We start from the raw sequence: 103,963 nt of genomic DNA, 5'->3' as shown, positions 1-103,963 counted from the left end.
TGTCGTTGGTCTTCGAAGCAACTTCGCGGACCATCTGCGCGCCCATGTTCTCGAACTTGTCTTCAAGCTCGATTTCCTTGGCGACGGTGACGCCGTCCTTGGTAATGCGCGGTGCGCCGAACGACTTGTCGATGACGACGTTGCGGCCCTTGGGGCCGAGCGTGACCTTCACCGCGTCGGCGAGGATGTTGACGCCGCGCAGCATGCGCTCACGAGCGTCGCGGGAGAATTTTACGTCTTTGGCAGCCATTTTTAGCTCCTGGCAGGGGCTTGGATTGAGCCCGAAGATTTAAACGAGGGTGAGGCCGATATTCAGCCGATGATGCCCATAATGTCGGATTCCTTCATGATCAGAAGGTCTTCGCCATTGAGCTTGACTTCGGTGCCCGACCACTTGCCGAACAGGATGCGGTCGCCGGCCTTGACGTCCAGCGGGACGAGCTTGCCGGCTTCGTCGCGGGCGCCGGAACCGACGGCGATGATCTCGCCTTCCTGCGGCTTTTCCTTAGCCGTATCGGGGATGATGATCCCGCCCGCGGTCTTGGATTCGGATTCGACCCGACGAACGACCACGCGGTCATGAAGCGGGCGGAACTTCGACTTTGCCATTTTTTATTCCTCGATGAGAATGGTGAGAACAGTTCCTCCGTCCGGCGGCGCCGGACATGTGGTTAGCACTCATCTTGGGGGAGTGCTAACGTGGCGCTGAAATAGGCTGGCAACTCGCGCGAGTCAAGGCGCCCGGTGAGCATCATCAGGAACAATTGCTTCAAACGGATACTTGACTAAGTCAACTAAATCGCTGATCTTGCCGGGAGGAGGATGCCATGACCATTCATGATCACCCAGGCAAGGAGCTGATCGACGCGGTGCGGGCCTTCAACCGCTTCTACACCCGCCAGATCGGGCTGCTCGACGAAGGGCTGCTGAAAAGCACCTTCTCGCTGACCGAGGCGCGGGTGCTCTATGAGCTGGCCCATCGCGATGGCCTGACCGCCACCGACCTTGCACGCGATCTCGGCCTCGATGCCGGTTATCTCAGCCGGCTGCTGAAGAAGTTCGAGGAGCGTGATCTGGTCGAGCGCGCCACGATGGAAGCGGATGCGCGGCGCTCGTCGATCGCGCTGACCAAGGCCGGGCGGCAGGCCTTCGCGCCGCTGAACCAGGGTTCGCACGACCAGGTCGCGGCTTTGCTCGAACGGCTTTCGGTTGCCGAACAGGACAGGCTGGTCAAGGCCATGCAGACGGTGCAGCTTCTGCTGGGCGGAAGCGCCGAACCCAAAATTCCCTATATGCTGCGGTCCCTGCAAGTCGGCGACATCGGCTGGATCATCCATCGGCAGGGCCTGCTCTACGCGCAGGAATATGGCTGGGACGAAACCTATGAAGCGCTGGTCGCCGAAATCCTCGGTGTCTTCGTCAAATCCTTCGATCCGAAATGGCAACGCAGCTGGATCGCCGAGCGGGAAGGGGAGGTCGTCGGCTCGGTCTTCGTCGTGCGCCAGTCGGACGCGGTGGCGAAATTGCGCCTGCTCTATGTCGAGCCGTCGGCGCGCGGCCTCGGTATCGGCAAGCGGCTGGTCGAGGAATGTATCGGCTTTTGCCGCGCCACGGGTTACACGACACTGACGCTGTGGACCAACGACGTGCTCGCCGCCGCCCGCCACATCTATGAGGCTGCGGGTTTTAAATTGGCCAACGAGGAGCGCCACCATTCCTTCGGCAAGGATCTGGTCGGCCAGAACTGGAATTTGGAGCTGTAGCAGCGCCGCAGAATTTCGAGCATCGGCCTGGGGCGGTCGCTCAGGTCGCAGGCTTGATGTTTTGGTTCAAGCGAAAGAAATTGGTGGGATCATACTTGTTCTTTAGTGCGGCCAACCTCGGATAATTCTCGCCGTAAGCCGCCAGAACCCGATCAGTGCCCTCTTCGCCGAGATTATTCGCATAGACGCCGCCGGTCGAGAACGGTCTCATTGCATCCCACAGGTCGCGCGCCCATCGGATGTGCGTTTCGTCGTCAGACGGATTGTCCCAGATCGATATCGGGAAGCAATCGTAAAGTGCATCTCTGTTGGCGTAGGGCGTTCCGTCCATCGGTACTCGCGAGATGGCGCCGCCAACCTGCTGCAGGACCAGAAGCGATTCGCTGGGTGCAGTCATGTAAGCCGCAAGCATGGTATCGATCGCCTGATCTGTGATTTCGCGCATGAACTGCGCCTTCCAGTAGTAGCGCCGCCCGCGCGGAAAGAGGCTGTCCCCGGCCGATTGGATTTGAAGATAGGGGACAGGAGCAATCCGGCGCTCAACTGGCGTGCCATACTCTCTCAGAGGTTGAATGATTTGCTGGCCTTCGTCGAGTGGGCCGATGTAGCACGCCGATATGCTGAAGAAGCGTTCGCCCGAGGGCGCCGTCACAAGTGCTGCATCCAGGCTCAGCTCATCCGGGGCGCCGCTCGAGAACGCACGATAGAACCGCATCGCTTCGCGTGCCTCTTCGTAGCGGTATAGCATCGATCCCGCGATGAGGAGCGGACCCACGGGATGGAGCTTGTATTCGAAGGTGGTGACTATTCCGAAATTGCCGCCGCCGCCCCGAATGCCCCAGAACAAATCTGCATTTTCGGCCGCGTTTGCCGTGAGCAAGCGGCCGTCCGCTGTCACGATTTCGACAGCAACAAGGTTGTCGCAGCTCAGTCCATGTTTGCGGCCAAGCTTGCCGAACCCGCCGCCGAGTGTCAGTCCGGCTATGCCGGTATCCGCGTTGACACCCATGGTCGTCGCAAGACCATGGACCTGTGTGGCTGCGTCGAACTCGCCCAGGTTCAGGCCGGCTTCTGCGCGCGCAACACGGCGGATCGGGTCGACTTCGATCCGCTTCATGCGTGACACATCGATCACCAAGCCGCCGTCGCATACCGAACTGCCGGCGACGTTATGACCACCGCCGCGGACGGCGACGAGGAAGCCTTGCGATCGGGCGAAGTTGACGGCCGTGACGACATCGCTGGATTCGACGCAATAGAAGACAGCCGCCGGCCTCTTATCGACCATGCCATTCCAAACTCTGCGCGCCTGGTCATAGCCAGGGTCGTCCGGAAGGATCAGATCGCCGCTAATCGCCTGCCTGAGCCGGGCGATATCTGGCGCCTGCAACGTCGGCTCGGAACCGTCTATAAGCTTGAACATGCTCATCGAGGGATACCCTTCGTGATCCAGCACGGTTGGACAGGCCGCTGTCGTTCACCGGATCACAATGATCTCATGCGGCGCCATTCGCTGCAAAATCGAATATCTCAGTCGCTGGATGAGCTAAATTCATCTAAACTGCCTGGATGAGAAAACTTCCGCCGCTCGGGTCGCTTCGCGCCTTCGAAGCCGCTGCCAGGCTGATGAGCTTCAGGAAGGCCGCGACGGAACTCGGAGTGACGCCAACGGCCATCAGCCACCAGATTCGATTGCTGGAGGAGGTCTGTGGGCAACTGCTGTTCCGGCGGCGCCCACGACCGCTCGTGCTCACAGGCGTGGGCGAACGGCTATTCCCGGTAATTTGCAGCGGCTTCGACGCTTTCGCTGCGGCAATAGCATCGGCCTCGGCCGGAGTTGGCCAACGCCCGTTGCGCGTGACGAGCCCAAATGCATTTGCCAGCCGATGGCTGGTTCCGCGCCTGTCGAAGTGGCGCGAACAGCATCCGAACATTCCACTGGAGATCATCGGGACAGACGCCGTTCTGGACCTGCGAGCCGGTGACGCCGACGTCGCGATCCGCTATGCGCGCAGGATGCCGCGGGATGTTCCCGCGCAGGAAATTTTTCGGGACGCATTCTTTCCGGTATGCAGCCCGGAGTTGTTCGCAGGAGGCGACCGACAGATCGAGCGCGCCGCCGATCTGCTGCAATACCCGCTCATCCATTTCAATTGGACGAACCGCGACCCGGAAGCGCCGACTTGGCAACGATGGCTGGCGATCGCACGCTCGATCGATCCCAGCATCCCCAATGCCAACCAGGCATGGGACCTAAGCTTCCGCGAAGAGCTGCACGCGATTGACGCGGTAGCGGCAGGCCAAGGTATCGCTATCTGCAGCGATGTGGTCGTCAGTGGCGAACTCGAGGCTGGCAGGCTAGTCAAGGCACATGATCTCTGTCTGCCAGGCTATGGCTTTTACCTTGCCTGCGTAGCCAATCACCCCCGACAAGCGCATATCGAAGCGTTTTCCGCCTGGATGAGATCGATAGTCTGAGCATCTGAACGCCGATCTTCTGCATGCTCGTCACAAGCGCCCGGCGTAATAAATTGCTAACCACGATCGCCCTGCACCGACTGCCATGCACACTTGCCGGCTTCTGGCACAATCCGGCTCCTTGAATTATGAGCACGCTTATTATATATGTCGCTCATGGTTTCCGACGGCATCGACAGATTGGGCTTTTTGATCCACGACGTGCAGCGCCTGATGCGCAAGCGCTTCGAGGCGCGCGCCAGTGGTTTCGGCCTTTCTTCGGCGCAATGGCGGCTTCTGGTACGTGTCGCCAAGGAGGCGGGTGTCGCGCAGGCGCGGCTTGCCGAGCTTCTCGAAATCGAGCCGATCAGCGTCTCGCGTCTTGTCGATCGCATGGAGGAGGGCGGCTGGATCGAGCGCCGTCCCGACGCAACCGACAGGCGAGTGCGCATGATTTTCCCGACCGCCAAGGCCAACGCGGCCTACACCCACGTCAAGAGCCTTGCCGGCGAGGTTTATGAGGAATCGCTCGTTGGCGTTTCGCCGGAAGATCGCCACGTCCTGGTCAGGGCGCTGGAGACAATGGTGCAGAATCTTGCAGATGGTGAGACGCCGCCCTCGGAAAAAGTGAAGAATACGGAAGGCGCAGCAGCATGAACGCGGTAGCCAAACTAGATGAGAATGCGGCCAAGCTGGAGATGGAAGCTCCCGCGAAGCCGGCGGCAGCTCCGGTAACGGTCGCTCCGCAGATAGCTCCGGCGCCGGTGGCGCCGAAGAAGAAGCGCCGTGCCGGCCGCTTCCTTTTGATGTTTGTGCTGCCCGCTGCGTTGATCGCCGGCGGCAGCTATGTCTGGGTGACCGGCGGCCGCTATCAGGAGACCGAGAACGCCAATCTGCAGCAGGCCAAGGTGTCGATAGCCGCCGATACGGCGGGCCGCATCGTTCAGGTCGACATTTTCGACAACCAGTCTGTCAAGCAGGGCGACGTGTTGTTCGCTATCGATCCCGAGCCCTACCGGATCGCATTGGCCCAGGCCGACGCGGCGGTGGCTGGCGCCCGGCTCAATGTCGAGCAGCTGCGTGCGGCCTACAGCCAGGCGCTGGCGCAGGAGAAGTCCGACGAAAGCCAGGTCCAGTACGCGCAGTCGCAATATGACCGCGCCGCCGACCTTGCCCGCAAGGGCATCAACGCCAAGTCGTCTCTGGACGAAGCCAAGAACGACCTCGACAAGGCGAAGCAGCAGCTGGCCGTGGCCCAGCAAGGGATCGCCAGCGCCAAGGCGGCACTTGGCGGCAATCCCGACATCGAGACCGACAAGCATCCAACGGTAATGGCGGCGCTCGCCGCACGCGACAAGGCGGCCTACGATCTGGTCCAGACCACGGTCAAGGCACCTGCCGACGGCATCATCAGCCAGGCCGCTTCGTTCAAGGTCGGCCAGTATGTCGGTTCGGGCACGCCGCTGTTTTCGCTGGTCGAGACCGGCGACACCTGGGTCGACGCCAATTTCAAGGAAACCCAGCTCACCAACATGAAGCCGGGCCAGAAGGCCGAAATCGTGGTCGATACCTATCCGGGCAAGACGTTCGAAGCCACCGTCAAGGCGATCGGCGCCGGCACCGGGGCCGAGTTCTCGCTGCTGCCCGCGCAGAACGCCACCGGCAACTGGGTCAAGGTCACGCAGCGCATTCCGGTCCGCCTGGAATTGGCCGATGCCGACGCCAAGACGGCGCTGCGCACCGGCATGAGCGCGACGGTCACGGTGGACACCGGCGTTTCCCGCGGGCTGCCGAGCATTTTCGGCCGCGCCACGGCAGGCGAGGCCAGGTAAAGAGGCCTGGTAGCGGCCGCATAGCAAACAGCGAGATGGATGCAGGATTGGTCCGAGGGAGGCGCAGGAAAAGTTGAATGCGTGGACGGGCTGCGCTGTAGCCTGCCTGAGCAGACAACGCCGCGCAGGATCTTCGGTCCTCAGGTTTCCGGGCGGCAGGCGCCCGCTTGTCGAGACGCTCAGTCGATGTAACCCCCACATCGATGCTCGCGTCCCACCGCGATGAGGGTCTCTCTACAGCGAGGGCCTCGCCGTCCGGAAACCTAATGTACACGTTTTTGTTACCTGCTGGAAGTTTTAGGTCATGAGCAGCCCAGAACCCTTTCGCGAAGTACCGCACCGCGGCCTGATCACAGTTGCGCTCATGCTTGCGACGATCATGCAGGCGCTCGACACGACGATCGCCAACGTTGCGCTGCCGACCATGACCGGCGATCTCGGCGCCTCCCCCGACAACATCAACTGGGTGCTGACCTCCTACATCGTTGCCGCGGCGATCATGACGCCGGTGACCGGCTGGCTTGCCGACCGCTTCGGCCGCAAGGAGCTGTTCCTGACGGCCGTGGTCGGTTTCACCGTCTTTTCAATGCTGTGCGGCATCGCCTGGAGCCTTGAGACCATCGTTTTGTTCCGGCTCATGCAAGGCGTGTTCGGCGCGGCCATCGTGCCGCTGTCGCAGACCTTCCTGCTCGACATCAACCCTAGGGAACGCCACGGCCAGGCCATGGCCATCTGGGGCGCCGGCATCATGCTGGGACCAATCCTTGGCCCGACGCTGGGTGGCTGGCTGACCGAGAATTTCAACTGGCGCTGGGTGTTCTTCATCAACCTGCCGGTCGGCATCATCGCCTTCCTTGGCATGGCCGCATATCTTCCCAGCGTCGCCCGTCGCGTGCGCAGCTTCGATTTCTTCGGCTTCACCATGCTCTCGCTCGGTGTCGGCGCGCTGCAGCTGATGCTCGATCGCGGCGGCGAGGTCGACTGGTTTTCCTCGATCGAGATATGGATCGAGCTTGGTCTTTCCATCACCGGTTTCTGGGTATTCACCATCCACACGTTGACGGCGGAGCACCCCTTTATCGACCCGAAGATCTTCCTCGATCGCAATTTCGTCACCGGGCTTGCGTTCATCTTTGTCATGGGCGTGCTCATCCTGGCGAGCATGTCGCTGCTGCCGCCAATGCTGTCGACCATCTTCGGTTATCCGACCCTCACCATAGGCATCGTCTTGGGCCCGCGCGGTGTCGGCACGATGATCGCGATGCTGTTCGTCGGGCGGATCATGCACAGGATCGATGCCAGGATCCTCGTCGTCATCGGCTTCCTGCTGACCGCGCAATCGCTCTACACGATGTCGAGCTTTTCGCCGCAGATGGACAACTGGCTTATCCTCAGCTCCGGCGTCATCCAGGGCCTTGGAATGGGAATGGTGTTCGTGCCGCTGTCCACCGTGGCTTTCGCCACGCTCGACGCACGCTTCCGCACCGATGCAACGGCGCTGTTCAGCCTGGTGCGCAATCTTGGCTCGTCGATCGGCGTATCGGTGGTGACGGTTCTGCTGGTACGCAACACGCAGATCAACCACGCCGAGCTCTCGGCCTATATCAATCCGTTCAATCCCAACCTCTGGGCGGCATCGCCGGCAGCGGCGGGCGGCGATCCGACGGCGCTGTCGCTGATGGATCGCATGGTCAATGTCCAGGCGATGATGATCTCCTACGTCAATGACTTCAAGCTGCTGATGATGATGACACTGCTTGCTGTCCCGTTTGTTTTCCTGCTGCGCAAGCCAAAGGCTGCGCCGCCCGCCGGTGGCGCGCCTGCCGCGCATATGGACTAAGTCTCACGGCTCCGGCACCGCGACCGGCTCACGGCTTCCGTTGCCTGTGCCGGTAGCGTCGGCGTTGAGCCAGGTTCACCTGCCATTAGTATATCCGGACCAATATGCAGTCGCTTTTGGGTTGAAGGCGAACCTCCTTTGCTTGCCTCAAGCATCAGCGGGAGGAATTGTGTTTGGCCACGAAGTCATCCAGGCAAACCGCCGACGCGCCCGAATCCGCAAATTTGACGACGCTGGCACAACTGGCGACTGCCTCATATGAGGCCCTCGAGCGCGAGCTTCGCGCCACGATTGCGGCACTTCAGGACCAGGCACTGCGGTTCCAGACCGCGATAGAGAACATCTCGCAAGGCATCTGTTTCTTTGATGCCGATGAACGGCTGATCCTGTGCAATCGACGCTATGCGGAAATCTATCGCCTTGCACCGGAGCAATTGCAGCCGGGTGCGGCGCTGCGCGAAATCGTCGAGCGGCGCGTCGCTGTCGGAACCTCGGCAATGAATGCGGACGCTTATCTGGCGTTGGCCCGGGCAGTCAATTCGGGCACGGCTTCGGGGAACTGGACAGCCGAGCTCGCCGATGGCCGGACAATTCAGGTCTGCCATCAGCCGATGCCTGACGGCGGCTGGGTGGCCACGCATGAGGACATCAGCGAGCTCAGCGCCAACCGCTTGGTCGTCGACGAGCGTATCTCCTTGCAGACGCTGATCGACCTGGTGCCTGACTACATGTGGGTGAAGGACACCGAAAGCCGCTTCGTCGTCGCCAACCGAGCCATTGCGTCCGACAGCGGTCGAGACAGCACGAGCGACATGATCGGTCTGAGCGACTTCGACCTTCACGCGCCGGATCTTGCGCAGAAATTTCGCCTCATCGAGCAGCAACTGATGCGCGACGGACAACCGATGATCGACGAGGAGGAGTTCGTCGTCGATGCGTCAGGCACCGGCAAATGGTTCCTGTCTACGAAACTGCCGTTGCGCAACGTTCAGAACAACATTTTCGGCCTCGTCGGCATTGCCCGCGACATCACTGCGCGCAAGCAGGCCGAAATCCTTCGCGACGGGCAGGCGCATATCCTCGAGATGATCGCAAAGAGCGCTCCCCTCGAAGACGTGCTCGAGCGGCTCATGCGTCTGGTCGAGTCCCAACTGGCGGGGATATTCGGTTCGGTCTTGCTGCTCGACAAGGATGGCAGCCACTTGCGCCACGCCGCCGCGCCGAGCCTGGCGAGAGACTACACCGACGCCGTCGACGGCGCCGCGGTAGGCCCAAGGGCAGGGTCTTGCGGTACCGCAGTCTATCGGCGCGAGCCGGTGATTGTCGCTGACATCATGCAGGATCCGCTTTGGCAGGACTATCGCGAACTCGCGCGGCCACACGGTTTGCGTTCATGCTGGTCGACGCCGATCCTGTCGCATCAGGGCGCCGTGCTCGGCGTTTTTGCGATGTATTCTATGACGGTGCGCGAACCGATCGAGGCCGAGACTCGCCTCATCGATTTCACCACGCGCATCGCCGGGATCGCCATCGAACGCAAACAGGCCGAAGACCGGATCCACTTCATGGCCAATCATGACGTGCTGACCGGGCTTCCCAATCGCGCCTTGTTGGAGGACCGGCTTTCACAGGCGCTCTTGTACGCCCAGCGATACGATCGCTGGGTGACAGTGGTGTTCATCGATCTGGACAATTTCAAATTCGTCAACGACACGCTCGGCCACAATGCCGGCGACGAGCTCCTGAAGATCGTCGCAAGTCGCATGGTCGACTGCGTCCGGGCGACCGATACCGTCGTGCGACTTGGCGGCGACGAATTCGTCGTCGTGCTTTTCGACCAGCCGGCGAACGTCGATCTCGTTTCCGAGACCTTGCAAAAGCTCAGGGCTGCACTCGCCGAGCCGGTTCAGCTCGGAGCGCATCTTGTGCGGGCGACGGCCAGTATCGGCATTGCCAACTATCCCAAGGATGGAATGGATCCCGATACGCTGCTGGCAAATGCCGATGCGGCCATGTATCGCGCCAAGGAGTTCGGCCGCGATAATTTCCAGTTTTACGCTCCCGAGTTCAACACCAGGGCGCATGAAAAATTCGTGCTTCAGGAAGAGTTGCGAAACGCCTTGGCGCGTTCGGAATTCACGCTGCTCTACCAACCGCAGGTGGACCTTCGGTCAGGTCGGGTTTTTGCGGTCGAGGCGCTGATACGCTGGAACCACCCAACGCTTGGCACGGTAATGCCGACGATGTTCATCCCGACCGCCGAGGAGACAGGTCTGATCGTACCGATCGGCGACTGGGTCCTGCATGAGGCGTGCCGGCAGAACAAAGCCTGGCAAGACGCAGGACTGCCGCCCTTGACCGTTTGCGTGAATGTGTCGGCGCGGCAATTCAGGGAGCGCAACCTGATCGATCGCATCGTCAGCGCGCTGAAGGACAGCGGCCTGGAGGCCAGGTATCTCGAGCTGGAGTTGACCGAGAGCCTTATCATGCAGGATATCGAGCTGGCGGTCGCCACCATGAACGCCCTGCAAAGCCTGGGTGTCCAGATCTCGATCGATGATTTCGGCACCGGCTATTCCAGCCTCAGCGCACTCAAGACCTTTCCCGTGGCGCGGCTGAAGATCGACAAGTCCTTCATCAAGGATCTCGCCGCCGACGAGAACGATCAGGCTGTGGCCAGCGCGGTGATTTCATTGGGGCAAAATCTCAACCTGAGGGTCATCGCCGAGGGCGTTGAGACAGATGATCAGGTGGCTTTCCTGCGCAGAAACAATTGCGACGAAATGCAGGGCTATCATTTCAGCAGGCCGATTTGTGCGCAGGACGTCGAGGAATTGCTCGGCGGCGGCCGCAAAGACTGACGGATCGGTCGCCAGCAGGCTTCTGCCGACCAAATGGCGGAAGTTATCTGCCGAGCACAAGGCACCAATAGCGAAGCGTGCTGTCGCGGCCGTCGCGCACATAAGCGAGGCCGAAGCGGGTGAAGCGCGGGTCGAGCATGTTGCGGCGGTGGCCTGGCGAATGCACCCAGATATCAAACAGCTTCTGCTGGTCGAAGCGGCCTTCGGCGATGTTTTCGGCGGCAGCGCCGGCAATGCCATTGTCTTTGACGCGCGAGGCAAAGTCCTTGCCCCAGCCGGTGGTGTGGTTCATTCGGCCGCCGCGCGCCATATAGCCGGCCTGCTGCAGCGCCGCCTGCTCGAGCGGCGCATCGGGGACAAGCGGCCTGAGACCCGCCGAAGCGCGGATGCCGGCCAGCGTGCCAGCGGCGGAGGCAGAGACACCGGCGCCTTCGCCGTTGGGCAGCACGGTGGCGCAGGCGACGAGCCCGGCAAGGGCGCCAAGGCCGGCAGCTCTGAGCAGCACGCGCCTGCTTAGGCTAGGTTGGGCCTCATAATTTTCGATTTTCGTAACGGTCATGCCCGCCTGACATAACCGCGATCATGGCTTTTGCCGGGCAGGGCGGTGAAAATGCGTGATGATGGTTTCGACGTGATGGCACTGTGTCAGATTGATTTCACTGCTCAATCGAAACAGGCTTGCTCGGATGGCGGCATTCGCCCAGGCGGCTGTTCGGGCTCGATACGCCCAGGGGCTCGATACCCAGTCAGGCATTCACGGACAGAGAGTTTCTTTTGCCCCATCTTTGCGGCTTCACGAGCGCTGGCGAGGTATCCTCGGTTGCAAATTTTCTCTGGGGGATATCGCTTGCAGTGACGACCGGAGCGATTCGTACGCCTGAGCACCAAGCAGCCTCCGGTATTGGTCTTCGAGACGCTGATTGAAATCGTGGACGGTCCGGATCACTGCAAGCGCCGCGTTAGTTGCAACGATTAATTTGGCCCGTCGGTCGTTCGGATCATGCGAGCGCCGAACATAACCGAGGCGCTCCAGTTCATCGATCAACTCACCCATCGATGCTTTGCCGATGCCCGCACGCTCTGCGAGGACGCTGGGTCGGGTTCCCTCCGCGTCGATGTTGGCGAATACAGCGCCGTGTTTGGGCTTGATTGCCGAATGGCCGCTCTCCCGGAGAACCTGGACCAAAGCGCTCGCCGACGATTGATAAGCATAGAGAAGCAGAGACTGCGTGTATGGCTGATTATCCATCTTTCCAAACTTATATGGTGCCCATATAGTATGGCAACCGAACTATATGGCAGGAGGTCAGCATGGCTACCGGCAACGTCCGAACTGAAGGGGTGGAAAGTGTCGCGCACAGGCTGATCGAAGCTTGGAATCGTCACGATGCTCGCGCCTTTGCCGCCGTATTCGCGGCAGATGCCGAATTTACAAACGTCTTCGGCATGCAGGCGACTGGACGTGACAAGATCGAGCAGTTCCATGCCCCAATTTTTGAGAAGATGTTCAAGCACAGCCACCTATCCGCCGAAAGCGTGCGGAACAGGCTTGTTCGCCCTGATGTTGCCACGCTCGACCTGCGGTGGTCCATGACTGGCGCGCTCGATCCGATGGGAAACGAATGGCCGCGTCGGCGCGGATTAATCAGCGTAGTGGCGACGCGGGATCATGATGAATGGTTGATTGCAACGATGCACAATATGGAACTTGGGGACGATCAAATGGCAAAGTCTCAGGAGAAACTTCAAGAGCATAAGTAGGCTCTTCATTCACACAGAATCAAAAGCGACAGCCAGCCAGCATGGTCAAGCCGATCTGATCGGGCAACGAGATCGAACGGCGGGTCAGGTGATCGGGATTGGCGAGCTATGCTACAGGAGTTGGTGCCGGATGGCGGTGCCTTGTCCCGGTTTGGCTGGCACAATGGCGCGCCCCATAGCCGGTCGCCTTGGTCTTGCGGAATCTAATGTATGAACGGCTTGGAGCGCGCTGGGCTCTCGCCGGCAGTTCTTTGCGGCGCGGTGATCGCCGGGCGGCTATTCCGCCGCCACGAGTTTGGTTTCCGGCGTCGATGTAGCCCGGCTGGCCCGATCGTCCTCGGTATCTTCCCACCAATCGCCCAGGGCGTCGATGAGCGGCACAAGCTTGAGACCGGGCTCCGTCAGGTCGTAATCCACGTGTAGCGGATAGCCGGCATGCGCTGTTCGCCGCACAATCCCGGCTTCCTCCAGCTTGCGTAGTTCGAGCGCCAGGATGCGGTGCGACACTGTCGGATTGTCACGCCTTAGGTCGCTGAAGCGCTTGGTACCGTCCTTGAGATAATAGAGCAGCAAGGTGGGCCAGCGACCGCTGAGCACACGCATGGTCTCCTCGATCGGGCAGCGTGAGACGACATCTTTCATGGCGGGGACCTGGTTACAGAATAGTGCGTAATTTACATGGGGCGACCAGCGTTTAGGGTCAAGTTTCGCTGCGCAGCGTGATCCCTAAATCATGGAAGAGACAAAGAAATGGAACCTATTCTCCTTTACGGCTTCCCGCTGGGAAGTTCGATGGGGCTTGTCGCTGCTTTTGAACGCCTCGAACAACGCTACCGCCTGTGTCGTGTCGACATGCTCGCTGAGATGAAGAACGATGCCTATGCCAGCATCAACGGCCGTCAGGAAACGCCGGTGTTGATCACCGACGAAGGCAGGGTGCTCACCGAGACCATGGCGATTGCCGCCTGGCTCGAAGCCCGCGATACGCAACGCCGTATCAGCTTCGAGCCTCGCTCGCCGGAGGCCGACCGGATGCACCAGCTAATGGCTTTCGTGAACACCGGTTTCACCGCCGCCTTCACCCCGCTCTGGGCTGCTTATGAAATGGAGCCGGCCGAACCGGTGCTGCTGGCGACCTTGCGTGACTTTGGCCGCAAGGTCGTTACCAACCGCCATGACCAGCTCGAGGCGATGATCCTCGACACGGATTTCCTGGTCGGCGACCGGCTGACGCTTGCCGATACCACGCTGATCGGCGTGGCGCGCTGGGCGGAGTTCCACCAGGCGGTCGACGGCGCCGCTTATCCCAGGGTGGCGGCGCTACGTCGCCGCATCGAAGCCGATCCGGCCGTGCGATACGCGCTTGCTGTCGAGGCTGGCGAAAAGCCCGCCGGGTCAGGCGCTTGCCTCGGTCACGTGCCGCTGGCCGAGGTGATCGATCGCTTCGCGGCCTAATCCGTTCGTTCAGCCGCCCGGCGCCCCGGCGCCGGGCGGTGGCGACAAGCACGCCGCGATCCGCTATCATACGGGCGTTCTTGAAGTGGCAGCTGCGGGCGGCCATCCTGGCGGTGACCGCCCCGACACACGGGAGAAAGGTTATGGCCGGCTTTCATGTCATGGCGGACGCACGTGGAATGCATGTACAGCCCACGGTGCGCCGCATCAGCACCGAGGATCTGATCGATGCGCTCCGTCTCGGCGTAGAGGATTTCTGGGCCAAGCCGTCGCATTATGTGTTCCTGTGCCTGATCTATCCGGTGGTCGGCCTGATCCTGACGCAGTGGACCTCGGGCTCGAACGCCATCCAACTCATCTATCCGCTGATGTCCGGCTTCGCTTTGGTCGGTCCGTTCGCCGCTATCGGCCTTTACGAAATCAGCCGCCGGCGCGAGTTCGGCATGGATACATCCTGGTGGCATGCGCTCGACGTGCGCCACTCGCCGGCGCTGCCCGCGATTGCAGTCATCGGTATCATGCTGGTGGTACTGTTCCTGCTCTGGCTGTTCACCGCGCAATCGATCTACACCAGCCTGTACGGCAATCAGCCTCCGGCCTCTATCGTCGGCTTTATTCGCGAAGTGCTGACGACCAGCAAGGGCTGGACGCTGATCCTGCTCGGCAACCTGGCCGGGTTCGCCTTCGCCGCGATCGTGCTGGCGACGACTGTCGTCGCCTTTCCGCTGCTGCTCGACCGCGATGTCGGCGCGGTCTCGGCAGTCGAGACGTCGGCGCGCGCAGTTATGACAAACCCGCTGCAGATGGCGCTGTGGGGCCTGATGGTCGCCGTGCTCCTGGTCATCGGCTCGATCCCGCTATTTGCCGGGCTTGCCGTCGTCATGCCCATCCTTGGCCACGCGACCTGGCATCTCTACCGCAGGGTGGTCGAACCGGAGCGGGCACAGCAGGTCAGGCGGCCGATGTAGGACCGATCAGCGTTGCGCGTCGGTTGCCATCTTGACGGCCAGCGCGGTCAGCACCGTGCCCATCATCCAGCGCTGGATCACCAGCCATAGCGGCCGCCCGGCGAGGAAGATGGCGATCGAGCCGGCCGTCACCGCGATGATGGCGTTGACGGTCAGGCTGATCGCGACCTGCGTGGCACCGAGCACCAGAAGCTGCGACAGCACGTGGCCCTTGCCGGGGCTGATGAATTGCGGCAGCAGCGACAGATAGAGCACTGCCACCTTTGGGTTGAGCAGGTTGGTCATCAGGCCCATGGCGAACAGCTTGCGCGGTCTGTCTTTCGGCAGTTCGCGGATCTGGAAGGGCGAGCGCCCGCCGGGCTTCACCGCTTGCCAGGCGAGCCACAGCAAATAGAGCGCGCCGGCAAGGCGCAGCACATCATAGGCAAAGGGCACGGCGAGCAGCAGCGCGGTGATGCCGAACGCCGCCGACAGCACGTAGAACAAAAAACCGAGCGCCACGCCGCCCAGCGAGATCAGCCCGGCCTTCGGCCCTTGCGACAGCGAGCGCGAGATCAGATAGATCATGTTCGGGCCGGGCGTCAGCACCATGCCGAGGCAGACCAGCGCAAAGGCAAGGTGGTTGGCGGGTTCAGGCAAGAGCGCATCTCCGGATGAGGACACTCACCACATGCTTCCATCACCCGCAAGGGCATGAGGGCAGGAGCCTTTGCGCCAGTGCGCCGGGGCCCCTGCCTTAGTCGCCAATCCCATCGCCTTCAGCCGACGATGCGCAGGTTCGACAATTCGTTGGCGATTTCCTTGAAATTGTCCGACAGAGTCGCGCCCGTCGCATTCCAGAACAGCTTGGCCGGCTTGCTCGGGTCGGCCGAATCCTTGCGGAAGCGCGAATCCGACGAACACGCCTTCAGCGCATCGATTGCCTTCTTGTCGCTGGCATCTGTGGGCGACAGGTCGAGCGCCACCGTCATCACCAGAATGTTCGAATTCTTTGCATTGGCGCAGAGCGTTTTCATCTGCTCGTCGAGTGCTGCCGTGTAGTTGGCACCGGTATAGGTGGTCTTGCCGATATCGGTGCTGGTATTCATGAACAGGCGGGTTACGCTTCCAGATCCCGGATAGGTCAGCCCAGTGTAGCCGTAGGCGGCGTAGGTCGACCTGTTGTTGGCGTAGCTGCCGTCGCTGACGGCACTATAAGTATTGGCTCCGTCGGTCAGCACCACGACCACCTTGTCGTTGCCCCTCTCGCTGTTCGGCCGACCATCGGTGAACGGTGGGTTGCTCCATACAGTTCGCCAGCCCCAGGCAAGGCCCTCCGGCACGTTGGTGTTGCCGTTCGGCGCCATGGCGTCGATGGCGTCCTTGATTTCCTGCTTCTCTGCGTCCTGGCTGACGTCCTTCAACGGCGTGATCGGGTTGGTGGTGCAGGAGGAATTCGGCCCATCGCCCGCGGCTGCGGATTGCGAACCGTATGGTTTTACCAGGAAATATTTGCGCATGTCAGACTGGCGCTGGGAAGCCGTAGGACCGGCGACATAGGGCCAATCGGCCCACCAGTTGTTACCGTAATTGTAGGACGTGCTGATGACGTCGTTGATGCCGTCACGGTTGAAATCGAGCCACAGAGTGCCAGCCTCATCCGGGGCGAACATCGGCACGAAAAGCGTGGCCGGCGCGGCTGTATCGGGCGTGGTGTCGTCGACATTGTGGGGATATGGCCGTGCTTCGACGCAACCTTGCCAGCTCGCATAGCGGCTTGTGGTGTAGATATATTCCGGTGCGCTCCAGTGGCCGTACTGGCAGGTGCCGTTCTTCTTATATGTGTCGCAGACATATTGCTTCGAATTGGGTACCTCTTCGCGGCCCGATTCGACCGTCATGTCGGCGTAGAGGCTGAAACGCGTCAGCGGCTGGTCCTTGGTCTCGCCCCAGCCGGTGCCGCGCTTGTACCAGACGCCGTTGAGCTTCTCGGCATATTTGTCCGGATTGTTGGCGGCACTCATCGTCGTCCAGTCGAAATCCTCGTGCTGGATCGGGGAGATGCCGTCCTGATCCATCCAGCCGTCCTGGTCGTGGGTAGGGCCGACATTGACCGAGGCCGCAAACGGCACGAGAGAAAACTGCACCGGTTTGGTGATCTGCTTCATCTGCTGCGCCTGAAGCGCCAGCGTATCGACAAGCTGCTTGGCGGCCGACTTCAGCAGGTCTATTCGCTTCTCGCCGGTGCCGGAGCCGAGATCGCTCATCGAGCCGGAATTATCCAGCACAAGCGCGACTTCGAGGGTGTTCTTGAGGCGGAGTTCCGAACATTCGGTGAAGGTCGTGTCGCTTGCCGTGCCGCCGATCAGCAGGCTGGCGGCTGGTAGAAAATAGGGGTGGAAGGTGAGGCCGGCGCAGAGCTTCAAGGTGCCGCCGCCGGCATTGTTGTTGGGCAGTGTGACGGTCAGCGCTGTGTTCGCCGGATCGACACGTGCGAGATTGGTTTCGAAAAATGTCTTGGCGTAGGCCTTGACGTCGTCGTCGCTGGCGCCGGCGACGATCTGCTGGGCGGCGGCGAGGCCGGCCGCGTCAAGGGCATTCAGCGTTTCGTGCTTCTGGCGCAACAACTCCCCGTAATCGACGCTGAGCGCCAACCCGCCCATCAGCGGTACAATGGTGATTGCGGTCATTAAGGAGTAGTTGCCACGTCTGTCGCGTCGGAAATTTCCGATCATTGCCTTCAGCATTCCCGCCCGCCCCGTTTTTTTTCCGGACGATGCCACGCATTTTTAAATTTCCGATTGCTAAAATACGTTCAAGGTCGGCACGGTTTTTCAATGCCCGTTAACCACACGTCCGCAATCGGCAATGCTGCTCCGCGGCAAAGCCCGATAAGACTCTGAAAAAGAAGGCTTTCGCCATCACGTCCTCGCCGGCGTCCCCGGGCGGCAATCTTGCGGGCACAACGAAAGCTGGTGACAGAGCGAAGCGCTTCGGTTAATCCGTGCCGGCCGCTACGGACCGTCGGTCGCGGCGCTTGCAAGCATCATGGTACAGGGACAACGGCATGGCGGATTCGCCCGACATCATCGGTTCGCTCGCAGACTTGTCGGGAGCCTATTCAGCCATCCTGTGCGACGTCTGGGGCGTGGTGCACAATGGCGAATGGCATTTCCCGGCGGCGGCTGCCGCGCTGATCGCTGCTCGCGCGGCGAAAATACCTGTCGTGCTGATCACCAATTCGCCGCGTCGCAGCGCCGACGTGGTGGCACAGATGAACGCCATCGGCGTTCCGCCCGCCGCCTACGACCGTGTCGTGACGTCCGGCGACGTTACCCGCGACCTGATCGCCGAAGGGCCGCGAAAGATCTTCCATATAGGCGCCGATCGGGATTTCACGCTCTATGAGGGCCTCGACGTCGAACTCGTCGAGGAGTTCGAAGCATCCGGCGTGGTCTGCACCGGCCTGTTCGATGACGAGGTGGAGAAGCCGGAAGATTATGCCGATCTTCTGCAGAGGCTGCGTACCAGGAACCTGCCCTTCATTTGCGCCAATCCCGACATCGTCGTCGAGCGCGGCGAACGCATGATCTGGTGCGCAGGCGCTTTGGCCCGCGAATACGCACAGCTTGGCGGACGCACGCTGATCGCCGGCAAACCCTACGCGCCGGTCTATGACGTCGCCATGAAGGAGATCGCCGTCATTCTCGGGCGCCCGGTCGAGCGTTCGCAAGTTCTGGCCATCGGCGACGGCATGATGACCGACATCAAGGGCGCGGCCGACAATGGCTTCGACGTGCTCTACGTATCGGGCGGCATCCATGCCCGCGATTACGGTGAGACGCTGCAGCCGGATCCGGCCAGGCTCGCGGCCTTCCTGGAAAAATATGGCTACAGGCCGGTCGCGGTGATTCCCAGGCTGCAATAGGTTCAAGCCATGACGGCCATGTTCGAACGCATTTCCGCAACCGCACCGCTGCCGGCCCATCTGCGCGGCGGCGTGGTGGCTATCGGCAATTTCGACGGCGTCCACCGCGGCCACCAGGCGGTGCTCGAACGCGCGCGCGCCGAAGCGGAGCGTCGCGGCGTACCCGCCCTGGTGCTGACCTTCGTACCGCATCCGCGAAAGGTGTTTAGGCCGGACATGCCGTTGTTCGTGCTGACGCCGCCGCCGATGAAGGCGCGGCTGTTGTCGCATCTGGGCTTTGCGGCGCTGGTCGAGCAGCCGTTCACACGCGAGTTCGCCTCCTTGTCGGCGGAGGCTTTCGTCACCGGCGTGCTCGAGCGCAACCTCGGCATAAGCCACGCCGTCACCGGCTTCGATTTCCATTTCGGCAAGGACCGCCAGGGCGGTCCGGCCTATCTGATGGCTGCCGGCGAGCGCCACGGCTTCGGCGTCACGCTGGTGGATGCGTTTCGCGACGAAAGCGCCGAGGTGGTGTCGTCGAGCCGCATACGCACGCTGCTGTGCGAGGGCAATGTGGCCGAGGCCGCCGGCTTGCTCGGCTACCGTTTCACCGTCGAGGCGGAGGTGATCGGCGGCCAGCAGCTCGGCCGGACACTTGGCTTTCCGACCGCAAACATGAGGCTTTCGCCGGAAGCCACCCTCAAGGAAGGGATTTATGCCGTCCGCTTCCGACGCGCCGACGGTTCGCTTCATGATGGCGTCGCCAGCTTCGGCCGCCGGCCGACGGTCGACGACAGTGGCGCGCCGCTGCTGGAGACCTTCGTCTTCGACTTTTCCGGCGACCTCTATGGAGAGATTTGTGCCGTGTCCTTCTTCGGCTACCTGCGCTCGGAGGTGAAGTTCGATGGGCTTGACGCGCTGGTCGCCCAGATGAAGCGTGACGAGGCCGAGGCGAAGGCACTGCTCGCCGGCGTCAGGCCGCTTTCCGGGCTGGACGCGGCCATAGCTTTTTAGAGCATGGTCCCGAACTGAAGGTCAGCGAAGCAAAAACTGGGAACCGGTTTTCCGATTAAGATCATGCTCAACCAGAATTTATCTCTTCAGTGCCAAGCCAAGGGCGATGAAGGTCCAGCCCTGGAAGATCAGGTCGACGGCCAGGAACAGGCCGAGCACCCACACGCTGTTGACCGGCCAGCCCATGGCGATGACCAGTCCCGCCAGTGCGCTGATGATGCCGGCCGCGACCACCCAGCCCCAGCCCGGCTGCGGCCGGTGGCTGTAGCCTACCCAGGCCCTGAGCACGCCTGAAGCAAGCAGCGCGACCGCCAGGAGGAAGGTCAGCACCGTCGAGGCGAGGACCGGATTGTCGAAGGCGAAGAAGCCGGCGACGGCGTAGAGGAGGCCGCTGAGCAGCCAATAGAAGAAGCGGCCCCATGTCTTCACGCCGAAGGCATGGATGATTTCGACAATGCCGGCCATCAGCATCAGCCAGCCCACGACAAAGACCGAGGCGACGGTTGCGATGAACAGATTGCCGAAGGCAATGCCGCCGAAGACAAGCAGCAGCACCCCGAGCGCGACGAACCATCCCCATTTCGCCCGCGTCTGGCTGATCGCATCTTTCAAGGCATCGCCGTGCAGTGTCATCGCCCTCTCCCTCAAGGCTACTTGGCCTTTTTGTCGGCTTTGAAGGTAACGCCGATAGGCCTTCTCGTAAAGCGAGCAGGCTGTGAGGGTCACACCCATGCTCGGGCGGTACGCCTGCGAGACGTCTGCTTTTGGCAAGAGCAGCCGCTGCGAGTTCATTTCCGTGAAACGTGGGCTTGCGCCCTCAGGCCAAACCGTGGTCACGCCGAGGTTTAGTTGGAGAATAGCTCCTGTCCGTAAAGCGGCCGCAACGTCGAGCTATGATACAGAGCCAAACCTCCAAACGCCGCGCAACGCCGGTCGCATCAGCATCCGCATGTCACAACCTTGCGTCGAGGTCTCAGTAATCGCCGCCCTCGCGATGCAGCGTCGCGAGGATTAGCCCGAGCGCGTTGGGCAAGAAGTAGATTATTCCGCCGAGCTGGTTCGAGAGCGGCATGGTCTTGGCTTCCCATGACAGGAAATAGTCGCCGGCGATCACCGTGAAGCCGATGCCCCACACCAGGATTGCGCACAGGCAGCCCAACATCATCCATGCCTTGCCATGAGCGAAATCGGCGCTGCTGCCAACCACCTTGCGCAGCATAAGCACAACCCCGATCAGTCCGAATATCCCCGCCAGGGTCTCGACGGCCATGATGCCGACGAGTGCCACAGGGGCAGCCCATGGCATGGTGATGGCACGCCATTGCTGCCATGGGTTGCCGTAGGTGTTGGTCATTTCGATCGTCGGCTTCACGGCATTCACCAGAGTGTCTTTGAAGTCGGTTGCATCGTTCAACAGACCGAGAAAACCCCACAGGGTGGGGAACAGCGCCATCACGATCAGCCCCAATCGTCCTACGCTGCGCGGATTGACAAGCCGCTCGGCAGTGGTTCCGGCATACGAATTGTCCGGCATCGGAATTCCCCCTCTTTTGAACCTTGCACCGTCGAGCAAATCGAAAATTGGCTGACACGGCAGCGCACCGCCAAATATGGCACGGACGTCGGGCGATTTCTCGCTGATGCTGATCGGGCTGATCGCAAGATGATCGTGGCGCTGGTTCGTCGCTGTATTTGCAAGCGGGCAATCGTTATCTTGTCGATGACGTTTGGCTGTTCGCCTTTCTCGGCGCTTGGCAAGACTGGGGGAGCAAATGGGCGATGTGGACGAACACCTCGATCTGACAGAGATCAACGCCGTCCGCAGGCTGTTGACGTCAAAACCACGAACGGTCCGCTGGGACGAACGCCGGGCGCGGCTCGACGAAGTCGGTTCGGTCTGGCCGGTCGCGGAGGACATCCGATGCGAGCGCGTGGTTTTCGATGGCCTTGAGGGAGAGTGGTCTCTGGCGCCTGGGAGTGACAGGGATAAGGTTCTGCTCTTTTCCACGGTGGTGGCTACTGCTCCGGCTCCCTTAAAAGTCATCGTCGAATGGTTACCGAGGCAGGTCGGGCAATGGGAATGCGCACCCTTGCGATCGACTATCGCCGCGCACCGGAACATCCTTTCCCTGCGCAACATGAAGACGCACTCACCGCATGGCGCTTTCTGAGCCGGCAAGGCATCGCGTCGGATCGCATCGTGGTTGGCGGAGACAGTGCGGGCGGCAACCTCACTCTGTGCCTGGTCAGTATATTGCGCACGGCAGGCGAGCCGTTGCCGCGATGTCTTTGGCTGGTTTCGCCCTGGACGGACCTTTCGATGTCCGGCGCGACATTATCAACCAAGGACGCAATCGACCCTATCATCCACCGGGCGTATTTGGAGGAACTGGCAACGGCCTATGTTCCCAATGGCGTTGGTCGGCGCGATCCGCTGATCTCGCCTTTGTTCGCCGATCTGAGCGGATTTCCCCCAATGCTGATACAAGCCGGTTCGGCCGAGACGCTGTTGTCGGACGCAACTCGGCTCGCCGAAGCCGCTGGCGCGGCTGACGTTAAAGTAGGTCTCGAAATTTGGCCGCATATGATTCACGCTTGGCCGGTTTGGAATGCGGGGTTGAGCGCCGGTCGCCGCGCTCTTCACAGCGCAGGCATGTTTGTCCGCGAATGTTTGTAACCCCTGCCGAGGCAACTGCTATCGTATTCCAAGCACTTGATCTGGAATCTTGGTGCGCCAAGCAATCGACTGCAACGCGGAACAGGCCGGCCAACGCGGCCAATGTTGCGGATATTAAGTCAAATTTTACCGAACTGGCGCCATGGCTTCAGTCAAGGCTGGTTGTATCGGCCAATGCGTTCGACGTATGGAGTAACGATGCGGTCTGTCCCGACGATCTTGGCCGCATTCATGCTCGGCACCTGCGGCGTTGCCAAGGCCGGCGAGGGCACCTTCGGCTGGCTGTCCGGAGACTGGTACCTGACGGTCGGCGCCACCGGCATGGTTGCCCCGAATTTCGAGGGCGGCAAGAAGTACCTGCTCAGTGCCTCGCCGATCATCTCGCTCGACAAGGCTGGTCCCGCGGCGCGCTTCACCTCGCGCAACGACAATATTTCATTGGCATTGATCGACGATGGCGGCGTCCGCGCCGGCCTGACAGGCAAGTTCCTGTTTTCCCGCGACGGTGGTGACGCCGACGAATTGAAGGGTCTCGACCCGGTGCGCTGGGGCGGCGAGGCTGGCGGCTTCTTCGAATTCTATCCTTTGGATTGGCTGCGTGCCCGCGCCGAATTGCGGCACGGCATTCGCGCCCATAACGGTTTTGTCGCCGACATCGCCGCCGACGCCTTTTACGATGTGACGCCCGACGTCAGGATTTCGGCCGGACCGCGCGTTTCGTTCGCCTCATCGGACTATTTCGACGCCAATTACGGCGTTGATGCCGAGGAGTCCCTGGCCTCGGGGCTCAGCGAATATCATCCCGATGGCGGGGTGAAGTCGGCGGGCCTGGGCGGCGCGGTGACCTGGAAGGTGACCGAGCCGATGACGGCCAGTCTGTTCGGCGAATATTCCCGCCTGATGGGCCCGGCCGCCGATTCCAGCCTGGTCAAGGAGCGCGGCTCCAGGGATCAGTTCATGATCGGCATGTCGACGACCTATCGCTTCGATTTCTCGATGTGATGTCGCAGGTTATATACTGCGCGCAGCCGCATGGCTCAGGCGACTATGCCGTAGGCGATGCGGTTGAGTTCCTCTTCCACAAGCATCGCACTTGTTTCGGATTGTAGGAGATTGATGGGCGCCTCGTTGAGCACCCGACTTCGCTTGCGCAGCCAGCGCTGCGCCCTTTCATGGTTGCCGAAAACACGATCCGCCATCGTTGAAATACGAAGTCGCAGGGCGCGTTCGGACTCGGTAATCGTCAGAGTCACATTTCGTTCCTTCCGGCGCGCTAACTGTGAAATGTAAACCGCAGTTGGTACATGCTCCTAGGAGGAAGCATCAGAGTTCGGGCTTTTCAATAGGGCCGGCCTCGTTTAAAAGCCCGGTCATGACGCACTTTATCAGCGCATTCGCGATTGCGATACGAATTACAGGCCCGGTGTTCCGGGCGGCCTGACCGCCGCCGGAGCCGCCGGGAATTTTGCGCGCGGCCTCTCGCGCTTTTTCCAGATCATGATAGTTCAACGCCCGGGCTCTTTGCCGCCGGGCAACGCATATGGCAGACCAATGACTGATACCCCGATGACCGACACCGTTGAGACGATCGACTATTCCAAAACGCTTTATCTGCCGCAGACGGATTTCCCGATGCGCGCCGGTTTGCCGGAAAAGGAGCCGCTGCTGGTCAAGCGCTGGCAGGACATGGATCTTTACCGCAAGTTGCGCGAAGACGCAGTCGGCCGCGAAAAATACGTGCTGCACGACGGCCCGCCCTACGCCAATGGCAACATCCATATCGGCCACGCGCTGAACAAGATCCTCAAGGACGTCATCACCCGCTCGTTCCAGATGCGCGGCTATGACTCGAACTATGTACCAGGCTGGGATTGCCACGGCCTGCCGATCGAATGGAAGATCGAGGAGCAGTACCGCGCCAAGGGCAAGAACAAGGACGAGGTGCCGGTCAACGAGTTCCGGCAGGAATGCCGCGAGTTTGCGGCGCACTGGATCAAGGTGCAGGGTTCCGAATTCCAGCGCCTCGGCGTTATCGGCGACTTCGACAATCCCTATACGACAATGGCTTTCCATGCCGAGGCGCGGATCGCCGGCGAGCTGCTGAAATTCGCAATGTCCGGCCAGCTCTATCGCGGCTCCAAGCCGGTGATGTGGAGCGTGGTCGAGCGCACCGCGCTGGCCGAGGCGGAGGTCGAATACCAGGACTATGAGTCGGACACGATCTGGGCGAAGTTTCCGGTTGTCAGCCTCGCTCGCCAGGTCATCAACATCGAGGATGGGCAGCCAGCCCTGGATCCCAAGCTGACGCAGACGTCGCTCGATCTGCTTGATGCCAACGTCGTCATCTGGACGACGACGCCGTGGACAATCCCCGGCAACCGCGCCGTCAACTACTCGCCGCGCATCAACTATGGTCTCTACGAGGTTACGGCGGCCGAGAACGCCTTTGGTCCTCAGCCCGGCGAAAAGCTGATCTTTGCCGAGAAACTTGCGGACGACGCTGCCGCGAAGGCCAAGGTCACTCTGAATCGGCTTCGCAGCGTTGGCGCCGAAGAGCTTGAAAACCTTACGCTTGCCCATCCCCTCAAAGCTCTGGGCGGCGGCTACGATTTTCCCGTGCCGATGCTCGCCGGCGATCACGTCACCGACGATGCCGGCACCGGTTTCGTCCACACCGCGCCGGGACATGGCCGCGAAGACTTCGACGCCTGGATGGATGCTGCCTCTGATCTTCGCCAGCGTGGCATCGACACCGCGATCCCCTTCACCGTCGACGATGCCGGCTTCTTCACCAAGGACGCGCCGGGCTTCGGCCCGGACCGCGAGGGTGGAGCGGCGCGCGTCATCGACGACAATGGCAAGAAGGGCAACGCCAACCAGGCTGTCATCGACGAGCTGATCAAGCGCAACGCGCTGTTCGCGCGCGGCCGCCTGAAGCACTCCTATCCGCATTCCTGGCGCTCGAAGAAGCCGATCATCTTCCGCAACACGCCGCAATGGTTCGTCTATATGGACAAGGAGCTTGGCGACGGCACGACGCTGCGCAGCCGCGCCCTGAAAGCCATCGACGATACCCGCTTCGTGCCCGCCGCCGGCCAGAACCGCATCCGCGCCATGATCGAGGAGCGCCCTGACTGGGTGCTGTCGCGCCAGCGCGCCTGGGGCGTTCCGATCGCCGTCTTTGCCGATGCCGACGGCAATGTGCTGCGCGACGAGGCAGTCAACCAGCGCATCATGGACGCCTTCGCGAAAGAAGGCGCCGACGCCTGGTTCGCCGCCGGCGCCAAGGAGCGGTTCCTCGGCAATCACGATGCCTCGAAATGGCAGCAGGTCATGGACATCCTCGATGTCTGGTTCGATTCAGGCTCGACGCATGCCTTCACGCTTGAGGACCGGCCCGACCTGAAATGGCCGGCCGACGTCTATCTCGAAGGCTCCGATCAGCATCGCGGCTGGTTCCACTCCTCGCTGCTCGAAAGCTGCGGCACCAGGGGCAGGGCGCCCTACGACACCGTCGTCACCCATGGCTTCACCATGGATGAGGAGGGGCGGAAAATGTCGAAGTCGCTCGGCAACACCGTCGTGCCGCAGGACGTCATCAGGCAGTCCGGCGCCGACATCTTGCGGCTGTGGGTGGTGACGACCGATTATTGGGAAGACCAGCGGCTCGGCAAGAACGTGCTGCAGACCAATATCGACGCCTACCGCAAGCTGCGCAACACCATCCGCTGGATGCTGGGCACGCTCGCCCACGACGATGGCGAGGAGGTGCCGCTGGATAAGATGCCTGAACTGGAGCGGCTGATGCTGCACCGGCTCGCTGAGCTCGATGAGGTCGTACGCTCGGGCTACGACGCGTTCGAATTCAAGCGCATCACCCGCGCGCTGCTCGACTTCATGGTGGTAGAGCTGTCGGCCTTCTATTTCGACATCCGCAAGGATGCGCTTTACTGCGAAGCGCCTTCCAGCGTGAAGCGCAAGGCTTCCGTGCAGGTGGTGCGCCATCTCTTCGACTGCCTGGTGAAATGGCTGGCGCCGATGCTGCCCTTCACCATGGAAGAGGCTTGGCTCGACCGTCATCCGGATGCGGTCTCCCTGCATCTCGACCAGTTCCGGGAGATCCCGGCGGACTGGAAGAACGAGGCGCTGGCGGAGAAGTGGCGCAAGGTGCGGCAGGTTCGCCGTGTCGTCACCGGCGCGCTGGAAATCGCCCGCGCGCAGAAGGTCATCGGCTCTTCGCTGGAGGCGGTGGCGGTCGTCACCCTCGACGACGCCGCGCTCGAAGCGGCGATCGCCGATGTCGATATGGCCGAGATGGCGATCACCAGCGATCTGGTAATCGTACACGGCAAGGCGTCGGCGGGCAGCTTTACCCTCGACGACGTCAAAGGCGTCGCCGTGGTCGTCGAGAAGGCGGAGGACCGTGGTCTGGTGAAGTGCGCGCGCTCCTGGCGCTACACCGCCGATGTCGGCTCAGATCCGGAATTCCCGGATGTTTCGGCCCGTGACGCCGCTGTTCTGCATGAGCTGAAGGCTTTGAGCCGTCTTTAAGGCGGTGCACAATTGCCACGGCGGGCGGCCGATCGGCCCCCGCGCGTTGCCCTTAACGAGTGGTTGAGGTAAACACGCGAAACTCCGGACGACAAATTGTCGCCGGAATTCCGTCGGAAGAGCGTAGGCGATGGGGACCGGACCTTTCTTTGGCCGGCGGCAATCGAGAGGCTGTCTACAGTGGGACTTTTTGGCATGACCGAGAGAACTTACGCGCGCGTTGCGCTGCTGGCGCCGCTTGTCGTATCGGGCCTCGCTTTGTCCGGCTGCATGGGCTCGCCCACTTACGGGACCGACAAGACCGCGGGCGCGCAGCTTGCCGGCGACCTCACCGGAGCTTTTTCCTTCGCACCCAAGCGCAAGGATAGTATCGACTACAAGCCGCGCCCCACGCTGGTGAAGCCAGGGCCGGGGCAGAAGGAAGTCTTGCCGCCGCCGCAGGAAAGCATCGAGACGGCAAGCGCCGAATGGCCCGAATCGCCGGAGCAGCGCCGTGCCCGCCTGCGCGCCGATGCCACCCTGCATCAGGACGACCCGGCCTACCAGGCGCAGGTCATCGATGACGTGCAGACGGATCCGGCGTCGGTCAAGGCCGCGCTGAAGCAGTCGGGCTCGAGCCACCCGCCAGCCTGGACTCCGGCCGATTCGGACAAGAGCCGCGCCGCGGAAATCATGCGCCGCCGGGCTGAAGGCAAACAGGGCGACCCGACCACCCGCAGATATCTGAGCGAGCCGCCGGTGCAATACCGCGCTGCCGCCGCCACCGCGCCGCAGGGTGACCTCGGCGAGGACGAGTACAAGAAGGAACGCCGCCTCAAGAGGGAGGCGGCCGCCAAGAGTAAGAGCGGCGGCATGTTCGACTGGCTGCCCTGGTAGGCTGACGGCGCCAGAGACTTTCTGGCCTGGATTGGTTGACTTGGATTGGGACCGTCTGCCGGACCAGAAAATCAGGGTCCGCGTCGCTCGCGAAAAAAGTCCTTCAGCAATGCAGCTGCAGCGTTCTCGGCAATGCCCGGATAGATGTCGGGCACATGGTGGCAGGTCGGTGACGTGAAGAAGCGAACGCCGTTGACCACTGCGCCGCCCTTCTCGTCGGCAGCGCCGAAATAGAGCCGGCGCAGCCTGGCGAAGGAGATGGCGCCGGCGCACATGGCGCACGGCTCCAGCGTCACATAGAGATCGTGGCCGCTGAGCCGCTCGCTGGAAAGCTTGCGGCAGGCCTCGCGGATCGCCAGCATCTCGGCATGGGCGGTGGGATCGGCGAACTCACGGGTGCGGTTGCCGGCACTGGCAACGACCGTATCGCCACCGACAACGACCGCGCCAACCGGCACCTCGCCGCGCTGAGCGGCGGCTTCGGCTTCTTTCAGCGCCAGGGCCATGAAATCCTGCCGCTTCACGCGGTTTCCATTCCGATTATCTCCTCGCCACTAGAGCGCGATCCTGTTACTACCCGCGCAAACGAGCAAAGGCCACATGGACGACAAAAACAAAAAGTTCCCGCGCAAGGCCGGCCCGAAACCGGCGGGGCCGCGCGGTCGCGATGGCGCTCCAGGCAAGGGCGGCAAGCCGTCCTTCGGCGCCAAAAAACCCTACACTCCGCGCGGCGACCGGCCGGCGGCGGCCGAAGGCGAACGGCCGAAGCGCGACTTCAAAGGCGGCGACCGGCCATTCAGCAAAGGGCCGCGTCCGGAAGGCAAGCCTTATGAAAAGCGCGAGGGTCCACGCAAGCCTTATGCACCGCGCGGCGACCGGCCGGCAGCTGCCGAAGGCGACCGGCCATTCAGCAAGCGCCCACGACCCGAAGGCAAGCCTTATGAAAAGCGCGAAGGTCCGCGCAAGCCTTACGCACCGCGCGGCGACCGGCCGGCAGCTCCCGAAGGCGAGCGCGGCGAGAGGCGCTTCGACCGTCCTAAGCGGGACTTCGGCGATCGTCCCAAGCGTGATTTTGGCGGCGATCGACCGCAAGGGGCACAAAGGGCACAGGCGGCATCGGAAGGCGGCTTCAAGCCGCGCCCGCGTCGCGTCGAGGCAACGGAAGAAGCCGGCGAACGCATTGCCAAGCGGCTGGCGCGTGCCGGCCTGGCCTCGCGCCGCGACGCCGAGGAACTGATTGCGGCCGGCCGCGTCAAGGTCAATGGCAAGGTGTTGTCCTCGCCGGCCTTCAACGTCATGCCCGGCGACATCATCCATCTCGACGGCATGGAGATCCCGCCGATCGAGCGCACCAGGCTGTTCCTGTTCCACAAGCCGGCCGGCGTGGTCACGACAAACCGCGATCCCGAAGGCCGCAAGACCGTCTTCGACGTGCTGCCGCCCGGGCTGCCGCGGCTGATGACCATCGGCCGGCTCGACATCAACACCGAAGGCCTACTGCTGCTCACCAATGATGGCGGCCTGTCGCGCGTGCTCGAACTGCCGGCGACCGGCTGGTTGCGACGCTACCGCGTGCGCGTCCACGGCAAGGTCGAGGAAAGCGCGCTTGCCGGCCTGCGCGAAGGCATTGCCGTCGACGGCGTCTTCTATGGCGCCATCGAAGCGACGCTCGACCGCGAGCAGGGCTCGAACGCCTGGCTGACAATCGGCCTGCGCGAAGGCAAGAACCGCGAGGTCAGGAACATCCTGGGCGCGCTCGGTCTCGACGTGACGCGGCTGATCCGCATTTCCTACGGGCCGTTCCAGCTCGACGATTTGCCGGAAGGCCATGTGCTGGAGATCAAGGGCCGCGTGCTGCGCGACCAGCTCGGCGAGCGCCTGGTCGAAGAGTCCGGCGCCAATTTCGATGCCGATATCGCCAAGCCGTTTTCCAACAAACCGGTCAGGCGTGAGCGCGAGGAGGAGCCCGAGCGGCCGAAATTCACCCGCGACGGCGAACGCCGGCCGATCGGCGAGGGCGGCCTGATCAAGAACCGCAAGCGGCGCGAGGGCAGCCGCGACGAAGCGCTCGGCAAGCTGTCGACAAGCCCTGACAGGAGCTTTGGGCCAAAAAAGAGCTTTGGCGAGCGTGGCCCCAGACCTGAACGCAGCGACTTCGGGGACAAACCCCGTGGCGACAAGCCTCGTGGTGGCTTCGGCGGGAAAAAATCCGAACGCGAGCAGCGGCCGATCGAGCCGCCGGGCCAGCGCAAGGCCAATGTCTGGATGGCGCCCGGCGCACGGCCGATCGGCAAGGGCAGGGCGGAGGCAGACGCCGCCAAGGCGGCAGAAAACAAGGCGCGCAAGGCATCGTTCAAGCCGTCTTACGGCAAGCCCGGCGGCAAGCCGCAAGGCGGCGGTGCAAAGCCGTTCGGCAAACCGCGCGGCGAGCGCCCGGATGGCGGTGGCGACCGGCCGCGCGGCGGCCCGAAAGGAAGCAATGCGGATCGTCGGCGGTGAGTTTCGCGGGCGTCCGCTGGCGACGCCCCGCACCTTTGCCCTCCGCCCGACCACCGACCGCACGCGTGAGGCGGTCTTCAACGTGCTGGCGCATCGCTTTCCTGAAAAACTGGACGGCGCGCGCGTGCTCGACCTGTTCGCCGGCACCGGCGCGCTCGGCCTCGAAGCGCTGTCGCGCGGCGCCTCCTACGCTGTCTTCATCGAAGAATCCGCCGAAGGGCGCGGCCTGATCCGCACCAATGTCGAGGCCTTCGGCCTCACCGGCCGCACCAAGATATTCCGCCGCGACGCGACGGGCTTGGGCGAGGCGGGCACCATCGCCGCATTCGGCCTTGTCTTTGCCGATCCGCCCTATGGCAAAGGCCTTGGCGAACGCGCCTTGCGCTCGGCCAAGGCAGGCGGCTGGCTCGCCCCCGGCGCGCTCTGCGTCATCGAGGAAGCGGCGGTGGCGCCGTTCGAGGCAGGGCCGGGCTTTTCGGTTGTCGACGAGCGCAACTATGGCGAGACGGTCATCCGGTTCATCGAGGCCGCCTGAGTTCGGCTTCCACGATGGCGCCTTCAAAATGACGAACAATTCGCTTTGCCTCGACCAGCAACCCCGCCTATCGTCCCACCACAACCGGAGCCATCTATGACATTTCAGGCTGAATGGCTGCGCGGAACGCTCTTGGGACTGGCTCTGGTGATGGCCGCGCCGGCTCTGGCGGATAACAATCCTGACGATGGCGTCGTGACCGATTTCCTGCTCGACAACGGCATGGAGGTCGTCGTCATCCCCGATCACCGCGCCCCCATCGTCACCCATATGGTCTGGTACAAGATCGGCAGCGCCGACGAGCCGCCGGGCAAGTCCGGCATTGCCCATTTCTTCGAGCATCTGATGTTCAAGGCGACCACCAACCATGCGGCGGGCGAGCTCGACCGTGCCGTCGCCGCCATCGGCGGCTCGGACAACGCCTTCACCTCCTACGACTACACCGCCTTTCACGAGACGGTGGTGCCGCAGGCGCTCGGTGAGATGATGGGCTTCGAGGCCGACCGCATGCGCAATCTCATCCTCAACGACGATGTCATCAAGACCGAGCGCGACGTCATCCTCGAGGAGCGCCGCTCGCGCATCGATAGCAATCCGCAGGCGGTGCTCGACGAGGAGATCGACGCCACGCTGTGGCAGAACCAGCCGTACCGCATTCCGGTCATCGGCTGGATGCAGGAGATGGAGAGGCTGAACCGCACCGACGCGATGGCCTTCTACAACAAATATTATACACCCAATAACGCCGTGCTGGTGGTGGCCGGCGATGTCGAGCCGGAAACGGTCAAGGCGCTGGCCGAAAAGACCTATGGCAAGGTCGCGCGCGGCCCGGATCTGCCGCCGCGCATCCGCCCGGTCGAGCCGGAGCAGAACACCAGGCGCACGGTGACGCTGACCGACGGGCGCGTCAGCGTGCCGAGCTTTACCACGCAATGGGTGGTCCCGTCCTATCACACGGCAAAGCCCGGCGAAGCCGAAGCGCTCGACGTGCTGTCCGAAATCCTCGGCGGCGGCAACCGCAGCCGGCTCTACCAGGAGCTTGTCGTCAGGCAAGGCATCGCCGCCGAGGCCGGCGCCTTCTTCCAGGGCACCATGCTCGACGACACCAATTTCACCGTCTACGGCGCGCCGCGCGGCGATGCCAAGCTTGCCGACATCGAGGCCGCGGTGAACGCCGAGATCGCCCGCATCGCGAAAGACGGCGTCACCAGCGACGAGCTGGAAAAATCCAAGGACCGTTTCGTACGCTCGATGATCTTTGCCCGCGACAAGCAGGAGGACATGGCCAACATCTACGGCTCGACGCTCGCCACAGGCGGTAACGTCCAGAACGTCCAGCAATGGCCGGACCGCATCCGCAAGGTCACCGCCGACCAGGTCAAGGAAGTCGCTGCCCGCTATCTCAATCTCGACCACGCAACGACCGGCTATCTTCTGCCGCAAACCCAAGCTGGGAATTGATTTGATGATGAGCCAGCATGGTCCCGCTCTGCCTTCCCCCCTCGTGGGCTCCTCACCTTCTCCCACAAGGGGAGAAGGGAAGCGCCAGCACGCCGGCGCTCTTCTAGCAACCCTGTTCCTCTCCCTTCTCTTTCTCCTCCTGCCGGCGCTTTCCGCTCGCGCCGCCGTGAACATCCAGGAGGTGACCTCGTCGAAGGGCATCACCGCCTGGCTGGTGGAGGACTATTCGGTGCCGATCGTCGCTATCCGCTTCGTCTTCGATGGCGGCGCGACGCAGGATCCGCCCGGCAAGGAAGGGCTTGCCAATCTGATGAGCGGCCTGTTCGACGAAGGTGCCGGCAACCTCGACAGCGAGGCCTTCCAGATCAAGCTTGACGATGTCGGCGCCGAGATGAGCTTCGATGCGCAGCGCGACGGCATCTACGGCTCGATGCGCATGCTGGCCGAGCAGCGCGACGGCGCCTTCGACCTGTTGCGGGTGGCGGTCAACCAGCCGCGCTTCGACCAGGTGCCGATCGACCGCATCCGCTCGCAAATCCTGTCCGGCATCACCGCCAACGAGCGCGATCCCGATACGCTCGCCCAACGCAAATGGCTGGACGCGATCTACGGCAGGCATCCCTATGCGCGGCCCGACCAGGGCACCAGGCAAAGCATCGCGACGATTACGCCGGCCGATCTCAGCGCCTTCCACAAGGCAAGTTTCGCCCGCGACGGCTTGCATATCGCGGTGGTCGGCGCCATCGACGCCGAGACGCTGAAGCAGAAGCTCGACCTGGTGTTCGGCAGCCTGCCGGAAAAGCAGGCGCTCACGCCCGTTCCCGACATCGACCTGAAGCTCGGCCAGCGGCTCGAGGTCGTTTACGACCAGCCGCAGGCCTCGCTGCAACTCGCCTATCCCGGCGTGAAGCGGAATGCGCCGGATTTCTTCGCCGCGGTGCTGATGAACGAGATCCTCGGCGGCGGCACCTTCACCTCACGGCTGTTCGACGAGGTGCGCGAGAAGCGCGGCCTGGCCTACAGCGTCAGCTCCGACCTCGTCGACCACCAGCATTCCGAGGCGCTGTCCATCACCACCTCGACCCGCGCCGACAGGGCGGCCGAGACGCTGGCCGTGGTGCGCGACGTGGTCAAGCGCATGGCCGAGGAGGGGCCGACCGAAGCCGAGCTGGCGGCGACCAAGAAATACATCATCGGCGCCTATGCCATCAACAATCTGAATTCCTCCGGCGCGATCGCCTCAACGCTGCTCGAGATTCAGCTCGGCAAGCTCGGCATCGACTACATGCAGCGCCGCGCCGCCCTGATAAACGCGGTGACGCTGGACCAGGTGAAAGCGGTGGCGAAAAAGCTGCTCTCCGCCGAGCCGGCCGTCATGGTGGTCGGGCCGAAGCTCGGCGCGGCCAACAAGGGATGAGCCCTAGCTTCGGCATCGCCTTTGGCGGCGGCGGGGCGCGTGGGCTGGCGCATATCCATGTCATCGAGGCGCTGGACGAGCTGGGCATAAGGCCGGCAGCAATCGCCGGCTCGTCGATCGGCGCCATCATGGGCGCCGGCATGGCCGCGGGCATGACCGGCAAGGACATCCACGACTATACGCGCTCGATCCTCGGCCGCCGCGCCGAAGTGGCGACGCGCATGTGGCGGGCGCGGCCCGGCACTTTTGCCGAGGCGGTGCAGGGCGGCTTGCGGGTCAGCCAGTTCAATGTCGAGCGCATCCTCAAGGCGTTCCTGCCCGACGCCATTCCCGAAACCTTCGCCGAATTGAAGATACCGCTGAAGGTGACGGCAACGGACTTTTATGGCCACAAGCTCGCCGTGTTCGACGAAGGCGAGCTGCATTCGGCGCTGGCCGCTTCGGCGGCGATCCCGGCGGTGTTCCGTCCGGTGATGCGCGACGGCAGGCTGCTGATCGACGGCGGCATCTACAATCCCGTGCCGTTCGACCTGATCGAGCTCGACGCCGACATCATCATCGCCGTCGACGTGGTCGGCGCGCCGACCGAGGCGGGCCGCAAATTCCCGACCTCCGTCGACCTGATGTTCGGCGCCACGCAGCTGATGATGCAGTCGATCATCGCCAGCAAGCTGAACCAGAGCCGGCCCGACATATTGATCAGGCCGGCGGTGTCGAAATACCGGGTGCTCGATTTCATGAAGGTCGAGGCGCTGATGGCCGAGACGGTGGCGATCAAGGACGAGCTGAAGCGCGAGATCGAGAAGGCGGTCGAGGCCCGCGCCAAGGCCGAAGCCAGCAAGCGCACGAACCGTCTCGGCGGATGACAGCCATCAGTCGTCGAGCGTCAGCGCCCGCTGGACCATGAGCGTAATCCTTCGTAAGTGGCGCGGATCAGCTCGCGATTGGCGGCCATCTCAGCCCCACTTCATCTCGCCGGTGGCAACCTTGGAGCCGATGTCGAGCGCCACGCCCATGCCGAGGCCGGGGAAGCGGGCTTCCATGGCGCTCTTCAGTGCGGCCGCGTCCTTGGCCTTGGCCAGTTCTTCCTCGAAGGCGACGAGATAGGTTTTGGTGTGCTCGACGCCTGAAGGGTCCGTAGCGGCCTCAGGCGTCATGTGCCCGGGCACGACGATTGCCGGCTTGCGCGCCGCGATCTTTTCGAGATTGGCGAGCCAGGCGGCGCGCAGTTCCCTGGTCGGCGTGTCGGCGGTCCAGACATGCACGCCGGCAAAGATCATCACCCCGCCGAACACCGCATTCAGCGACGGCACGAAGAGATAGCGCCGGTTGGCGAGGCCTTCCGCGGCGACGATCTCGATGGTCTCGCCATCGACGCTGAGCGTCTTGCCGTCGAATGCTTCGGGGATGACGACGTCGGCTAGCGCCTGCGGGCCGTTCTCCTTGAGCTGCGGCCCCCAGACGGCGAGCTTCTTTTCGACATTGCCGTTGATGGCGGCCACCGTCTCGGCTGCGGCGATCACCCGTACCTGCGGGAACGCCTGCTTGATCGGCTTGAGGCCGAAATAATAGTCCGGGTCGGACTGGCTGACATAGATGGTGGTGAGCGTCTTGCCGGTCGCCTTGATCGCCTCGGCCACGGCCCGGCCGTCGGGGTAAGTGAAACCGCCATCGATCAGCACGGCTTCGGTGGCGCCGGAGACCAGCACCGGGGCGCGGAAGAAGCCGTTTTGCCCGGCGGGGAAATGTTTCCAGGAAAGCCCGCCGGCCGCATGGCCAAGCCCGGCGGGAGCAAAGACCGCGGCAGCGCCGGCGGCGAGGGTGGTTTTCATGATGCTTCTCCGTGTGAACATGGATGTCTCCTGGGATCCGGAATTCGGCGGCCTCGATGCCCGCAAGATGGCAAAAGCGGAATGCGTATTGAAGGCCGACAAAATAGACATAATGTATGCCATTGCCTGACAATGAGACTGCCTCTGCCATGAGCGAAGCATGAACCTGAACCGGCTGGCCTATTTCGCGGCGGTGGTCGATGCCGGCTCGTTCACGCGGGCCGCCGAGCGGCTGGGCATCACCAAGGCGGTGGTCAGCCAGCAGGTGGCGCGGCTGGAGCGCGATGTCGGAACGACGCTGCTGATCCGCACGACGCGGCGCGTCCATCCAACCGAGGCCGGCCGAACGTTCCATGCCCGCTGCCTGCAGGTCCTGCAGCAGGCCGAGGATGCATTCGACGAGCTCGCGCAGGCCGCCGCCGAGCCGACTGGCACGCTGCGCATCGCCGCGTCCAACGACTACGGCACATCGGCGGTGGTGCCGGTGGTCGCCGCCTTCAGCGCGCGCTATCCTGCCTGCCGGGTGGAGCTGACGCTGGGCGACGAGACGATCGACCTGGTTTCCGGCCACATCGACGTGGCCATCCGCGTCGGCTGGCTGGCCGATTCCAGCCTGCAGGCCCGGCGCATCGGCATCTTCCAACAATTCATGGTATGCGGCGCCGGCTTTGCAGGCCGGTTCACCGCCGGCGAACCGCAAGACCTCGCCGGGCTGCCCTTCGTCGCCAACATGGCGCTGCGCGAACCGCTGCTATGGCAATTTTCGCGCGGCGATGACGAGCAGGCCGTGCGCATGCAGGCAACGATTTCGATCGACGCAACGTCGGCAGTGCTGGCAGCGGTCCGCGCCGGCGCCGGCCTGTCGGTGCTGCCGGACTTTTTGGTGCGGGACGAACTGGCCGCCGGACGGCTGGTGCAGATCCTGCCCGAGTGGCGGCTGCCCTCCGGCGGCATCAACACAGTCTACCCCGCCGCCCGCTTTCGCCCGCCCAAGGTGACGAGGTTTGTCGAGATGCTGATCGCGGCCGAGCAGAAGCTGGAGGCAGGCGGGCGGGGGCGGTAGCTTGGGTGAGGCGCTGATGGCCGAAGCTGCGATCTCCCCCCTTGAGGGGGAGATGGCCGGCAGGCCAGAGGGGGTCGGTTCGACCGGGCGCGGCCTGCCTCTTGCGTCGGTAGGGGTTGGCGCATTACGCGAGACGACCCCCTCTGCCCTGCCGGGCATCTCCCCCTCGAGGGGGGAGATTGGCCGTCATCACGGCTTGCCTATCCCAGCCGCATACTCCAGCGCCACCACGCCGTTGCCGAATTGCGTGGCCGAGATCAGCTCGAGCGGCAATTGCGCGCCGGGCGGGAACAGCAGCTTGCCCTGGCCGACGGCACCGGGGTAGCTGAGCAGCCTGATGCGGTCGACCAGGCCATGGCGCAGCAATTCCTGCGCGACGCTGAGGCTGCCATGCACATAGATGTTGCCGCCGCTGCCTTGCTTCAGCCCTCTGACCGCGTCCGGCAATGCGCCCTGCAGCAGCTCGGCCGGCTGCCAGTCGAGCGCCTGCAAGCTGGTCGAGGCGACATATTTCGGCAGCGCATTGAACCGGTCGGCGAAATCTCCGGTCTCCTTGGGCCACGAGCCGGCAAAAATCTCATAGGTCGTGCGCCCCAACAGCATGGCGCCACTGTCGGCAAGCTCGTCGTCCTTGAACTTTTGCATCTCATCGTTCCAGGCCACGCTCGGCAGCTTTTCAACCTCGGCAATGCCATCGACGCTGATGAATTCGGTGATGATGAGTTTTCTCATGGCGGGTTCCTTTCTGGCAGGGCCGAATGGCGCGGGCCTTATGCGACATGCGCCGTCAACTAGCGCGGCGCTTTTTCAGGGGGAGGGTTTTCCCTGTTCGCTTCCAAAGACCGATACCGTGGGAAAAGCTTCTCCGACCTGCCCGTCGTTCGGTCATGCCACAAGGTCCCCATCGGGTGGGGGCCGGTCTTTTTTGCCTGTCCCAGATTGGATCTGGGTCGTAGTCACGGGCTGGCTACAGGTGGGCAATTCCGGCTTTCAGCAGTCCTTCGCGGACGTGCTGCACGTCAGACTCCTGGGCAAAGTGCAGGGTGGCGATAAATGAATCGAGGTCGAATTGGGGATCGAGCGTTCTGATCTTGCCTAGATGCGCCGCGGCCGCGATTTCGTCGCCGAGCCAGCCGTAGCAGGCAGCGGCGAAAGCGTGCTGAGCCGAGTCCATGGTTGACAGATGCATGAAAGCTTCGATCGCCTCGCCATACTGGCGCGCGGCGAAATGCGCCTTTCCCAGATGGCTCCAGAACCTCTCCGGGTGGTGCGGGTTCAACTGCATTGCCTTGCGGATCCATTCAACTCCCTCTTCCGGCCTCCCGAGCCACGTCAATAACTCGCCTTGCTGCACCACCACGAGGTCGTAATTGGGATTGAGGGCCAGCGCCCGCTCTTGATGGTAGCGCGCAGTGGTCAGCTCATTGTTGTTCACGTTCACTGCCGCGAGGATGCGGTGGACATCGGCATCGTTGTTGTCCAGCGCCAGCGCCCTGTCCAGCGCCGCCATAATGTTGTTCCAGACGGCATCCCTGTCTTCGCACCAGTTATGGACCCAGGCCTGGCCAAGAATGCAGGCCCGCCAGGCATGGGCATGGGCATAATTGGGGTCGAGCGCGACGGCCCTTTCTATCAAGGTTTGCGCGCGTTCATTATCCGCAACCGTGCTTCGGTGATGCAGCACCTTGGCAGCAAGCACACATTCATACGCGGCCATGTTTGCAGGTTTCGCCCGCGCGAGCTGGTCCCGCTGAGCCGCCTCGACACGACCGGGCAGCGTGGCTGCGATCGCCGCGGTCACCTCATCCTGAATCGCGAATATGTCGTCCAGCTTCCGGTCATATTTGTCTGCCCAAATATGAGCGTCATTCGCCGTGTCGATGAGCTGAACCGTCACGCGCACCCTGTCGCCGATCTTGCGGACGCTTCCCTCCACCAGATATTGGACGGTGAGTTTCTCGGCCACCTCGCGCACATTCACGGCGCGGTTCTTGTAGACGAAGCTGGAATTGCGCGAGATGACGAACAGCTCATGGTGGCGGGACAGTTCGGTGATGATGTCCTCGGTCAGTCCGTCCGCGAAAAATTCCTGCTCGGGGTCGCCGCTCATGTTGGTGAATGGCAGCACCACTATCGAAGGTTTCGAGATGGATCGCTTTGCCTCGACTTCCGGCAGGACAGAACTATCAAACCCGACGCGATAGAGGCGAACCGGGCGGCTGATGTTCTTTAACGTCTTCTCGCCCAGGTCCTCCATGGCAATTTCGAGACGGTCGGCAATTTGGGTCGCCACCGCTGCGGTCACGCAGATGCCGCCGACGTCGGCGAGTTGCTCGATGCGCGAGGCAATATTGACGCCGTCGCCGAAAATGTCGTCATCGTCGAAAATGATGTCGCCGAGATTTATGCCGATCCTGAATTCGATACGCCGTTCTTGCGGCACATCCGAATTGCGCCGTTTCATGCGCTGTTGGATTTCCACGGCGCATTTCACGCCATCGGTCACGCTCTGGAACTCAACGAGCATGCCGTCTCCGGTGGTCTTGATGATCCGGCCCTTGTTCTTCGCGATGGCGGGATCGACCAGTTCTATGCGATGGGTCCGAAGGCGTGCGAGCGTGCCGGATTCGTCGGCCTCCATTAGCCGACTGTAGCCCGCCATATCGGCAGCCAGAATTGCGGCTAGTCTCTGTTCCATCGCTGAACCACAAACCAAGCTTATCCTTCCAGAGCTGCCAAATCCAGCAATTTGGGCTTGTGGCTGAATCAAGAAGTCTTCCTACCGCAACAGCAAGAAAGGGCGGATCAGAACCTTCCGCCTTGTGGCTGCGAACTCGATCGCATCAATCGCGGGAGGGATCCGCGCGGCGTCAAGCTCGTCAAGGCGATATATTTCGGCAGCGCGTTGAATTCGGTCGGCGAAGTCTCCGGTTTCCTTGGGCCACGAGCCGGCAAAGATCTCATAGGTCGTGCGCCCCAAAAGCATGGCGCCGCTGTCGGTAGGCTTCCTTGAAAATTCGCCATTCTCCCTCTCGCTCCGTGGGGCATGTGGCGAATAGTCTTTTCTTTCTTTAACCTAGAATTATTTTTCCTCGCGTGAAGTAATCGAGCTTCCACCTAATAATATAATCCGCTAGAATAACCGGGGGGATTTATAGTGACCTTAATATTGACGCCGATCGTCCACGGTGACATATGTCATGGATATGCTTGGACCGTTGAAGATATCGATCTCTTAGCCGAACGCGTCGCACGCGTCGCTATGGGGCAGTATCGTCACGTCTCTCAAATCCTCGAGGGACTGAACGTAGTTGCACCAAAAGGCTCTAAGGCTCATGCCGCTAATGCCATTGCAAAGATGCAGGTCGCCAAAAACGGTGACCCCTGGCAGCGCGATGGCTGGATTTTTCAGATAATATCCTGGATTGCGGCAAATCAGCAGAAAACTGACGGGGCGGTTCTGAAGCCACCCCATATATTCCATGCGCATAAAGGCTTCGATGGTATGCAACTCGAAGTCTCCGCAGATGGACAATCAGTTTCAGCCATTGTGATTTTTGAGGATAAGGCCAGCGAAGATCCGAGAAAGACAATCAGGGAAGACGTCTGGCCAGGAATTGCCAAACTCGAAGCGGGCGAGCGCGTCGCCGAATTAACGCATGAAGCAGCTGGTCTTCTGGAGGCACAGCAGCATCTTTACCCCGGCCTTAATGTTGATGAGGCAATCGACCGAATTTTCTGGCAAGAGGCTCGCCGTTATCGCGTGAGTATCACAATTGGAGACGTGCATAAGGAAGACGCCGATCGTGCGCGACTGTTTTTAGACTACGACTCGATGGCTAAGGGAGACGTTGTACGCCGGCGGGCGGAAACCATGCATTTCGAAGAACTTAGAAAATGGATGGCCGGATTCGCGAATCTAGTTGTTAAGAAATTGAACGAGCTGGCCAATGTTTGATCCAATAACTGCAGCAATTATTGCTTCATCCCCCAGATTGTCTGGTCTCGACCTTGAACAATTGCCCAAGCGACTCACCCAGGCGTTCGCGGAGATAGTGGCTGCGCGTATCCAATTTCGAGGACAGCCCGGGATTGAAGCATCCGAATCGCTCTCTCGAACATTACTTGAGATGCGTCGTCTGGCGGCCGCATACGAATCATATGTCGCGTTATTGCCAGATCGAGAAAATCGATCCGCTGCTGCCTTCGTGGCAGCATCGGCGCATCAAGTCTATCTACTAAGCACGGCAAACTTAGACCGCCCGGCCTCGTATTTGGATGGAGCCAGCGTTTCCCCTGAGGTCTGCGCAAGCTTGCTATTCTTAGTGGCGGAGGCGCATGCCGATGCCGCCGACTGCGCAAAGCGCATTTCTATCCCAACGGACCCCCAGCGCGCTGTGGAAGCAGCGCTTCTGACGGCCATTCAACGCTTTTGCCTTGGTCGTCTGAATACAGTGAAGCGGGTTGCGGTGCCCGAACTTCCTTCTGGCATGGAGCCTGGAGAAATTGCAGTTAGCGCGCTCTATCTTGAGCTTCTGAAAGGCGTAAGACATCTAGCGGATCGAATAGTCAGCCGTGCCGATCTGGATGTTGCGGACGGGGGCATCGAGGCGCCGTCGTCATTTTTCAATCGCGTCAAACAACTAAGCGTCGGCCAATTGGAGGATTTACTTGGGACCGGTAATCCGGTTTTTAGTCTCTTCCCCGGCCCGCTTCATCTGGCGAACCTCCTGCTAGCCGTAGATCGGGACCTTATAGGCTCGGCGCTGAGCCGGATCCCAGCACCAGGTGGGGTATCCGAGGATGATTGGTGGCCTGTAATCCGACGTATGGCTCGCAATCGTCCTTACTTATGGCGCAACCATCGTGAAGCGATCGCGAGCGGATATCTCAACAAAGGGACTTCGTCAGCAATCAGTTTTCCGACCGGGGGAGGTAAATCGACGCTTGCGGAACTGAAGATTGCAACAGCGTTACTGCGGGATGAGAAAGTTGTTTTCTTGGCACCAACGCATGCATTGGTTGATCAAACGGCCCGCGCTCTAAGGAGCACTTTCAACGCCTTTGAATTCGACATTGTCGGAGACATTGATGATGACGTCACTTTCAGTGAGATTGTGGTTCTGCCCGAAGCTATCGTTACGACGCCGGAGCGCTGTCTAATGCTCTTGACTACACAGCCCGAGGCGTTCGCTGATCTCGGGCTTGTCGTATTTGACGAATGTCACTTGTTGCATCCCAGGGATGCGGAGAGAAGCCGACGCGGCGTCGATGCCATGTTGGCCGTCCTTAATCTGTCGCTTATAGCGCCGAACGCAGATTTTCTTCTGCTGTCCGCGATGATGAAGAATACGAGCGAGATCGCTCAGTGGATTGAAGAATTGACAGGTCGAACCTGTCTTCCCATGAGCTTGGCCTGGAAGCCGACGCGACAGGTACGGGGGACCGTTGTTTACCCGGCTCGCAGGATCAATGAACTCAATGAGGTTCTCAAAACGGCTCGCCAGGCCTACAAAAACAAAAACGTGCCTGCATCGGTCGCGCGCGAACTTTCCGCGCAGCCCTTTGGGTTCTTTGGGCTCCTGCAGACTTGGGCGACGCAGGAACGAAATGACTACGCTTTGTTGCCTTTGCTGGCCGAAGAACATCAACTTTCTACGGGAACCACGAAAGCCAAGAATTGGTACCTAACTCCGAACGGAAACCACACTAGCGCATTGATCGCGGCGGCCGCAGCGGATGCAGGTTTAAGGACACTTGTTTTCGTCCAGTCGGTCGTTCTCGCCGAGTCCGCCGTACGCGAGTTTCGAAACCTGCGGGAAACTACGTCGGTAGCTCTCAGTGAGCAAGAGCTGGAAATGTATCGGATAGCCTCCGAAGAGATGGGCGGAGCCGATCACTGCTACATCAGCGTGGCATCCGACGGTACGTATAGTGGCGGATCGGCAGGGCATCATTCATTTCTGCTCCGGGAGGAACGACTGCTGCACGAATCCTTGTTCCGGAGGGCAGACGGCATTGGTGTACTTTTTGCGACCTCGACTTTGGCACAGGGTATGAACCTTCCCAGTGAATTGGTTATCATCGCGGGGGATAGTCGCTTTGATCAGTCAACCGACAAAATGGCTCAGCTAGAAGCTCACGAACTGCTTAATGCCGCTGGAAGGGCAGGCAGAGCGGGCGAAAGCTCCCAGGGGATCGTCCTCGTCGTTCCAAGCCGCGTAGTTGAGTTCGATCAGGAAGCGGGCCTGATCAATCAACACTGGATGACCCTTCAGTCTATTTTCTCGCAGAGTGATCAATGCCTGGACATTGATGACCCGACCACAGTTTTGCTCGACACGATCCACGCCGGTTCGTCCGAAGAGGGCATGCCGGCGTACTTCATCAGCAGGTTGCCTCCCGTAGACCCAGATGGGACCGACCAATCTTTGCGAAAAGTGCTGAATAAGTCGCTGGCCGCCTTTCGCGCTAGACAGCGAGGAGACGCGCAGTGGTTGGAAAGTCGCATCGGTGCTGTTTTTGCTGCTCGTAACAAATCGCCAGTCGCGGCCGAGGACGGATGGCTGGACAGAGTTTCGGGACTGACAGGCGTCGCGGTCGAGTCCCTTCGTCAGATAGCAGATACCTTTAGTAAGGAAGATGCGTCGCAGTCCACCAAAGCAGCAGTAGATTCTTTAATGGGCTGGCTCGTTACGAACCCTGCCAAATTGCTAGAGGTGATGCGGCCTGAGAATGTCGAGGGGTTTTTTGGAGGCGAGTTCGCGAAGCTCTCAGATAGTGAGAAAGGTCGGCAGGCCCTGCCAGTTGTCGCTGACTTTCTGGATCACTGGATGCGCGGCATAACTCTCAAGGACATTGAGGCTCGCTATCCGGATGGAGGCGATTCTGCGCAATGCAAGCGTGCTCGTCATTTCGTCCTTCGAATGATCCCCGACTTAGCCTTTTTTGCCGGCTTACCGGCTCGCCTTTTGGCGGCGCGGCAATCTGCAAAAGAAGAGGAAGTATCGCTGCCGATTGTTATCGCAACGTTGAGTGCTGCAGTCCGAGAAGGTTGCGATAGCCCAGAATGTCTGGCGGTACGAACATTGTCGCCGCGACACGTCACATCGCGTGTTGCCGCTCGTGCGAGGTATGACGAACTTAGACCGCTCATTGGATCGGGTGAAAAGAACGAGAAGTTCGAGCAAACGATTGAGCGCGCTCGCAACGCAGCGGCCCTACAAGCATTCGATGAAATTGACCTGGGCGATTTGTAGCTGGATCGGACAATAAACTTATGGCCGAGGGTTGAGCGACAGCGCTTCCTGTCGTCGTCAGCGAGTCAGTCGGACAAAGCGGCCAAGATGCAGGTCGCCAGCGGAATGGCACCTTTCTGGCTAGTTCGTTCCAGAATCGGACCGTCGGCTTCCGGCCCAAAAACGCGACGTCCGAGTAGTGGTTCGGTGATGACCGCTCTTTAGGCGCAACGCGGTCGTTGCGGGATAACCGCTCGCTCGCGTTGCCTGCCCACCATGCCCGCTTGCATTGCCGGCAGCCCGTCACGCTCCGCGAAGTGGCCGCCCTTGCCGGCGTCAGCGTTGCCACGGCGTTGAACGGCAGGGGCGGATGACGGCCGAGACGCGCGAGCGGATTCGCGAGACGGCGCAGCGGCTTGGCTTTCGCCCGAACAGCCTGGCGCAGAGCCTGTTGCGGCGGCTCCTTTACCGTCGGGCCCACTGACCAACGATCTATCGCCGCGCCTTCGGCGCGCATTTGTGACCGCCCTCATGAAGCAACTCTGATATTTGGCATCATTGTGCGATGCCAAGCCGTCGCGTGAGCGGATGCGGGTAGCGTCAGCAAAGTGGAACAATCCGGCAGCCGACGGGTTTGTACGATGAAGGGCGATCTGTTTCGGAGGAAGATTACGATGAAACGCGTCCTTGCCCAACATGCGGTGCGACTGATGCTCGGCGGCGTAACCGCCTGCCTGCTCACGGTCGTCGAGATTCCCAACCCAATTGCGCCATTGTCGCTTGTGTCCGAGGCAAGGGCTGCCACCACCGTTTCGATCAGCACGTTCTACGAAGACCTGTCTTCCTATGGTGATTGGGTCTCGTATCACGGAGCGACCGTTTTCGTGCCGGTTGATGTGCCTGACGATTGGCGTCCGTATACGCTTGGACACTGGGTCTATACCGAGCAGTATGGCTGGCTCTGGGTGTCCGACGAGCCATTCGGCTGGGCGACGTACCATTACGGCCGGTGGGGCTATGCCGACGATATCGGCTGGTACTGGGTTCCGGGCACTCGCTGGGCGCCAGCATGGGTGAGTTGGCGTCGTGACAGAGAGCACATCATTTGGGCGCCGCTGCCGCCCCGCCGCGATCCGGATTTGATTTCAATCGAGGTGATCTTCGACACGACGCCGGATTATTACTGGGTTGTGGTCCCCACCCGCGAATTCCTTGCCGCGGACATTTCTGTGGTCGTTATTCGTGATGAGCCGGAGTTTGTGCGCATTGTCGAGGCGGCCGAACCGGCCGGCGACGTGACGATCCAGAACAATTTGGTGATCAACAAAGTCATTGATGTCGATGTGATCGAAAAGGAGACGAACCAGAAGGTGACTGCCGTCAAGGTCAGCAAGACCGACGCGCCCGAGCAGTCCGGCAAACTGGAAAACGATACGGTCGCTGTCTTTGAGGGCGAGGTGAAAGCCGACCCTAAGGCCAAACCAGCTAAGCTCAAAGACATCGAGGAGGTGAAGCAGGTTCAGGCTGGCCGGAAATCGAAGCCGACCGAAGGCGCAGCAACGACCGAGCAGGCCAAGCCCGAAGAAACCGCCAAGCCTGAGAAGCCGAAGGTCGGCGAGCAGCCCGCCGCCGAGCCGCAGCAGGCCGAGCCCGAAAAGGCGGCCAAGCCTGAGAAGCCGAAGGCCAAGGAGCAGCCGGCCACCGAGCAGCAGCAGGCCGAGCCCGGCAAGGCGGCCAAGCCTGAGAAGCCGAAGGCCAAGAAGGAGCCCGCCGCCGAGCAGCAGCAGGCCGAACCGGAACAGGCGGTCAAGCCTGAGAAGCCGAAGGCCAAGAAGCAGCCCGCCGCCGAGCAGCAGCAGGCCGAACCGGAACAGGCGGCCAAGCCTGAGAAGCGGAAGGCCAAGAAGCAGCCCGCCGCCGAGCAGCAGCAGGCCGAGCCGGAGCAGGCTGCCAAGCCTGAGAAGCGGAAGGCCAAGGAGCAGCCAGCGGCCGAGCAGCAGCAGGCCGAGCCCGAGCAGGCGGTCAAGCCCAAGCCACAGAAACAGAAAAACAAGGCGTGCGATCCACAGACTGAGAACTGCTAGCTCTGCGGGTAGACTGCGGCACCGCGATTATTCGATCGCGGTGCCCGTCGTGTACCTAGGGCAGACATTCGCAGTTGCCTGCCCGAACAACCAGGCCATTCCCCCTTGCCATCCCCACGTCCTTCGTCCTAATCTCCCCCTGAGAAAACCTTTTCCCAAATCGCCCCGCAGCCGCTGACCCCACCATTCAGCGCCCGCAGGGGCCATAAGAGAAAAGCTTTTCTCAATGGGAGGATCGAAATCCAAATCATGGCGTCCGATGCGCAGCCAACGCCCGTCAAGCAGCCCGTCACCCTTCGTGAGGTGGCAGCGCTTGCCGGCGTCAGCGTGGCCACGGCCTCAAAGGCGCTGAACGGGCAGGGGCGGATGACGGCCGAGACGCGGACCCGGATTCGCGAGACGGCGCAGCGGCTTGGCTTTCGCCCGAACAGCCTGGCGCAGAGCCTGCTCAGGCGGCGCTCTTTTACCGTCGGGCTTTTGACCAACGACACCTATGGCCGCTTTTCGCTGCCGCTGATGGCCGGCGTTTCCGATGCGCTGGTCGATGCCGGCGTCTCGGTGTTCCTGTGCAATGTCGAGGACGACCCGCGCCTTGCCCAGCTGCATGTCGATGCCATGCTCGACAAGCGCGTCGATGGCATCATCGCCACCGGCAAGCGCATCGACCGCCATCTGCCGGTCGACCTCGCCAATCTCGGCATTCCGGCGATCTACGCCTTCACCGAGCCCGATCCCGGCGCTATCGCTTTTGTGTCCGACGATGCCGGCGGGGCGCGGCTGGCGGTCGAGCATTTTTGCCGGCTCGGGCGGCGGCGCATCGCCCATGTCTCCGGGCCGGCGAGCTTTGCCGTGGTGCATGCCCGCGCCGAGGCTTATCGCGCGGTGCTGGCCGAGAACGGTCTGCCGGTCATGGAGCCGCTGCTCGGCCCGTGGTCGGAGGCCTGGGGCCACGAGGCGGTCAGGAAGCTGTTCGACGGCGAGGGGTTCGACGGCACGCGCGAAAAACCCGATGCGGTGTTTTGCGGCAACGACCAGATCGCGCGCGGCGTCATCGACGCCTTGCGCGAGCGCGGTATCGGCGTGCCGGACGAGGTCGGCGTCATCGGTTTCGACAATTGGCAGATCGTCGCCGAGGCAACCCGCCCGCCGCTGACCTCGGTCGACATGAATCTGGCAGCACTTGGCCGCGAGGCCGGCCTTGCCCTGCTTTCGCTCGTCGGCGGCGAACCCGCTTTGCCGGGCATCAGAAAACTGCCGTGCCGGCTGGTGGTGCGTCAGTCATGCGGCCGTCCGCCGGACGGCTGAACGAAACGGGCCGTGTCGATAGGCACCCGCTTGGGGGCGCGGCTAAATTAAAACGCTAAATTAAAACCATGTGGAGGAGAAGCATGAGAACCACCATTACCGGGCTCGCCATCGCCGCGAGCATTTTGGGCACCCTGGCGACAGCCGGCCCGGCCGCCGCCGACACGGCCAACATCTGGGTTCGCGCCGACGGCTCGAACTTCATGCCGCGCGTCGTCGATGCCTTCAACAAGGGGCATCAGAACCAGATCAAGCTGGACATCATCCCCAACGCCGAAATCATTCCGAAATACGGTGCTGCCGCCGCCGGCGGCACGGCACCCGATGCGCTGTCGCTCGACTTGATCTACACGCCGTCCTTCGCCGCCGCCGGCCAGCTGGAAGACATCACCGACTGGGCGAAGTCGCTGCCTTACTTCGCCAGCCTGTCGCCGGCTCATGTCAAGACCGGCACCTATAAGGGCCGCATCTACGGGCTGCCGTTCTCGGCCGATAGTTCGGTGCTGATCTGGAACAAGAAGCTGTTCAAGCAGGCCGGCCTCGACCCGGAAAAAGGCCCGACCAACTGGGCCGAGATCGAAGCCGACGCCGAGAAGGTCAACGCGCTCGGCGGCGACATCAAGGGCTTCTACTTCTCCGGCAATTGCGGCGGCTGCAACATCTTCACCTTCACGCCGCTGATCTGGGCCTCGGGCGGCGACATCCTGACAGAGGACGGCTCCAAGGCGACGCTGGACACGCCGCAAATGCGCGGCGCCATCGACCTCTACCGTTCGATGGTCAAGAAGGACCTGGTACCATCAGGCGCGCAGACCGACACCGGCTCCAACTTCTTTGCCGCCTTCGCCACCGGCAATATCGGCATCTCGCCGTCCGGCGCCTTCGCCATCGGCGCGCTCAACACGCAATATCCCGATATCGACTACGGCATCACCTTCCTGCCTGGCAAGGACGGCAGCTGGTCGTCGTTTGCCGGCGGCGACAATTTCGTCGTCACCAAGGGCACCACCAAGGTCGCGGTGGTGAAGGAGTTCCTCGACTTCGCCTATTCCCTCGAGGGCCAGACCATCCTGGCGAAATATGGCAGCCTTCCGGTGCGCGGCGACATCGCCAATGAGGCGCTGAAAGACCTCGACCCGCGCTACAAGGTCGCCGCCGAAGCCATGGCCAAGGGCCGCACGCCCTATTCGGTGGTGTTCAACGACCTGATCAACTCGGCCAACGGTCCGTGGAACCAGATGATGAACGAAGTCTTCTTCGGTGAAGACGTCGACGGCGCCATCGCCAATGCGCAGGAGACGATGCAGTCGATCATCGATTCGGCGCCGCAGAAGTAGGCGCCGGCGCCCACCTCCCCCTCGAGGGGAGGTCGGACCGAAGGTCCGGGTGGGGTCGTTGCGGCAGTGCTCGACATTTCTGTCGGCGCACTTCGCAGGCGACCCCACCCCCGCAGCCCCTTAACCTCCCCCTTGAGGGGAGGTCGGACCGCAGGTCCGGGTGGGGTCATCGCGGCAGTGCTCGACGCTCTTTTGATGTCGGCGCGCTTCGCGGAGGACCCCACCCCCGGCCTTCGGCCGGACCCTCCCCTCAAGGGGGAGGGGGACGTAGCGCTAATGGAAGACCGCGCATGACCACCATCACAGCAACCACCGCCGCGCCAGCGCGCGCATACAAACTGGTCGGCGCCGGCCGCCGGCAGTGGATCGGCTTGCTCTATGTCGCGCCGGCCGTCGCCCTGGTCGTCGTCTTCTTCATCGTGCCGCTTTGCATGACCGCCTGGATGTCGCTGCACAATTGGCCGCTGATGGGCGCGCATAGCTTTATCGGCCTCGACAATTACTGGGCGATCCTGCGCGACACCCGCTTCTGGAACGCGCTGAAGTTCACCGGCTATTACACGGTGGTGGTGACGATCGCGATCTTCGCCGTCGCCTTTCCGCTGGCGCTGTTCATCGAAAGGCCGCGGCAGCTGACCGGCTTCTACCGCACGTCCTTCTTCATGCCGGCGGTCATCGGTTTCGCCTCGGCCAGCCTTTTGTGGTCGTGGCTGCTCAATGTCGATTCCGGCCTGTTCAGCCCGGCCGCCTTCGAGCTCGGCCTGACCGAGAAGAAATTCAACCTGCTGGCGACCTTCCAGCCGGCCTTCTGGTCGATCATCGCCATGGTGGTGTGGAAAGTGGCGGGCTTCACCATGATCATCCTGATGACCGGCCTGCAGTCGATCCCGCCGGACCTGCAGGAGGCGGCGATGATCGACGGGGCAGGGCCATTCGCGCGGTTCCGGGCGATTACCTTGCCCTTGATGCGCCGCACGCTGGCGCTGGCGCTGATCCTGTCGGTGGCCGGCTCGATCCTCGCCTTCGACCAGTTCTACATCATCCTGCGCGGCGGGCCGCGCAACCAAACGCTGACCGCCGTCTACTGGATCTTCAACCAGTCCTTCGTGTCGTTCAAGCTCGGCTATGGCGCAGCACTTTCGATGGTCCTGCTGGTCATCCTGGTGGCGCTCAGCCTCATCCAGCTGCGACTGCTGCGCAATCCCGAGGGGGTCGACTGATGGCGCAGGCAAGGAGCCGCAAACGCCGCATCGGCATGCAGATCGCCGAGCACTCGACCGGCATCATCGCATCCATACTGTTCCTGGCGCCGATCGCCTGGACGGTGCTTTCGGCCTTCAAGCCGGCGCAGGAGGCGCGCCAGCCGCCGCTGCCGCCGTGGCCGACCAGCGGCATCTCGCTCGAGAACTACGCCACGCTCAACACCTTCGGCGACGGCCTGTGGCTGCCGGCGCAAAACAGCATCTACGTCTCGGTGATGACCGTGGTGCTGTCGGTGATCGTCAGCGTGCTCGCCGGCTACGGTTTCTCGCGCTTCCGCTTTCCGCTGAAGAACCTGCTGTTCGTCGTCATCCTGTCGACGATCATGATCCCGTTCCAGTCCATCCTGACGCCGATCTTCCTGGTGCTGACAAAAATCGGCCTGCACAACACGCTGACCGGGCTGGTCTGCGTCTACGTCACGCTGCAGCTGCCGTTCTCGATCTTCATGATGCGCAACGCCTTCGACGCGGTGCCGCGCGAGATCGAGGAAGCCGCGCGCATGGACGGCGCCAACAACGTCACCATGCTGCTCAGGGTGATGCTGCCGCTGGTCTGGCCGGGCATCGTCACCATCGCGCTGTTCGCCTTCCTTGGCGCCTGGAACGAGTTTCTGGCGGCGCTGGTGCTGATGACAGACCAGTCGAAATTCACGCTGCCGATCATGATGACCGCGCTGCAGTCCGGCCGCTTCGGCGCCATCGACTGGGGCGCCGTGCAGGCCGGCGTCACCGTGATGATGGTGCCGTGCCTGGTGCTCTTCCTGCTGCTGCAGCGCTTCTACATCCGCGGCCTGATGGCAGGGGCCGTGAAGTGACCAATCGAACCGAACCGGAGTAATTTGATGACCGCATCGCAATCCGCCAAGCCGGCTGCCGAGCTGCGCAAGCCAAAACTCGCCTTCCGCCCGCTGCCGGTGCCGCAGGTCGATGTTCGCGGTTTCTGGGGCGACCGCGTCGATGCCGTCGCCTCGAAGACCGCCGGCATCCTCTACGACCGCTGCGTCGAGGCGCGCATGCTCGAGCAGATCGACCCGGACCGGCCGTCGCCCGGCGTCGTCATTCCGTTCCACTCACCCTCGCCGGACGAGGCGGCCACCGCCGGCAACGAGTTCACCGGATCGACGGTGACGACGCAGATGTTCTGGGACTCCGATTGGGGCAAGACCATCGAGACCGCCGCCTATTCGCTCTATCGCCGCCGCAACGACGAACTGGAAAAGAAGATCGACGCCGTCATCGACATGTACGGCAGGCTGCAGCAGCCCGACGGCTATCTGTCGAGCTGGTACCAGCGCATCCAGCCGGGCCTGCGCTGGACCAATCTGCGCGACTGCCACGAGCTCTATTGCGCCGGCCATCTGATCGAAGGCGCGGTCGCCTATTACCAGGCCACGGGAAAACGCAAGCTGCTCGACATCATGTGCCGCTATGTCGACCATATCGCCGAGACGTTCGGTCCCGAGCCCGGCAAGAAGAAGGGCTATTGCGGCCATGAGGAGATCGAGCTGGCGCTGGTCAAGCTGGCACGGGTGACGGGCGAGCGCAAATACATGGAGCTTGCCAGATATTTCATCGATCAGCGCGGCCAGCAGCCGCATTATTTCGACGAGGAGGCGCGGGCCCGCGGCGCCGACCCCAAGGCCTATCATTTCAAGACTTACGAATACAACCAGTCGCACAAGCCGGTGCGTGAGCAGGACAAGGTCGTCGGCCATGCGGTGCGGGCGATGTACCTCTATTCGGGGATGGCCGACATCGCCACCGAATATGGCGACGACACGCTGCGGGTGGCGCTCGACCGGCTGTGGGACGATCTCATGACCAAGAACCTCTACGTCACCGGCGGCCTCGGGCCGTCCTCGCACAATGAGGGTTTCACCGCCGATTACGACCTGCCCAATGACACCGCCTATGCCGAGACCTGTGCTTCGGTCGGCCTGGTGTTCTGGGCAAGCCGCATGCTCGGCATGGGTCCCAATGCGCGCTACGCCGACATTATGGAGCGGGCGCTCTACAACGGCTCGATCTCCGGCCTGTCGCTCGACGGCTCGCTGTTCTTCTACGAAAATCCGCTCGAAAGCCGCGGCGCCCACCACCGCTGGAAATGGCATCGCTGCCCGTGCTGCCCGCCCAATGTCGGGCGCATGGTCGCCTCGATCGGCAGCTATTTCTATGGCCTGTCGGACGACGCACTCGCCGTCCATCTCTATGGAAACGGCACGGCTCGTTTCGATATCGCGGGCCGGCAAATAGAGCTCTCCCAGACCAGTAACTATCCATGGGACGGCGCGGTCTCGATCTCTGTCGAACCGGAAGCTCCGACCGCGTTCACTTTGCACCTGCGCCTGCCGGCCTGGTGCCGCAAGGCAGCGCTCAAGGTCAATGGCGCCGAGGTCGATCTGGCTGCAATCAGCAGCGACGGCTATGCCGCGATCCGCCGCGAATGGCGCAAGGGCGACCGCGTCGAGCTCGACCTCGAAATGGCCGTCGACCGCCTCTACGCCAATCCGCAGGTGCGGCAGGATATCGGCCGTGTCGCACTGGCGCGCGGCCCGCTGATCTATTGCGTCGAGGAGACCGACAATTCCAGCCAGCTGCACCGCATCGCTCTGCCGCGCACGGCCGACATCGAGGCGCATCAGCAGCCGAACCTTCTGGGCGGCGTCGTGACACTTTCGGCGATTGCCAAAAAGGAGGCTTTCGAAAACTGGGAAGAGGGGCTCTACCGCACCGAACCGCCGGCGGTCGAGGACGCGAAAATCACCGCCGTGCCGTATTTCGCCTGGGACAACCGCGACCCCGGCGAGATGCTGGTCTGGCTCAGGGACGAATGAAGCCCGATCGCAGCGCCCGACCGATCTCCTCGGCCACAAGTTCCTGCAACTGCCAGAGATTGCGGTCGCGGATGCCGCAGGCGTCGAGATGGCGAATGGTCTCGAACAGATATTCGGCGCCCGAACCCCAATGGCCGACGGCCGTGGCCAGGGTCGCCGCTATCGCTCGCTTTTCGAGCTTGCCGGCATAGCGCGGATTGGCGGGATCGACAACGAAACCAAGCGCTTGGCCCGTGCCGTCGCCCGTCCTGACCTGCAGCCAGCGCGGCACGTTGACGGCCGGCAGGATGGTCATCTCACGTCGCAGCAACGTTTCGAGATTGGCCCCCACTGGCTCGGCGATCTCGAATACCATGCCCTGACACTGGCCGCCGCGGTCGAGGGCCATCATCAGGCCGGGCTGCTCGATGGTGCCCCTGAAGCGCTGCACCGTAAAACAGAACGAACGATGCCAGCCCGTCGCCACGGCCCGTTCGCCACCCCTGACCTCGCCGGCCGGCTTCCACAGCAGCGAGCCATAGGCGAACAGCTTCACCGGCCCGCCCGGCGCGCCGGCCAGCACCTCGTCGCGAATGCGCGCGTAATCGGCATCGGTCATGTAGACCATGCCCGGCGTCGGCCCGGCATCCTCGACCGCACGCAAGGTGCGGGCGACCAGCGCCTCGGTCAGCGCCATCGGTGTCTTGCGCGGCGAACGCCGTGATGCGGCGGAAATGACCTTGCTCATCCTCATGCTCTCAGCCTTGCCGCCATGTTGCCGAAGGCTGGAGGATTCTCAAGGGCCGAGTACACCGGCGCGGTATCGGGATTCGAACTATCGTGTCCAACAGCTTGACTGCACAAATACCTACGCGACGGGTTAAACGCGTCGACTGAACCCATTTCAACGTGATGCGGCGAGATGCTGGTCTGGCTCAGGGACGCCGGATAGGCGGTATCGCCAATTTTGGAGCCGCGTTGCATGCCTTGAATTCGCCCGGGCGCGCGTCATCTAGCTTTGAGTGGCGCCAGCCACTTGAACGGGTGGAGGCAGATTTTGGCGCTCAAAGCTGTCGCGCGTCCCGGCGGTCGCTATATTGCGGTCGCCGTCGTGGCGGTGCCGTTGCTGTTCGCCGTCAGTGGACTGGCCATCCGCTATGCCGCATTTGCTTCGGTTTCGGCAGAACCCGGCTTCGCGGCCTATGCCCAGGCGCTCTGCCGCTGGGATTGCGCGTGGTATGTCGGCATTTCCGAACATGGCTATGAGCGCTTTCCCATTCCAGGCCAGAGCAATGTCGGACGGTGGGGCTTCTTCCCGCTCTATCCGATGCTGGTAGCGGCCATCCGGTCTGTTTTCCCTTTTTCGACGATACTGGTCGCATCGATCGCATCGCTTGCATGCAGCTACGCCGCCTGCCTGGTGGCGTGGCCGCTGCTCGAGAAGAACATACGCGCTTATGTGCTGTATTGCGCCTTTCTGCTCAGCGGCCCGTTCTCCTTTCACTTCACGACTTTCCTGACCGAACCTCTTTTCGTGCTCCTGACGTCGTGCGTTTTTCTGAAACTCAAACACTCCAGCTATCTGGCCGCGGGGCTGTCATCGGCTCTCCTGTCGGCAACCAGGCTCGTCGGAGTGCTTGTTGTATTTGCGACCGTCATTCAGATGTTCAGGGATTACCGCGCAAAGGGCGGATCGATGCTTTCTTTCCCACGCTGGGTGCTTGGCCGACCGGATCTGCTCGTTGCAATTCTCATCTCGCCTGCCGGCTTGTTCGCCTACATCCTGTTCCTCTACCTGACAGTCGGGGACGGCTTTGCCTTCCTGCACGTCCAGCGCGCGTTTGGACGGGTGGCGGGCAATCCGCTCGCCTTCATATGGGATGGACTCTCGGCCGTTCCGACGACTGGATGGCTGCCTACGGCGCCGCAATGGAGCGCGCTCGCCGCACTCATAGGACTGGCATTATCGGCGGTTCTGGCGGTTCGCAGGCAATATGGCGCCGCGTTGTTCTGCGCCTGCTGCATCATCCTGCCGCTGATCACGAACTTGGCCTCGATGGTCAGATACGTCATTGGGCTTGCGCCTCTGACAATGTTGCTGACCACGTTATTGTCGGCGTCGAAGCTGACTTTTCTTTCGGCTCTGGGTCTCTTCCTGGGCGCCTGCTATTTCATGATGGTGGCATGGATCGGGGGCTATCTTGCCCTGGTCTAGCACTCCGGGCCCGCATCGGCGCGCGGCCTCGCTTGGCGGCTACACGCTGGCGGCGGTTCTGGCCGGGGCGGAAGTCATCATCCTTGCGCTTGCTCTCAATCCAAACGTCAATGCCGACTATCGCGCCTATTACATCGACTGGACGACAACCTGCCTCAATCGCGATGCGGTCGGCAGCTACACCCTTGGCCAGACGGTGTCGTTCCGGTCCGACGGAGCCAAAAAGGCAGCCGGCATGAGGGTCTGCGGCTGGTCGGGACCGGTAGCCGACGGCACCCATTCGCTGGGCGAGACCTCGCGGCTTCGCCTGGAGATAACGCCGCTTCGCGACGGCCTGACGGCCACGGTGCAAATGGCCGCTGTCATTCGTCCGCCACAGATCACGCAAAGGGTTGTGATCTCGGTGAACGGCGTTCGGGTGCATGCGGTGACACTGTCCGGCAAAGAGCCACGCACCGTCTCGTTCGTCATCCCACCGGCGGCTCTCGCCGAGGCCAAGACACTCGACATCGCCTTCGACTACCTCGACGGCATTCCGCAAACTCCTGCCGCCAGCAACATCTATAAGCGCTCCATCAAATTGTTGTCGCTCCGGCTCGATCCCACTGACGCGGATTAGGGCGGGCGATCGCGCTGCTGGCCGCGTCTTCGCTGCGCAAAAACCCAGCGGTCGAGCATGAGGAGATTGACCGCTGGAACAAGCAAGCATGTAACCAGGATGGCAATGATCGGCGGCAGACTGAGTTTCGCCGTCAAAAGCGCCGGCGCCGCGTAAGCCACCGCGAAGCCGGTTGCCGTCAGCAAGAGAAAACGCGGAGCCTCCGATCGATGCGATCCGCTCGACGCGAAGGTCACGAACTTATGCGCGAGATAAGAAAACAGGGCGGCAGCGGTATAAGCTGCGAGCGAGGCACCGACCGGCGAGAGGCCGAACCGTTGCCATTCGACCAAAGCGGTGGCCATCACTGCATATAGGATCGTTGCAGCGATGCCGACCGACCCGAAGCGCGCCAGCAGCCTCAGCCCGGCGTCGCCGGTCGAACGGCGCTCAGACATAAGCGCTGCACACGTACTGGGCTCCAAGCGGCAGGGCAGAAAGCAGACGCTCGACCTTTTTGGCCAAGGGCCTTGCCGAGGGCAGCAGCAGAAAATGCTCGGAGCGGATGTCGCTGAAGCCTGTTTCCTGAAAGAGGGACCTTGCTCTGGCGGCTTTGAGCAGGACTGCGTCGTGATCGAAGGGACACCGGAACACCGCAAGGCGCGTCATCGGATTATAGGGATTGTGCTCGATGATGCAGGCGACCCCGCCTGGCCGCACGACGCGCCGCATTTTCAGGAAGAAATCGAGCCAGGAGGAGGGCGGAACGTGATGGACGACGCAACTGGCGAAAGCCAGATCGAACGTGCCGTCCTCATAAGGCAGCCCCTGCGTGCTGCAGGTCCTGTAGGCCACACGCGGATTGTGTTGGCTGGCGCGCAAAATCGAGTCTTGCGAGACGTCGCAGCCATCGAGGCTGTCGAAAGCGCCGTCGAGATAGGGGTGGAGCGAACCGACGCCGCAGCCGACATCCAGCGCCCTTACAGTCGACCCACCCTGCCGAAGCTTTCGCTCGACCACCAGACGCCGCAGCAGGTCCGCCTTGGCGACAAGGAAGAAGTCGTGCCTGAGTCCGGAAAACCGGATGGACCCTTCGACCGCCTCGCCGTAGTTGGAATTATAGCTGTCGAAGAGTTCGCCCATTGGCGGGGACTCCACTCCTGGGCTTGTGAAACGATCGGCGGCGCTCACCAGAGACGGCACGCATCGCCTCGTCGAAACCGGTGAGCCGATCGATCACGTACAGCGGGCGGCGTTTCACCTCGGCGTGGATGCTGCCAACATAGAGCCCGACCACGCCGGTCATGAAAAGATTAATGCCGCACAGGAGCGACACGATCACCACCGTGGATGTCCACCCGGCAATGATGCCGGCTTCAAAAAACCAGGCAAACATGGCGTAGGCACCAAAGACCACCGCAAGCGCGGAAATGGCCAATCCGCCCCAGAGCGCCAGGCGCAACGGCTTCTCGGAGAAACTGACGATGCCGTGAACCGCAAGGTGCATCATCTTCCAGAATGGGTATTTGGTCTGGCCCAGGGTTCGCGCGTGGCGCTCAAATGGCACTGCCGTCTGCTTGAAGCCCATCCAGCCGAACATGCCCCTGACGAAGCGGTCATGTTCGGGCATATGCTTGAAGGTTTCCAGCGCCTTGCGGCCGACCAGGCGAAAGTCGCCGACGTCGCGCGGAATATCGACCGACGTCATTTTCTCCAGCAGGCGATAGAAAAGACTTGCCGTAAAGCGCTTGAACCAGGATTCGCCGTCGCGCTTGACTCGGCGGGCATAGACGATCTCGAAGCCTTCCTTCCACTTTGCCACCAGATCGAGAACGACCTCCGGCGGGTCCTGCAAGTCGGCATCCATGACGATGACGGCATCGCCCGCAGCGGCATCCATACCGGCGGTAATCGCCATCTGGTGGCCGAAATTGCGGGAAAATTCGATCAGCCGAAAGCGCGGCTCGGCGGCAACCACCTTTCGCAGGTATTCGACACTTCCATCGAGGCTTCCGTCATCGACGAAGATGGCCTCCGTTTCTCCGTCCAACCGGCCGATCAGGCAACTGATCCGCTCGATCAGCCGAGGCAGCACCTGTTCTTCATTGTATATGGGCAGGACCAGCGAGTAGCGAGGCGGTGACCTGTTCACCGTCATTCCAGGGTCGTGGACCACAGACTCTCGCATGCGGTTGAAAATGGAACGCAAGCTACAAAGTTCCAAAGGCACTTAAGAAACTGCTAATTTATCTAATTCTGGAGGGAATACCGGTTCTCGATGAGCACTGGAGGGTGTCGTCGTCAGGTCGGACGTCCACATCGAGGCGTAAACTATCGGTGGCTGCTGGCGCGATCGGCCTGGCGAGAAACAGTCGTTGAGGCATAACGCGTTGACCGCGAGGCCTACTCCCGGACTTGCCGGTTGAAGCGGGCTGCGGGTCACCCTAAGGGTGCGGGCCGACCGCTTTTGACGCATGCCAGACATCGCTCATGGAACACGGTCGGCGAGCGCGGCCGAGTATCCCGCTTGCCGGCCAGCGAGCGCCCTGACCGGCCGCCTTATCGTACCGGCCGAGGCTTAGCTGGGCCGGCCGGTACGCTTGCCGGTCTGACGAGGGCCGCCGTCAAGCAGCCGGTCGAATGTTTTGGTTCACCCGGAAGAGGTTGTTCGGGTCGTATTTCTTCTTCAGCGTAGCCAGGCGCTCATAGTTGTCGCCATAAGCCGCCTTGAGCCTTGCATCGCCCTCGTCATCCATCATGAAGTTCAGGTAGGCGCCACCCAGATCGAACGGATGCACGGCCTCCCAGTACGCCTTGGTCCAGCGCGTCACCGGCCCCGCTTTCTGTGGGTCCGGATCGATCCCGGCGATGACCATCGACCAGGTCGCATCACGGTAATTCCAGGGTGTCTCGTCTTTGCCGACGCGATGGACCGCACCATCGATCGGGTAGAGGTGCATGAGCGATAGCTCGCTCGGCGTCTTCGCCGCCTGCTCGAGATGGGCGTCGATCGCCTCGTCGGACAGCGTCTTGACGAAATCGCCCCGCCAGTACCACTGCATTCCCTTCGGGTAGAGCCCATCGAACATGCTCTGCACCGCGGGATAGGGCATCGTTCCCATCCAGTTGAACCAGGGCGCGGGCAGCGCATCGAGCAGCGGGGCCAGCGCCTCTCTGCCCTTTTCCTCCGGGCCGTTGTAGCAGCACATCAGCAGACACATCCGCTTTCCCCAAAACTCTTCCGGGAAGGGTGCGCTCGAGAGGACGGTCTTGAGCCCGAGAAAGATCCCGAGTTCTTCGGGCGCGTTCGGCAGGAACTCGCGATAATGCTGCATGATGGTGCGGGCGTGGCGCTGATCCCATGCGATCGGCCCCGCAAAGACCATGCTGACCTGGTGGAGCTTGAACACAAAGCTGGTGACGATGCCGAAATTGCCGCCGCCGCCGCGAAGCGCCCAGAACAGGTTGGGGTTCCGCTCCTTGCTGGCGGTGACGAAGCTTCCATCGGCAAGCACGACATCGGCCTCGATCAGATTATCGATGGTCAGGCCATATTTGCGCGTCAGATAGCCATGGCCGCCGCTCAGCGTCAGTCCGGCGACCCCGGTGGTCGAGATGATGCCCGCCGGTACGGCCAGGCCAAAGGCATGGGTGGCATGGTCGAGGTCGCCCTGAGTGCAGCCCGGGCCCACCCGCGCCGTGCGGGCATCCGGATCGACGCGCACGCCGTTCATCGCCGACAGGTCGATCACCAGACCGTCGTCGCAGCTCCCCAATCCTGGTCCGTTATGGCCGCCGCCACGTACCGCAACCAGCAAATTGTTGTCGCGGCCGAAATTCACCGCTGTGATTACGTCGGCGACGTCGACGCAGCGGGCGATGATCAGCGGCCGCTTGTCGATCATGCGTTGTAGAGCTTGCGGGCCTTGTCATAGCGGGCGTCGCCGGCGCGGATGACTTCGCCTCGCAGGCTTGCTGCGAATTTGGTGATGTCTTCATCGTTCATGACATTCCTCCGTGTTATTGGACCTGTCGGCCGGCCGATGAAACGCTAGTCCCGTCCGTTGTTCCCGCAAATGTCACATCGTCCATTTCTGTTGCCCGATCGTTCAGAGTAGGATTAGACCGGATGGATAGTTGCTCGGGCGACCATATTGCCGGATAGTTCGAGATGCCTGGCGGAAAAACTCGTTGTCAAAGGGAGTAGCCGATCGTTTCCGGAGGTGTAGTGCATGGATGTCCTTTCCGATGTGCTCCGAGCCGTTCGCCTCACCGGTGCGATCTATTTCGACGTCGACGCCAGCTCTCCCTGGGTTGGCGAGTCGCCGGGCACGGCCGACATTGCCGCCGCCGTCATGCCGGAGGCAGAGCACATCATTTCTTTTCATGCCGTGATGTCGGGCTCGTGCTGGGCCGCGCTGGGAGACGATTCGGTGCCGCCGGTGCTCGTCAACGCCGGTGATGTCGTTGTCTTCCCCGGTGGTGTTCCGAACGTGTTGAGCTCCTCGCCGGGGGCGCGGGGCGAACCCAATATGGCGATGTATTATCGGCCGATAGACGAGAGCCTGCCGTTCGCGGTGATCCATGGTGGCGGCGGAGACGAGCGGACCCGGTTCATTTGCGGGTATCTTGGCTGCGATGCACGTCCCTTCAATCCTCTCCTGGCCGCATTGCCGGCCATCCTGTGTGCCCGCAAGCCCGCCGATGGAAGCAGTTGGGTTATCGACCTTTTTCGGCTGGCGCTGGCCGAAGGTGGCAGTGGGCGGGCGGGCTGTGAAACGATACTCGCCAAGCTGAGCGAGCTGATGTTTGTCGAGATCATCCGCCGCCATCTCGAGACCCTCCCCGACGATTCGCGCGGCTGGCTGTCAGGCCTACGGGATCCACATGTCGGCGAGGCGCTCCGGCTCATCCACGCTCGCCCCAGGGAGGAATGGACATTGGACCGGCTCGCCCGCGAAGTAGGGCTCTCGCGCACGGCGTTTGCGAGCCGCTTTACCCACTATGTCGAGGTCTCCCCCATGCATTATCTTGCTCGCTGGCGTCTGCAACTGGCAGGACGCTTGCTCGAACGGCCCGAAATGAGCATCGCGCAAGCGGGTGCCGAGGTCGGCTACGAGTCGGAAGCCGCCTTCAATCGCGCCTTCAAAAAGTTCGTCGGCATTCCACCTGGCACCTGGCGAAAGGGACGGTCGGCGTTGCTCGAGGCTCAGAGATTGCCCGCTGGCGTCGTTCAATAGGAAAGAACTGGCAGGGGCGTTGACGCTTTGGTCTGCGTGCAGCGTCCCAATGCCCGAAAGCCCTTGGCACAAGCGGTAGACGATGACCGGCCGCCGCGACGCTTTCGGCGAGGCGCGTCAGACTTCGCGCCTCAATCCTTCGCGCGCTCGACATAGGCGCCATCGGCCGTCATCACCACCACGCGGGTGCCGGCGCTGATGTGTGGCGGCACCAGGGTACGCACGCCGTTGGACAGCGTTGCCGGCTTGTAGGACGAGGACGCCGTCTGGCCCTTGGTCACCGGCTCGGTCTCGACCACCTCGAAAGTGGCGCGCTGCGGCAGTACCAGCGAGATGGCGATGTTGTTGTATTGCGAGATCTGCACCGGCATGCCTTCCACCAGATAGGGCGCCATGTCGCCGACCACGCTTTCCGGCACCGCGACCTGGTCGTAAGTCTCCGGATTCATGAAGTGAAAGCCTTCGCCGTCACGGTAGAGGAACGTGTGCTCGCGCTCCTCGACATAGGCGCGCTCGACCTGCTCGGTGGTGCGGTAACGCTCGGAAACCTTTACCCCGTCGGAGATGCGCCGCATGTCGAGCTGGGTGACCGGCGTACCCTTGCCAGGATGAATGTTTTCGGCAAAGAGGATCACATAAAGCTTGCCGTCCTTTTCGACGACGTTGCCTTTGCGTAAGGAGCTGGCGATGACCTTCACGGGTATCCATCCTGATAAAATTTGTTGGCGCAAATCGGCTGGAGAGGCCGTTGCGTGCGGCCTAGCGCATCTTGGCCGCAATCGCCAGCCCTCTGTGCAATTCCCCTGAAGCCGATGACCGCCGCCTCGCCGTGGTGGACGCCGCATGTCCACGCCGACCGCCGGCCGCGGCTGATCCTGCGCAATGCCATTGCCGCCGGGATGCGCGACTGGTTCGCCCGCCGCGACTTCGTCGAGGTGGAGACATCGGCCCTGCAGGTCTCGCCCGGCAATGAAGCGCACCTGTCGGCCTTTGCCACCGAGGCGATCGGGCCGGACGGGCAGCGCCAGCCGCTCTACCTCCACACGTCGCCGGAATTCGCCTGCAAGAAGCTGCTTGCCGCCGGCGAGAAGCGCATCTTCAGCCTCGGGGCTGTCTGGCGCAACCGCGAGCGCGGCCCCTTGCACCATCCTGAGTTCACCATGCTCGAATGGTACCGCGTCGGCGAGACCTATGAGAGCCTGATGCGCGATTGCGCCGAGCTCGTAGCACTGGCGGCCGAACGGGCCGGAGCGAAGCGTTTTAGCTTCCGCGGCCGTGAAGCCGATCCGTTCGCCGAGCCGGAACGGTTGAGCGTCGCCGAAGCCTTCATGCGCCATGCCGGCATCGATCTGCTGGCGACGGTTGCAGCCGACGGCAGCACCGACCGCGCGGGGTTGCATGCCGCCCTGGTCCAGGCCGGATTGCGGACCGCGCCCGACGACAATTGGGCCGACCTGTTCAGCCGGGTGATGGTCGAAAAAATCGAGCCGGCGCTGGGGCAGGGGCGCAACACCATTCTTTTCGGATATCCGATCTCGGAGGCGGCATTGGCCCGGCCGAGCGCCGACGATCCGCGCACCGCCGAGCGCTTCGAGCTCTATTGCTGCGGCGTCGAACTCGCCAACGCCTTTGGCGAGTTGACCGATCCGGCCGAGCAGCGCCTGCGCTTTGCCGCCGAAATGGATGAGAAGCAGCGTGTCTATGGCGAACGCTATCCGATCGACGAGGACTTCCTCGCCGCGCTCGCCATCATGCCGCAGGCGAGCGGCGCCGCGCTCGGCTTCGACCGGCTGGTGATGCTCGCCACCGGCGCGCTCAGGATCGAAGACGTGATCTGGACGCCGGTGGCCGCTTCCTGAGGGGTTGTCGATCTCGCTCGCCGTTCATCCGCCTGCGGCCTGCGGTCCTGTTTGGGCGCTTGATGCACCCGGTTTGCCCGCTTCTCCCATTGCAGAAGCGGCATCGGGACAATAGATGGTGCAGCAGCGGCTGCCCTGTAGCCGGCCGCAAATAACGGGATTATGCGCATGACCGATACGCTCGACGCAGCGAAACTGACCGACCGCGTCGCGGCCTTGGTCGAGGCTGCCAAACGGGCCGGCGCCGATGCCGCCGATGCGGTTGCGGTACGCGGCCGTTCGACCGGTGTATCGGTGCGGCTCGGCAAGGTCGAAGGCACAGAGGCGTCCGAGAGCGAGGACGTCTCGCTGCGCGTCTTCGTCGGCAAACGCGTGGCGAGCGTTTCGGCAACGGCGGCATCCGACCCCAATATGCTGGCCGAGCGTGCCGTCGCCATGGCCAAGGTGTCGCCCGAAGATCCCTATCAAGGCCTCGCTGACCCGGCCTTGCTGGTCAAGACGCCGCGCGACCTCGATCTGTTCGACGCCACCGAGGTGTCGGCCGATCAATTGAAGGAAGCAGCGCTTGCCGCCGAAGCGGCGGCGCTTGCCGTCAAGGGCGTCACCAATTCGGCCGGCAGTGGTGCCAGTGCCGGGCTCGGCGGCCTGGTGCTCGCCACCTCGCACGGCTTCGTCGGCCATTACGTCGCCTCGCGTTTTTCACGCTCGACCAGCGTGATCGCCGGCGAGGGCACCGGTATGGAGCGCGACTACGAATTCTCCTCGCGCCAGCATTTTTCCGATCTCGACGCGCCGGAAGACATCGGCCGCAAGGCCGGTGAGCGCGCCGTACGCCGCATTGGCGCGCGCAAGGCGGCGACCGGGCCTGTCGACGTGGTGTTCGATCCGCGCGTCGCGCGCGGCATTGCCGGCCACCTTGCCGGTGCCATCAATGGCGCCGCGGTCGCGCGCAAGACCAGCTTTCTCCGCGACATGATGGGCAAGAAGGTGGCTTCGGCCGCAATCACCGTCACCGACGAGCCGCTCCGGCGCCGTGGACAGGCCTCGCGCCCGTTCGACGGCGAAGGGGTCGAGGGCGAAAAACTGTTCATGGTCGACAAGGGCGTGCTCAACCACTGGTTCCTGTCGACTTCGGCGGCTCGGGAACTCGGCCTCGTCACCAATGGGCGCGGCTCGCGCAGCGGCTCGTCGGTCTCGCCGTCGTCGACCAATCTCGCCATCGAGCCCGGGGAAAATACGCCGGAAGAGCTGATCAAGTCGCTCAAGACCGGCTTCTACGTCACCGAAGTGTTCGGCCAGGGCGTCGACATGGTGACGGGCGAATATAGCCGCGGCGCTTCCGGCTTCTGGATCGAAAATGGCGAGCTGGCCTATCCCGTCGCCGAGGTGACCATCGCCTCCAATCTGAAGACGATGTTCCTCAACATGGTTCCGGCGAGCGATCTCGACCGCAATTTCGGCACTGCCGCGCCCACGCTTTTGATCGAAGGAATGACCCTTGCCGGAGCTTGACCCGGCCGTCTCGGCCGGCGCTACTGAAGACCTGCAGCTGTTGCGCGATGCCGCCCGCGAGGCGGGGCTCATCGCCATGCAGTACTTCAACAACAATCCGCAGGTGTGGATGAAGGGCGGCACCTCGCCGGTCAGCGAAGCCGATCACGCCGCCGACAAATATCTGCGCGAGACCTTGCTGGCGGCCCGGCCGGATTATGGCTGGCTGTCGGAGGAAACCGTCGACGACCCGGTAAGGCTCGTCGCGCGCCGCACCTTTGTCGTCGATCCGATCGACGGCACGCGCGGCTTCCTCGAAGGGCTGCCCACATGGTGCGTCAGCGTCGCGGTGGTCGAGAACGGCCGCACGCTTGCCGGCGTGCTCGACTGCCCGGCGAAGGGCGAAATCTATTGGGCGCTGCCGGGCGAGGGCGCGTTCCTGAATGGCAGGCGCATCAGCGTGCGTCCGCCGTCGGAAACGGCCGAAATCGCCGGACCGAAGCCGATGATCGACCTGATGCCGGCGAAATGGCACAAACGGCTGAAGCGCGTGCTCTATATTCCTTCGCTCGCCTACCGGCTGGCGATGATCGCCGGCGGCCAGCTCGATGCCACCTTCGTCAAGGCCAACGCGCATGACTGGGACATCGCCGCGGCCGATCTCATCCTGCGCGAGGCAGGCGGCGCCTTGCTCGATCGGCATGGCCGCGCGCCGCTCTATGCCGGCGAAGTGATCCGTCACGGACCGCTCGCCGCCGGCAGCGGCGAACTCCTCGCCGTGCTCGCCGGCGTCATCGCCGGGCTGGACAATTGACCACTATCAATAGTTCCAAAGTCGGCGGCTTTGGTCTAGACCTGTCCCAAACTCACGATATGTGAAGGATCGACATGGCCGCTGAAGACGGAAAGAAACAGCTTTTGCACCTGGTGTTCGGCGGCGAACTCAAGAAGCTGGGCGGCACCGAATTCCGCGATCTCGACGCGCTCGATATTGTCGGCATCTATCCGGACTACCAATCGGCGCACGCCGTCTGGAAGGCCAAGGCGCAAGCTAGCGTCGACAATGCCCATATGCGCTATTTCGTCGTTCACCTGCACCGCCTGCTCGACCCCGAAAACAAGGCTGTCGGTTGACATCGATGAACCATGAAGCGGTCAAGCGATCAGCCCCGCGGTCGGCGGTCAGACGTCGCAAGCCGAAGACGTTCTGGCGCAAGATCCGCGAACCGCTGGCGCAGTCGCGATTCGTCAAGAATGCGCTTGCCGCGCTGTTTGCCAATTTCGTCCGCCTTGTCCGTTTGACCAACCGCATGGTCGACGGATCGGCCAAGTTTTCCGGCGGCGCCTATGCGCAGCTCGAGCCTGGCATCATCGCGCTCTGGCACGGCCAGCACCTGCTGACCCCGGCCTACTATCCCAAGGGACGGCCGCTGGTTGCCATGGTATCGCGCAGCGCCGATGCCGAGCTCAACGCGCTGATGGTCGAGAAATTCGGCATCGAGGCGGTGCGCGGCTCTGGCGGGCGCGAAAGCGCAAGGCATCTCGACAAGGGCGGGGCCAAGGCGCTCATCGCCCTCAAAAAGTCGCTCGCCACCGGCAAGAATGTCGCCATGATTGCTGATATTCCCCACGGCACGCCGCGCGATGCGGGGCTCGGCGTCGTCCTTCTGGCGCGGCTGTCCGGCCGGCCGATCCTGCCTGCCGCGATAGCCACCAGCCGCCGCAAGGTGATCGAGGGCAGCTGGGACAAGACGACGATCAACTTGCCCTTCGGCCGCTCCTCGATTGTCGTCGGCACGCCTGTCTTCGTGCCGGCCAACGCCGACGCCGCGGAAATGGAACGCAAGCGCCAGGAGGTCACGGCCTCGCTCGATGCCGCGACCGCCGAGGCCTATCGCCTTGTGGACGGTTCGAAATGAGTATGCGCTGGGCCCGCGCCTTCCTGACGGCCTACCGCTTTGCCGGGGCCGCCGCTTACCCGCTGGTCGGACCTTACGTCGCCTGGCGCACTTCCAGAGGCAAGGAGGACCGCATTCGTCGGCGTGAACGCTACGGCGTCGCCGGACGCGAGCGTCCCGAAGGCCCGGTGATCTGGATCCATGCAGCCAGCGTCGGCGAGACCATCGCCGTCGTGCCGCTGGTCGAGAGCATTCTCGATTACGGCGTCAACATCGTGCTGACGACGGGCACGGTCACCTCGGCGCAGGTCGCCGAAGAACGGCTGGGCGACCGCATCATCCACCAATATGTGCCGCTCGACCTCAAGCCGGCGGTCAGCCGCTTCCTCGACCATTGGCAGCCGGACCTCGCGATCATCGCCGAATCGGAGATCTGGCCGATGACCATCCTGGAGCTCGGCGCCCGCCGCGTGCCGCAGGTTCTGGTCAACGGCAGGCTGTCCGACCGCTCCTTCAAGTCCTGGAAGAAGCGCGCCAACATTGCCGAAGCATTGTTCGAAAATCTTGCCCATGTCGTCGCCCAATCGGATCTCGATGGCGAGCGCTTCCTGTCGCTCGGCGCCCGGCCGGTCACTGTATCCGGCAATCTCAAGGTCGACACCGCGCCGCCGCCGGCCGACGAGCGGGCGTTGGCGGCGCTGAAACGCCAGATCGGCGGTCGCCCGACCTGGGCGGCGATCTCGACCCATGACGGCGAAGAGGCGGTCGCCGCCGAAGTTCACGCCATGCTGCACAAGCGCCACCACGGGCTTTTGACGATCATCGTGCCGCGCCATCCCGATCGCGCCGGGCAGCTGGCCGCCCAGATTTCCGGCATGGGCCTGAAGCTGGCGCAGCGCAGCAAGGGCGACAGGATCACCGCCGACACCGATATTCTGCTCGGCGACACGATCGGCGAGATGGGGCTTTATCTGAGGTTGACGGAAATTGCCTTTGTCGGCCGTTCGTTGACTTCCGAGGGCGGCCAGAACCCGCTGGAACCAGCCATGCTGGAGACGGCGGTGCTTGCCGGCCGCAACGTCCAGAATTTTCGCGAGGCCTATCAGCGCCTGCTCGATAGCGGCGGCGCCAAGCTGGTGCGCGACCGCGATATGCTGGCTGGCGCCGTTAATTTCCTTTTGACCAACGAGGCGGCCCGCCATGAGATGATGGCGGCGGGTGCGGCGACGGTCGACGAGATGCGCGGTGCGCTGGCGCATACGCTCAGGTCGCTCGAGCCCTATATCCAGCCGCTGGTCGTCAAGTCGCGCCTGAAGGGCGCGAACGGGCGCTGACGTGACCTCGGAAGCGCCACCCTTCTGGTGGGAAGAGCCGGACTGGCGGGTCACGGCGCTGTCGCCGCTTTCCGCCATCTATGCGCTTGTCGCCGGTCGCCGCATGCGGCACGCGCCGCGCGAAAAGGTCGAGGCGCCGGTGCTCTGCGTCGGCAACTTCACCGTCGGCGGCACCGGCAAGACGCCGGTGGCGATCGCGCTGGCCGAGCAGGCCCGGCGCATGCAGCTCAATCCGGGTTTCCTGTCGCGCGGCCATGGTGGCTCCTTCGCGCAGCCGCATATCGTCGATCCGCACCACGACGCCGCCAAGCATGTCGGCGACGAGCCGCTGCTTCTGGCCGAACACGCGCCGGTCGCGGTGACGCCGAACCGGGCCGCCGGCGCCAGGCTCCTGCTGGAGAAGCTCGGCTGCGATTTCCTGATCATGGATGACGGTTTTCAGAGCGCGCGCATCCACATCGACTATGCGCTGGTCGTTGTCGATGCGCGCCATGGCATCGGCAATGGCCGCGTCATCCCCGGCGGGCCCCTGCGGGCAAACATCGTCGACCAACTGGTCTTCACCAGCGCCTTGCTGAAGATGGGCGAGGGCACCGCGGCCGACACGGTCGTGCGCCAGGCAGCTCGCGCCGGCAGGCCGATCTTCGAGGCGCACACTGCCCCGAGCAGCAAGGTGACGCTGGCCGGCAGGCGGTTCCTGGCGTTCGCCGGCATTGGCCATCCCGACAGGTTTTTCGACACGGTAAGCGAGGCCGGGGGCGAGCTTGCGCTGACCCGACCGTTTCCTGACCATCATTTCTACAGTGCGGACGAGCTTGCCGAATTGGCGGCGACGGCACGTAAAGCCGGGCTTGGCCTCATTACCACCGCCAAGGACGCTGCCCGCCTGCGTCACGGCGCAGCACCGCCGGAATTCCTCGACGGGCTCGATGTGCTGGAGATCGACACCGTCTTCGAGCTCGACCATGTGCCGCAACGCATCATCGACGAGACGCTGGATGCCTGGCGGCAGCGCCGGCTTAAAGGCTGACCAGCAGCTTGAGCACCAAGGCGATGCGGGACCGGAATTTGCAGCTTTCCGCCGGTCGAACGCATTTTGTTCTTGCTTTGTGCCGGCAGCTATGCTAGTAATTTCGGTATGGTGATGATTCGCCGGTGACCCGCCCTCGAGCCTGAGGCGGGTTTTTTTATTTCGAGATAGCCTTTCGGTATTGCCGGCCTGACACCGCGGCAGAGGGCGCAGGATCGCAACGGGGCGGCTTCCATTTGCGCTGGACTAGCGTCGGCGGCGCAGTTCCGGATGCGCTTCGATCTCGCGGCGCAGCGAGGCGGCGGCATTCACATAGGGTTCCTGCCTGGCGACACTCCAGTATTTGAGCTCGTCGAGCGGGATGCTCTCGCCGGTCACCGCGCAGCGCACGAAGGCGCCGGGGCTGGTCACCTGGAAGTCGCCGTCGAGATAGCGGATGCGGGCTTCCTTGCCGCCGGGTCCTTCGAAACGGTTCATCATGGGGTGGTGCCGAAATTCATGACGATGTCATCGCCACAAATTGCGGCGAGGTCAAGCTCGGTTGGCCTTGCCTGGTTCTGTTTCTGGTGGCACTTGCTCGAACAAGCCGGCAAAGCGGATGCCAATGCATGTGTGCAGCGGTTTTGCGATAACGACATGCATAAACACAAGAACCTGAAGCACGTCGCATCAGGCCGGTCGAACGCGACGCGCCTTAGGCATCTCATTCTTCGGCGATGATAAACTCTTCGATCTTCTCCGCTGGCAGCCCTGCCTGGACGGCGATGCGCCGGGCAAGCTCGGCGGCCGCGGCGCGCGGGCGCCCCAGCGGCCGGTCGAGCCAGTAAGATATCGGGCTTAGCGCACTGCGCTCGTCTACGGCGACGATGCGGCCCGATTTCAATTGGTCCACCGTCAACGGCGGACGTGCCAGCGCAATACCGAGCCCGTGCGCGGCGGCGTCGAGCACGAGGTTGTAGTCCTCGAAACGGCGGTCGTGCGGCCGCGGCCGATAGTCCATCTCCTGCGCCGCAAACCAGGCGCGCCAGGCCGAAGCGTCGGAATCATTGATCACCGGAAATTCGAGCAGTCGGGCGGGATCTCCGCGACCGATGTCTCTGGCCAGTCCCGGCGAGGCGACAGGGAACACATATTCTTCGAAAAGCTGCACCGAGATCCGGCCCGGAATGCGACCGCGCCCGCAGCGGATCGACAGGTCGATGCCCTCGTCGGCAAGATCGCCCTGGCGGACGTCGACGTCGAGCACGATACGCAGCTTGGACGGGTGGTTCTCCAGCGCCGCCATGCGCGGCATCAGCCACAGCCCGCTGACCGAGGGGATCGAGGTCAGCCGCACCACCGCCGTGCCGCGCGGCTCGACCCAACGGTCCGAATTGCTGGCGATCAGGGCAAAGGCTTCGGTGGTGCGCAGATGCAGGCGATTGCCTTCGACGGTCAGCGAGACGCCGCGCGCGCCGCGATCGAAGACTTTCAGCCCAAGCCAGCCCTCGAGCTTGGCGATCTGCCGGCTGACGGCGCCGTGGGTGATGTTGAGCTTCTCGGCCGCCGCCGAAAAGCTGCCGGTCCGAGCCGCGGCGTCGAAGGCGCGCAGCGTTTCGAGCGGCAGCATCGGGTCTAAGCTGTGATCCATAGTCACAGGTGATCCTCGATTTGTTCGTTTGTCAACCGACCCGCAATAGCGTTTCTCTACTTCATGGCATTGGATCGCGAGGGCACCCAGATGAGCGCTTACACCGGCACGTTGAATACGACACAGCGCATGGATGCCACGGCTGCCATCGCGGTGGCGCTGACGGTGGTCGGCTGGGCCTCCGCCTTTCCGGCGATCCGCGCCGGCCTTGCCGCTTTCGGGCCGCTGGAACTTGGCGCGCTGCGCTTTGCCATCGCCGCGGTTCCGGCGGCGATCTTCCTCGCGGTCAAGCGGCCGGCACTGCCCAGGCTCGATGAACTCTGGCGCTTTGTCTTCGGTGGTGCCGTCTTCGTCGCACTCTACACGGTGATGCTCAATTTCGGCGAGCTGACCGTTTCGGCCGGTGCGGCCGGCTTCATCATCAATGTCAGCCCGATCTTCACCGCCATCATGGCCATGGCGCTGCTCGGCGAACGCTTCTCGGGCCTGGCCTGGGCCGGCACATTCCTGTCCTTCGCCGGTATCGGGATCATCGCCATGGGCGAGGGGCAAGGGCTGCATTTCAACAATGGTGCGCTGCTTGTCCTCGGCTCGGCGCTGTGCTCGGCCGTCAACACCATCGTCCAGAAGCCGCTGTTTGGTCGCCACCACCCGCTGACCATCTCGGCCTCGAACATGGTGCTTGGCGCGCTCTGCCTGTCGCCGTTCCTGCCGAGCGGTCTGGCGCAGGCGGCGGTCGCCGATACGGCCGGGCTCAGCGCGGTCATCTTTCTCGGCATCGTGCCCAGCCTCATCGCCTACGCTGCCTGGGCAACAGCGCTTTCCCGGCTGCCCGCGGCGCGCGCCTCGAACTTCCTCTATCTGGTGTCGCCAGTGGCGACGCTGATCGGCTTCTTCTGGCTGGGCGAGGTGCCGACGCTGCTCGGCATAATCGGCGGCGCACTGGCGCTCGGCGGCGTCATCGTGGTGAATTTGAAGAGGTGAGCAAAGGGTTTGGGGCTGTGCCTGACTCGAAAAGAGCCGCTTTACAGCGGCTCTTTTCGTACCCCCACCCCGCTGCTTCGCAGCGACCCTCCCCACAAGGGGGAGGGTAAGCTCCACGCGAGGCGTCGGCGGGTAGGCTCCCTACCTCCCCCTTGTGGGGAGGTCGGACCGAAGGTCCGGGTGGGGGCTGCGCCCTGCGAGTTTCTTATCGCCGCCCGAACAACCGCTCAATATCCGCAAGCTTGAGCTCGATGTAGGTCGGGCGGCCATGGTTGCAGGTGCCGGAGCCGGGCGTCGCCTCCATCTGGCGCAGCAGCGCGTTCATCTCTTCCGGTTTGAGCAGGCGGCCGGAACGTACCGAGCCGTGGCAGGCCATGGTCGCGGCTATTTTGTCCAGCCGCTCCCTCAGCGTGTCGACCGTGTCGTTGTCGGCGATCTCGTCGGCGAGGTCGCGCACCAGCTGCTGGACGTTGGTCTCGCCGAGCATCGATGGCGTCTCGCGCACCGCGACGGCACCGGGGCCGAAGCGCTCGATGCCGAGGCCGAAGCGGGCCAGCGTCTCGGAATGCCTGGCAAGCCGCTCGGCATCCTCTTCCGACAGATCGACAATCTCGGGCAACAGCAGCATCTGCGACGGCACCGCGCGTGAGTGGAGGGCGTTCTTCAAGGCCTCGTAGACCAGCCGCTCATGCGCCGCATGCTGGTCGACGATGACAAGCGAATCCCTGGTCTGGGCGACGATATAATTCTCGTGCACTTGCGCGCGCGCCGCGCCCAGCGCCGTGCCGAGCAGCGTTTCCGCCGCTTCGTTTTGCCCGGCGCGCGCATCGGCGCTGTGCAGCGGCCCCGCGTCGAAGGCCGCCTGCTCGTCCTCGCCGAACCCGTCGCCCATATCGAGCGGCCGCTGCGGCGAACGGGCAGGATCGAACCCGGAAAAGCCCGATGCCCGATAGGCGGCCTCGTAGCTGCGGTGACCGTTGGCCGGGCCGCCATGCGCATAGGATGCGGCGCCTGGCCGGAACGCCGCCATCATGCCGGCGGCCCCGGTGGTGGCGGCGCGGATGCCGGCATTGGCCAGCGCTTCGCGGATAGCGCCGACGATCAGCCCGCGCACCAGCCCCGGGTCGCGGAAGCGCACGTCTGCCTTGGCCGGATGGACGTTGACGTCGACGATCGCCGGATCGAGCGCCAGGAACAGCACGGTGACGGCATGGCGGTCGCGCGGCAGCACGTCGGCGAAGGCGCCGCGAATGGCGCCGGCGATCAGTTTGTCACGCACCGGGCGGCCGTTGACATAGGCGTATTGCTGCAGCGCGTTGGCGCGGGTGAAGGAGGGGACCGAGACATGGCCGGCGAGATGCACGCCGTCCCGCATCGCGTCGATGGCGATCGCATTGTCCGGAAAGTCGGCGCCCATCACTTGCGCCACCCGGCGCAGCCGGCCTTCCGGGCTGTCGTCGGTCGCCGGCAGTTCCAGCGTCCAGCGGTCCGGGCCGGCCAGGGTGAAGCGCACGGCGGGAAAGGCGATGGCGATGCGCTTGACCACGTCGCCGATGGCCGAGCTTTCGGCGCGCTCGCCCTTCATGAATTTGAGCCTTGCGGGCGTGGCGAAGAACAGGTCGCGCACCTCGACCGTGGTTCCGCGATTTGCCGCCGCCGGCCGGACCGCGGAGACGCGGCCGCCGTCGATGCCGATCTCGGCGGCGTTTTCACTGGACGCGGTGCGCGAGCGGATCGACAGCCGCGCCACCGAGCCGATTGACGGCAAGGCCTCGCCGCGAAAGCCGAGCGAGCGGATGTCGTGAATGTCGTCGGCGAGCTTGGAGGTGCAATGGCGCGCAATCGCCAGCGCCAGTTCCTTTTCCGGAATGCCCGAGCCGTCGTCGCTGACGCGGATCAGGTTCAGCCCGCCGCCGACGGTGACGATCTCGACACGGCTTGCACCGGCATCGAGCGCGTTCTCGACCAGTTCCTTGACCACGCTTGCCGGACGCTCGATGACTTCGCCGGCGGCGATCTGGTTGATCATCGTTTCGGAAAGCTGGCGGATCGGCATGGGGCACTATAGGCGGATTCGTGGTCGATGCGGGAGGGCGGAATTGAGGAAATCCACGCAGCCGACCGCGGCTGTGCACTTCAACTCATGAGCTTGGGCAACGCTGCCGACAGTGCATCGACGGCAAGGCGGACTTTCATCGGCAGATGAGGCGTCTGCAACCACAGGGCATGAACGTTGTAGAGAAACCGGGATTGTTCCGGCAACAGCGGGACAAGTGCGCCGGCCTGGATGCGCTGGCGAACCATCCAGTATGGCAGCCAGGCGAGTCCCATGCCGGCGGCCGCGGCATCGGCGATGGCATCGAGATCGTCGAGCCGTAATCTGCTGACGGGCCTGACCTCCGCCGCGGGCTGGCCGTTGCGCGGAAACAGCCACGGCTGAACGGCACGCCCGGAACGGCGGTAGATGATCGCATGATGGCGGCCGAGGTCATCTATCTCCTGCGGTTGGCCGTGCCTGTCGAGATAGGACCGCGATGCGCAGACGACCATGTGCTGGTGCGCGATGCGACGCGCTATCACCCCAGTCTGGTCCTCCAGATCGCCCGTTCGGATGGCAAGGTCGCAGCCATCCTCTGCCAGATCGGCGATGGCATCGCTGAACGATAGGTCAAGTTCCAGCGCCGGATATTGCTGCGCAAGCCCGAACAGGATCGGGGCAACGCAGCGCCGGCCGAAATGCACCGGCATCAGGACACGCAGCTTTCCGCGCGGTTCGGCAAGCTGGTCGGCGGCGAGTGCATCCGCGGCCTCCGCTTCGGCAAGCACCAACCGGCAGCGTTCATAATAGGCGCGCCCGAAATCGGTCAGGCTTTGGCGGCGCGTGGTCCGGTTGATGAGGCGCACGCTCAGGCGCTCCTCGAGAAACCGGACATGCTTGCCGACCATCGGCCCGGACAGATCGAGAGCCGTCGCCGCGGCCGCGAACGAGCCAAGGTCGACGGCTTTGACGAACACGGCCATGCTCGTAAGGCGATCCATATTCAAAATCTACAGTTTCTGCTGGTCTACTCAAGTGGCTATTTATCCGCCTGATCGCCGCTGGCATAGCTGATTCAGTTCAAATATTTTGGAGTTGTGACCGATGGCACGTGTCGTTCGCTTTCATGAGCTCGGTGGTCCCGAGGTCCTGCGCATCGAGAATGTTGACACGCCTGCGCCCGCGAGCGGTGAGATTCAGATCCGCGTCAAGGCGTTGGGTATAAACCGCGCCGAGGCGCTGCTGCGTTCGGGGACCTACATCCAGACCGCGCCGTTGCCTTCCGGTCTTGGGCTCGAGGCGGCGGGTATCGTCGAGATGGTCGGCGAAGGCGTGGACGGGTTTGCGCCCGGCGATGCCGTCAGCATCGTGCCGCCATTATCGATGGCCCGCTGGCCTGCCTATGGTGAGATTGCCACATATCCCGCCGAGCTCGTCGTCAAGCATCCACCATCGCTGAGTTGGGAAGAAGCCGCCGCAGCGTGGATGCAATATCTCACCGCCTACGGTGCGCTGATCGACATTGCCAAACTCGGCAGGGAGGACTTTGTTGTCATCACTGCGGCATCGAGCAGCGTCGGACTGGCGGCGATCCAGATCGCCAACATGGTTGGCGCGATCCCGATCGCGGTCACACGGACGTCCGCCAAGAAGCGGGCTTTGCTTGAGTTCGGCGCGGCCCACGTCATCGCCTCGGCAGAGGAGGACCTGGAAGCCAGGCTGAAGCGAATCGCCGGCCCGGACGGCGTGCGCGTGGTGTTCGATGCCGTCGGCGGCCCGATTTTCAAGCCTCTGACGGCAGCGATGGCACCGGGTGGCATTCTCATCGAATATGGCGGCTTGAGCCTCGACCCGACACCCTTTCCGCTACCTGCAGTGCTGGCAAAGACACTGACGCTGCGCGGTTATCTCGTCCATGAGATCGTGCGCGATCCGGTCCGGCTGCAGGCCGCCAAGGCGTTCATCCTTGACGGACTGAGCTCGGGTTCGCTGAAGCCGGCAATCGCCAGAACCTTTCCGTTCGACCAGATCGTCGAGGCGCACCGCTATCTCGAATCGAACGAGCAATTCGGCAAGATCGTCGTGACCGTTTGACCGGGCATTTATCGGCCTCACGCCTGCGCCGCCAGCCAGTCCCGCACCTTGCGGGCATTGTCGCTGAGTTCGCGGTTCTTCGACCAGATGACATGAAAGCCCTTGCCGGTCGTCATCGTGTGGCCGGTGACGCGCACCAGCAGCCCTGATGCCAGCAGCCGCTCGGCGAGGTGACCCCAGCCGAGCGCGATGCCTTGCCCTTCCATGACTGCCTGGATCACCAGCGCATAGTCGTTGATGCGCAAGCCGCGTCCGGCATCGGCGATGTCGACACCGGCCGAGGCGAACCATTCGTCCCAGCTGGCGGCCTCGCGAAACGGCTCTTCAAGATGGATAAGGCGGTGCGATTGAAGGTCCGCGACACGCTCCGGCAGCCCGAACCGTGCCACATAACTGACGCCGGCAACGGGGAATATCACCTCATCGGCCAGCGGCAGCGAATGATAATCCGGCCATTCCTTGGGCTCGCCGCCGCGGACGCCGAGCGGGATGTCTTCGGCGATGATGTCGAGATCGCGGTCGGCGGTCTGGATGCGCAGGTCGATGCCCGGCAATTCGTCGCGAAACTGCTGCAGGCGCGGCATCATCCAGAACGAGGCGAAGGCGGTCGAGGCCGCGAGCGTCACATGCGCGCCGACGGCGATCTGGCGCAGATCCTCCGCCGACTTGCGAATGTGCGACAGGCCGAGCGAGACGTCGGCATGGAAGCGGTCGCCGGCCTCGGTCAGGCTGACTTGCCGGTGGCGGCGCTGGAAGAGTTTGGCGCCGAGCTGCTCTTCGAGCCCACGGATCGCATAGGAGACGGCAGCCTGCGTCATACCGAGCTCGCGCCCGGCGGCGGTAAAGCTCGACAGCCGCCCGGCGGCCTCGAAAACGATCAGGCTGCCGGCCGACGGCAGCAGGTGGCGCAAGCTTCGCATAAGCTGAGCTTATACAAGAGATCAGGATTTTCCAGCGTCACAGCCGCATTTTGTCTGGCTAGATTGGTCACCAACAGGAATATGGAGCCTTCATGAACGCACCGGCCGTTGAAGTGAGCGAACACACCAACCGCCGCAGCGGTGGCCGCCTGGGGCGCAAGGCGCTGCGGGGCGCACCCATAGCGTCGTTTCCAACCCTGGTCCGCCAGATTCCCGTCTATCAGATGGTTCCGGACGAGGCGGTTGAGCTGATCCACCAGGAGTCGCTCTCCATCCTCGAAGAAGTGGGATGCGAGTTCCGCGACGACGAGGCGATCGCAATGTGGAAGGCGGCGGGCGCCGATGTCTCGGAGACAAGAGTCCGGATCGACCGCGCCCTGCTGATGGAGCTCATCTCGAAGGTCCCGTCGGAGTTCACGCTCAATGCGAGGAATCCCCAGCGTTCCGTACGTGTGGGTGGAAACAACTCCATCTTCGTGCCGATGTACGGGGCGCCTTACGTGCGCGACCTCGACAACATCAGGCGCTACGGCACACTCGCCGACCTCAACAATTTCCACAAGCTCGCCTACATGGCGCCGGCGCTGCATTCGTCGAGCTCGATCATCTGCGAGCCGATGGAAATCGCGGTGCCGAAACGTCACCTCCACATCATCCATTCGGCGCTGAAGCACTCCGACAAGCCGTTCATGGGCATCGTGACCTCCAGGGATCGAGCCGAAGACACGATGGCGATGGCAGGCATCGTGTTCGGCGAGGACTATGTCCGCGACAACCCGGTCCTGGTGTCGATCACCAACTGCAATTCGCCGCTGGTGTGGGACGCCACCATGCTGGACGCGATGAAAGTCTATGCGCGCCACAACCAGCCGCTGATCCTCGCCCCCTTCGCCCTTTGCGGCGCCTCGACTTCGGCCTCTGCCGTCGGAGCGGTCGCGCAGGTCAATGCCGAAGCGCTGGCGGGCGTCGCGTTCACACAGCTCCTGCGTCCGGGTTCGCCGCAGATCTACGGACAGTTCATGGTGACGGTCGACATGAAGACCGGCGCTCCCATGGGCGGCACGCCGGAGGCGGCCCAGATGATGTATCTCATGGGCGCGCTGGCGCGGAAGTATCGTCTGCCGTGGCGCACGTCCGGTTTCCATGTCGGCTCGAAGCTGAACGACGCCCAGGCGGGCTACGAGGCGAACATGCTGATGCATGCCGCCATCCTTGCCGGCGCCAACTACATCTGGCATTCTGCCGGTTGGCTCGAGGCCGGCCTGACCTGCGGCTATTCGAAATTTGCCACCGACTGCGAGCAGCTTGTCGGCTGGTACAAATATGCTGGCGGGCTGCCATTCGACGATTTCAAGGAGGCTATGGCGGCTATCCGCGAGGTCGGACCGCAGGGCCATTTCCTCGGCACCCAGCACACGCTTGAACATTTCGAGTCCGCCTTCTTCATACCGAGCATCATGGACTTCAATTCGTTCGAACAGTGGAAGGCGGAAGGAGCAAAGGACCACGACACCCGCGGCCGCGAGAAAGCGCGCAACATGCTCGCCGATTATGAGGAGCCGAAGCTCGATGAGGGCATCGCCGATGGTCTCAAAGATTTGATTGCGCGGCGCGAGGAGAAACTGCCGGACAGCGTTAGTTGATCACGGGCGAAGACCCGATGCGAACCATAAGGGAGGAAAAAATGACACTCTTCAGAAGCAACGGCGATCGCGTACCGAGCGCCATCGAAGCAATGGCCAGCGAGGCGCGCGCCGGTCGCGTCGACCGGCGGGAGTTTCTGGCCCTGGCAAGCGCTTTCGGCGCATCGACGGCCCTTGCCTACGGCATGATTGGACTTGCCGTGCCAGAGCGGGCTTTGGCTGAAGAGCCGAAGAAAGGCGGAACGCTGCACGTTTCGATGTCGGTGAAGGCGCAAAAGGACACGCGCACCTACGACTGGGTGGAACTTGCGAACATTTCACGCTGCTGGCTCGAGCCGCTTGTCCGCTACACCCGCCAGTTCACATTCGAGCCGGTTCTGCTCGAAAGCTGGGAGGTCAACGACGACGCCACCGAATACGTGCTGCATGTGCGCAAGGGCATCGCCTGGAACAACGGCGATGCTTTCAACGCCGATGACGTGGCCTACAATCTGACGCGCTGGTGCGAGAAGGCGGCCGCCGGCAATTCGATGGCCGCGCGCGTCGGTGCGCTGATCGATGCAAAGACCGGCAAGGCCAGGGAAGGGGCGATCACCAAGGTCGACGACAACACGGTGAAGCTGAAGCTGAACGAGCCGGACATCTCGCTGATCCCGAACTTCACCGACTATCCGGCGCTGGTGGTCCATCGCAACTTCGACGCCGACGGCGCCAATCCGATCGAGAAGCCGATTGGCACCGGGCCGTTCGAACTGGTGTCTTATGCGGTCGGCCAGAAAGCGGTCGTCAAGCGTCGTGAAAATGGCAAATGGTGGGGCGGTGAAGCGCTTCTCGACGGCGTCGAATTCATCGACTACGGAACCGATTTCAACGCCTCGATAAATGCATTCGACTCCGGCGAAATCGACCTCAATTTCGAGACGCCGGCCGACTTCATAGACATTCTCGACAAGATGGGGCTGGTCAAATCGGAGGTCGCGACAGCGACCACGCTCGTCGCCCGGACCAACATCACGAACAAGCCCTATGACGACAAGCGGGTTCGCAACGCCCTCCAGATGGCCGTCGACAACAAAGCGGTGCTCGAACTTGGCTACGCCGGGCGCGGCACTGTTGGTGAAAACCACCACGTCAGCCCGATTCATCCGGAATACTACGCGCTGCCCAAGAAGACACGCGACGCCGCGGGCGCCAAGAAGCTTATGGCCGATGCCGGGCAGGACGACTTCGAGCATGAACTGATCACCGTCGAGGACGATTGGCAAAAGAACACCGGCGACGCTATTGCCGGCCAGTTGCGCGATGCCGGGATCAAGGTGAAGCGCACCGTGCTGCCGGGGTCGACATTCTGGAACGACTGGACGAAATACCCCTATTCGATGACCATCTGGTACATGCGCCCGCTTGGCGTACAGGTGTTGGCGCTCGGCTATCGCACCGGCGAGGCCTGGAACGAAACCGGCTACTCGAACCCTGATTTCGACGCCAAGCTCAAGCAGGCTCTTTCGCTCATCGACGTGGAAAAGCGCCGCGAGGTCATGAAGGACATCGAGCAGATCCTACAGGATTCGGGCGTCATCATTCAGCCGTTTTGGCAGAAGCTGTTCAGCCACATGAACGAGAAGGTGAAGAACTACGGTGTCCACCAAACCTTCGAGATGGATCTCCAGGATGTCTGGCTGAACGCCTGAGTTGCCAGCAGAGGACGCGTTGCAGGATTTCATGGACCGCAAGAAAGCCGACGGGCAAGATGCGTGGTACTGATAGCTTCCGTCAGTGAACAATCGGGGACACCCATGAAACTGCCACTTTTTGTTGCCGCGCTTTCGATGGCCGTGCCGGCGGCCGCGTTTGCCGGCCCTGCTGCCAACGCCGTGAAGTTCTTTTATGTCCCGTCGGTCAAATTCGAGGCCGATGCGCAATATCGCGACCGCTTCACCGCACCGGTGACGAAACTGTTCGAGCTGAACGACAATGCGGCAAAGAACCATCCGGATGAAGTTCCCTGCATCGACTTCGCCCCCGGTCTCGATGCGCAGGACTATGACGAGAAGACCGTGGCCAAAACGCTGACGCTGGCCGAAACGCTGGATGGCGACAGCGCCGAGGTGACGGCGACGTTCAACCTTTTTCCGGAAGGCGATGATTCCAAACGCGAAATGGTCTGGTCGTTGAAGAAGATCGACGGCCAGTGGAAGGTCGCCGACATTACCTCGAAGACCAGCGGCTGGACGCTGAGTGCGCTCGAATGCCTGGCCGGGCAGCCTCCGGAGTGACGCCGTGCTTCGCTGCCGTCCCTGGGTTTTGGCGACTGCGTGCCTGCTGGCCGGATTGAGCAGCGCCGCCGCCCAGGGCCTGTTCGGCGCGCCGCCCGCAAACGCGCCGGCCGACAGTGCGGCACCTCCGCCGGCAATTTTGCCGCCGGCAGAAAACGCGCCGGCCGTACCCGTGCAGCCGGGCTCGCCGACCGCGGTGGTGAAGCCGTTCTACGAGCATGCCGGGCTTGAGGTCGATCCGGCTCAGCGGGGCCATTTCACCGACCCGGCAAAGTCGGTGCTCGACAAGAGCGACGCGCTGCGGAAGTCGGGGCAGGGCGAGTGCCTCGATCCCAACATGGCACTCGACAATTCCGAATACGACAAGGCGGAGATCGACAACACCCTGAAGACCATCGAAGCGATCAAAGGCGACGAGGCCAAGGTCGTCGTCGCCTTCGTCGTCGCCGGCAACCCGCACCGGCTGGAGTGGAAATTCAGGAAAGTCGATGGCGACTGGAAGATATCCGACCTTCTCTCGGTGACCGGCGAATGGGCGCTAAGCCAATACCAGTGCGAGTGAGAACGGAACCGATGAAGATCAGCAACATCCGCGTCACCCACGTCAACGTCCCGCTCGATGCTCCGTTTTGGTGGACGGCTGGTCTCTACGGCGGCGCCTCGAAATCGATCATCGAGGTCGAGACGGACGAAGGCGTGGTCGGACTGGGCGAGGCGCCATGGTGGCATTTCGGCGAGGTGATCAAGGCCGAGATCGCGCCGGCGCTGATTGGCGCCGATCCGCTCGACATCGCCGACTGCGAGGCGCGCTGCGTGCCGCCCTGGCAGATTACCGCCAACACCGGCGAGAATGCAGCCACGGTGGCGTTCGGCGCCGTCGAACTGGCGCTGTGGGATATAAGAGGCAAGGTCTTCGGCATGCCGCTCTACAAGCTGCTCGGCGGCGCGGTGCGCAAGGACATTCCGTTTTCGGAATATTTCGCCTTTCGCCCCGCTCAAGGCGGAGCCGGCGGCGAGATGACCGCCGAAGCGATCGTCGACTACTGTCTCGGCATGCGAGAACAGCACGGCTCGACGATCTTCGAGGGCAAGCTGATCATGGGCGATCCCGAGCTCGAGATCAGGACAGTGCGCATGCTGCGCGAGGCGCTTGGCGATAAAGCGCAGATCAAACTCGATTCCAACATGCAGTGGTCGCTGACCACAGCGCGCTGGGTGCTGCGCGAGATCGAGCCGTTCAACATCCGCAACTACGAGGATCCGGTCGCGACCTTCGAGGAGATGGCTGCGCTGCGCCAGCATTCGCGCATTCCGTTCTCGACGCACATCCCGGATCTCAGACGGGCAGTCGCGCTCGGTGCGCCGGATTACTTCGTCTGCAATTTCGCAGCACTCGGCGGATTGTCGAAAACTCTGAAATTCATTGCCGCCTGTGAGGCGATGGGCAAGGGGTTCTGGTGCTATTCGAACGATCTCGGCATCATGACATCGGCTTATCTGCACGTCGTGGCGGCAACGCCATGGATCACCGAGGCGTCGCAATCCCTGTTTCGCTGGCAGATCGGCGACGTCATCAAGGACGGCCCGTTCAAACAGATCGCCAACACGGTGCGCGTGCCGGAAGGTGACGGGCTGGGTGTCGAGCTCGCCCCGGCGGAAATGAAACGCTGGTCAGCGCACTTTGCCGAACACGGGCCGATGCACCATTTCAGCGACCCGAACAACCCCAGCCGCTACCGGCGGCTGCCGCTCAACTGATGCGAAGTGCACGTGACCGATCGATGAGAAGAGGTCCTGTCGTGGTTGCTTTATTCGCGGCGGTTTGCGTCCTGGCCTGCGCTGTCACCTGGGAGGCAGGAAGCCGCGCGGTGGCCCGCGTGCCTCAGCAAAGCTTCACGCTGCCTGTGGGGTTACCGGTGGAGCGCATCGTTCTGAAGCAGGAGGGCGCGCCCGACCTTGCCGGTTGGGTGGCGGATCGGCAGGACAGTTGCGGAACAATCGTGCTGTTACACGGACGCGGTTCAAACAAGCTGGCCATGGTTCCAAGAGCGAAGCTGCTTTTCGAAAGCGGCTACTCGATCGTGCTGTTCGATCTGTCGGGACATGGCGAAAGCGACGGCGATATCAGAGGCTTTGGTTACATCGAACGGCAGGACGCCAGCCGCATCCTCGCCTTTGCGCGGCAACGCTTCGCCGGTCGCAAGGTGGCGGCCATCGGCTCGTCGCTCGGTGCGGCTGCTTTTGTATTTGGCGCTCAGCAGGAGCATGCCGATGCCTATGTCCTGGAGCAGCTCTACGCGACTTTGCTGGAAACCACGGCGTTGCGAGCGCCCTTGCCTATGTTGCGCGACGTACAGGCGACCATCCTCTTGGCGCAGATGCAGCTCCGCCTTGGCTTCGGGGTAGATGATGTCAGGCCGGTCGATCGCATCGGCGCGATTGATCGGCCGATATTGCTGCTAGCAGGCAATTCGGATCCGTTTGTCGCTCGCAGCCAGACACTGGCGTTGAAAGATGCGGCAGGCGCTGACGCAAAGCTGGTCTGGTTCGACCGCGCGCGGCATGTTGATCTCTATCGCTATGACCAACAGCGGTACCGCGACGCGGTGATGCCTTTCCTGGAGACCAACCTGTGCCGGACCGGGATCAGGTGAGCCGCTCCGTCCGATTAGCCGCGCCCGCGATAGGGGGCGACGCCGGTGTCGGGCAGCCACACACCTTCCGGCGGCGCGCCGGTCTGCCAGAACACGTCAATCGGAATGCCGCCGCGCGGATACCAGTAGCCGCCGATGCGCAACCACAATGGCTTGGTCGCGGCGATGATGCGGCGGCCGATCATGACGGTGCATTCTTCGTGGAAGGCGCCATGGTTGCGAAACGAGGTCATGAACAGCTTGAGCGACTTCGATTCCACCAGCAGCGCATCGGGTGCGTAGTCGATGACGATATGGGCGAAGTCCGGCTGGCCGGTGACCGGGCAGAGCGAAGTGAATTCCGGGCAGGTGAAGCGAACGATGGCCGGCGGGCCGTCGCCGCGCGAAAACGGCACGGTTTCCAGGACTGCCGCTTCAGGGCTCTGTGGCGCCTCGACGTTGGTGCCGAGCTGGGTGAGATTTTTCGTATCGGTCATGAGCAGGTTCCTTGCTGCATGTCGCCCAAAACTGCGCAGCGATTTTGGGACAGCGACATGCGTAAAACAAAAATTTGCCGCTCATTAGCACAATTTGAAACAGCAGGAAGACGATGACCAGCAACGACCCGCTCCTCCAGCCCTATCAGCTCAAGCATTTGACGCTGAAGAACCGGGTGATGTCGACCAGCCATGAGCCGGCCTATTCCGAGGACGGCATGCCGAAGGAGCGGTACCGGCTCTACCATGCCGAAAAGGCCAAGGGCGGCATGGCGCTGACCATGACCGCCGGTTCGGCGATCGTCTCGCGCGACAGCCCGGCCGCTTTTGGCAATCTGCATGTCTATGACGACCGCATCGTGCCGTGGCTCGCCGAGCTTACCGATGCCTGCCACGAGCACGATTGCAAGGTGATGATACAGATCACCCATCTCGGCCGCCGCACCGGTTGGAACAAGGCCGACTGGCTGCCCGTCCTGTCGGCTTCGCCGGTGCGCGAACCGGCCCATCGCGCCTTTCCCAAGACTATCGAGGACTGGGATATCGAGCGCATCGTCGCCGACTATGCGGCGGCCGCGCAGCGCTGCCAGGCTGCCGGCCTCGACGGCATCGAGTTCGAAGCCTACGGCCATCTGATGGACGGTTTCTGGTCGCCGGCCACCAACCAGCGCGACGACGATTTCGGCGGCTCGCTCGACAACCGGCTGCGCTTCACCGGAATGGTGCTCGACGCAGTGCGTGCCGCAGTCGGCGAAAAGTTCGTCGTCGGCATCCGCATGGTCGCCGACGAGGATTTCGAGAAAGGCCTGTCGAAACAGGAGGGCGTCGAAATCGCCAGGCGGCTGGCCGGCTCCGGCAAGGTCGATTTCCTCAACATCATCCGTGGCTCGATCGAGACCGATGCGGCGCTGACCAAGGTCATCCCGGTGACCGGCATGCGCTCGTCACCTCATCTCGACTTCGCAGGGGAGGTGAGAGCGGCGACGAAATTCCCGACCTTCCATGCGGCGCGGATTTCCGACGTCGCCACCGCGCGTCACGCCATCGCCACCGGCAAGCTCGACATGGTCGGCATGACGCGTGCCCACATTGCCGACCCGCATATCGTCAAAAAAGTGATGGAGGGCCGCGAGCACGAGATCCGGCCTTGCGTCGGCGCCACCTATTGCCTCGACCGCATCTATGAGGGCGGCGAGGCGCTGTGTATCCACAATGCGGCGACGGGCCGCGAGGCTGATATCCCGCATATTATTCCGAAAACCGAGGGACCGAAGCGGAAGGTGGTCGTCGTCGGCGCCGGCGCCGGCGGGCTGGAGGCAGCGCGCGTCGCCGCCGAGCGCGGGCACCACGTGACGGTGCTGGAAGCATCGAGCCAGGCCGGCGGCCAGGTGCGGCTGGCAACGCAAAACCCGCGCCGCAAGGAATTGATCGGCATCATCGACTGGCGGCTGGCCGAACTCGACCGGCTTGGCGTCGAGATCCGCTACGACAACTGGGCGGAGAAGGACGACGTGCTGGCGCTGTCGCCGGACGTGGTGGTGATCGCCACCGGCGGGCTGCCGCAGAACCCGCCGCTGACGGCGGGCGACAATCTCGTCACCTCGAGCTGGGATATCATGGCCGGCAGCATCAAGCCGGCCGAGAACGTGCTGCTCTATGACGACAATGGCGGCCATCAGGGCATGGGTGCTGCCGAACTGATCGCCAATAGCGGCGCCAGGCTTGAGCTGGTTTCGCCCGAACGCTTCTTCGCCCCGGAAATGGGCGGCATGAACCATGTGCCCTACATGCGCGCCTTCCAGGAAAAGGGGGTCACGGTGACCATCAACACACGGCTGCGCTCGGTGCGGCGCGAAGGCAACCAGCTGATCGCCGAGCTCGCCTCCGACTTCGCCGATGGCTGGCGCGGCGAGCGGCGCGTCGACCAGGTGGTGGTCGAGCACGGCACGCTGCCGCTCGACGATCTCTACCTGGCGCTGAAGCCGCTGTCGAAGAACGCCGGCGCGATCGATTACGAAAAACTGGTCAATGGCGGCGACATCTTTCCGGTGCGCAATCCGCAGAGTGGTTTCGTGCTCTTCCGCATCGGCGATGCAGTAGCCTCGCGCAACATCCACGCCGCCATCTATGACGGCATCAGGTTCGGCTTGCGAATCTGAGGAATATTTTGGATTGATTGGTGGCGCGCAGCCGAACCTCCGTACGGAGAGCCACCAGGCACGTCGGTCCGGTCTGCGCGCCGCGCACGCCGCCGGCCATCGCCGGGCACCGTACGATCTTGCGATTGCGGCAGGACGCTCAAAACATCCTGGCGGTGGCCATGCAGAACACGGTGATGACCAGCAGGCCGCCAGCGATGCGTTCGCCTTTTGTCATCTTGGCGCGCAATTGGGTTTGCTTCGCCGCATCAGCGCCGGCCAACTGCCTGCTGGCGGAACCCACCAGCGCGCCCTGAACCCCGGCGGCGATTAACGCCGTCAAGATGCCCAGCGCCAAGACCTTCTCCATCGAGCCGAAAGAGCCGTTGTGGAAGAAATACCACAGCAGCAAGCCCGTGAGGAAAACCACGCCGGCTGCGCCCATTTGCGGCCGGAAGAAACGTTCCGCCCTGATCTCCGGTTCGCGCGCAACCGCGATAGTGGTGCCGGCCCAGAACACACCCGCCATGACGTGAAGGCCGAGGACGATGATGTAGACATATTGCATGACCGCATATCCTCTCTTGCCCACTGCTAGGCATATTGATAGATATCAAATGATTAGATGTCAACGCATAAGCTCGAGCCGGTTCCATAGGCTTTGCCCTTGTTCTAGTGTCGGATCATGACGCCCTTTGACCGCCCGCCGATCGGGATGAATCTCGCGCGCACCGCCAAGCTGGTTGCGCAGGCTTTCGACGCTGCCTTGGTCGAGGCAGGCGGCACCCTGCCGGTCTGGGTCACGTTGCTGTCGGTCAAGTCGCGGGAACTGGCCAACCAACGCGAGCTCGCCGGCATGATCGGCATCCGGGGCGCAACGCTGACCCACCACCTCAACGCCATGGAGACGCAAGGCCTGCTGATGCGCCGCCGCGATCCCGAGAACCGCCGGGTTCACCAGGTGGAGCTGACCCAAGCCGGAGAAGCGCTGTTCCTGAAATTGCGCACCGCCGCGTTAGCCTTCGACAAACGGCTGCGGAAAGGACTGTCCGACGACAGGCTGGCAGAGTTTACAGAGGTGCTGGCCGCGCTACGGGCCAATGTCGAAGGCTAGAAATTTAGGCTAGGAAACGGATCTACGCCCGGCAGCCCTGCAGCACCGTCAGCCTGGCCTTCTTGGGCGTTCGCGCCACCAGCCATTCGCGCACGCTGTTCGGCGGCATCGGGAAAGCGATGGAATAGCCTTGCACCTGGTCGCAGCCGATCGCCATCAGCGAGTCGAGCTCGGCTTCGGTTTCAGCGCCCTCGGCAACGATCGAGATGCCGAGACCGCGGGCGAGTTCTGTGAGGGCACGCACGATCTTGGTGTTGCCGCTGTTCTCGTTGATGTTCTGGACGAAACGGCGGTCGATCTTCAGCCGATCGATCTCGTTTGGATTGACATGGCTGAGCGATGCGTAGCCGGTGCCGAAATCATCGAGCTCAAGATGGATGCCGGCGGCGCGAATGTGCCGCAGCTTTGCCGCGATACCGGTCTTCTCGTCGTCGAGGATGACGGATTCGACGATCTCCAGCGACAGTTTGTGCGCTGGCAGGCCAGCCCTCTCCAGCATGTCGAACAGGAAGACTTCGAAATCTGTCTCGCGCAGCTCCGAGCCGGATACATTGACGGCGATCCGCCCGAAGGCGATGCCTGCGCGGTTCCATTCGGCTGCTTCGTCGATCGCCTTGGCAATGACGATGCGGCCGATCTCGGGCATGAGACCGCATTTTTCCGCGATCGGAATGAACTCGCCCGGCGCGATCATGCCGCGCTCGGCATGTCTCCAGCGAACCAGAGCCTCGATGCCGCTGATGCCGCCGTCCGACAGCGAGACTTGCGGCTGGAAATAGACTTCGAACGCCTTCTCCGAGATGGAGGTCCTGATGTCGAGCTCAAGCTGCTTGCGATAATCGAGTTCGTGCCTCAGCTCCTCGGAGAAGAACGACAAGCTGCCGCCGCCCTGCTTCTTGGCGGAATACAGCGCCAGATCGGCATGGACGAGCAGATCCTGCGCATTGTCGGCGTCGACAGGGTAGACCGCAATCCCGGCACTTACGCCCGGATGGATTGTCGTGCCTCGAAAGACGATCGGCTTGTTGAGCTTGGTCAGGATGCGCCGGGCGACGGTATCTATGTCCTCGGTGCTGCCGGCATCGTTGAGAATCATGACGAATTCATCGCCGCCGAGCCGCACGTTGAGATCCGACGTACGGCACGAATCACGCATGCGCTGCGCAGCCGCCACCAGCACATAATCGCCGGCGGCGTGGCCGAACGTGTCGTTGATCTGCTTGAACCGGTCGAGATCGAACTGCACCACGGCAACCCGTTCACGCCGTCGCTGCGCGGCATTGATCAGCGTATCGAAATGCTCGGTCAGGAAGGTGCGGTTGTGCAGGCCGGTCAGCCCGTCATGCACGGCAATAAAGGCCATGGAATTGCGCGCATCGACCAGCTCGCGCGTCCTGCGCAGGATGGCATTCGACATTGGCCTGAAAATGAAAAGCGCCACCAGCACGATGACGCCGATGGTCGAGTAGAACAATGTGCGGTTAAGATCGAGAAGTGTTTCGGATCGCTGGTCTGCAAAGGCGCTGATGCGCTGGCCAAGTGCGGCATAGCCCGACAATGTTGCGTTGGCAACGGAAGCGTTCAGGTTGACGCGCTCCTCTCCGCCTTTGTAGCCACCATTGCCGGACATGTTGAGCCGCGATTCGAATGACGAGATCAGGCGTTCGCCGTTGGCGATAAGCCCGACCGAGAAATAGTCGAGATGATACGGCTTGGCGAAAAGCACGCTCTCGATCGATTTCGGATCGAACCTTGCCGGCGACGCCGGATCGGCGGCGGTCCGTTCGAGCAGCAGATCGTAGTTCTTCTCGAACTCCACCGTCGCTTGCTTGAGCGCGGTAACCAGGGCGCGCTGTTGATCGCGCTGGGCGCTGCCTGTCGCGCCGGCGAGGAAGACGATGCGCTGCGACAGGGCTTTCTGTGTGCTGACGATATCGAGCAGCGCCTGATTGTGCCGTTGGGTAGACATCACCTGTTGCAGCAGGATGAAGGAGGCCACGACCATGGCGGCTATGATCAGCAGAGCCAGCCAGTAGCCGGATTTGATCAGGAGTATGAGCCTGCCCGAAACGGCGTGCACCGGCTGCTGCGACATTTTCTGAGGCGGCCCTCTCGCCAACGAATTCTTGTGCGATAACCTTTGGCTCCAAAGTGTTAACAGGTTTGGGACGGCAACAGGCCGGCGGCGGCGACCGTGGCGGGAAACCCCCAAAGTGGTTATTGCAATCTTTCACGGCGCCTCCGCATTTGAACATCGTGGCCTCTGCCGTGCCATTGCCGCCACCGAAGCGGTCGCTTTTGCGATGGATTTTTCGTCCGCGCGGCGCGACAGTCCTCGTCGATCTCAACAGGGCCTGATCATGACCGAAGCATTCCTTTCCCACATCGACAGCGAGCTTGAAGGACTGAAATCGGCCGGCCTTTACAAATCCGAACGGGTGATAACCTCGACCCAATCGGCCGAGATCGAGGTCGGCGGCGAGAAGGTGCTGAATTTCTGCGCCAATAATTATCTCGGCCTCGCCGACAGCGCCGAACTGCGCGAGGCGGCCAAGCAGGCGCTCGACCGTTACGGCTACGGCATGGCGTCGGTGCGCTTCATCTGCGGCACGCAGGAAGAACACAAGCAGCTCGAGGCGACCATTTCTGACTTCCTCGGCATGGAGGATACGATCCTCTACGGCTCCTGTTTCGACGCCAATGGCGGCCTGTTCGAGACGCTGCTCGGCGAGGAGGATGCGGTCATCTCCGATGCGCTGAACCACGCCTCGATCATCGACGGCGTGCGGCTGTCGAAGGCAAAGCGCTTCCGCTACGCCAACAACGACATGGCCGATCTGGAGGCGCGGTTGAAAGAGGCGAGCGACTGCCGGTTCCGGCTGATCGCCACCGACGGCGTGTTCTCGATGGATGGCATCATCGCCAATCTGAAGGGCGTCTGCGACCTCGCCGACCAATACGATGCGATGGTCATGGTCGACGACAGCCATGCTGTTGGCTTCGTCGGCAGGAACGGCCGTGGCTCGGCCGAACATTGTGGCGTCGAGGGCAGGGTGGACCTCATCACCGGCACGCTCGGCAAGGCATTGGGCGGCGCGTCGGGCGGCTACACATCGGGCAGGAAGCAGGTGGTCGACTGGCTGCGCCAGCGCTCGCGCCCCTATCTGTTCTCCAATACGCTGATGCCGGCGATCGCTGGCGCTTCGATCCGGGTCTTCGAGATGATCCGCAATGGCGATGCGTTGCGCCAGCGCCTATATGCCAATGCGGCGCGGTTTCGCTCCGAGATGGGCAAGCTCGGTTTTACTCTGGCCGGCGCCGACCATCCGATCATCCCGGTGATGCTGGGCGACGCGACGCTGGCGCAGGAAATGGCGGCGCGGATGCTGAAGCGCGGTATCTATGTCATCGGCTTCTCGTTCCCGGTGGTGCCGAAGGGCCAGGCGCGCATCCGCACGCAGATGTCGGCCGCCCATTCCAGCGCTGACATCGATCGTGCGGTTGAGGCGTTCGCCGCAGTCGGTCGCGAACTCGGCGTGATTTCCTGAACGGCCGGAACCGAAAAGCGATTCCGGATCAAGAGATTCAAGCGACTAAGTTCAGGCGACTGAGGTTCAGGCGACTAAGGTTCAGGGGACAAGAGAATGTCAAACATGATGAAGGCGCTGGTCAAGGCCAAGGCCGAGCCGGGCATCTGGATGGAAGAAGTGCCGGTGCCCGAGATCGGCCCCAACGACGTGCTGATCAAGATCAGCAAGACGGCGATCTGCGGCACCGACGTCCACATCTACAATTGGGACCAGTGGGCGCAAAAGACCGTGCCGGTGCCGATGGTGACCGGCCACGAATTCGTCGGAACCGTCGCCGATTTCGGCACGGCGGTGACCGAGTACAAACTCGGCCAGCGCGTTTCCGGAGAAGGCCATATCGTCTGCGGCCATTGCCGCAACTGCCGGGCGGGCAGGGGGCATCTGTGCCGCAACACGCTCGGCGTCGGCGTCAACCGGCCGGGCGCCTTTGGCGAATACCTGGCGATCCCGCAGCACAATGTCGTGCCCATCCCCGACGATGTGCCGGACGAGATCGCCGCCATCTTCGATCCCCTGGGCAATGCCGTCCACACGGCCTTGTCTTTCGATCTGGTCGGCGAGGACGTGCTGGTCACCGGCGCCGGGCCGATCGGCATCATGGGCGCACTCGTTGCCCAATGTGTGGGTGCGCGAAAGGTCGTCATCACCGACATCAATCCGGTGCGGCTAGCTCTGGCGAAAAAGCTCGGCGTCCAGCATGTCGTCGATGCGTCGAAGGAAAAGCTGCGCGACGTGATGCCGGCGCTCGGCATGACCGAGGGTTTTGACGTCGGCCTCGAAATGTCGGGCGCAGCCCCTGCCTTCCGCGACATGATCGACACCATGAACAATGGCGGCAAGATCGCCATTCTCGGCATTGCGCCGACCGGCTTCGAGATCGACTGGAACAAGGTCATCTTCAAGATGCTGCACCTGAAAGGCATCTACGGCCGCGAAATGTTCGAGACCTGGTACAAGATGATCGCGCTGGTGCAGGGTCCTCTCGATGTGTCGGGGCTAATCACGCACCGGATCGGCATCGACGATTACATTTCCGGTTTCGAAGCGATGAAGAGCGGCAATTCCGGCAAGGTGGTGATGGATTGGTGAGGCATATAGGGGTGCAAGATGGCGGATAATGAGCACGGTCGCATCATTGCCTCGCAGGCAAAGATCGTACTGCAGCCCGCCGGATTTCAACGCAAAGGGAAGTCTCGAATCTGGATCGCCGATCGCGGCTTCTGGCTAAGTGTAGTCGAGTTCCAGCCCAGCTCTTGGTCCAAAGGCACTTACCTTAACGTAGCAGTCCACTGGCTCTGGGGTTCGCTCCCTGAAACAGTTACCTTCGATCGTCCTCAGCGCATTGGACAGTTCGTTCCGTTCGAGAGCCCGGCACAGTTTCTGCTCGCGGTTGATCAAATGGCCAAGAAGGCCGTCGAAATCGATCAGGTTCACCGATCAATGTTCCCTTCCGTGCAGGCGACAGCGACAATCCTCGTGAATGAATTGCAGCCGGGCGCCTACGGCGAGTGGGCGGCCTTCCACGCCGGGGTGGCGGCCGGTTTGGCTGGTGATTTTGAATCGGCAAGGCGGCTGTTTGAAAGCGTTCGAAGACACGCGGTTTCGCAGGCACAGGCGCTCCTGGCCTACATCGATGATCCGGTAGAATTTCGAAGCCATGTCAAAGGCATCATTGAAGCCGAACGCGCCTATTACGGTTTAGGAGCGTTGCCTGCCGCGGTAGCCATCTGATTTCTGCGACGGTCGAACCTATGGAGGATTTCAACCCAGGGTGAGTTTTGCCTCCAGCGCCGCTACCCCACTGACAATCGCCGCCCGCTCTTCCGCACCAAGCCTCTCCAGCAGCTCCCGCTCGAACTCCTTCGCCAGCGGCACCATTTCGCGATAGGCAGTAACGCCAGCCTTGGTCAGCGCCAGATGCTCGACACGGCGGTCCTTTTCGTCTGGCGTCCGGACGAGCCAGCGGCGCCGCTCGAGTTCGGCGACCGCGCGCGAAACCTTGGTCTTGTGCATCGCCGACTGCTCGCCGAGCGCCGTCGCCGTCATCGTGCCGTGCTGTCCAAGTCCGGCGAGCGTGCGCCATTCGGGCCGGGTCAGGCCGTGGCGGTCCTTGTATATCCTTGAGAATTCGCGGCTGACGGCATCGGCGAGCCGATAGAGCCGGTAAGGCAGGAAGGATTCCAGCTCGAGGATTTCCATGGTTGGTCTTGATTGAGCAGGCTGGCGGCTCATGCCGAAATCACCGTTGATGGTTACATTTTCAATGGTTACAAATGAAACCAGTCTGGTCAACTCAGAGCTTCCCTTCGGACGCTCCGGGACTATGAATTCGGGAGGATTCCATGGCCTATTCCTACATGCCGGGTTTCGGCAATGACTTCGAGACCGAGACTTTGCCGGGCTCGCTGCCGCAAGGCCGAAACTCGCCGCAGCGGCCGGCCTACGGCCTCTATGCCGAGCAGCTTTCGGGCTCTCCATTCACCGCGCCGCGCGGCACCAATGAGCGCTCCTGGCTTTATCGGATAAGGCCGAGCGTGAGGCACACCGGTCGCTTCAAAGCGGCGAATTATCCGCTTTGGAAAAGCGCGCCGAACGTCGGCGACCATCAGCTCGCACTCAGCCAGTATCGCTGGAGCCCGGTGCCGATGCCGAAGGAGCCGACCGATTTCATCGCCGGCATGCGCTCGATCACCACCGCCGGCGACGTGCTCGGCCAGACCGGCATGGCGGCACATGTCTATGTCGCCAACCGTTCGATGGCCGACGATCATTTCTTCAACGCCGACGGCGAGTTGCTGGTCGTACCGCAGGTTGGAGCCTTGCGCTTCGTCACCGAGATGGGTGTTATCGAACTCAGGCCGGGCGAGATTGCCGTGCTCCCGCGTGGTCTGGTGTTCAAGGTCGAACTGGTCGATCCGCAAGTGCGCGGCTATGTCTGCGAGAATTACGGCGCCAAGCTGACGCTGCCGGATCGCGGTCCGATCGGCGCCAACTGCCTGGCCAATCCGCGCGATTTCAAGACGCCCTGTGCCTGGTTCGAGGACAAGGACACGCCGTGCCGGCTGATCGCGAAATGGTGTGGCCAGTTCCATGTCACCGAGATCGACCATTCGCCGCTGGATGTGGTGGCGTGGCACGGCAATTATTCGCCCTACAAGTATGATCTTGCGACCTTTTCGCCGGTCGGTGCGATCCTGTTCGACCATCCCGATCCGTCGATATTCACCGTGCTGACCGCGCCGAGCGGCGAGGAAGGCACCGCCAATATCGATTTCGTCATCTTCCCGCCGCGCTGGCTTGTGGCGGAAAACACTTTCCGGCCGCCCTGGTATCACCGCAACATCATGAGCGAGTTCATGGGCCTGATTCATGGTCAGTACGATGCCAAGGAAGAGGGCTTCGTGCCCGGCGGCATCAGCCTGCACAACATGATGCTGGCTCACGGACCCGATGCGTCTGGCTTCGAAAAAGCCTCGCGAGCGGAGCTAAAACCGGTCAAGCTCGACAACACCATGGCCTTCATGTTCGAGACACGCTTTCCGCAAATGGTGACCCGCTATGGCGCCGAGCTCGAAACCCGGCAGGACAACTACATCGACTGCTGGGCCGACCTGAAGAAACGCTTCAACGGGACGCCAGAGGGCGACTGGTCTTGAGCGCCGTCGCATGACGGATCGTCTGGTGCTTCTGGGTTCGAAGGGTGGCCCGGCGCTGCGGCCGGGCGGGCCGTGGCCGAGTTCGTCACTGCTGGAGATTGGCGGCCGCACCCTCGTCGTCGATTGCGGGCTCGGCGTGACGCGCGGGCTGACCGATGCCCGTGTCAGCCTGAAGGCGCTCGACCTGATCTTCATCACGCATTTGCATTCCGACCATGTGCTGGAACTCGGACCGTTGATCCACACCGCATGGACGGCCGGCCTGGCAACAAAGGTCGCCGTGTTCGGCCCGCCCGGCACCGGCTACTATTGGCAGCGCTTTTGCCAGGCGATGGAGTTCGACATCGAGATCCGCATCGCCGATGAAGGGCGGCCGGATCTCCGCGACCTGGTTTCGATCGTCGAGTTTGGTGAAGGCCAGGTGGCGGAAGAGCGCGGTCTCAAAATATCGGCGCTGCGTGTCAACCACCCGCCGGTGACGGATTGCTTTGCGCTGCGCTTCGATCATGCGGGGCAAGGCATCGTCTTTTCGTCGGATACGGCGTTCTTTCCGCCATTGGCGGATTTCGCCGAGGGCGCCGACGTCCTGGTCCACGAGGCCATGCTGGAAGAGGGTATCGAGCGGCTGGTCGCGAAGACCGGCAACGGCGCAAGGCTGAGGGAACACCTGCTTGCCAGCCACAGCTTTGCCGAGGAAGCGGGCCGCATCGCCACCGATGCAGGCGTCAAAAGGCTAGTCGTCAACCACCTCATTCCGGCCGACGATCCGGAGATCGGCGAGGCCGACTGGATCGCCGCCGTCAGGAAAACATGGGCCGGCGACTTGACGATCGCCCGCGACGGCCTTGTTGTGGGGCTGGAGCATGATCCCGAAAAGTGGGAACCGGTTTTCGGAAGAGATCATGCGTAGAACAAAAAATCAAAGCAGCGCCAAAGCTGCGCCAGGAGAGGAAACCGCATGAAGCTTGCCACATTGAAGGACGGGACGCGCGACGGAAAGCTCGTCGTCGTCTCGCGCGACCTGACGCGGTTTACCGACGCTTCGTTCCTGGTGCGGACGCTGCAGGCCGCGCTCGACGACTGGCATCGCATCGCGCCGCATCTCGCTGCGATGGCCGAATCGCTCGAGAATAATGCGGTGCCGTCTGCCCGCTTTCACGAACATGACGCCCTTTCGCCGCTGCCGCGCGCCTACCAATGGGCCGATGGCTCGGCCTATGTGAACCACGTCGAGCTGGTGCGAAAGGCGCGCGGCGCCGAGATGCCGCCAAGTTTCTGGACCGATCCGCTGATCTACCAGGGCGGCTCGGACGCTTTCCTCGCACCGCGCGACCCGATCCGCATGGTCGACGACGTCCTTGGCATCGACATGGAAGGCGAGGTCGCCGTCATCGTCGACGATGTGCCGATGGGCGCAAGCCTCGATGAGGCGCGGGCGGCGATCCGGCTGGTCATGCTGGTCAACGATGTAACGCTGCGCGGCCTGACCGGACCCGAGCTCGCCAAGGGGTTCGGTTTCTACCAGTCGAAACCGTCATCGGCCTTTTCGCCGGTTGCGGTGACGCCGGACGAGCTGGGCGATGCCTGGGACGGCGGCAAGGTCAGCCTGCCGCTGCTGGTCGATCTCAACGGCAAACCGTTCGGCCGGGCGAACGCCGGCATCGACATGACGTTCGACTTTCCGGCGCTGATTGTTCACGCCGCAAAAACGCGGCCGCTGGCCGCCGGCACGATCGTCGGTTCGGGCACCGTCTCCAACAAGCTCGACGGCCTGCCTGGGAGGCCGGTATCGGCGGGGGGCGCCGGCTACTCCTGCATCGCCGAGTTGCGCATGATCGAGACCATCGAAACCGGCGAACCGAAAACGCCGTTCCTGTGCTTTGGCGATAGCGTGCGCATCGAGATGAAGGACAGGGGCGGGCATTCGATCTTCGGCGCCATCGAGCAGAAGGTCGAGAAGTACGAGGGGGCAAGAGAATGACGGGCGAGACATTCTACCTGCTGTGCGGTGTCTGGGCCCTTGTCATGCTGGCGATCTTCATCCAGGCGATCCGGCTGAGCTATCGCATCGAGGCGCGCTCGCCCGGCCTGACCAACCGCAGCGGCCTGCCGCGCAAGGCGATGATGTTTCACACCGTCACCAACACGAACGTCGCGCTGGACCAGGAAACGCAAGGCATGCGGCGGCGCATGATCGGGCTGCTGCTGATTGTTTTGGCTGGATTCCTGCTAATGTGGGCAGGCTTGTCTTTGGTCCGGTCACCGGCGTGATCTAGCTCAATCGTTCCTAACGCTGGTGGACCCCAAGATGCCTTACACCGCTACTTACCTTTGGATTGTGGGAATTTCTGGCATCGCTGCTGCCTGGCTTTTGATTTCGGCCATCCGGGTCTGCCGTCAGGTCGAGGATCGATCTGAAGGACTTCGTAACTTCAGTAGCGTGGCGCATCGGCCGAAGTTTGCTAACGTCGTTATGAATCGGGATGTTGCGAGCGATGTTGAAACGCAAGCGCTGCGCCGCGGTATGATCGCTCGTCTGCTAGCCATAGGTGCTATCGGTATCGCTGTGAATTTGATTGCCTGGGCTGGTGTGTAACATGGACCTGCTGAACCATTTCCGCCGCATGGCAGCCAACAATCTCTGGTCGAACGACCGGCTCTACCGTGCCGTGCTGCAGCTTGAGCCCGGCGAATTCGAGGCTGAAAGGATAAGCTTCTTCCCCTCGATCAAGGCAACGCTCAATCACATCCTGGCGGTCGATCACCTCTATCTCGACTTTCTCGAAGAAGGCGGCGTCGGCGCCGCGGCCTATGATGAGTTCTTGTTCTTCGACGAAGCGGACGCGCTCTTTGGCAAGCGGACGGAGGCCGACCGGCGGCTGATCGCTTTTTGCGACCGCCTTTCGGCCGACGACCTCGATCGCCGCGTCGTCACCGACCGGCGCGAGGACGGCATGATACCGGAGCGGATCGGCGATTTGCTCGCCCATCTCTTCATCCACGACATCCATCATCGCGGCCAGGTGCACGCGATGCTGTCCGGCACCTCGGTGAAACCGCCGCAACTCGACGAGTTTTTCCTCGATTACGATGTGAAGTTGAGGAAAGCCGAAGTCGAGCGGCTGGAGCTGGATGATCAGGCCAACGCGACGTCGTAGGCTGAGAAATGTCGATCCGCAGTGACCACCGTCAGACCTTCAATTTGAGCCTGTGCGATGAGCAGACGGTCGAAGGGATCGCGATGATGGAACGGCAGATGCTCAAGCCTCGCTGCGTGTAGTTCATTCACACTGAGGATCGGAATGCCGTTCGATCGCAGGATTTCCACGATGTTGCCTGTGAGCGTGACTTTGCCGAGCGATTTCTTAATGGCGATCTCTGCTACCGAGACGGCGCTGACGACCACATCCTCGCCCGCAAGAAAGATGTCGCGATGGTGATCCGAAAGGCGTGAATCCGCGTTGAGTACCCAAAGCAGAATATGAGTATCCACCAGATATTGGCGGCTCATTTAATGTACTCGTCCCATTCGGGACCGAGTTCATCAAAATCATCCGGTATCCGAATTTGGCCTTTCAGGGCCCCAAAAAGGCCTTTGCTCCCGCCGGCCCGGGTGGGCGCGCTTAAGGTCGCCACCACCTCTCCATGCCGCGTCAGATGGATCTCTTCGCCGGCCTGGGCACGTTTCACCAACTCAGAGAGTTGGGCCTTCGCTTTTGCCATCGGAACATTCATGGTCAGACCTCTTATGACCAGAATTTAGGTCATAATTGATCAAACCACAAGGCACCTCGGCCGAGTTGGCTACGCTGCCTTGCCGTCCACCTTCAGCACGCCGCGCTTGATCTGGTCCTGCTCGATCGATTCGAACAAAGCGCGGAAATTGCCCTCGCCAAAACCTTCGTCGCCCTTCCTCTGGATGAACTCGAAGAAGATCGGGCCGATCACGGTTTTCGAAAAGATCTGCAGCAGGATCTTGGTCGTGCCGCCGTCGACGACGCCTTCGCCGTCGATCAGGATGCCGTGCTTTTTCATACGTTCGATCGGCTCTTCATGGCCGTTCACGCGGGCATAAGACATGTCGTAATAGGTCTCCGGCGGTCCCGGCATGAACTTCAGGCCGTTGGCGGCCAGCCTGTCGGTGGCGCCGTAGATGTCGTCGGTGCCGACGGCGATGTGCTGGATGCCCTCGCCATTATACTTCTTCAGATATTCGGCGATCTGGCTGGTCTCGTCCTTGGACTCGTTCAGCGGGATGCGGATCTTGCCGCAGGGCGAGGTGATGGCGCGGCTGACCAGGCCGGTGATCTTGCCGTCGATGTCGAAGAAATGGATCTGCTTGAAGCCGAACAGGTCTCGGTAGAAATCCCACCATTTGTCCATCTGGCCGCGATAGACATTGTGGGTCAGGTGGTCGAGATAATAGAAGCCGACGCCTTCCGGCCTGGGGTCGCGCTCGCCCAGCCAGTCGAACTCGGCGTCGTAAGCCGAGCCCTTATCGCCGTACGTTTCGATGAAATAGAGCAGCGATCCGCCGATACCGACGATCGCCGGCACATCGAGCGTCTTGTCGTTGCCTTCATAGGGCGTCGCGCCCTTGGCCACCGCGTGATCGAAGGCATGCCTTGCATCGACCACCCGCCACGCCATCGAGGCGGCGCAAGGGCCGTGCTTGTCGACGAATTTCATGGCATGCGAGCCGGGTTCGGCATTGACGACATAGTTGATGTCGCCCTGCCGCCAGACGGTGATGTCCTTGCTGCGGTGCTTGGCCACCGGCACATAGCCCATGCGGGTGAACAGTTCGGCGAGCTTTTCCGGCTCGGCATGCGCGAATTCGACGAACTCGAAGCCGTCGGTGCCGGCGGGATTGGTTTTGCTGATCTTGGCGGGCGGTGCGTCGTGCGGGAAGGGACCCATGGCATTGCTCCGAAATCTGGAACTGGCCGCGTCGGCCATCTGAACCGAATTATAGCGCGGAGCGAGTGCAAATTGCTTGCATTCAAACGCTTGAAATGGTCTGATCATGCGCGAGTTGTGCACTGCGGACCCGAAATTCATGGACGAGGCGCGCATCGACCAGTTTGACCGCAAGATAATGGCTCTGTTGCAGGGCGATGCACGGCTGACCAACAACGATCTGTCGGAACGGGTGAACCTGTCCGCGTCGCAGTGCTCGCGTCGTCGCCAGCGGCTGGAGGGGGACGGCTATATCAAGGGTTACCGGGCGGTGCTCGACCGCGACAAGCTCGGTTTTTCCCTGGTCAACGTCATCTCGGTGACGCTCGCCACCCACAACCGCGACAATGCGCGGCGCTTCGGCGAATTGGTGGCGCGGCTGCCGCAAGTGCAGGAAGCGCACGCGCTGACCGGCGAGATGGATTATATATTGAAGGTCGTGACGCCGGATCTCAAATCATTGTCGGAGTTCGTCAACGGCGTGCTGCTGCCGCACGAATCGGTGCAGCATGTGAAGACGGCGATCGTGCTGGAGACGTTGAAGGAGACCGGCGCGCTGCCGATTTGACTGTAAATCATGTCGAAGTTTCAGATCGCCGGCATCGTGCTGTTTCTAGTGGGGATTGTGCCGTTCACGATTGGTAGTCTGATCCACGCCGCGCATGAACCGAAGGCTTGGGAGTTGCGCATCATCAATCCCTGGCCTTCCTGGCCCTATGGCTGGGTCGAACTCACTCACCCGAAGGCGCGCTGGTGGTGCGGTGTCGGCTTTCCGATATGTCTTGCGGGCTTCATCGTACTTTTGGTCGCTACGATTCCGCTCGTCGATCTTGCGCTATATGTCGCTTTGCTTGTCGCTTTCTTCTGGCTGCGGCGGGTCATAGCCAGACGGCGGCATCACTAATCATCGGAACGCTCTCACCCTTCGACGGCTGGATCAACCCTTAAAGATCGGTGCAGCGGGCGCCGCACCGGCAGCAAGCGAAGACCGGGCCTTCGAGTGAAACCGGCGCGCTGCCGATTTGAGCGGCGTTCGCTGTCAATTTGATGTCTGCATTCGAAAGGTCTATGACAAAGCTGAACAACCAAGTTGTGGTCGTCCATGTCCAACTTTCAGCTTGCCGGGATTGCTCTCTTTTTTGTTGGACTGGTGCCGTGCACGATCGGCGGCCTGATCCACCTCGCAAATCATCCCAAGAGTTGGGATTCACTTCTCCTAAATACCAATTGGTCCTGGAGGTCTAAGGCTCGCATATGGGATCTCAAAGCTTATGACTGGAGCATGTTCACCTATTCGAAGTCGCGCTGGTGGTGCCTCAACGGCTGCCCAATCGGCCTCGCGGGCTTCGTCCTGCTGGTGATCAGCACGTTTCCGCTTGGCTTTCTCGCGCTATTCGTCGCTCTCAGCGTGGTTTTCTTCGGTGTGCTCAGTCTGGTCGGCGAGAAGCGCCCGTAGCACCCGCTCATCCCGGCGAGTGGATAGGGTAACGGAGGCCGTTCACCCCTTCGACTGCTTGATCAGCCCATAAAGGTTGGTGCAGCGGGCGCCGGAACGGCAATAGGCGAAGACCGGGCCATCAAGCTCATCCAGTGCCTCGGCCTGGTCCTCGACATTCTCGGCCGTGATCTGGCCGCTGATGACAGGGATGTAGCGGAAGGCGAGCCCGGCGCCCTCGACCGCCGCCTTGACGGTGTCGGCCGATGGCTGGCCGGGCTGCTCGTCGTCCGGCCGGTTGCAGATCACGCTCTTGAAGCCGGCGGCCTTGATGGTCGCGACATCCTCGGGCTGGATCTGGCCCGAGACCGAATAGTCCTCGCTGATCTGGCGGTATTCCATGGCGGTGTCCTCGCAATCTGGTTAGCGGCAGTCTTGCCACTCCCTGACCCGGTCGGCAACAGCCATTAGATAGAAATCCGGCCGGGCAATTTCAGCCCGACCGGATGGAGTGACTAGACAGCTCAGCTGCCGAGGATCGCGCCTTTGATCTGGGCGATGTTATTGTGCATCAGATCGATATAGGTCGCGGCCGGGCCGTCGGGCTGCGACAGCGCATCGGAATAGAGCGTGCCGCCCACCTTGATGCCGGTCTCGCTGGCGATCTGCTCGATCAGCCGCGGGTTGGTGATGTTCTCGACGAAGATCGCCGCCGCCTTGTCCTGTTTCACCTGGCTGACCAGCTTGGCGACGTCGGCGGCGGAGGGCTCCGACTCGGTCGACACGCCTTCCGGGGCCAGGAACGTCAAGCCGTAGGCCTGCTCGAAATAGCCGAAGGCGTCATGCGAGGTGATGACGACGCGCTTCTCCTGCGGGATCGACTGGATCGCCGCCTGCACTTCGCCCTCAAGCGCCTCGAGCTTTTGCGTATAGGCGGCTGCATTGGCCTTGTAGCTGTCGCAACCCGCAGCGTCGGCCGTGCAAAAGGCGTCGGCGATGTTCTTCACATAGATCTTGGCATTGGCGATCGACTGGAAGGCATGCGGATCGGTGACCGTCTTGCCGCCGTCGGTTTCCGCGCCTTCGGCGACATCGGCCTCGGCGAATTCGGGTTTGAAATTGATCGGCGTGACCCCCTTGGTCAGCACGGCAATCGAAGCCTTGGTGGCGCTGGCGTCGACCAGGCGCTGCAGAAAACCTTCGAAATGCAGGCCGTTGACCAGCACGATGTCGGCCTTGGCCATCGCCACCGCATCGGCGGGGCTCGGCTCGTAGACGTGGGCGTCGCCGTCCGGCCCGACGATGGTGGTCAGATCGATGCGGTCGCCGCCGACATTTTTGGCGAAATCGGCGATTATCGTGAAGCTGGCGACCACCTTCAAAGGCTCAGCAAAGGCCGAAGATGCGCCAAAGGCGGTTAATGTTATAACGCTCACGGCCAAAGCGGCGCGGATCGAATTCAGCATGGACAGTTTCTCCTTGTTGGGATCAGGCAGTTCTGTGGCGGTGATGGACGATGCGGGCGCGCAGGATGCCGCGCGTGCCGAACAGGATCGAGGCGAAATAGACGACGCCGGCGGACAGGATGATGGCCGGGCCGGAAGGCAATGACGCATGGTAGGACAACAGCAGCCCGGCAATGCAGGAGGCAAAGCCGATTACTGTGGCCAGCACGCACATCGGCTCGACGCGCGAGGTCCAGAAGCGGGCCGCCGCTGCCGGCAGCATCATCAGCCCGACCGACAGCAAGGTGCCGAGCGCCTGGAAGCCGCCGACGAGGTTGAGCACGACGAGGCCGAGAAAGATGAAATGCACTGGGCTGCCCATCCGGCTGACCGAGCGCAGGAACAAAGGGTCGAGGCATTCGGCGACCAGCGCCCGCCAGAAGATGGCGAGGCTGACCAGCGTCACCACGACGATGCCGCCGATCAGCGTCAGCGCCTCGTTGTTGAGCGCCAGCACGGTGCCGAACAGCACATGCATGAGATCGACGCTGGAGCCGCGGATCGACACCATGAGCACGCCGATGGCCAGCGAAATCAGATAAAAGGCCGCCATCGAGGCGTCCTCGCGCTGAATGGTGAAGCGCGAGACGGCGCCGGCGCCGAGCGCCACGATGATGCCGGCGATCAGTCCGCCGATCGTCATCGGCAGGATTTCCAGGCCATAGAACAGGAAGCCGGCGGCAGCACCGGGCAGGATGGCATGCGCCATGGCGTCGCCGGACAGGCTCATGCGCCGCAGCATCAGGAACACGCCGACCGGGCAGGCGCCGAGCGACAGCATCATCGAACCGGCGAGCGCCCGCTGCATGAAGGCGTAGTCGGCAAACGGAGCGACGAACAGACCGTAAAGCACCTCCATCATGCCGCCCTCGGCCCGGAGCCGTGATGATGGTCGTGGTCATGGCTGTGCTCGTGGCCACCGTGCTCGTGATCATGCTCGCCGGGCTCACACCACGGCGCGTTGTCCTCCCAGGCCTCGTGGAAGCGGCGCGCACGCAACAGATTCTCCGGCCGCAGCGTCTCTTTCGTCTCGCCCCAGGCGATCGGCTGGCGCGCCAGCAGCAGTGTTTCGGGGAAATTCTGCCGCACCAGATCGAGATCGTGGACCACCACCATGATCGTGCGCTCCTCGCCGTGCCAGCGCTTGATCAGCGCGATCAGGTCGCCGACCGTCTTGGCATCGACGGCGTTAAACGGCTCATCGAGCAGGATGAGCTCCGCATCCTGCAACAGCACGCGGGCAAACAGCGTGCGCTGCAGCTGGCCGCCCGACAGTGTGTCGATCGGGCGCTTCTCGAAGCCGCCGAGGCCGACGGCCATCAGCGCCTCGCTGACCGAGTCGCGATCTTCCCTTGTATAACGGCCGAGCATGCCACGCCGCGGCCACAGGCCAAGCGAAACCAGGTCGACGACCCGGGCCGGAAAGGAGCGGTCGAGTTCCGATTGCTGCGGCAGATAGGCGGCGCGTACGCCGGGCGCCCGGATCACCGCGCCGGCCATCGGCTTCAGGACGCCGACAATGCCCTTCATCAGCGTCGACTTGCCGGAGCCGTTGGCGCCGACGACCGCCGTCAGCGATCCCTTGCGGATCGTACCATTGAGGTGGTGGACCGCAGGATGGCTATTGTAGCCCAGCGTCAGGTCGCGGAAGGTCAGGCAGGTTTGGCTCATGTGACGATCCATGGGGCGATGATCGGTGCTGCAGGGGCGGATTCGATATGTGATGTTATTACATTAGTCAACAAGCCAACCGGGCGGAATTGCGGCCGGGCCGTCTTGTTGTGTGCTTTGGCTTGGCTCAAGAAGTTCCGCTCGAGCGGCCTTGCCCCCGGCGAACCCGGCCCCTAAACAGGCGCAGCGACAAGAGGAGAAGGAATATCCAATGAGCATTCGTCGTATCGATGTAGGCCCGCGCATGAGCCAGATCGTCATCCACGGCAACACCGTCTATCTGGCCGGTCAGGTCGGCAAGCCGGGCGGAAACGTCGGTGCCCAGACCAGGGACATTCTGGCGGCGATCGACGAATTGCTGGCCAAGGCCGGCACCGACAAGACCAAGATCCTGCAGGCGATCATCTGGCTGGCCGACATGAGCACCTTTGCCGAGATGAACGCGGAGTGGGACAAATGGGTACCGCAGGGCAACACGCCGGCCCGCGCCACCGGCGAGGCGAAGCTTGCCGGACCGGAATATCTGGTCGAGATTATTGTTACCGCAGCGATTTGAGAGGCGGCTCCTAACCCTCCCCCTCGAGGGGAGGGTCGGCGAGTAGTCGGAGCGAAGCGGAGACTGCGAGACGGGGTGGGGTCGGCGACGTTGCAACGCCCCCACCCCGCGACACAAAAATCCCCCCTGCCGCAAAATAAGTGAATATTAAACATCTCCGCTCCCACGACCC

At 62.5% G+C, this 103,963-nt stretch carries 100 protein-coding genes and 2 pseudogenes; 64 read left to right on the top strand and 38 right to left on the bottom strand.

What is annotated here, in order from left to right:
• Both NKI59_RS23910 and groES read right to left on the bottom strand, forming a co-directional pair.
• Positions 1-250 (bottom strand): TCP-1/cpn60 chaperonin family protein (locus tag NKI59_RS23910; protein ID WP_352707285.1); only part of this gene is annotated, 250 nt, incomplete at its 3' end.
• A gap of 62 nt (positions 251-312) precedes the next feature.
• The gene (gene groES / locus NKI59_RS23905) at positions 313-609 is read right to left on the bottom strand and encodes a co-chaperone GroES (RefSeq protein ID WP_006203049.1); all 297 of its coding nucleotides are present in this window, start codon (positions 607-609) and stop codon (positions 313-315) included.
• A 218-nt stretch (positions 610-827) separates the two neighbouring features.
• Here groES and NKI59_RS23900 point away from each other — a divergent pair, with 218 nt between their 5' ends.
• Positions 828-1,763, top strand: coding sequence for a bifunctional helix-turn-helix transcriptional regulator/GNAT family N-acetyltransferase (locus NKI59_RS23900; protein ID WP_352707282.1), 936 nt, complete (start codon positions 828-830; stop codon positions 1,761-1,763).
• Between the two features lie 40 nt (positions 1,764-1,803).
• Here the strand turns inward: NKI59_RS23900 and NKI59_RS23895 are convergent, their stop codons facing one another.
• Complete coding sequence (locus NKI59_RS23895; protein WP_352707280.1) at positions 1,804-3,219, bottom strand: FAD-binding oxidoreductase; 1,416 nt, start codon at positions 3,217-3,219, stop codon at positions 1,804-1,806.
• Positions 3,220-3,332: 113 nt separating this feature from the next.
• Between NKI59_RS23895 and NKI59_RS23890 the strand changes: the two genes are divergently transcribed.
• From NKI59_RS23890 to NKI59_RS23870, 5 genes are all read left to right on the top strand, one after another.
• Positions 3,333-4,241: a LysR substrate-binding domain-containing protein gene (locus tag NKI59_RS23890; protein WP_352517858.1), complete on the top strand. Its 909-nt coding sequence runs from the start codon at positions 3,333-3,335 to the stop codon at positions 4,239-4,241.
• 156 nt (positions 4,242-4,397) lie between these two features.
• Positions 4,398-4,877: a MarR family winged helix-turn-helix transcriptional regulator gene (locus NKI59_RS23885; RefSeq protein WP_352517870.1), complete on the top strand. Its 480-nt coding sequence runs from the start codon at positions 4,398-4,400 to the stop codon at positions 4,875-4,877.
• Positions 4,874-6,052 (top strand): HlyD family secretion protein, encoded by a 1,179-nt coding sequence (locus tag NKI59_RS23880; RefSeq protein ID WP_352517859.1) that lies wholly within the window; start codon positions 4,874-4,876, stop codon positions 6,050-6,052. The genes NKI59_RS23885 and NKI59_RS23880 overlap by 4 nt, the downstream gene beginning before the upstream one ends.
• 304 nt (positions 6,053-6,356) lie before the next feature.
• Positions 6,357-7,892 (top strand): DHA2 family efflux MFS transporter permease subunit, encoded by a 1,536-nt coding sequence (locus tag NKI59_RS23875; protein WP_352474508.1) that lies wholly within the window; start codon positions 6,357-6,359, stop codon positions 7,890-7,892.
• 173 nt (positions 7,893-8,065) lie between these two features.
• Positions 8,066-10,753, top strand: a complete 2,688-nt coding sequence (locus NKI59_RS23870; RefSeq protein ID WP_352707278.1) for an EAL domain-containing protein — start codon at positions 8,066-8,068, stop codon at positions 10,751-10,753.
• Between the two features lie 43 nt (positions 10,754-10,796).
• Here the strand turns inward: NKI59_RS23870 and NKI59_RS23865 are convergent, their stop codons facing one another.
• Both NKI59_RS23865 and NKI59_RS23860 read right to left on the bottom strand, forming a co-directional pair.
• Positions 10,797-11,312, bottom strand: coding sequence for a CAP domain-containing protein (locus tag NKI59_RS23865; RefSeq protein WP_352707276.1), 516 nt, complete (start codon positions 11,310-11,312; stop codon positions 10,797-10,799).
• 234 nt (positions 11,313-11,546) lie between these two features.
• Complete coding sequence (locus tag NKI59_RS23860; RefSeq protein WP_352707274.1) at positions 11,547-12,002, bottom strand: MarR family winged helix-turn-helix transcriptional regulator; 456 nt, start codon at positions 12,000-12,002, stop codon at positions 11,547-11,549.
• Positions 12,003-12,064: 62 nt separating this feature from the next.
• Between NKI59_RS23860 and NKI59_RS23855 the strand changes: the two genes are divergently transcribed.
• Complete coding sequence (locus NKI59_RS23855) at positions 12,065-12,514, top strand: SgcJ/EcaC family oxidoreductase (protein ID WP_352680705.1); 450 nt, start codon at positions 12,065-12,067, stop codon at positions 12,512-12,514.
• Positions 12,515-12,790: 276 nt separating this feature from the next.
• Here NKI59_RS23855 and NKI59_RS23850 read toward each other — a convergent pair whose 3' ends face one another.
• Positions 12,791-13,156 (bottom strand): winged helix-turn-helix transcriptional regulator, encoded by a 366-nt coding sequence (locus tag NKI59_RS23850; RefSeq protein ID WP_023674333.1) that lies wholly within the window; start codon positions 13,154-13,156, stop codon positions 12,791-12,793.
• Positions 13,157-13,264: 108 nt separating this feature from the next.
• Between NKI59_RS23850 and NKI59_RS23845 the strand changes: the two genes are divergently transcribed.
• Entirely contained in the window at positions 13,265-13,969 is a 705-nt protein-coding gene (locus NKI59_RS23845) for a glutathione S-transferase family protein (RefSeq protein WP_352707270.1), read from the top strand.
• Between the two features lie 143 nt (positions 13,970-14,112).
• Complete coding sequence (locus NKI59_RS23840; protein WP_352453716.1) at positions 14,113-14,937, top strand: DUF2189 domain-containing protein; 825 nt, start codon at positions 14,113-14,115, stop codon at positions 14,935-14,937.
• 6 nt (positions 14,938-14,943) lie between these two features.
• Here the strand turns inward: NKI59_RS23840 and NKI59_RS23835 are convergent, their stop codons facing one another.
• Together NKI59_RS23835 and NKI59_RS23830 are read right to left on the bottom strand one after the other, a co-directional pair.
• On the bottom strand, positions 14,944-15,576 hold the full coding sequence (locus tag NKI59_RS23835) for a LysE family translocator (protein WP_023674336.1): 633 nt from the start codon (positions 15,574-15,576) through the stop codon (positions 14,944-14,946).
• Between the two features lie 119 nt (positions 15,577-15,695).
• On the bottom strand, positions 15,696-17,651 hold the full coding sequence (locus NKI59_RS23830; RefSeq protein WP_352707268.1) for a pilus assembly protein TadG-related protein: 1,956 nt from the start codon (positions 17,649-17,651) through the stop codon (positions 15,696-15,698).
• Between the two features lie 332 nt (positions 17,652-17,983).
• Between NKI59_RS23830 and NKI59_RS23825 the strand changes: the two genes are divergently transcribed.
• Together NKI59_RS23825 and NKI59_RS23820 are read left to right on the top strand one after the other, a co-directional pair.
• Positions 17,984-18,844 (top strand): TIGR01459 family HAD-type hydrolase, encoded by an 861-nt coding sequence (locus NKI59_RS23825; protein WP_352707265.1) that lies wholly within the window; start codon positions 17,984-17,986, stop codon positions 18,842-18,844.
• A 9-nt stretch (positions 18,845-18,853) separates the two neighbouring features.
• Positions 18,854-19,837, top strand: coding sequence for a bifunctional riboflavin kinase/FAD synthetase (locus NKI59_RS23820; protein ID WP_352465388.1), 984 nt, complete (start codon positions 18,854-18,856; stop codon positions 19,835-19,837).
• A 78-nt stretch (positions 19,838-19,915) separates the two neighbouring features.
• Here the strand turns inward: NKI59_RS23820 and NKI59_RS23815 are convergent, their stop codons facing one another.
• On the bottom strand, positions 19,916-20,470 hold the full coding sequence (locus NKI59_RS23815; RefSeq protein WP_352663204.1) for an HdeD family acid-resistance protein: 555 nt from the start codon (positions 20,468-20,470) through the stop codon (positions 19,916-19,918).
• Positions 20,471-20,810: 340 nt separating this feature from the next.
• Positions 20,811-21,755, bottom strand: coding sequence for a DUF2165 family protein (locus NKI59_RS23810; RefSeq protein WP_352707262.1), 945 nt, complete (start codon positions 21,753-21,755; stop codon positions 20,811-20,813).
• Between NKI59_RS23810 and NKI59_RS23805 the strand changes: the two are divergent.
• Positions 21,667-22,514 (top strand): annotated as a pseudogene (locus tag NKI59_RS23805) (alpha/beta hydrolase). The gene NKI59_RS23810 and the pseudogene NKI59_RS23805 overlap by 89 nt on opposite strands.
• A 198-nt stretch (positions 22,515-22,712) precedes the next feature.
• The gene (locus NKI59_RS23800; protein ID WP_352707260.1) at positions 22,713-23,516 is read left to right on the top strand and encodes a MipA/OmpV family protein; all 804 of its coding nucleotides are present in this window, start codon (positions 22,713-22,715) and stop codon (positions 23,514-23,516) included.
• Between the two features lie 35 nt (positions 23,517-23,551).
• On the opposite strand, the gene NKI59_RS23795 is transcribed toward NKI59_RS23800, so the two are convergent.
• Together NKI59_RS23795 and NKI59_RS23790 are read right to left on the bottom strand one after the other, a co-directional pair.
• Positions 23,552-23,767, bottom strand: coding sequence for an antitoxin Xre/MbcA/ParS toxin-binding domain-containing protein (locus NKI59_RS23795; RefSeq protein WP_352569773.1), 216 nt, complete (start codon positions 23,765-23,767; stop codon positions 23,552-23,554).
• A 70-nt stretch (positions 23,768-23,837) separates the two neighbouring features.
• Entirely contained in the window at positions 23,838-24,023 is a 186-nt protein-coding gene (locus NKI59_RS23790; protein ID WP_352531068.1) for a hypothetical protein, read from the bottom strand.
• A gap of 57 nt (positions 24,024-24,080) precedes the next feature.
• Between NKI59_RS23790 and ileS the strand changes: the two genes are divergently transcribed.
• Together ileS and NKI59_RS23780 are read left to right on the top strand one after the other, a co-directional pair.
• On the top strand, positions 24,081-27,065 hold the full coding sequence (gene ileS / locus NKI59_RS23785; protein WP_352707256.1) for an isoleucine--tRNA ligase: 2,985 nt from the start codon (positions 24,081-24,083) through the stop codon (positions 27,063-27,065).
• 195 nt (positions 27,066-27,260) lie between these two features.
• Positions 27,261-27,941: a hypothetical protein gene (locus NKI59_RS23780; protein WP_352458053.1), complete on the top strand. Its 681-nt coding sequence runs from the start codon at positions 27,261-27,263 to the stop codon at positions 27,939-27,941.
• 71 nt (positions 27,942-28,012) lie between these two features.
• On the opposite strand, the gene NKI59_RS23775 is transcribed toward NKI59_RS23780, so the two are convergent.
• A complete protein-coding gene (locus NKI59_RS23775) occupies positions 28,013-28,465 on the bottom strand; it encodes a nucleoside deaminase (protein WP_352707254.1) in 453 nt (150 codons plus the stop codon).
• A gap of 76 nt (positions 28,466-28,541) precedes the next feature.
• On the opposite strand from NKI59_RS23775, the gene NKI59_RS23770 reads away from it, so the two are divergent.
• The 5 genes from NKI59_RS23770 to NKI59_RS23750 all read left to right on the top strand — a co-directional run bounded on the left by NKI59_RS23770 (position 28,542) and on the right by NKI59_RS23750 (position 34,719).
• Positions 28,542-30,440, top strand: coding sequence for a pseudouridine synthase (locus NKI59_RS23770; RefSeq protein WP_352707251.1), 1,899 nt, complete (start codon positions 28,542-28,544; stop codon positions 30,438-30,440).
• The gene (rsmD, locus tag NKI59_RS23765; RefSeq protein WP_352707249.1) at positions 30,421-30,975 is read left to right on the top strand and encodes a 16S rRNA (guanine(966)-N(2))-methyltransferase RsmD; all 555 of its coding nucleotides are present in this window, start codon (positions 30,421-30,423) and stop codon (positions 30,973-30,975) included. Before NKI59_RS23770 ends, rsmD begins: the two co-directional genes overlap by 20 nt.
• Positions 30,976-31,071: 96 nt before the next feature.
• Positions 31,072-32,436, top strand: a complete 1,365-nt coding sequence (locus tag NKI59_RS23760) for a M16 family metallopeptidase (RefSeq protein WP_352707247.1) — start codon at positions 31,072-31,074, stop codon at positions 32,434-32,436.
• Positions 32,437-32,602: 166 nt separating this feature from the next.
• Positions 32,603-33,853, top strand: a complete 1,251-nt coding sequence (locus NKI59_RS23755) for a M16 family metallopeptidase (protein ID WP_502901098.1) — start codon at positions 32,603-32,605, stop codon at positions 33,851-33,853.
• On the top strand, positions 33,850-34,719 hold the full coding sequence (locus tag NKI59_RS23750) for a patatin-like phospholipase family protein (protein ID WP_352707241.1): 870 nt from the start codon (positions 33,850-33,852) through the stop codon (positions 34,717-34,719). The genes NKI59_RS23755 and NKI59_RS23750 overlap by 4 nt, the downstream gene beginning before the upstream one ends.
• 90 nt (positions 34,720-34,809) lie before the next feature.
• On the opposite strand, the gene NKI59_RS23745 is transcribed toward NKI59_RS23750, so the two are convergent.
• Positions 34,810-35,706, bottom strand: coding sequence for an MBL fold metallo-hydrolase (locus NKI59_RS23745; protein WP_352707239.1), 897 nt, complete (start codon positions 35,704-35,706; stop codon positions 34,810-34,812).
• Between NKI59_RS23745 and NKI59_RS23740 the strand changes: the two genes are divergently transcribed.
• Together NKI59_RS23740 and NKI59_RS23735 are read left to right on the top strand one after the other, a co-directional pair.
• Complete coding sequence (locus NKI59_RS23740; protein WP_352707236.1) at positions 35,684-35,815, top strand: hypothetical protein; 132 nt, start codon at positions 35,684-35,686, stop codon at positions 35,813-35,815. The genes NKI59_RS23745 and NKI59_RS23740 overlap by 23 nt on opposite strands.
• Before the next feature lie 30 nt (positions 35,816-35,845).
• The gene (locus tag NKI59_RS23735) at positions 35,846-36,748 is read left to right on the top strand and encodes a LysR family transcriptional regulator (RefSeq protein ID WP_352707234.1); all 903 of its coding nucleotides are present in this window, start codon (positions 35,846-35,848) and stop codon (positions 36,746-36,748) included.
• Between the two features lie 189 nt (positions 36,749-36,937).
• Here the strand turns inward: NKI59_RS23735 and NKI59_RS23730 are convergent, their stop codons facing one another.
• Entirely contained in the window at positions 36,938-37,480 is a 543-nt protein-coding gene (locus NKI59_RS23730; protein ID WP_352707232.1) for a dihydrofolate reductase family protein, read from the bottom strand.
• A 235-nt stretch (positions 37,481-37,715) separates the two neighbouring features.
• Complete coding sequence (locus tag NKI59_RS23725; protein WP_352707290.1) at positions 37,716-39,446, bottom strand: adenylate/guanylate cyclase domain-containing protein; 1,731 nt, start codon at positions 39,444-39,446, stop codon at positions 37,716-37,718.
• A 471-nt stretch (positions 39,447-39,917) separates the two neighbouring features.
• Between NKI59_RS23725 and NKI59_RS23720 the strand changes: the two genes are divergently transcribed.
• From NKI59_RS23720 to NKI59_RS23680, 9 genes and pseudogenes are all read left to right on the top strand, one after another.
• Positions 39,918-40,706, top strand: a complete 789-nt coding sequence (locus tag NKI59_RS23720; RefSeq protein ID WP_352707229.1) for a hypothetical protein — start codon at positions 39,918-39,920, stop codon at positions 40,704-40,706.
• Positions 40,699-44,007, top strand: coding sequence for a DEAD/DEAH box helicase (locus tag NKI59_RS23715; RefSeq protein WP_352707227.1), 3,309 nt, complete (start codon positions 40,699-40,701; stop codon positions 44,005-44,007). Before NKI59_RS23720 ends, NKI59_RS23715 begins: the two co-directional genes overlap by 8 nt.
• A gap of 242 nt (positions 44,008-44,249) precedes the next feature.
• Positions 44,250-44,462, top strand: a pseudogene (locus NKI59_RS23710) (LacI family DNA-binding transcriptional regulator); the annotation flags it as partial.
• 198 nt (positions 44,463-44,660) lie between these two features.
• A complete protein-coding gene (locus NKI59_RS23705) occupies positions 44,661-46,070 on the top strand; it encodes a DUF6600 domain-containing protein (RefSeq protein ID WP_352707225.1) in 1,410 nt (469 codons plus the stop codon).
• 249 nt (positions 46,071-46,319) lie between these two features.
• Complete coding sequence (locus NKI59_RS23700; protein ID WP_352707222.1) at positions 46,320-47,375, top strand: LacI family DNA-binding transcriptional regulator; 1,056 nt, start codon at positions 46,320-46,322, stop codon at positions 47,373-47,375.
• Positions 47,376-47,458: 83 nt separating this feature from the next.
• Positions 47,459-48,712, top strand: coding sequence for an ABC transporter substrate-binding protein (locus NKI59_RS23695; protein WP_352707220.1), 1,254 nt, complete (start codon positions 47,459-47,461; stop codon positions 48,710-48,712).
• A 290-nt stretch (positions 48,713-49,002) separates the two neighbouring features.
• Positions 49,003-49,932 (top strand): carbohydrate ABC transporter permease, encoded by a 930-nt coding sequence (locus NKI59_RS23690; RefSeq protein ID WP_352452309.1) that lies wholly within the window; start codon positions 49,003-49,005, stop codon positions 49,930-49,932.
• Positions 49,932-50,789: a carbohydrate ABC transporter permease gene (locus tag NKI59_RS23685; RefSeq protein WP_254817449.1), complete on the top strand. Its 858-nt coding sequence runs from the start codon at positions 49,932-49,934 to the stop codon at positions 50,787-50,789. Before NKI59_RS23690 ends, NKI59_RS23685 begins: the two co-directional genes overlap by 1 nt.
• Positions 50,790-50,816: 27 nt before the next feature.
• Complete coding sequence (locus tag NKI59_RS23680; protein WP_352707218.1) at positions 50,817-52,808, top strand: glycoside hydrolase family 127 protein; 1,992 nt, start codon at positions 50,817-50,819, stop codon at positions 52,806-52,808.
• On the opposite strand, the gene NKI59_RS23675 is transcribed toward NKI59_RS23680, so the two are convergent.
• Positions 52,795-53,535, bottom strand: coding sequence for a gamma-glutamylcyclotransferase (locus tag NKI59_RS23675; protein WP_023674368.1), 741 nt, complete (start codon positions 53,533-53,535; stop codon positions 52,795-52,797). The genes NKI59_RS23680 and NKI59_RS23675 overlap by 14 nt on opposite strands.
• 309 nt (positions 53,536-53,844) lie before the next feature.
• On the opposite strand from NKI59_RS23675, the gene NKI59_RS23670 reads away from it, so the two are divergent.
• Together NKI59_RS23670 and NKI59_RS23665 are read left to right on the top strand one after the other, a co-directional pair.
• Positions 53,845-55,002: a putative hexosyltransferase gene (locus tag NKI59_RS23670; protein ID WP_352707216.1), complete on the top strand. Its 1,158-nt coding sequence runs from the start codon at positions 53,845-53,847 to the stop codon at positions 55,000-55,002.
• On the top strand, positions 54,989-55,621 hold the full coding sequence (locus NKI59_RS23665) for a hypothetical protein (protein ID WP_352707213.1): 633 nt from the start codon (positions 54,989-54,991) through the stop codon (positions 55,619-55,621). Before NKI59_RS23670 ends, NKI59_RS23665 begins: the two co-directional genes overlap by 14 nt.
• On the opposite strand, the gene NKI59_RS23660 is transcribed toward NKI59_RS23665, so the two are convergent.
• The 4 genes from NKI59_RS23660 to NKI59_RS23645 form a co-directional block, all read right to left on the bottom strand.
• Positions 55,618-56,058 (bottom strand): GtrA family protein, encoded by a 441-nt coding sequence (locus tag NKI59_RS23660; protein ID WP_352707211.1) that lies wholly within the window; start codon positions 56,056-56,058, stop codon positions 55,618-55,620. The genes NKI59_RS23665 and NKI59_RS23660 overlap by 4 nt on opposite strands.
• Entirely contained in the window at positions 56,051-56,743 is a 693-nt protein-coding gene (locus tag NKI59_RS23655; RefSeq protein ID WP_352707208.1) for a class I SAM-dependent methyltransferase, read from the bottom strand. Before NKI59_RS23655 ends, NKI59_RS23660 begins: the two co-directional genes overlap by 8 nt.
• Positions 56,718-57,758 carry a glycosyltransferase family 2 protein gene (locus tag NKI59_RS23650; protein ID WP_352707288.1) on the bottom strand — a complete coding sequence of 347 codons (1,041 nt, stop codon included), beginning with the start codon at positions 57,756-57,758 and terminating at the stop codon, positions 56,718-56,720. The genes NKI59_RS23655 and NKI59_RS23650 overlap by 26 nt, the downstream gene beginning before the upstream one ends.
• 466 nt (positions 57,759-58,224) lie before the next feature.
• Positions 58,225-59,505 (bottom strand): FAD-binding oxidoreductase, encoded by a 1,281-nt coding sequence (locus NKI59_RS23645; protein ID WP_352707207.1) that lies wholly within the window; start codon positions 59,503-59,505, stop codon positions 58,225-58,227.
• A gap of 327 nt (positions 59,506-59,832) precedes the next feature.
• Here NKI59_RS23645 and NKI59_RS23640 point away from each other — a divergent pair, with 327 nt between their 5' ends.
• Positions 59,833-60,840 carry an AraC family transcriptional regulator gene (locus NKI59_RS23640; protein WP_023674373.1) on the top strand — a complete coding sequence of 336 codons (1,008 nt, stop codon included), beginning with the start codon at positions 59,833-59,835 and terminating at the stop codon, positions 60,838-60,840.
• Between the two features lie 131 nt (positions 60,841-60,971).
• Here NKI59_RS23640 and efp read toward each other — a convergent pair whose 3' ends face one another.
• Positions 60,972-61,538, bottom strand: a complete 567-nt coding sequence (efp, locus tag NKI59_RS23635; RefSeq protein ID WP_023674374.1) for an elongation factor P — start codon at positions 61,536-61,538, stop codon at positions 60,972-60,974.
• Between the two features lie 114 nt (positions 61,539-61,652).
• On the opposite strand from efp, the gene epmA reads away from it, so the two are divergent.
• From epmA to lpxK, 7 genes are all read left to right on the top strand, one after another.
• On the top strand, positions 61,653-62,699 hold the full coding sequence (epmA, locus tag NKI59_RS23630; protein ID WP_352707205.1) for an EF-P lysine aminoacylase EpmA: 1,047 nt from the start codon (positions 61,653-61,655) through the stop codon (positions 62,697-62,699).
• 168 nt (positions 62,700-62,867) lie between these two features.
• A complete protein-coding gene (locus NKI59_RS23625; protein WP_352452291.1) occupies positions 62,868-64,211 on the top strand; it encodes a TldD/PmbA family protein in 1,344 nt (447 codons plus the stop codon).
• Entirely contained in the window at positions 64,198-65,004 is an 807-nt protein-coding gene (locus NKI59_RS23620; RefSeq protein ID WP_352707202.1) for a 3'(2'),5'-bisphosphate nucleotidase CysQ, read from the top strand. Before NKI59_RS23625 ends, NKI59_RS23620 begins: the two co-directional genes overlap by 14 nt.
• A gap of 74 nt (positions 65,005-65,078) precedes the next feature.
• Positions 65,079-65,324, top strand: coding sequence for a DUF4170 domain-containing protein (locus NKI59_RS23615; protein ID WP_023674378.1), 246 nt, complete (start codon positions 65,079-65,081; stop codon positions 65,322-65,324).
• 5 nt (positions 65,325-65,329) lie between these two features.
• Positions 65,330-66,109, top strand: coding sequence for a lysophospholipid acyltransferase family protein (locus tag NKI59_RS23610; protein WP_352707199.1), 780 nt, complete (start codon positions 65,330-65,332; stop codon positions 66,107-66,109).
• Positions 66,106-67,422, top strand: coding sequence for a lipid IV(A) 3-deoxy-D-manno-octulosonic acid transferase (gene waaA, locus NKI59_RS23605; protein ID WP_254817457.1), 1,317 nt, complete (start codon positions 66,106-66,108; stop codon positions 67,420-67,422). The genes NKI59_RS23610 and waaA overlap by 4 nt, the downstream gene beginning before the upstream one ends.
• Position 67,423: 1 nt before the next feature.
• Entirely contained in the window at positions 67,424-68,452 is a 1,029-nt protein-coding gene (gene lpxK / locus NKI59_RS23600; protein WP_352707196.1) for a tetraacyldisaccharide 4'-kinase, read from the top strand.
• 246 nt (positions 68,453-68,698) lie between these two features.
• Here lpxK and NKI59_RS23595 read toward each other — a convergent pair whose 3' ends face one another.
• Entirely contained in the window at positions 68,699-68,932 is a 234-nt protein-coding gene (locus tag NKI59_RS23595; protein WP_031211156.1) for a DUF2093 domain-containing protein, read from the bottom strand.
• 223 nt (positions 68,933-69,155) lie between these two features.
• Positions 69,156-70,082, bottom strand: coding sequence for a LysR family transcriptional regulator (locus NKI59_RS23590; RefSeq protein ID WP_352707193.1), 927 nt, complete (start codon positions 70,080-70,082; stop codon positions 69,156-69,158).
• A 90-nt stretch (positions 70,083-70,172) separates the two neighbouring features.
• Between NKI59_RS23590 and NKI59_RS23585 the strand changes: the two genes are divergently transcribed.
• Entirely contained in the window at positions 70,173-71,066 is an 894-nt protein-coding gene (locus NKI59_RS23585; protein WP_352707190.1) for a DMT family transporter, read from the top strand.
• 205 nt (positions 71,067-71,271) lie between these two features.
• On the opposite strand, the gene mutL is transcribed toward NKI59_RS23585, so the two are convergent.
• Together mutL and NKI59_RS23575 are read right to left on the bottom strand one after the other, a co-directional pair.
• On the bottom strand, positions 71,272-73,122 hold the full coding sequence (gene mutL, locus NKI59_RS23580; protein ID WP_352707186.1) for a DNA mismatch repair endonuclease MutL: 1,851 nt from the start codon (positions 73,120-73,122) through the stop codon (positions 71,272-71,274).
• An 80-nt stretch (positions 73,123-73,202) separates the two neighbouring features.
• Entirely contained in the window at positions 73,203-74,105 is a 903-nt protein-coding gene (locus NKI59_RS23575; RefSeq protein ID WP_352707184.1) for a LysR family transcriptional regulator, read from the bottom strand.
• A 103-nt stretch (positions 74,106-74,208) separates the two neighbouring features.
• Here NKI59_RS23575 and NKI59_RS23570 point away from each other — a divergent pair, with 103 nt between their 5' ends.
• Positions 74,209-75,198: a zinc-dependent alcohol dehydrogenase family protein gene (locus tag NKI59_RS23570; RefSeq protein ID WP_352707182.1), complete on the top strand. Its 990-nt coding sequence runs from the start codon at positions 74,209-74,211 to the stop codon at positions 75,196-75,198.
• A 17-nt stretch (positions 75,199-75,215) separates the two neighbouring features.
• Here the strand turns inward: NKI59_RS23570 and NKI59_RS23565 are convergent, their stop codons facing one another.
• Positions 75,216-76,118: a LysR substrate-binding domain-containing protein gene (locus NKI59_RS23565; protein WP_023674388.1), complete on the bottom strand. Its 903-nt coding sequence runs from the start codon at positions 76,116-76,118 to the stop codon at positions 75,216-75,218.
• A gap of 92 nt (positions 76,119-76,210) precedes the next feature.
• On the opposite strand from NKI59_RS23565, the gene NKI59_RS23560 reads away from it, so the two are divergent.
• From NKI59_RS23560 to NKI59_RS23535, 6 genes are all read left to right on the top strand, one after another.
• Complete coding sequence (locus tag NKI59_RS23560; RefSeq protein ID WP_352707180.1) at positions 76,211-77,761, top strand: trimethylamine methyltransferase family protein; 1,551 nt, start codon at positions 76,211-76,213, stop codon at positions 77,759-77,761.
• A gap of 41 nt (positions 77,762-77,802) precedes the next feature.
• Positions 77,803-79,452: an ABC transporter substrate-binding protein gene (locus tag NKI59_RS23555; protein ID WP_352707177.1), complete on the top strand. Its 1,650-nt coding sequence runs from the start codon at positions 77,803-77,805 to the stop codon at positions 79,450-79,452.
• A 105-nt stretch (positions 79,453-79,557) separates the two neighbouring features.
• Positions 79,558-80,037 carry a DUF3828 domain-containing protein gene (locus NKI59_RS23550; RefSeq protein ID WP_352578322.1) on the top strand — a complete coding sequence of 160 codons (480 nt, stop codon included), beginning with the start codon at positions 79,558-79,560 and terminating at the stop codon, positions 80,035-80,037.
• Positions 80,038-80,041: 4 nt separating this feature from the next.
• Positions 80,042-80,599: a hypothetical protein gene (locus tag NKI59_RS23545; protein ID WP_352707174.1), complete on the top strand. Its 558-nt coding sequence runs from the start codon at positions 80,042-80,044 to the stop codon at positions 80,597-80,599.
• A gap of 11 nt (positions 80,600-80,610) precedes the next feature.
• Positions 80,611-81,795 carry a mandelate racemase/muconate lactonizing enzyme family protein gene (locus tag NKI59_RS23540; RefSeq protein WP_352707172.1) on the top strand — a complete coding sequence of 395 codons (1,185 nt, stop codon included), beginning with the start codon at positions 80,611-80,613 and terminating at the stop codon, positions 81,793-81,795.
• Between the two features lie 110 nt (positions 81,796-81,905).
• Positions 81,906-82,691 (top strand): alpha/beta hydrolase, encoded by a 786-nt coding sequence (locus NKI59_RS23535; protein ID WP_352707170.1) that lies wholly within the window; start codon positions 81,906-81,908, stop codon positions 82,689-82,691.
• 14 nt (positions 82,692-82,705) lie between these two features.
• On the opposite strand, the gene queF is transcribed toward NKI59_RS23535, so the two are convergent.
• Positions 82,706-83,167 carry a preQ(1) synthase gene (gene queF, locus NKI59_RS23530; RefSeq protein ID WP_023674394.1) on the bottom strand — a complete coding sequence of 154 codons (462 nt, stop codon included), beginning with the start codon at positions 83,165-83,167 and terminating at the stop codon, positions 82,706-82,708.
• Between the two features lie 113 nt (positions 83,168-83,280).
• Here queF and NKI59_RS23525 point away from each other — a divergent pair, with 113 nt between their 5' ends.
• On the top strand, positions 83,281-85,326 hold the full coding sequence (locus NKI59_RS23525; RefSeq protein ID WP_023674395.1) for an oxidoreductase: 2,046 nt from the start codon (positions 83,281-83,283) through the stop codon (positions 85,324-85,326).
• Between the two features lie 139 nt (positions 85,327-85,465).
• On the opposite strand, the gene NKI59_RS23520 is transcribed toward NKI59_RS23525, so the two are convergent.
• On the bottom strand, positions 85,466-85,834 hold the full coding sequence (locus tag NKI59_RS23520) for a hypothetical protein (protein WP_245274614.1): 369 nt from the start codon (positions 85,832-85,834) through the stop codon (positions 85,466-85,468).
• A 156-nt stretch (positions 85,835-85,990) separates the two neighbouring features.
• On the opposite strand from NKI59_RS23520, the gene NKI59_RS23515 reads away from it, so the two are divergent.
• Entirely contained in the window at positions 85,991-86,419 is a 429-nt protein-coding gene (locus NKI59_RS23515) for a MarR family winged helix-turn-helix transcriptional regulator (RefSeq protein WP_352457122.1), read from the top strand.
• A 22-nt stretch (positions 86,420-86,441) separates the two neighbouring features.
• On the opposite strand, the gene NKI59_RS23510 is transcribed toward NKI59_RS23515, so the two are convergent.
• Positions 86,442-88,514, bottom strand: a complete 2,073-nt coding sequence (locus tag NKI59_RS23510) for a putative bifunctional diguanylate cyclase/phosphodiesterase (RefSeq protein ID WP_352707169.1) — start codon at positions 88,512-88,514, stop codon at positions 86,442-86,444.
• Between the two features lie 265 nt (positions 88,515-88,779).
• Between NKI59_RS23510 and NKI59_RS23505 the strand changes: the two genes are divergently transcribed.
• The 3 genes from NKI59_RS23505 (at position 88,780) to NKI59_RS23495 (ending at position 91,740) form a co-directional block, all read left to right on the top strand.
• Positions 88,780-89,967, top strand: a complete 1,188-nt coding sequence (locus tag NKI59_RS23505; protein WP_352707167.1) for a glycine C-acetyltransferase — start codon at positions 88,780-88,782, stop codon at positions 89,965-89,967.
• Between the two features lie 96 nt (positions 89,968-90,063).
• Positions 90,064-91,098 (top strand): L-threonine 3-dehydrogenase, encoded by a 1,035-nt coding sequence (gene tdh / locus NKI59_RS23500; RefSeq protein ID WP_352707165.1) that lies wholly within the window; start codon positions 90,064-90,066, stop codon positions 91,096-91,098.
• An 18-nt stretch (positions 91,099-91,116) separates the two neighbouring features.
• Positions 91,117-91,740 (top strand): DUF4304 domain-containing protein, encoded by a 624-nt coding sequence (locus tag NKI59_RS23495; RefSeq protein WP_352707163.1) that lies wholly within the window; start codon positions 91,117-91,119, stop codon positions 91,738-91,740.
• 30 nt (positions 91,741-91,770) lie between these two features.
• Here the strand turns inward: NKI59_RS23495 and NKI59_RS23490 are convergent, their stop codons facing one another.
• Positions 91,771-92,208 carry a MarR family winged helix-turn-helix transcriptional regulator gene (locus tag NKI59_RS23490; protein ID WP_023674401.1) on the bottom strand — a complete coding sequence of 146 codons (438 nt, stop codon included), beginning with the start codon at positions 92,206-92,208 and terminating at the stop codon, positions 91,771-91,773.
• A 143-nt stretch (positions 92,209-92,351) separates the two neighbouring features.
• On the opposite strand from NKI59_RS23490, the gene hmgA reads away from it, so the two are divergent.
• The 6 genes from hmgA to NKI59_RS23460 are packed head-to-tail and all read left to right on the top strand — an operon-like array spanning position 92,352 to position 96,823.
• Positions 92,352-93,665, top strand: coding sequence for a homogentisate 1,2-dioxygenase (hmgA, locus tag NKI59_RS23485; RefSeq protein ID WP_352707161.1), 1,314 nt, complete (start codon positions 92,352-92,354; stop codon positions 93,663-93,665).
• Positions 93,666-93,675: 10 nt separating this feature from the next.
• Entirely contained in the window at positions 93,676-94,575 is a 900-nt protein-coding gene (locus NKI59_RS23480; protein ID WP_352707159.1) for an MBL fold metallo-hydrolase, read from the top strand.
• 48 nt (positions 94,576-94,623) lie between these two features.
• Entirely contained in the window at positions 94,624-95,646 is a 1,023-nt protein-coding gene (locus tag NKI59_RS23475; protein WP_352707157.1) for a fumarylacetoacetate hydrolase family protein, read from the top strand.
• 44 nt (positions 95,647-95,690) lie between these two features.
• Positions 95,691-95,936 carry a hypothetical protein gene (locus tag NKI59_RS23470; protein ID WP_352707154.1) on the top strand — a complete coding sequence of 82 codons (246 nt, stop codon included), beginning with the start codon at positions 95,691-95,693 and terminating at the stop codon, positions 95,934-95,936.
• A 37-nt stretch (positions 95,937-95,973) separates the two neighbouring features.
• Positions 95,974-96,261 carry a hypothetical protein gene (locus tag NKI59_RS23465; RefSeq protein WP_352703241.1) on the top strand — a complete coding sequence of 96 codons (288 nt, stop codon included), beginning with the start codon at positions 95,974-95,976 and terminating at the stop codon, positions 96,259-96,261.
• A gap of 1 nt (position 96,262) precedes the next feature.
• Positions 96,263-96,823, top strand: coding sequence for a DinB family protein (locus NKI59_RS23460; RefSeq protein ID WP_352707151.1), 561 nt, complete (start codon positions 96,263-96,265; stop codon positions 96,821-96,823).
• Here the strand turns inward: NKI59_RS23460 and NKI59_RS23455 are convergent.
• The 3 genes from NKI59_RS23455 to hppD all read right to left on the bottom strand — a co-directional run bounded on the left by NKI59_RS23455 (position 96,802) and on the right by hppD (position 98,585).
• Complete coding sequence (locus NKI59_RS23455) at positions 96,802-97,176, bottom strand: type II toxin-antitoxin system VapC family toxin (RefSeq protein WP_023674406.1); 375 nt, start codon at positions 97,174-97,176, stop codon at positions 96,802-96,804. The genes NKI59_RS23460 and NKI59_RS23455 overlap by 22 nt on opposite strands.
• Positions 97,173-97,400: a type II toxin-antitoxin system Phd/YefM family antitoxin gene (locus NKI59_RS23450; protein ID WP_023674407.1), complete on the bottom strand. Its 228-nt coding sequence runs from the start codon at positions 97,398-97,400 to the stop codon at positions 97,173-97,175. The genes NKI59_RS23455 and NKI59_RS23450 overlap by 4 nt, the downstream gene beginning before the upstream one ends.
• Before the next feature lie 69 nt (positions 97,401-97,469).
• Positions 97,470-98,585 (bottom strand): 4-hydroxyphenylpyruvate dioxygenase, encoded by a 1,116-nt coding sequence (hppD, locus tag NKI59_RS23445; protein ID WP_352707148.1) that lies wholly within the window; start codon positions 98,583-98,585, stop codon positions 97,470-97,472.
• 139 nt (positions 98,586-98,724) lie between these two features.
• Between hppD and NKI59_RS23440 the strand changes: the two genes are divergently transcribed.
• The 3 genes from NKI59_RS23440 to NKI59_RS23430 all read left to right on the top strand — a co-directional run bounded on the left by NKI59_RS23440 (position 98,725) and on the right by NKI59_RS23430 (position 100,080).
• Positions 98,725-99,192 carry an Lrp/AsnC family transcriptional regulator gene (locus NKI59_RS23440; RefSeq protein WP_352707146.1) on the top strand — a complete coding sequence of 156 codons (468 nt, stop codon included), beginning with the start codon at positions 98,725-98,727 and terminating at the stop codon, positions 99,190-99,192.
• A gap of 9 nt (positions 99,193-99,201) precedes the next feature.
• Positions 99,202-99,528 (top strand): hypothetical protein, encoded by a 327-nt coding sequence (locus tag NKI59_RS23435; RefSeq protein WP_352707143.1) that lies wholly within the window; start codon positions 99,202-99,204, stop codon positions 99,526-99,528.
• A 378-nt stretch (positions 99,529-99,906) separates the two neighbouring features.
• The gene (locus NKI59_RS23430) at positions 99,907-100,080 is read left to right on the top strand and encodes a hypothetical protein (protein WP_352707141.1); all 174 of its coding nucleotides are present in this window, start codon (positions 99,907-99,909) and stop codon (positions 100,078-100,080) included.
• A gap of 42 nt (positions 100,081-100,122) precedes the next feature.
• On the opposite strand, the gene NKI59_RS23425 is transcribed toward NKI59_RS23430, so the two are convergent.
• The 4 genes from NKI59_RS23425 to aztA form a co-directional block, all read right to left on the bottom strand.
• A complete protein-coding gene (locus tag NKI59_RS23425) occupies positions 100,123-100,461 on the bottom strand; it encodes a protein tyrosine phosphatase family protein (protein WP_352699058.1) in 339 nt (112 codons plus the stop codon).
• A 122-nt stretch (positions 100,462-100,583) separates the two neighbouring features.
• A complete protein-coding gene (aztC, locus tag NKI59_RS23420) occupies positions 100,584-101,525 on the bottom strand; it encodes a zinc ABC transporter substrate-binding protein AztC (protein WP_352707139.1) in 942 nt (313 codons plus the stop codon).
• A 22-nt stretch (positions 101,526-101,547) separates the two neighbouring features.
• Entirely contained in the window at positions 101,548-102,423 is an 876-nt protein-coding gene (aztB, locus tag NKI59_RS23415; RefSeq protein WP_352457155.1) for a zinc ABC transporter permease AztB, read from the bottom strand.
• The gene (gene aztA, locus NKI59_RS23410) at positions 102,423-103,235 is read right to left on the bottom strand and encodes a zinc ABC transporter ATP-binding protein AztA (protein ID WP_352707136.1); all 813 of its coding nucleotides are present in this window, start codon (positions 103,233-103,235) and stop codon (positions 102,423-102,425) included. Before aztA ends, aztB begins: the two co-directional genes overlap by 1 nt.
• A 211-nt stretch (positions 103,236-103,446) precedes the next feature.
• On the opposite strand from aztA, the gene NKI59_RS23405 reads away from it, so the two are divergent.
• Positions 103,447-103,791: a RidA family protein gene (locus NKI59_RS23405; RefSeq protein WP_023674415.1), complete on the top strand. Its 345-nt coding sequence runs from the start codon at positions 103,447-103,449 to the stop codon at positions 103,789-103,791.
• Positions 103,792-103,963 lie beyond the last annotated feature (172 nt).

This window comes from Mesorhizobium sp. M0598 (genome assembly GCF_040320865.1).
Lineage (GTDB): Bacteria > Pseudomonadota > Alphaproteobacteria > Rhizobiales > Rhizobiaceae > Mesorhizobium.
The sequence above is the reverse complement of the archived record's forward strand: the minus strand, read 5'-3'. Positions and strand labels throughout refer to the sequence as shown.

Coding starts and splice junctions, on each gene's coding strand:
- NKI59_RS23525 (WP_023674395.1), top strand. CDS start 83,281: ATGACCAGCAACGACCCGCTCCTCCAGCCCTATCAGCTCAAGCATTTG.
- NKI59_RS23740 (WP_352707236.1), top strand. CDS start 35,684: ATGATGCTTCTCCGTGTGAACATGGATGTCTCCTGGGATCCGGAATTC.
- NKI59_RS23855 (WP_352680705.1), top strand. CDS start 12,065: ATGGCTACCGGCAACGTCCGAACTGAAGGGGTGGAAAGTGTCGCGCAC.
- NKI59_RS23715 (WP_352707227.1), top strand. CDS start 40,699: ATGTTTGATCCAATAACTGCAGCAATTATTGCTTCATCCCCCAGATTG.
- NKI59_RS23450 (WP_023674407.1), bottom strand. CDS start 97,400: ATGAATGTTCCGATGGCAAAAGCGAAGGCCCAACTCTCTGAGTTGGTG.
- NKI59_RS23830 (WP_352707268.1), bottom strand. CDS start 17,651: ATGATCGGAAATTTCCGACGCGACAGACGTGGCAACTACTCCTTAATG.
- NKI59_RS23645 (WP_352707207.1), bottom strand. CDS start 59,505: ATGATCGACAAGCGGCCGCTGATCATCGCCCGCTGCGTCGACGTCGCC.
- NKI59_RS23810 (WP_352707262.1), bottom strand. CDS start 21,755: ATGTCCTCCGCGACCGGCCAGACCGAACCGACTTCGTCGAGCCGCGCC.
- NKI59_RS23745 (WP_352707239.1), bottom strand. CDS start 35,706: ATGTTCACACGGAGAAGCATCATGAAAACCACCCTCGCCGCCGGCGCT.
- waaA (WP_254817457.1), top strand. CDS start 66,106: ATGAGTATGCGCTGGGCCCGCGCCTTCCTGACGGCCTACCGCTTTGCC.
- NKI59_RS23695 (WP_352707220.1), top strand. CDS start 47,459: ATGAGAACCACCATTACCGGGCTCGCCATCGCCGCGAGCATTTTGGGC.
- NKI59_RS23680 (WP_352707218.1), top strand. CDS start 50,817: ATGACCGCATCGCAATCCGCCAAGCCGGCTGCCGAGCTGCGCAAGCCA.
- NKI59_RS23585 (WP_352707190.1), top strand. CDS start 70,173: ATGAGCGCTTACACCGGCACGTTGAATACGACACAGCGCATGGATGCC.
- NKI59_RS23890 (WP_352517858.1), top strand. CDS start 3,333: ATGAGAAAACTTCCGCCGCTCGGGTCGCTTCGCGCCTTCGAAGCCGCT.
- NKI59_RS23555 (WP_352707177.1), top strand. CDS start 77,803: ATGACACTCTTCAGAAGCAACGGCGATCGCGTACCGAGCGCCATCGAA.
- NKI59_RS23540 (WP_352707172.1), top strand. CDS start 80,611: ATGAAGATCAGCAACATCCGCGTCACCCACGTCAACGTCCCGCTCGAT.
- NKI59_RS23760 (WP_352707247.1), top strand. CDS start 31,072: ATGACATTTCAGGCTGAATGGCTGCGCGGAACGCTCTTGGGACTGGCT.
- NKI59_RS23780 (WP_352458053.1), top strand. CDS start 27,261: ATGACCGAGAGAACTTACGCGCGCGTTGCGCTGCTGGCGCCGCTTGTC.
- NKI59_RS23570 (WP_352707182.1), top strand. CDS start 74,209: ATGGCACGTGTCGTTCGCTTTCATGAGCTCGGTGGTCCCGAGGTCCTG.
- NKI59_RS23800 (WP_352707260.1), top strand. CDS start 22,713: ATGCGGTCTGTCCCGACGATCTTGGCCGCATTCATGCTCGGCACCTGC.
- NKI59_RS23700 (WP_352707222.1), top strand. CDS start 46,320: ATGGCGTCCGATGCGCAGCCAACGCCCGTCAAGCAGCCCGTCACCCTT.
- NKI59_RS23725 (WP_352707290.1), bottom strand. CDS start 39,446: ATGGAACAGAGACTAGCCGCAATTCTGGCTGCCGATATGGCGGGCTAC.
- NKI59_RS23880 (WP_352517859.1), top strand. CDS start 4,874: ATGAACGCGGTAGCCAAACTAGATGAGAATGCGGCCAAGCTGGAGATG.
- NKI59_RS23750 (WP_352707241.1), top strand. CDS start 33,850: ATGAGCCCTAGCTTCGGCATCGCCTTTGGCGGCGGCGGGGCGCGTGGG.
- NKI59_RS23685 (WP_254817449.1), top strand. CDS start 49,932: ATGGCGCAGGCAAGGAGCCGCAAACGCCGCATCGGCATGCAGATCGCC.
- NKI59_RS23470 (WP_352707154.1), top strand. CDS start 95,691: ATGCTGGCGATCTTCATCCAGGCGATCCGGCTGAGCTATCGCATCGAG.
- NKI59_RS23550 (WP_352578322.1), top strand. CDS start 79,558: ATGAAACTGCCACTTTTTGTTGCCGCGCTTTCGATGGCCGTGCCGGCG.
- NKI59_RS23405 (WP_023674415.1), top strand. CDS start 103,447: ATGAGCATTCGTCGTATCGATGTAGGCCCGCGCATGAGCCAGATCGTC.
- NKI59_RS23845 (WP_352707270.1), top strand. CDS start 13,265: ATGGAACCTATTCTCCTTTACGGCTTCCCGCTGGGAAGTTCGATGGGG.
- aztC (WP_352707139.1), bottom strand. CDS start 101,525: ATGCTGAATTCGATCCGCGCCGCTTTGGCCGTGAGCGTTATAACATTA.
- NKI59_RS23590 (WP_352707193.1), bottom strand. CDS start 70,082: ATGGATCACAGCTTAGACCCGATGCTGCCGCTCGAAACGCTGCGCGCC.
- NKI59_RS23705 (WP_352707225.1), top strand. CDS start 44,661: ATGAAACGCGTCCTTGCCCAACATGCGGTGCGACTGATGCTCGGCGGC.
- NKI59_RS23435 (WP_352707143.1), top strand. CDS start 99,202: ATGTCGAAGTTTCAGATCGCCGGCATCGTGCTGTTTCTAGTGGGGATT.
- NKI59_RS23440 (WP_352707146.1), top strand. CDS start 98,725: ATGGACGAGGCGCGCATCGACCAGTTTGACCGCAAGATAATGGCTCTG.
- tdh (WP_352707165.1), top strand. CDS start 90,064: ATGTCAAACATGATGAAGGCGCTGGTCAAGGCCAAGGCCGAGCCGGGC.
- rsmD (WP_352707249.1), top strand. CDS start 30,421: ATGCGGATCGTCGGCGGTGAGTTTCGCGGGCGTCCGCTGGCGACGCCC.
- queF (WP_023674394.1), bottom strand. CDS start 83,167: ATGACCGATACGAAAAATCTCACCCAGCTCGGCACCAACGTCGAGGCG.
- NKI59_RS23850 (WP_023674333.1), bottom strand. CDS start 13,156: ATGAAAGATGTCGTCTCACGCTGCCCGATCGAGGAGACCATGCGTGTG.
- NKI59_RS23425 (WP_352699058.1), bottom strand. CDS start 100,461: ATGGAATACCGCCAGATCAGCGAGGACTATTCGGTCTCGGGCCAGATC.
- NKI59_RS23735 (WP_352707234.1), top strand. CDS start 35,846: ATGAACCTGAACCGGCTGGCCTATTTCGCGGCGGTGGTCGATGCCGGC.
- NKI59_RS23430 (WP_352707141.1), top strand. CDS start 99,907: ATGTTCACCTATTCGAAGTCGCGCTGGTGGTGCCTCAACGGCTGCCCA.
- NKI59_RS23640 (WP_023674373.1), top strand. CDS start 59,833: ATGGATGTCCTTTCCGATGTGCTCCGAGCCGTTCGCCTCACCGGTGCG.
- ileS (WP_352707256.1), top strand. CDS start 24,081: ATGACCGACACCGTTGAGACGATCGACTATTCCAAAACGCTTTATCTG.
- NKI59_RS23690 (WP_352452309.1), top strand. CDS start 49,003: ATGACCACCATCACAGCAACCACCGCCGCGCCAGCGCGCGCATACAAA.
- NKI59_RS23595 (WP_031211156.1), bottom strand. CDS start 68,932: ATGATGAACCGTTTCGAAGGACCCGGCGGCAAGGAAGCCCGCATCCGC.
- NKI59_RS23730 (WP_352707232.1), bottom strand. CDS start 37,480: ATGAGAAAACTCATCATCACCGAATTCATCAGCGTCGATGGCATTGCC.
- NKI59_RS23860 (WP_352707274.1), bottom strand. CDS start 12,002: ATGGATAATCAGCCATACACGCAGTCTCTGCTTCTCTATGCTTATCAA.
- aztA (WP_352707136.1), bottom strand. CDS start 103,235: ATGAGCCAAACCTGCCTGACCTTCCGCGACCTGACGCTGGGCTACAAT.
- NKI59_RS23490 (WP_023674401.1), bottom strand. CDS start 92,208: ATGGAAATCCTCGAGCTGGAATCCTTCCTGCCTTACCGGCTCTATCGG.
- NKI59_RS23465 (WP_352703241.1), top strand. CDS start 95,974: ATGCCTTACACCGCTACTTACCTTTGGATTGTGGGAATTTCTGGCATC.
- NKI59_RS23610 (WP_352707199.1), top strand. CDS start 65,330: ATGAACCATGAAGCGGTCAAGCGATCAGCCCCGCGGTCGGCGGTCAGA.
- NKI59_RS23840 (WP_352453716.1), top strand. CDS start 14,113: ATGGCCGGCTTTCATGTCATGGCGGACGCACGTGGAATGCATGTACAG.
- NKI59_RS23655 (WP_352707208.1), bottom strand. CDS start 56,743: ATGGGCGAACTCTTCGACAGCTATAATTCCAACTACGGCGAGGCGGTC.
- NKI59_RS23625 (WP_352452291.1), top strand. CDS start 62,868: ATGACCGATACGCTCGACGCAGCGAAACTGACCGACCGCGTCGCGGCC.
- NKI59_RS23510 (WP_352707169.1), bottom strand. CDS start 88,514: ATGTCGCAGCAGCCGGTGCACGCCGTTTCGGGCAGGCTCATACTCCTG.
- NKI59_RS23475 (WP_352707157.1), top strand. CDS start 94,624: ATGAAGCTTGCCACATTGAAGGACGGGACGCGCGACGGAAAGCTCGTC.
- NKI59_RS23875 (WP_352474508.1), top strand. CDS start 6,357: ATGAGCAGCCCAGAACCCTTTCGCGAAGTACCGCACCGCGGCCTGATC.
- NKI59_RS23565 (WP_023674388.1), bottom strand. CDS start 76,118: ATGCGAAGCTTGCGCCACCTGCTGCCGTCGGCCGGCAGCCTGATCGTT.
- NKI59_RS23865 (WP_352707276.1), bottom strand. CDS start 11,312: ATGACCGTTACGAAAATCGAAAATTATGAGGCCCAACCTAGCCTAAGC.
- NKI59_RS23615 (WP_023674378.1), top strand. CDS start 65,079: ATGGCCGCTGAAGACGGAAAGAAACAGCTTTTGCACCTGGTGTTCGGC.
- NKI59_RS23520 (WP_245274614.1), bottom strand. CDS start 85,834: ATGGCGGGTGTGTTCTGGGCCGGCACCACTATCGCGGTTGCGCGCGAA.
- NKI59_RS23820 (WP_352465388.1), top strand. CDS start 18,854: ATGACGGCCATGTTCGAACGCATTTCCGCAACCGCACCGCTGCCGGCC.
- NKI59_RS23900 (WP_352707282.1), top strand. CDS start 828: ATGACCATTCATGATCACCCAGGCAAGGAGCTGATCGACGCGGTGCGG.
- aztB (WP_352457155.1), bottom strand. CDS start 102,423: ATGGAGGTGCTTTACGGTCTGTTCGTCGCTCCGTTTGCCGACTACGCC.
- NKI59_RS23825 (WP_352707265.1), top strand. CDS start 17,984: ATGGCGGATTCGCCCGACATCATCGGTTCGCTCGCAGACTTGTCGGGA.
- hmgA (WP_352707161.1), top strand. CDS start 92,352: ATGGCCTATTCCTACATGCCGGGTTTCGGCAATGACTTCGAGACCGAG.
- NKI59_RS23885 (WP_352517870.1), top strand. CDS start 4,398: ATGGTTTCCGACGGCATCGACAGATTGGGCTTTTTGATCCACGACGTG.
- groES (WP_006203049.1), bottom strand. CDS start 609: ATGGCAAAGTCGAAGTTCCGCCCGCTTCATGACCGCGTGGTCGTTCGT.
- NKI59_RS23650 (WP_352707288.1), bottom strand. CDS start 57,758: ATGACGGTGAACAGGTCACCGCCTCGCTACTCGCTGGTCCTGCCCATA.
- NKI59_RS23460 (WP_352707151.1), top strand. CDS start 96,263: ATGGACCTGCTGAACCATTTCCGCCGCATGGCAGCCAACAATCTCTGG.
- NKI59_RS23495 (WP_352707163.1), top strand. CDS start 91,117: ATGGCGGATAATGAGCACGGTCGCATCATTGCCTCGCAGGCAAAGATC.
- NKI59_RS23480 (WP_352707159.1), top strand. CDS start 93,676: ATGACGGATCGTCTGGTGCTTCTGGGTTCGAAGGGTGGCCCGGCGCTG.
- NKI59_RS23575 (WP_352707184.1), bottom strand. CDS start 74,105: ATGGATCGCCTTACGAGCATGGCCGTGTTCGTCAAAGCCGTCGACCTT.
- NKI59_RS23770 (WP_352707251.1), top strand. CDS start 28,542: ATGGACGACAAAAACAAAAAGTTCCCGCGCAAGGCCGGCCCGAAACCG.
- NKI59_RS23660 (WP_352707211.1), bottom strand. CDS start 56,058: ATGTCTGAGCGCCGTTCGACCGGCGACGCCGGGCTGAGGCTGCTGGCG.
- NKI59_RS23560 (WP_352707180.1), top strand. CDS start 76,211: ATGAACGCACCGGCCGTTGAAGTGAGCGAACACACCAACCGCCGCAGC.
- hppD (WP_352707148.1), bottom strand. CDS start 98,585: ATGGGTCCCTTCCCGCACGACGCACCGCCCGCCAAGATCAGCAAAACC.
- epmA (WP_352707205.1), top strand. CDS start 61,653: ATGACCGCCGCCTCGCCGTGGTGGACGCCGCATGTCCACGCCGACCGC.
- mutL (WP_352707186.1), bottom strand. CDS start 73,122: ATGCCGATCCGCCAGCTTTCCGAAACGATGATCAACCAGATCGCCGCC.
- NKI59_RS23455 (WP_023674406.1), bottom strand. CDS start 97,176: ATGAGCCGCCAATATCTGGTGGATACTCATATTCTGCTTTGGGTACTC.
- NKI59_RS23515 (WP_352457122.1), top strand. CDS start 85,991: ATGACGCCCTTTGACCGCCCGCCGATCGGGATGAATCTCGCGCGCACC.
- NKI59_RS23815 (WP_352663204.1), bottom strand. CDS start 20,470: ATGACACTGCACGGCGATGCCTTGAAAGATGCGATCAGCCAGACGCGG.
- NKI59_RS23675 (WP_023674368.1), bottom strand. CDS start 53,535: ATGAGCAAGGTCATTTCCGCCGCATCACGGCGTTCGCCGCGCAAGACA.
- NKI59_RS23505 (WP_352707167.1), top strand. CDS start 88,780: ATGACCGAAGCATTCCTTTCCCACATCGACAGCGAGCTTGAAGGACTG.